The sequence below is a fragment of the Lacrimispora sphenoides JCM 1415 genome, from assembly GCF_900105615.1.
Classification (GTDB): Bacteria; Bacillota; Clostridia; order Lachnospirales; family Lachnospiraceae; genus Lacrimispora; species Lacrimispora sphenoides.
On record NZ_LT630003.1, the window covers coordinates 2,825,672 to 2,941,014 of the forward strand.

Genomic DNA, 115,343 nt, shown 5'->3' on the forward strand with positions numbered 1-115,343 from the left:
AAGAGTCACTTTCTGCTGCTTAACCATATTCCGGGTGAACGGGATAAAATCGGTGATCAGTACATCATTAAGCCATAAGGTGACACCTCCGCAAGTCTCCAGTAAAAAATCTTCGCTGCTCTGAGTGTCGGAAAACAGACAGCAGTAGCTGTAACTGCGCAGATAGGTAGGGTTAAAATAAAACTCAGAAAAATCAAGGCCTGCATTTCCGAAGGGGTAGTAGACCTGAAGCGTTCTCTCCTGGTCAAATACTGTTATGGTATCATGAAGCTTGTATTGACTGATATCGATGTATTCTGGTGTCAGCGCCCTTCTTTTTTCGAGAAATTCACCTCGGCAAGGGTTTTCGTGAATAGAAAAACCATATTTTAGCCATTCATTGATATTGCCTTTTAGAACCGCTTTTTTAAATTCCTGAGGCTGGCAGTATGTGCCCGTCGTAAGAAAACGGTTGATTGTTTTTTGTTGATCTAAAGGATAAATTAAATGATTCACAGGTTCACCTCTTTTGATTTTGCTTTCTTGTATTTATTTTAGCATAATCTGGTGAAAACACTTGCATTATACAGTGGTAAAGTTATATAATTTTGCTAATTTTTGAGTTTGACAAGCCTTTCTATTATATAATATTTACTTGAATTCGGCATGGTGGAGGCCAAATGAAAGACCGTTCCTTTCGAGGAGTGGTCTTTCGATTTTATTATGGCTCATTTTCCATTATAATTTCATATCATAAAGAAAAGAGCCGGATTTCCTTGAATTTACAAGGGCTTCTGACTCTAAGTATTTTTTCCTCGACAGTAAAGCTAAAATAGTTGTGGTATCGATTGGTATCGATGACGCTCACACCGGATCAGGTCTGAGCTTCAAATTATTCAGGACCGGTTGAATTATTACGGGCAAACTGCTATTAACACACTTTGTCTATTTAGTTCATACATTATAGTACGATTTTACCGTGGACCATACATAATATATGTGCTGCTTTAATAGACGTTTTAGATGTAATCACAGATTTAATGTAAATACCTTTATAGCAGATAAAAAAAACGTTATAAGGCGGATATCCGGAAACTGGTTCGCCTTTACATTGAATCATATCATTTTTCGACTGCCTTCAGGTGCTAACAGTAAGCCATTCTTAAAATTCACACCTTGCCTGCCTGTCCCATATACTATTAATGTAGAACGGTATGAAAGGAGTCAATAAATATGAGAAACGAAGAATTTAAATGCAGAATAAGTTGTAAACCCAAACGTGAGTGTGAATGCGAATGCAAACCAAAACGTGAATGCGAATGCAAACCAAAATGTGAATGCGAGTGCAAACCAAAATGTGAATGCGAATGCAAACGCGAGCGCAAACCAAAATGTGAATGCGAGTGCAAGCCAAAATGCGAATGCAAACTAAAATGCGAATGCAAGCCAAAATGTGAATGCGAATGCAAACCAAAATGCGAATGTGAATGCGAACGCGAACGCGAATGTGAATGCGAACATGAACGTGAATGTGAATGCGAACATGAACGTGAATGTGAATGCGAACATGAACGTGAATGGTGAATATAAGAAATAATAAAAACCTACTGGTAAGGCTTAAAGGACAGCAAAAGATGTTAATAATAAAAGCGGGCTTCGGTATTCCGGGCCCGCTATATTAATTAAACTATCACTAACAATTTGCTAATTCAAGGCAGCGTAAAGATAGGAGAACGCGAAGAAGATCCCCATAATCATCGTTTTGCTATGGTTTCCGGTGAAGCAATCTTCAGACGTGGTATGCCTATCGAATACATATAAAAATCCTCTATCTGGCATTTGGGGTACCATTCGGATACCACTTGCCATAAAAAAAGTCCGGGAACCCGCATAAACACTAGGGGTTCCCGAAACTGTTTGTTATTCGAATTCAATTCCGCATAGCAATCCATGATGTGGCTTTCCTTTCTGCCACCCTACGTAATTATAATAACATGATAAAAGTAGATTGCATAGTACTTTATTAGGCGGGCCCGAAGTGTATTTACCGGGATGCCCGCCTATCTTAATCATAAATCATATGGGATGTTGTGGAACTATGTTTTCCATTTAATATGGGGTAACATCTAAATAATCAATAACCTTTTGCACCGTACAAAAAACTGATGCACTGCCACCACCACGTGATTCGGATAGCGAAGCTTTAAAATGGTCTGATAAGTCTCCAGATTCATGGCATGGACCGGACGTTCCAGTGTCCCCAGAACTTCTAAATATTCCAGCTCCTTTTCCTTCAGATTGTAGCCAATGAGCGGTCCAAGGCTGTCTTACGTAGAGCGGTGTCGGTCCCAATGCACAAAAACAGCACTCCCGCCACCTTGCCGTTTTCCTGCTCCATACGTATCATGTCGAGAGGTAACAAAAAGGCGGGCCCGGAATACACCAGAGCCCCGCCTTGTATCAGCATAATTTACACTCTCTATAATCAAACATAAAAGCACTATAATTTGTTATCAACTAATCCTTAAAAATAGTCATCACTACATTTACAATAATTACAATCAAGATAAGAAGAACGATAGTTCCAAATCTGGCTTTTATAATATTTAACCAAGAAGCGTTAGTTTTAATTCTTTCTTCAATAATTATTGAAGAAATGAATGCAATATATGCCAAATTGTTTATAATGTATTTTTTGATATTATCACCTAATCCTTATAATTTTTTGCATATACAGTAGTTTTAGCACTTCCAATTACTGTTGCGTAATTACTATCGGCATAAAACTTACGCATAGTGAGTTCAACTGCGCGTTGCTGCAACGTTACATTTGGTATTTTAGTCCATCTGAAAGAGACATCTTCTATTACATAAGTCCATTTAAGACTATTATTAACAATATATCTTACTATTGCAGATATTGCAGTAGTAGCTATTTTAGCATATGGATGAATGTTAGCAGCACCTACTATAGCACTAATTGTTGCTGTAACAGCCATAACGGTTGTTCCACCTATACTGTAAGAATATTTAAAAGTTCCATAATGCTCATAAGTATCACTTACTGGCCAGCCATCCCATGTTCCTCTTGGAGTAAGTGTATTCACTAGCTCAGGTATATTACTGTTATTAAGGTCTAAAACGTGAATTGTTTCCTGGCCATCTTCAATAATAGTAGTAGTTACCACATTATTATCTACATTGACTATTTCACGCCGAACAAGGGTTTCCTCTTGATTTTTTCCAATTTTAAAAATTGACGAATAGGTGTAGGTTAAATCATTATTAGCTTGATCATATACTCGATAACTTTCACCATTCTGATCATAGGTATAAATTAATTCCTTTAAGCTACTTCTGGTAGTTGTAGGATTTAATAAATCCTCTATACTGCCTTTTTCAAAATGAAGATTAGATTTTTTTCATTCTGCTCTTGAGCAAAAGCATATGTTGCGGATGATAAAATCATTACAATTGATAGTAAAAAACTAACGATTTTTTTTATTTTCATAGAAATCCTCCTTTTGTAATCTAATGATATAACCATAAAATATTCAATTTATAAGGTACCTTAACTTATTAAAACCAATGGCCTCACCCCCCAATGTTTATCCTAAGCAACACTTACACACATGGTAACTATATACTCATCATACTTATCTATACATATAGTATATAACAATATCACTCAAATCTATATTTTTGAAATTTTCGTCACTCTTTTCTTCCTAAGCGTAACTTTTTCTTATTGCCAATATAATTTAAGTATTTTTATTTATTCTGCTAATCCCGGATACTGCAGCGCCCCATCCTGATCCGGAGTGAGAGATACTGGCTCCGTGATCATCTTACCGTTACTATCTTCGGCATAGATCTTTCCAGAGCTTTCAACAAGCTGTGATACACACATAGCTCCATCTGCACCTAAGTAATACCAATATCCTTCGTATTGATACCAGACGTTCGTAACCATTCGACCAGAACCGTCAAACCAATACCACTTATCCCCGAACAACTGCCATTCATTACAGACAGGCTTACCCAATTCACGGTAGTATTTCCATACCTGACCTTCCTGTATCCAGCCGAGTTGCTGAACCTCCAGGGCAGCCTTAAACTCTGTCCACAAAACCGGCAAGTCCATCATATTCAGGGACACCACTTCTTTTTCGCATCATAATGATGGATTACCTTACTCGCAGGGCTGCCCGTTGTCTGGATCAAGTACTTTACCAAATCAATACAATTTAATCGGGCAGTAGCGTAATTGGAATCCGGATTCACACAGATTTTAATATTGATCGTGTTCTTATTAGTTACTCCAGGTACCAGTGGCGTAGGCCCCATCCGTGTGATTGAGCTGCTTTCAAATGTATAAGAGAGTCCAGACACTTCGTCTTTGCTCTCTGAATCTTTGTCAACTCTGATTCAAGGGTTGTAAGAGATTTCAGTGTATTCTGGGTGTCAGTGTTCGTATCCTCATATACATCATGCTTCTCTCCTTTATCGTCACAGGCAACACGCTTTTTCCTTTTTATACTCCTGATATAAAACCCTTTTTAGAGTTACTTTTAAACTCATCAATTTGGTGAAGCATTCTCCGTTCCCGGATGGTGTACATTGCTACCTGCTATCTGAGCTGTAATTCCTCTCCGGTGGGAATATCTCCCAAAAGCTCCAATTCCGTTTCATCAAGTGTATCCCAGTATATCTTAGAATAGGCCCCTTGTTTCTCCGCATTTTTATTACGATCCGGAGCCCCGGCTCCTTTAGCATTTTGATTGCCAGGAGGTGCACCCTTTTTACTTTTGAAGGGTGCATCCTTTTTGCTTGCGGGTGCACCCTCTTCGACTTCAGACCTTTTGGTTTTTTCACGCTTTATCCATGATTTAATAGTATTAATGGAAACACCTGTTTTTTCGGATAATTCATTAGGTTTGACACCTGTTCGATATTCAGCTAATATCTGTTCTTTTACGTTTTCATTTGTAGGTGCCCTTGCCTCATTCATTACCACCACCTCACGATTTTGTATGTTTTGTAATCCAATAAAAAAAGAGGTCAGTAACTTGACCTCATGTATGCCACAAAAGAGAATAATTTAAATTTTTGATTGTACTTTTTGGCCTTCTCTCGACCAATCCTGTTATACTCATCACAATAGGGTTGTATCCGCTGCTTTGCCTCTTCGCGAGAAATCATTCCTCTTAGATACAATGTCTTTGCATTAATTGCTACAGCCCGTAAAGTCACCATTTGTTCTGTCATATTAGTATCCTCCTTGGATTTCCAGTATCTTACCAAAACAGTATACTATTGTCCAGGATTATCACCGACATTCTTCTGCCTCTTCCATCTTCTCGTCTTCGGCCTTTAATTCCGGGAAGACTATTTTAATTTCTTGGGGATCGCCTTTATAAAATACCAATAAATTCTGATGAATTCTTACTACCTTTCGGTTCCTCATGTTTTCCCTACATCGCCATGCCCCAGACCCCACAGTATTTAATATGATGATCTCATTATAGAAATAAAAACCGTTTTTTTCCATGGCTGCTTTTGTTAATCCAGTTAAATCTCTATAAAAGCCTTTTTTATCCCGTACATCCGATATTACCACTGCAGCAAAACGATTATCTTTTACTTTCTTAGCACTCTTTATAAGTATTTCAGAATATGTTTTCACAAACTCCTGATATTCCATATTACTAATATCTTCTGGATTATCACTATATACTTCTAAATCATAGTACGGAGGGCAAGTAAAGAGCATATCATACTGTTTATCTTCAGCATATTTATCCACATTCAGGCTGTTATCGCATATCCACTTTAGTGAATCAGATCCGATCCCAATTTCCTGTGCATTCTCAAAGTTGCTTTTAACCTGTTCTTCCCTCAGGTCAATCCCCATATATCCATGGCCAGTTATTGCTGCTACAATCCCACGAACCGAACCTCCAGCAAATGGATCGATAATACTTCCCCCATCTACATAGAACCATTTATATATTATTTCACAAATAACTGGATCAAATATACTGGTTCTTTGACATTTGGGGTGTCATTTGGGTGTCACTTGCCATAAAAAAAGTCCGGGAACCCGTATAAACACTAAGGGTTCCCGAAACTGTTTATTATTCGAATTCAATTGTAGCCGGCGGTTTCCCCGTGCAATCATAAAGCACCCGGTTCACGCCCTTCACTTCATTCACAATTCGTCTGGTCACTGTTCCCAAAACTTCCCAAGGCAGTTCCGCAGATTCAGCCGTCATAAAGTCAGAGGTAAGCACCGCTCTTAATGCAATGGCATAATCGTAGGTTCTTTCATCTCCCATGCAGCCAACAGAACGCATATTGGTCAATGCTGCAAAGTACTGTCCCAGCTCCTTATCAACACCAGCCTTGGCAATCTCTTCTCTATAGATTGCATCAGCCTCCTGTACGATTTTTACCTTCTCAGGAGTGATTGCACCGATGATACGGACACCAAGTCCCGGACCTGGGAAAGGCTGACGGTAAACCAGGTATTCCGGAATACCAAGCTCCAGACCGGCTCTTCTCACTTCATCCTTAAACAGAAGTCTTAAAGGTTCAATGATCTCTTTAAAATCCACATGCTCAGGAAGTCCTCCCACATTGTGATGGGACTTGATCACAGCAGACTTACCAAGACCGGACTCGATCACGTCAGGATAAATGGTTCCCTGTACAAAGAAATCCACTGTTCCGATCTTCTTAGCTTCTTCTTCAAATACGCGGATAAATTCCTCGCCAATGATCTTGCGCTTTGTCTCAGGATCTTCCACTCCTGCCAGCTTGCCATAGAAGCGTTCCTGTGCGTTAACACGGATAAAATTCAAGTCGTAAGGTCCTTCGGGTCCAAATACGGCCTCAACTTCATCTCCCTCGTTCTTACGAAGAAGACCGTGGTCAACAAATACACAGGTAAGCTGTTTTCCGACAGCTTTAGCCAGCATAACTGCAGCTACGGAAGAGTCTACACCGCCGGATAAGGCGCAAAGCACCTTGCCGTCTCCAACCTTTTCTCTGATTGTCTCAATGGAAGCCTCCACAAAGGAGTCCATCTTCCAGTCACCGGAACACTTGCAGACATTATAAATAAAATTGGAAAGCATCTTGGTGCCTTCCTGGGTATGCATAACCTCAGGATGGAACTGTACGGCATAAAGACCGCGTTCTTCGCATTCCATACCAGCTACCGGGCATACCGGTGTATGAGCTGTAACATGGAACCCTTCCGGCGCTTTCTCTACGTAATCCGTATGGCTCATCCAGCAAACCGTCTTGGAACTTATATTTTCTAAAATTTTACTGTCAGTCTCCACGTCAACTTCTGTCTTTCCGAATTCACTGACAGGTGCTGTAGCAACTTTACCGCCCAGCATATATGCCATAACCTGGGTGCCGTAGCAGATTCCCAGGATCGGTATTCCCATATCAAAGATTTCCTTTGAACAGAGTGGGGAATCCTCCTTATACACGCTGTTTGGACCGCCTGTAAAAATGATTCCTTTCGGATTCATTTCCTTAATCTTATCCAGTGACAGTGTGTAGGGATGAACCTCACAGTAAACATTGCATTCTCTGACTCTTCTGGCAATCAACTGGTTGTATTGTCCACCGAAATCCAGAACGATAATCATTTCTCTCTCCACGGTATTCCTCCTAATTTCATCTTTAACAAATAAAGCTTTGGGTTACATTATATTCTACTTCCACTTGCTTGACAAGCATTTTCTTGAAATCTTCCCTGCTCTATTGTTCCATCTTTTTAACATTATTATAAACGAATGAATCAAGCAGACATGCTTGCACATCTACTTGATTCATAAACTTAAAGCTAAAAGAAATTCTTTCAGGCCCTATCACATTCAGCCAGCAACCTATTCCAAATACCTTTTTACATAATATCCTGTGTATGAGGAAGGACATTCTGCAACCTCTTCCGGCGTACCCTGGGCAATGATCGTACCGCCCTTTTCGCCGCCCTCCGGTCCGATGTCAATGAGGTAATCAGCAGTCTTGATCACATCCAGGTTGTGTTCGATAACAACCACCGTATTGCCGCCTTCCGAAAGCTTGCGTAAAATCTCGATCAGCTTATGGACATCTGCAAAATGAAGACCGGTCGTAGGCTCGTCCAGAATGTAAATGGTCTTTCCGGTTCCCCGCTTGCTCAATTCTGTAGCCAGTTTGATTCTCTGGGCTTCACCTCCGGAAAGCTCCGTAGACGGCTGCCCAAGCCTGATATAGGAAAGTCCCACATCATTGAGCGTGGCGATCTTCCTTGCAATAGAAGGAACATTTTCAAAAAACTTCAGTGCTTCCTCTACTGTCATGTTTAAGACGTCATAAATATTTTTTCCTTTGTATTTTACATCCAATGTTTCACGGTTATACCGCTTTCCGCCGCAGACCTCGCAGGGAACATAAACATCCGGAAGGAAATGCATCTCTATTTTAATGATTCCATCGCCGCTGCAGGCTTCACATCGTCCGCCTTTTACGTTAAAACTGAAACGTCCCTTGGAATATCCCTTTGCCTTTGCATCCGAAGTGGAAGCAAACAAGTCGCGGATCAAATCAAATACTCCCGTATAAGTAGCCGGATTGGACCTTGGCGTCCGTCCAATAGGGGACTGGTCGATGGCAATAATCTTATCCAGCTGCTCCGTTCCCTCTATTGCCTTATGTTTTCCCGGAATGATCCTGGCACGGTTCAATTTTTTCGCCAGGGATTTATAAAGGATCTCATTGACCAGAGAACTCTTCCCCGAACCAGACACACCGGTTACGCAGGTCATGACTCCCAGCGGGAAGGTCACATCAATATTTTTCAGATTGTTCTCCGCAGCTCCCTTTACGGTAAGATAACCGGCAGGCTGTCTTCTCTCCTTTGGAATGGGGATTTGAATCCGTCCGCTCAAGTACGCGCCTGTAATGGAATCCTTATTCTTCATGATCTGCTTGGCATTCCCCGTAGCCACCACATTTCCACCGTGTTCCCCGGCTCCAGGGCCGATATCCACAATGTAATCTGCCGCCATCATGGTATCCTCATCATGCTCCACCACGATCACGCTGTTTCCTAAATCCCGGAGATGCAAAAGGGTCTTTAACAATTTGTCATTGTCTCTCTGATGAAGTCCGATGCTTGGCTCGTCCAGAATGTAAGCAACGCCTACCAGGCCGGATCCGATCTGGGTCGCCAGACGGATTCTCTGAGCTTCGCCGCCGGATAAGGTTCCGGTAGCACGGGTCAGGGTCAGATAGTCAAGTCCAACATCAATAAGGAACGAAATTCTGGCCCGTATTTCCTTTAAAATCAGGTCTCCAATGGCATGCTGCATAGGGGTCAGCTCCATCTCGTCCATAAAATTCCGGAACTTAACAATGGACATGTTGGTAGCTTCATAAATGTTCTTATCTCCGACTGTTACAGCCAGGGACTCCTTCTTAAGCCTCATGCCGCCGCAGGAGGGACAGGGAGTGATACGCATAAAGGATTCATACTCCGCCTTAGAAGACTCGGAGTAAGTCTCCCGATATCTCCGGGCAACATTTTGAACAAGGCCTTCAAATGCAACGTCGTAAATGCCCTCTCCCCGCTGTCCCTTGTAGTGAACCTTGACTTCCTTACCATTGGTTCCATTGATAAGAACATCATGGATTTCCTTGGGATAATCCTCAAAAGGAGTATCCAGCCGGAAATTATATTCTTTTGCAAGGGCCTCCAAAACAGCCCGGGTATAGCTTCCCTTATCCGTACAGGACTGCCAGCCCAGCACCACAATGGCTCCCTGGTCAATACTTAAACTCTTATCCGGAATCATCAGATCCTCGTCAAATTCCATCTTATATCCAAGCCCAAAACAGTCCGGACAGGCACCAAATGGATTGTTAAAGGAAAAGCTTCTGGGCTCCACCTCATCAATGCTGATACCGCAGTCAGGACAGGAAAAGCTCTGGCTGAAATTTATGGGCTGTCCATCCACTACATCTACGGTCATCAGTCCGCCTGCCAGATCCAAAACTGTCTCAATGGAGTCGGTCAGACGCTTTTCGATCCCTTCCCGAATCGCAAGACGATCCACTACCACTTCGATGCTGTGTTTGATATTCTTATCCAGCTTGATTTCCTCGGAAAGCTCATATAAACTTCCGTCAATGCGCACCCTCACGTATCCACTTCTCCGGGCGTGCTCCAAAACCTTAACATGCTCCCCTTTCCGTCCACGGACAACAGGGGCCAAAAGCTGGATCTTCGTCCGTTCCGGCAGCTCCATGATCTGATCCACCATCTGATCAATGGTCTGCTTGCGGATCTCCCTCCCGCACTTGGGACAGTGAGGAATGCCGATTCTGGCGTACAAAAGCCTCATATAATCATAAATCTCCGTAACTGTGCCCACTGTCGAACGGGGGTTGCGGTTGGTAGACTTCTGGTCAATGGAAATAGCTGGTGAAAGTCCTTCGATGCTTTCCACATCCGGCTTTTCCATCTGCCCTAAGAACTGCCGGGCATAGGAGGAAAGAGACTCCATATATCGTCTCTGCCCTTCGGCATAGATGGTATCAAAAGCCAGGGAAGACTTTCCCGAACCACTGAGGCCGGTTAAGACAACCAGCTCATTTCTTGGAATATCCACGGAAATATTCTTTAAGTTGTGCTCATTGGCACCTCTTATCTTGATATACTGTTTTGCCATAATATACTCCTGTAATAAACTAAAATTCTGAATATGAGAACAATAGAATGCGGACCGTATCTAGCCCGCACCTGAATTACTTAGTAACTGATTTTTTCTATTATATCATACCTTTTTTCTTATTGCAAACATTTGTTCGAGGAATCCTTATTTTCATCCAGGAATTGTGACCGGACCGACTCCTGCCTTCTTGCCAAATAATATGAAACTACAATCAGCATAAAAAACCGGTTCTTGTTCGTTTAACTGCCCATTCTTCCCATGGTTGCTGCATATCCGCCTTTTTTCTTTGTCCGGTCCCTGCTATAATTTTTTATAATGGATAATCAGGCAAAGCTTGTTCTGTCATACAAGGAATGGTATAATATGGAATCAGGACTTTTAGCCAACCAGTCCGGTCACAAGGTATTTACAGCATTGAAGATCCATGAATGAAATTTTCAATTTTAATAATTACGGAGGTGGGAATATGAACGAGATTGATTCAAACAAACATGCATGGAGCCAGGTTTCACAAGACCACTATTTTACTTTTAAGAAATCTCTTTTGGATGGCAGTCATAAATTCAATAAATATATTCAAAGTGAACTTGGAGATTTGAGCGGCAAAAAGATCATACATTTACAATGTAATACCGGCGCAGATACGATATTGCTTGCCAGAATGGGGGCCAGTGCAACAGGCGTTGATCTGGTGCCGGATAATATCCATTATGCAAAAAAGCTGGCAGAAGATCTGAATATTACAAATATTGATTTTATAGAATCCGACATCATGAAATTTATGGATTGTCATAACGAAAAATATGATGTCGTATTCGTATCCGAGGGAGCAATCGGCTGGCTTCCTGACCTTAAAAAATGGGGAGAAACCATACGGCATTTACTCAAGGATGATGGATTTTTCTACGTTTTTGACAGCCACCCGTTCTTTCTGGCAATGGATGAACAGAAGCTTGCCGATAATTTGATGGAAGTAAAGTATCCTTATTTCGGGAAAGATCCCGACATTGAAGATTCTATCGGCGGATATGCCTCCGAGCAAAAGCATGGTGTTAAGGCATATTTTTGGATGTATACGGTTTCTGATTTAATCAATTCCCTTGCTTCTGCGGGACTGCATATCGAGCATTTCAATGAATTTAAGGAAAACTTTTTTGATGCTGGGGGCTTGCACAATATAGGAGATGGTCTTTTCAATTATGATTATAATACGGATAAGTTCCCAATGTCCTTTAGCATAAAAGCAACGGTTTATGGCAAGTAATTATGTTAAGTTATTCCTGTTCCTTGAAGAAAATCGAGGGTCTGGAAATCACTGGCATGCCAGTTAAATGAAAGTCTGAAACGACATTATCAATTATAATTATAATGCCTGGACGGTTTGCTGATTAAAGCTTTCCGTCCTTTTTATAACATTCTTTACCTTATGTATTGAATAAAAAGTTTCCATTTTTTGAAGCCTCATAGGCTTTTATATAGTAGAAATAAGGGGGGGGATCATGCTATGAACAAAATTATAGAGGTAGTCAACTTAAGAAAAAATTACGGCAAAATAAATGCGGTAAAGGATATCAGTTTTTATGTAGAGCAGGGGAAGCTGTTTTCCTTTCTTGGTCCTAATGGCGCAGGAAAATCCACTACCATTGATATTTTATGTACCTTATTGGATTTTGATAAAGGGAAAATTACCATCAACGGACTTGACCTTCGGCACGATAGTCAGGCTATCCGGGAAATGATCGGTGTAGTATTTCAGGACAGCGTACTGGACACGTTACTCACTGTTAGAGAAAATCTGACCATCCGGGCAGGCCTATACACTTCGGATAAAGCCAGGATAAAAAATGCCGTAAATGAAGCTGTGGTAGCAACAGAATTGAGTGAATTAGCAAACCGGCCTTACGGGAAACTTTCAGGTGGTCAGCGGCGCAGGGCAGACATTGCCCGTGCGCTGATCCATACGCCTCAAATCCTGTTCCTTGACGAGCCTACTACTGGCCTTGATCCACAAACCAGGAAAAGCATTTGGAATACAATCAGACAGCTTCAAAGAAAAACAGGTATGACGGTTTTTCTGACGACCCATTACATGGAGGAAGCCGCTGAATCGGATTATGTGATTGTCATCGATCATGGAAAAATCGCAGCCAAGGGTACACCTGCTGCATTAAAGACTCGGTATACCACAGACACCTTGAGAATGTCCATTCTGAATGAAACAGCCCTGCGGCAAACCTTGGAGGAACTAAAGCTGGATTTCACCGTTTCGGCAGGCGAGCTTGTTGTAAAGCTGCCGGATACTATGGCGGCTATTCCAATATTGGGAAAATGCCAAAGCTATATCAACAGCTTTCAGGTCCTGCAGGGCACTATGGATGAGGCCTTTATCGGCATTACAGGAAAGGAGCTGCGGCAATGAAAGTTTTTATAGAACGTAATTTAAAGTTGTTTTTTCGTGACAGACTTGCAGTATTTTTTTCTCTGATGTCCGTTTTCATTATAATCGGGCTTTACGCATTGTTTTTAGGAGATGTCTGGATGAACGATTCCATGAAGGAACTTAAATACGCCCAGGCTTTGATGAACAGCTGGCTGGTGTCAGGACTTCTTACAGTGACTTCCATTACTACCACAATGGGTGCGTTTGGGATCATGATCGATGATAAAGTCCAAAAAATCAATAAAGATTTTGATTCTTCTCCCATCAAAAGGAGCAGCATAACTGGCGGTTATATTGGAAGCTCCTTTTTTATTGGTGTGATCATGTCTCTTGTTATGGCTGTAGTCGCGGAAATTTATATTGTGCATAGCGGCGGAGAATGGCTTACTCCTATGGCCTGCATCAAGGTCTTTTTATTAATTCTTCTTACGACTTTAACCAATACTTCTCTGGTTTGTTTTGTCGTGTCTTTCTTCAAGAGCCATAGCGCATTCAGCACAGCCAGTTCTATTCTGGGTACTCTGATTGGGTTCCTGACCGGCATATATCTTCCCATAGGAACTTTGCCTGAATCGGTACAAACGGTTATAAAAGCATTTCCAGTTTCCCATGGCGCATCGCTGTTTCGCCAGGTGTTAATGGAGATTCCTATGCGAAACTCCTTTGGCGGAATACCTTCCATCTATTTAGAGGAGTTTAAGGAGTACTTGGGAGTGTCTTTCCGATTTGGAGGGTATGAGGTAACACCGACTACCAGCGTTGTGATCTTACTTTGTACTGCAATTGTGTTTTATAGCCTTTCCCTTTTTAATATACTGAGAAGAAATAGATAGAGTAAGGCAGGGACTTCCGGATGTAGCTCTCCATACCTCTCCCTTCCTCTCTGATTATCATATATTAACCCAAGATGGGAGGAAGGGATAGCCCGACTTATTACTAAGTCCATACACAAAGAAAGAGGAGGCCTCAAAAGCGAATTTCAACTTCATACAATGATAATGCAGATATTGTAATGAGTTTTAAAATCACTTCTGAGACATCCTCCGGAAGTTTTTCCGTTTACACTTCTTTTATTAGCTTTCTTCCATCTATACTGCCAAATCAATTGCCCGCCATTCCGGGACTCTGATCTCCATATAGAAATAACTGGCCGCAAGCAATCGTCTTCTGCTTAAATCAAATCAGCTGCTACCCACATAAAGCGGCCCGGCGGCGTTGTCCACACTTCTCTATAGGTGGCAATATTGGCAGGCGGCCAATAAGGAAGGTCTTCATTCCCTCTGGTCTGAACGCCTACCGGCATCTCTCCAACGGTTTCTCCAAGCAGAGCCGTATATTCCTGGCCGTAATGGTTTCCTTCCCCGTAGATCAGAGACTGGCCGAAGGGGTTCTTTCCAAGGGTCCAGTAAAGCTGCTCTCTGGCAATTTCAATTAACTCCCCATCACTGAAATACGTTCCTATGATGGAAGCTGCTTTTCCCATAGACAGCTGGATCGCCGAATTTCCACGGTAAGAAAACCACACCGGGAATGTTCTTATATAGTATCCGTCTCCCAGATCAATGCCTTGCTTCAGCTGCTCCACGTAATTGACCCGTTCTCTTTCATAATCAACCTTTGGGTGCACCACATGGAAGGCTTCCTGGTCCTCTGCCTCGCTGATGTGATGGATTCCGGCCGGCAGCATGCCATAGGGAGCCGTATATTTCTGAAGGCCTTTTAAATACTCCCCATGGAGCTTTAAGCCTTCTTCCCACACAGTCTTATTTTCATGCTCTGCAAGCGCACCGCATACCTCTGCCAGTGCCATGGCAAAAACCTGATCCCTCGCCTGATGGGAGAAATGGACAATATGGGATTTGCTTTCATCCCTGCAGAAGAATCCCCTCATGGGCAGGTCATTCCTGGTTTCCTGGCAGGAGATCACCTTATCTGCATACTCGGCAGCCTTATCATAAAAATAGCTGTCTCCGGTAATTTTGTATATCCTGGCCGCAGCCCATGCTGCAACAGCATAGTATTGGGAAAGGCTGGAGCCTGCCGTATGTTCCAGTAGATGATACGGTCCTTCCACCCCAACTTCCCGGAACCTCTCATCGGCAAAACGGAAGTCTTCTTTCGCTGCATCTACGCACTTCCATGCCAGCTCCCGGTCCAGTTCCTTAAAGGCTTCTCCGGCACCGGCTTCTACCGCAGCAAAAACAAAGTTTTCAAAGGACCTGTTGTGAACATCTGCTTCACAATCGTCCATATTTCCGATGAAGTTGTCGGTCCACCTGCGGATGGCCGCATGGGATGCACGGTAGCCGTCTCCAAATCGCATACGAAGCACAAAGTCCAGTCCCCAGTTTGCTTCTTCCATCATTCTGCCAAACAACATAGGATCAGAATCCTTCACCTTCCCTGCGGAAGCGATCATGGCATCTAAGATCTCTGCTGTCTGCATGGTCTGCTGGGAAACATCTGCTGCGTCGTGCCAGCCACCTGCATACACCAATTTCACCCCGTTGTGTTCTGCGATCACATCCTGATGGCAGGTTCCATGGCAGTTAGGAACCGGGTAGCCGCACCGCTCACAGTACATGAAATTGGTCAGCTTCCACAGAGTACTTTCCAGGACGTCATTTCCTATGATAAACCGCTCACTTACCGTATTTCCAAACCGGATTCTGTATGTACCTTCGGTTTTTAAGTCCGAGAAATCCAATACCCTGAAGCTTCCCAGGTGGTTTTCCACCTTCTCAATCTGCCCACGGTATACCGCTACTTCCTCTAAACCGTCTTCTTCTTTCACGATTTCAAACTCTTTGGCTGAGGTATTGGCAATTGCTGTTTTTCTCCCGTCTGTAAAGTAACCGGTTGTAGAATATACTACTTCCTCTTCCTCACACTGCCAACCATGAACGACTCCTGGTTTTACCTCCTGAAGCTGGATATCACAGAGTTCAAATCTCATGTCATCGCCAGTGCTCACTTCCTTGCCATAACGGTGAATGTTAAATGAAATTTCCTCGATTGCATCATGGGCAATGGAATCGATCTCCCAGGTACAGGTATTCCATTCATTATTTTTCAGATTGATGGCATTAAAGCCTTCTCTCGAATAGACATCCGGTATCTTGGTTATCCCATTATTGACGAACCCTACACGCACGATTGGACTGTGAAGGCCGGGGCAAATAGGACGGATTTTAAACCATATCCGGTTTCCTTTTCCAAGTTCCAGCCCCTTCACATTCAGCCTTGCAATATAGCTTCCAAAGGTGGCATAAAGTCCTGCTGCCGCATCGTTTGCCCTGACTTCATTATCCGGCCAGTGGTCCGCCCGTGACTTTGTTTCCAGGCACAATATGTTCCCATCCTTTACCTGAACTTCTCCCTCACCGTCAAAGCTCCATGGCTCCAGGCTGGTTCCATCCCATAAATTTACAGAGGACAAAACCGGCTTTTTCAAATGATAGGTCTCCATGCTTTTATCGTACTCCGGTTTTAAAGGGTAATGTACGTATAATGACTCTATTAAATTTTTTTCAAATTGACGATCCATTTTTATCCCTCACCAAAAGATTATTCTTCAATTTCAAATATAGCTTCCGTCTCAACAGGAATATTTCCAGGCAAAACGTTGACGCCTATGGCTGAACGGGCCGGTACATTCTCCTGGCCTAAAAGCTGTAACAGTAATTCACTTCCTCCATTAGCCACAGCCGGCTGCTCATAAAAGGTATCCGCACTTGCCACAAAGGTAAGAATTTTAATTGCACGCTTTACCCGGTTCAAATCCCCGATTTTATCCTGTAACACTGCAAGGACATTTAACATGGCATCTCTGGAAAAGGTTTTTCCTTCTTCTGTGGTAAATTCATTTCCAAGCTTTCCACGAATCCCTTCTTCTCCGATCACCGGCCCGCAGCCTGATATGTATACCAGGTTGTTTCCAAATTCCTGGCACGGGGCATATACTCCTCCTTTAGGCGGAGCTGCCGGGATCTCCAAATTAAGTTCTTTCAGTTTTTCATAAATATTCATGTCTGTTTCCTTCTTTCCTTTTTTTGCCCGGCTTCTCAGGGCATATAAGTATGCCTGGAAGGGGGTTCCTTCTATTTATTTAAAGCCCTTTCTTAACAGCTTCCCACTGGTGCGGTCCACAAGAATGCCGTCTGTCAGCACCTGTTTTCCTCCAACCAGCACCAGGTCCATGCCCGTACACGGGCCATGCTTTCCGGTGTAATCTGCATGATCTAAGAAACTCTCCGGCTGAAATACCAGCACATCTGCCTGGTATCCGGGCCTTAAAAGCCCCCTGTCCTCCAGGCCCATCCGTTTTGCAGGCTGATAGGTCATCTTACTGATGGCCTGCTCCATGGACAGTACCTTTCGCTTTATGACAAAATCATTTAAAAATCTGGCAGTCGTCCCGAGGAGGCGGGGATGGGCGTTCTTTCCGTCACCGCCGTACAGGGAGTCAGAAATCAATAAGGTAAAGGGGAGTCGGGCCACTGCATCCACATCCTGCTGGGACATGCTTAACACAATAATTCCCACTTTTCCATTTTCCTCCACAAGTAAGTCTGCCACAAGATCGGAAGGCTCTTCATATCCCAGCGTTTCCGCCAGCGCTCCGATTGTCTGTCCCTGCATAAATGCATTTTTCTCAAGGGTGACGGAGCTGATGATGATCCGGTCCCAGCCAATGCTTTCCGACATATTATCCCAGCCCTGATGAACCTTATGTAACTCCGAGCGCAGCCTCTGCTTCCCTTTTGTGCCTGATAAGCCTTTTACCAGAGCCTCGAAGGATTCCTCCATAATGGTTGGCGGAAGCAGGGACTGGAGGGTGGTAGAGCCGCCGTCATAGGGATAAAAATCTGCAGTAACATCCTGACCTGATTCCCTGGCCTGTTCAATCCTCTGAATCGCCTCAAATATCTTGCGGTTCCAGTTCTTGATTCCCGTTGATTTCAAATGGCTGATATTTAAGGGAACCCCTGCCTTTGCCGCCACATCGATCACTTCTTCCACCGACTCCACAAGGCTGTCTCCCTCTCCCCGGATATGGGTACAGAGAATGCCGCCATTTCCGGCAACTGCCTTTACAACTGCCGTAAGCTCTTCCCTGTTTGAATAGCATTCCGGCTGATACATGATTCCCAGCGTAATCCCAAAGGCTCCCTGGGCCAATGCATCTTTTACATACTCCTGAGCCTTTTTGAGTTCTTCTTCCGTATATTCCTTGCTTCCAAACCCCTTTAAAGCTACCTTGATGCTGTCTGAAGCCGCAAAAAATCCCATGTTGAGCGGTAGGTCTGCTGCTTCCAGGGCTTTCCTGTAATCTTCATAGGTTTCAAAGGCCAGATCATCAGGAAGTCTTCCGATTACCGGCTCCAGGTAATCATATAATTCCTTCCTCCGCGAAGGAACCGATGGCACGGGTGCAAGTCCGCAGTTTCCCACAAAGGTGGTGGTGATCCCCTGGGCCAGCTCTATTTCCCCAAAATGAGGATTGGTGAAAGGTGCAATGTCGCAATGCCGGTGTATGTCAATGAAACCGGGAGTTACCGCCTTCCCGGAAGCATCGATTACCCGGGCTCCTTCCTGTTCAATATCCGGGGCAATTTCAATAATTTTTTTCCCCTCTATCAGGATATCGCTCTGATACGGCAGTTCTCCGCTTCCGTCATAAATCAGTCCGTTTTTGATCAGAATATAACTCATATCAGCATCCCTCTTGCATCTACTTTTTGTTTTCTGAGAGAACCATTCTCCAGAATGTAAACAGAATTCTGCATATTGACAGCCGTACATACATGAATGGGGATCAGAGACAGAACCTGACCCACATGCAGCCCGGTCTCCCCATTAATGGCCGTGATGATCCCATGTTCTTCATTCATCCGTGACAGCTTAAGATTGTCATCCCCTTCCACCACTGCATATCCGGGATAGTAAAACGGAGGCTGCCCTGGAACCACATCCGTTGGAAAGCACTTGGTTCCTCCGTCCACCACGGCATATTCCGAATGCTGGCAGCTGACTACCGTCGCATAGAACCGGACAGCGATCTCACTGATATCGGCTACCTTTTCTTTGGTCAGCATAAAATCATCAAAAATATAGGTACCAGGGCGGATCTCATTTACCATTCCCGTCTGTGCAACTTTAATACCGGTGGGGGATGAACCAGCGCTGATGTCCTGTATCTCTACTCCCGCATCTTTCAACAGTCTGGCAGTTTCAGCCATCATGTTTCCTTCTTCCTCGGCAGCCAGCAAATTGTCCTCCGTTGGCTTACCGGACAGGATCAGGCTCTTAAACGTAAATATACCTGTAAGGTTTAAATACTTCATCTGCTTAAGAGCAAGAGCCAGCTCCACCGCCCGGTCCATGGGCACTCCCGTGCGTCCGGCTCCCGTATCGATCTCCATACGGACTTCCAGGATCATATCCTGATCAGAAGCTGCCTGATTCAGTGCCTTGGCACCTTCCAGACTGTCAATGGTCAAAATAAGCCTTTTGATCCTTTTTGCCAACGAAATCGCCCTCTGGATACGGAAATTTCCCACCATAGGATAAGCAATGAAAATATCCTCCATGCCTCCGTCAGCCATGACCTCAGCTTCGCTTACCTTGGCACAGGTGATCCCGCTTGCACCGGCCTTCATCTGCATTTCGGCAAATAATGGCATTTTATGGGTCTTGATATGAGGGCGCAGCAGGCAGCCGGCTTGAACCGCTGCTTCCTGCATCCTTCTTATATTTTTTTCCGCCAGATCCACATCAATAACCAGACAGGGTGTCTCTAACTGTTGTATCTGTTCCTGTGTAAGTCCCATCTTTATCTCCTCCCTTCTCAGCTTTCATAACTGTCAGCCACACTCCGCACCACCAGGTTTTCTTTCACCAGGTCTGGGCTCATCTGGTCTTTAAAGTCTTTTTTGCTTACGTGAACCGTAACTCCTTCCGGCGAAGTAATATCAAAAAAGTTATCAGAGAAAATAACGTCAAAATCTTTAAAGTAAAGCTCTACATACTGGCAGAAACAGGAAGCTTTCACCGTAATATCAAAGCTATGCTCTGACTCTGAAACCGAAACATCATAAGCCGGGTCATTATAATCAAAATGCTTTGGTTTTACAAACAGAACCGTCCGTTCCGTAAGAAGTTCTTCTCCCCTGTATAGCCGGAATACAGAAAAAACAGAAGAACAAAGAGCTTCATCATCGGTCCATAGGGAAAAATCTGTTTCCATGCACTTTAACACCGACAACGCAGGCAGTTCCCCTTCCCATGCCTCTTTCCACAACACCCGGAACTTATGATCCTTAAGGAGAATTTCCGCCCTGCACTGCTGTTCCTCCCTGGTATCATTATGAACGTAATAGGAAACATGAGGAGAGAGTTCCTTCTCTTCACCGATGGAAATGGTAAAGGGCGCATAAAACCTGCGTGCTCCGTAATGGAGCGCTTTCCAGCGTCCATAATAGTCAATGCTCGCCCAGGAGGCTACCGGCCAGCAGTCATTAAGCTGCCAGTAGAGAGAACCCATGCATTGCCCCCTCTTTCTTCTCCAATGTTCTACGCCATACTCAATAGCCTTTAACTGAAGAATCTGAGAGATATATGCCAGAGAATCCGTATCCTTGGGATAAAGGAAGTAATCTGCTATGTAGTTTAAAATCTTCCCGTTAGCCGCCGGGTTTTTCTGGTGGGATTCCATGACCCTGCTGAAAATATTCCGGTCCTCCGGCAGGGTAAAGGAGGCTATGGTTTTGCTGTGTGGGAAGGATTGGAAACCGTATTCTGAGCAAAAGCTGAAATCTCCATATTCCGTAAACGGCTTTCCTGAATGCCAGACCTCCCAGTAATGCTGATCCCCCCGGTTGGTCGCGTTGGGATTGTCAAAGGCTCCTCCTGAGGACGGAGAAGATGGCCAGAAAAAGGAAGTGTCATCACAGTCCTTAATTGCCCGGGGAAGAATATATTCAAAGATTTTTGTATAGTCCGCTTTATATCTGGGGTGATGGCCTTTCAGCCTTGCCCACTCATCTGCCCAGCCCCATTCCATTTCATTATTTCCGCACCACAGGGCCAGACAAGCATGGTGCCTTAAACGGCGGACATTGTCCTTTGTTTCTTCTATAATATCCTCTTCAAAAGGTTCGTTTAATGCATAGACATTGCATCCAAACATCAGGTCCTGCCAGATTAATATTCCTTCTTCATCGCATTTATCATAGAAATAGTCATCAGGGTAATAACCTCCGCCCCAGACTCTTAAGCAATTGAAGTTTGCGGCAGCACAGTCTTCGATCAGCCGTGCAGTCCTCTCCTTCGACACCCTTGTTAAAATATTATCTTCCGGGATATAATTCGCTCCCATGGTAAATATTTTTATTCCGTTCACCGTAATGGCAAACTCATTTCCGTATTCATTTTTATCCGTGCTGACGGTCACGGTCCGAAGGCCGATCCGGCACTCATAGGCATCATGACAGGTTCCCGCCTCATCAAGCAGGCGGATATTCACCCTATATAAGGGATGCTCTCCCAAACCGTTGGGCCACCATATCCGGGGCTGTGGTATGGTTTCTTCATACTGCCACTCTCCGCTGTTTCGGACTGTCCTGGATACAAGCCTGCCTTCCGGATCTGTTATTACAGTCTCGGTAAGCCATGTCTGCCTGTTTTCCTGCCTTTCTTCAAAAGAGAGAGGCTGCTTTGTTTTTACTTCAAATTTCAGTCCGACTCTGCCACTGCTCTCATGCTCCTGCCTGATATGGACATCCTGGATTTTTTCTTCGCTGAAATATTCGATGGCTATATCCCGGAAGATTCCCATATCCGGAAGCTGCGGGCCCCAGTCCCATCCAAACATATAATGAGCCTTGCGAAGTGCCGCATTCCCGGGGATACATCCGGTGGAGGCATAGAAGATATCATTTCCCTCATCCTCTTTCCTTACAAAATTCAGCGGGGAGTGAAATAAAACCTCTATCCGGTTTTCTCCTTCCTGCAAAAATTCCTTTACCGGGAAACGGTAAGTTCTGTGCATATCCCTGGTTTCTGCAACCAGACAGCCATTCATACGGATGGAGGCAATGGTATCAATTCCGGCGCAGACAAGTTCTGCATGGGAAAGTTCCAGATCCTCTCCTGACACCGTAAAGCTTCTTTTATAAAGATAATCATTTGCCATTAATTCCCGGACAGCATATTCATTGCATCTCCAATAAGGATCCTCGATCAGCTTATGTTTCAGCATATGGCTGATCACCGTTCCAGGCACTTCTCCCGTGTATACGGCATTGTGGGAGGCTCCTTCGGAATGCCATTCCCAAACTCCATTTAATGATTGTGTTTTTCGCATAGTTTCACCTGCTCATTACGCCTTTAAGCCACTGGTTGCAATTCCTTCCACAAAGTTTTTCTGGAAAACCGCAAAGCATACAATGACCGGAAGAACAAATACAACTGCTGCCGCCATCAGCCTTGACCAGTCTATGGAATACTCACTCATATACTGCTGGAGTCCCAGAGAAAGGGTATACATACCTGGCTTTGTTATAAAAATCAAAGGATACAAATAATCACTCCACGCATCCAAAAAGGCGTATATTCCTATCGTGGTCAAAACCGGTTTGCAAAGAGGAAGTGCAATTTTATAATAACGCTGGAATTCTGTAGCCCCGTCGATTTTCCCCGCCTCAATCAGGCTGTTCGGAATACCTGCAAAAAACTGCCGGACAATAACAATATAATATGCCTTTCCAAAAAATGCAGGCAGGATTAAGGGAACGTATGTATTGGTAAGACCCAGCTTTGAATAAATCTTATATAATGGCACCATAGTGACCGTTATGGGTATCATCATCGTCGCCATGACCAGGCCTGAGATGATGTCTGCACCCTTCCATCTGATTTTCACCAGGGAATATGCAACCATAGGCGTGACCAGAAGCTGCCCTATGAGTGAAATGGCCGTGATAAACACCGTATTTCCCATGTACTTAAAATATGGGATCGCTGCAAAGGCTGCCGGATAGTTTTCTTTCACCCATTCACGGGGAAACAGCCTTACCGGAATGGTGAACGCATCGTTGTTGGTTTTGAACGAAGTGAGCAGCATTACCATAAAGGGTGATATGAAAATCAAAGCCAGCACAGCAACCATAGCAAAAAATAAAACTTTGCTTATATATTTCTTCATCCTTATTCACCTCCGGCATTTTCTGTTGCTTTTCTCGTTACCTTTGTCATAATGACCGTCAGAACAGCAACAACGACAAAGAGCAGCCACGCCATTGCCGAAGCCTTACCCATCTTTAAATAGGTAAATGCATTATGGAATACATACAGCGGATACATGAGAATGGAATTCTCAGGGCCGCCGGCGGCACTTCCGCCTTTTACTCCGGCATTAGCAGTAATAATGATGTATACCTGCTGGAAATACTGGAATGCATTTATGGTGCTTAGTATGGCCTGATACACAAGAACATGAGCAATGCATGGTACCGTTATATAGAAAAATCTGGAAACCTTTCCGGCTCCGTCAATTTCGGCGGATTCATAATAGCTTTTTGGTACAGACTGTAAAGCTGACATGCAGACCAGCATCATGGTTCCGGTGTTCCACGTACCCATGAGGACCAGCGCCCACTTGGTATAATGGGCATCCATAAGCCATGCCGGCCCGCTGATTCCAAACCAGCTTAATACGTTATTGATGTAGCCGTAGGTAGGGTCAAACATCCAGATCCATACCATAGTCGCCGCAACCATTGGGATTACGGAAGGCAGGAAAAATGCTGTCCTGACAAACCCCCGCCCCTTAAAATCGGCGCATACGATGCTGGCCAGAAGCAGCGCTACGAACAGGTTGATGGGCGTAGATACAAAGGCCATAAATAAGGTATTTCCCAAGCTCTTCCAAACAAGGGGATCACTAAAGATGTCTTTAAAATTTTCAAGTCCTACCCACTGCGGAGCTGTTACGGCATTGAACTTTGTAAGGCTGTAATACAGAGAGCTTATCAGTGGATATACACTAAAAGCCAGAAAGCCCAGAATCCACGGAGATGAAAACAGCAGCCCATTTATAAAATCCCGCTGTGTCGCGTTTCGTCCCTTCATTCCTTTTCCCCTCTCAAACATGAAGATCAGGGCACTGCATAATGCAGATTTCTGCCTGCAGCACCCTTTATTAGTGAATTGTTATTTTAAATTTGCGCTTTGTGCTGCAAGAGCTTTCAATGCATCTTCAGGAGTCTTTGACCCTGAGTAGACGGTATCAAGTGCTGCATTGATCATGGATATGTATTCATCATAATCTGCCATTACCGGATACTGAATGCCTTTTTCCTGCTTCAGAGCGTCGATAAATTCTGTAAATCCAGGAACTGCCTTAATATCAGCATCATCGTATAAAGCTTTTACAGCAGGAAGATTTCCGGTTCCAAGATCAATGATCTTAGCGCCTTCCTGACTGCAGAGCCATTTTGTAAAATCCCAGGCTCCATCTTTATTCTTAGCCATTGCCGGTACTGCTACAGAGTCAGTCTCATAGCGGCTGGTTCCTCTCAGCTCCGGATTTGCCTGTGTACCGGGAATCAGGGTAATGCCGTAATCAACGGTGGAATTAAAATTCTTCATCATGGTCGGCAGCCAGGAGCCGTCAAGACGGAACAACTGCTTGCCCTGGAAGAACATATCCTGTTCTGTATAACGGTTTGTATTTGCTGTACCGATAAACCCATCAAGGGCTTTTCCGCCAAACTGATTTCTGTATTTTATGTTCATATTAAGACTGTCTAAAATGCCTGCGTTATCAGGAGTGACATTAGAATCCTCATCCCACCATCTTCCGCCAAAGCCGTAGATCAGCTCCTGTCTGGCAGAGGCATATGGGAATAAGGGATATCCAAGCACCTCAATATTTCCGCTGCCATCTACCTTCGTAGCCTTTACTGCCATCTCATACATCTCTTCCATGGTTTTTGGCGGCTCGGTGTATCCGGCTTCCTTCAACAGTTCCTTGTTGTAATACATCTGAATGGTGTATGCATCAAGGGGAAGGGCATAAATGTTTCTGTCAATGGTATTTGCATTCATAGCCTGCTCTGAATAAATGGAGGAATCAAAGGATTCCTTGTCTGCATATGGCTGCAGATTTTCCAGCAAGCCATTCTTCTGATACTGCACCACGGTCTGGTTGCTTATTTTGATTACATCAGGTGATTCGTTGCTGCTCATAGCTACGATTACTTTCTGGGCATCCGTAACGCTTAACCCTTCCACCTTATAATTGCTTTGGGAAGCATTGTACTCACTGATCGCCTTCTCATAGACAGCCGCTTCATCCCCTGTGTTGTTGTACCAGAAAGTGATCACCTGTGCTTCCTTGTTTTCTGCCGGAGCAGATGTTTCCCCGCTGGTTGTCTCCCCGCCGGCCGCAGTCGTCTGTGCGGTGGTGGCCTGTGTCTGGGAACCGCTTCCGCAGCCTGTGACCGCCATTGCTGCCATACCTGCAGCCATGATAATACCAATTGCTCTTTTCATAAAATACCTCCTTTTAAAAATATGGTTTGAACTTTTTGTTGATTTGCTTTCAACATTTTGTTTAACTCATAATCAATATATACTATACTTCATGTGTTTTGTCAACAATAATCAAGAGATTCTTTTTATTTTTTTGTTTGTTTTTTATAATGTTAGTTTTTTTATTCAACAAATACCGGATTATTGCTGGACTTTATCTCACATTTCATTTATAATTTACTTAGACATTTTGTTGAAAGGATAAAATATTACTATGGGATATGTTTCTGATAACCTGAACCTGTTGTCTGACATTGCAAAATGCATTGCGATGCAATTCGGAGAAAACTGTGAAGTGGTTTTACATGACCTTACCCTGCCATATGACCAGACAATCGTCGCAATCTGGAATGGACATGTGACCGGAAGAAAGGTCGGAGATGGAGGCACCAATGCCGGATTAGAGATTTTAAAGGGATCCGCATCACCGGAAGACCAGTACAGCTATGTTAACGCCACACCTACCGGCCGGATCTTACGTTCTTCCAGCAAGTACTTCCGTGACGAATATGGAAAAGTGAACGGAAGCTTGTGCATTAATTTAGATATTACAGATATGATTAAATGTGAAAACACTTTACGGACCTTTACCTGTTCCAGCTCCCAGGCTCTTACCCAGACTCCTGAACTGTTTGTGGGAAATGTTGATGAACTGCTGGAAATCATGATGAAAGATGCCGTAAACATGACCGGAAAATCCGTGGGGAATTTGACAAAAGAAGAGAAGGTGTCTGTTGTCCACACCTTAGACGACAAGGGATTTTTCCTGATAAAAAAAGCGGCTGAAAAGCTGGCTGATTTTTTGGGATTATCCAGATACAGCATCTATAACTATCTGAACGAAAGCCATTAGATTGCCATGATCGGTGAAATAGCAAAGAGGGTTCCCAAAAGTCGTAGAATGACTTTCAGGAACCCTCTTTATATATAAAAACAATTACGATTCTGAAATCACCGAAGCAGCTGCCCTGTTATTTTCTCAGGAATCCTGCAAATCAAGGTTATCATCAAGTTCCTCCTCGCCGGTATCCCCTTCATCAAGCTCCCGCATCAGCTCCGGAAAGCTTTCCCGCTCAAATTCCTGAATGGATATGGACTTCTTATTAGGATTGGCGAATACAAAGGTCTTGTCCACATTCTCCACATAATTCTGAATCTTATCATTGGTAGCGCTGATAATGGCCTGGAAGCCCAGCCCCCGGATCAGCTCAATGCAGCTTGCCACCTTCTCCGCATCCATCTTGGAAAATGCCTCATCAAGCACCACCAGGCGGAGGGTGGGATTTCTCTGTATCTTTGGAGACATGCTGATCCGGTAAGCCTGGGCAAAGCTGGCCAATAAGGCTACATAAAGAGGGTTCTGCCCCTCCCCGCCGGAATTCTTTTTGATCATCTTGCTTAAACGGATCTTAATGACCTCATCCTCGTTCTGAATGATCTGCTGCATATCAAAGGACAGATACGTCCGGTAATCCGCATACTTATCCATGTTCCGCTTGGCCTCTTCCATCTCCTCCGGTGTGGCGTTTTCCGGCGGAATGAAAATGTTTATCAAGTCATTGATGATTTCTCCGTACTGGTTTTCATGCTCCATGGTGAATAAGTTCATCTGGTTATCCAGGGAATCCGTAAGACAGGCGGGATTAACCTCCAGGGAGTTATCCATGAACATGTCATAATATCTCCCATCCGGCCCTTTATTCCTTCCAATGACAAACTGATACTTATCCTTGCCGAAATCCAGCCTGCTGATGATCTTGTTCAGCTCATCTTTTCGTAAAAGGGCATCCCTTATGGAGCTTCGGATCTTGAACATAAAGTCATCCTTAAAATGTAGGACAGCAGACTTTGCCTGCTCGGCGGCCATCGTTTTATATTCCTCCAGATTTCCGCACTCCATGGTCTCAAGAAGGCGGTCATATTCCCCATTATCCTTTGCTGTGAGGGAAAAGTTCCGGTTGGGATATTTTCTTGCATACTCTCCTCTGGAGCCTACAAGTGCCTGGAATGCCTGATCACGGGCTTCTTCTGACTTCCTGCATTCTCCGAAAAATTCATTCTTAATGCGGTCGTACCGGCAGTTTTCTCTGCTTTCCAAAATTTCTTTCACCTTGGTCTCCAGCTCCTCAACCGGTTCAAATTCCCGTTCCTTTGAAATCAGTTCTTCCTGCAGCTGCAGGGATTCTCTGCGGAACCGTTCGATCTCGCTGTTGATGCCAAAAATAAGCTCTGCAACTGCACTCTGCTCCGCCCTCTTTCTATCGCAGAGCTGTAAGATGGCTTCCCTTTCCTTCACCCATTCTTCTACATCCTGGGCCTTCAGCTTTTCAAACTTCTGTTCCAGCCGTCTGATTTCTTTTTCCTTTTCCTTAAAAGCCTCCATATCCTGCTGCCATTCCAGGTAAACGCCCGTTTCTTCTCCTAAGCCTTCCATGGATAAGATACGCTTGCATTCCTTTAACAACTGTTCCTGGGGCTTTTTCTCCTCTTCCATGGAAACCAGATTCTTTTCCAGAAGCCGGATCCTTCTCCTGACGCTGTCCTTGCCGATATAAGCAAATTTGGTATAATTATCGGGATTCATATGCTGCAGGCGGAACGTATGGTAAAGCATGCAGTCAGGGGTCACTCCAATGCGGCTGCGGCGCAGTTCTTCCAAGTTCCTGCACTTGACGACCCTGCCCAAAAGCAGGTCAATATACGGCTGTAAATAAGACTCCCTCACCGTAATCTCTTCAGCAAGGCCGTCTTTCATCACTTCATAGGAGTTCTGCCCTACCTTTTCCGTATCCAGAACTGCCACATTAAAATATTCCGCCCTGTCCAGTTCCCCGTAAGCAGCCATGGCTGCTTCCGCATAAGCCGGAGCCACTACCAGGGACAGCTTATTATTGCCCAGATAGCCTTCCACCGCATTTCTCCAGGTCTCATCCCTGATGTCCAAAAGGTCTGCAAGCACATGGACCTCCACCGCCTTGCCGGTTTCCTCTAAAAGCCGCTGCTGGATCAGGGACCGGGCGCGTTCCAAATATTTTGGATATGCCTTATTTCCAGCCTTTAACTGGGCCAGCTCTTCACTTGTCTGGCGCTCTTTTTTCCGGATATCCCGGAGAATTCCTTCTGCCTCTTTTTGAGCTTCTTCTGTTTCCTTTCTCATCTCGGCAATGGATTTTTTCAGGCGGTTTAACTTCTCCTCATCAATGGTATTCTTTTCAAATTCTTCTATGTCCCATATGGTCTGGTTGGAAGTAGCCTCTTCGTCTATCCATTCCTTCAGCCGCTCCCCTGTCTGAGACCATTTGGTTAAGCTCTTATTTAAGTGGTTTGATAGTTCCTTCGCAGATTCCAGCTGATTCTTAAGATCCTCATAGCCAGAGGAGGAAATCCGTCCAAGCAGCTCATTTCCCTGTCTGGTCAGATCTTCCATCTGCCCTTCTAATGCTGTCCGCTGGCCTTCCTGACGGTCTAAATCCTCCCTGGCAAGCCTGGACTTATCCGTTAATGCCTGGATCCTTGCCTGATAATCCAGAATTTCCATCCTGCGGAAGAAATATGTATTTTGTCTTATCTCCTCTTCTTTTTCACGAACTGCTGAGAACTTTTCACTCATTCCATTTAAATAACCAATCTCAATAACCGTGTCTTCAATCTTTTTTCGCATCCGCCCGTACTGCATGACGCTTTCCTGCATGTCCTCAATGTGGATGTCCTGCTCCATGCAGATGTATTCCTTTACAAAATCCTCCAGCTTGATGTTCATGCGGAACGGAATGGCACGTTTGAATAAAAGGGGGAACTTTTCCGAATCAAGACCGCCTAAGTATACATCATACAGCTGCCTGCGGAACCGCTCGTTATGGGAGGTTGCAAAATAATCTTCTTTGGGGTAAATGGTCTGCAAATAAGCAGACACTTCCTGAATGGTCATGGTCCTGGAACCGGTACGGTATCCGTTTTCCCAAAGAGGGCCTTTGTGCCAGAAGAATTTTCTGGATATTTCATTGGTGGTTGTCTCCACATCAAAAACAATTCCAACGCACTGGTATTCTCCCGTATCCGTCCGTTTCAGTTCCAGCACAATGGTAGTGGAGAAATTCTGGTTCCGCAAATAGGCAAATTCATTATTCTCACCGATATTCACCATACCGCGCAAATATTCGATCAGACTCCGGTCGGAATCATCGGCCGCTGCTTTATTAAAGAATCCCCGGCCGTCGGTATTGGCATAAAGGAGAATCTGCATGGCATCAATAACCGTAGACTTTCCGCTGCCGGAATGTCCGGTAAAGAAGTTGATCCCCTGGTTAAAGGATAAGGTTTTCCGGCTGATATAATGCCAGTTATTAAGGAGTATCCGGGACAGGGCTTCAAATTTCTGATTCGTCATCGTCATCGTCTCCTTCTCCAAGTGCTTCTAACAGGGCCCGCACGTCATCTCCAAACAATACCACATTGATGCTGGGATAGATGATCATGCGGCTGTCCCCATCCAAGTCCTCCAAAATATCCAGAGGCTCTAAAATTTGATACTTTTTTAACAATGTAATAGCCCGGCGGATTTCCGTCGGTGAAGGCTGTTTCTTAAATAAGCGGTAATTTCCCAGCTTTTCATGAATCTCACTTAATGTGGTGTAGATGTTGACACTGGTGGAAACTGCCGCCATCTGCTCATCATAGATCAGTTTTAAGATCAGTAAATAAAGGGTAGCCAGTTTGGGAAGCTTGTCTCCCACCGTGTTCTCTCCCTGGATATAAATAATGCCCAGCTGGCTGTTTTCCAGAACAGACACTCCGCTGACTGCCAGATAGGCCCGGATAAATTCCAGATGCTTATTGCAGATTTTAAATTCCGGATTATAGGCAAACCGGTTGGTACGCTTGTCGTACTTATGCTCCAGAACAAAGGTCTGCTGCAGAAGAAGCCTTAAACCTGCTCTTACCTCTTCCTTTTCTCCCTGTCCCAAAGCGTCAAAATATGGAATCTGGCTGATGATGCCAGCACTTTCTTCATAGGTCATGATTCGTTCCTCCTTACAAATACCAGCTTTGGATAGCGGTATCTGCCGTTGTCAATGAGCTCCGCCTCCTGCTCCTCCACCTGATACATGCTTTTCCTTCTGGTAGAGTAATCATAGGCCAGGATCAGCTTTTCAAATTCATCAGGAGAACTCACCGTATCTTCCTTTACCTCCATACGTCCATTCTCCAGATGGGCTTCGATATAGCTTTCGATCTCCTTCCGGCTGTAGCGGCTTTTTAAACGGTTTAGATTCAGGATCTCCTCCATGGTTAGCTCAGCAGGCTCTTCCTCCGGCATTAAATTTTCCTTAAAGCCTGTCCTGGTCCTTCTCTTTTTATAGAGGGATTTTTCAGAGAGGATGGATACCTGGGATAAATTCATGAGGCCTCCCACTTCCTTTATAGCCTCATCCGGATCCTCTGTTTCAGAAAGATGATTTAAAAGCCTGATAACAAGCCCCTTCATGCTGTCTTCCTGATTTAATAGATAGTTAAGCCTTGTAACCGTAGCGCGGATGTAACGGGAATGCTCCTTGTCCATGTTGGCAATGCGGTGCTCGATATCGTCAAATCCCCGTTCGATCTGATCCAGTTTTTCTACAATATCCCCTGCCGTTACCTTCTGGCCGCTGCGGCGGCTCATCTGCTCGATCCATTCGGTATCTTCCCGCATGGAGCTGATCCACCGCTTAATATCATTTTTGTAAAGATAGAAATTATCTGAAGTTTTCAACATATGGTACTTCTTTTTTACGATTTCTTCCACATATCCTTCCAGATGTTCCTTTAACAGTTCCCCATATGCTCTCTTCTCCAAAAGGCTTGCAAAGAATTTGTCCATGTTGTGAAGCATGTCCTGCAAAGTCTTGTTAAGCCGCTTTGTATTAATGTAAGCCGTATTCAAAAGGCTTACACCGGCCCTTGGATCATTTTTCAAAGAGAAGAGGATTGCATAAACGTTCTGGATATAAATCTGGGTCTCATCCTCTTCATCACTTGCAAGTTTAAAAAACGCCTCGATCATGACGGCAGCGTAATCAGGAATTACGATATTGACCGTCATGGAGGCATAGTCATCCACTTTCCGAAGCCAGCCTGCCCTTAACAGCCAGTTTAATACCCTGACCGCGGTCGGCTCTAAGGCATCCGCCTCATCTTCCAGCTCGTCCTGCCAGATGACCAGCCGTTTTGCCGTAAAATATTCCTCCAGAACCTGAATACACACCTCCCGGCTTAAAAAGTAGTTGCTGTATTCATATTCCTCATTGATTTTTAACAAAGCTTCTATGTAAGTAGACCGGTTAATGGAACGGAACAATCCCCAGAACCGGTCCGGTATTTCATTCATTAATATCATTTGATTCTGCCTCATCTCCTGTTTTTTCTGCTTCTTTTGACTAAAACCATGAAGTACCGGCCTTATCTTATAAAAGCAGACAAAAAGAAACGGCTATCACCATTTTGACAGCCGATAATCTTCGTTTTCACGGGTTTTTCTTATAACCCAAGGCCTCTTTCTTTATATTATAGCAAAAATCCCTGTCTCTTACAATAAAATTATGGAACCAGGCTTTCATTCTTCTGCTCAAACAGCCCGGACGCACCCGAAAACTATCATTGCCCGCCCACATTCCATATGGTATCATGGAAAGAAAATACATATGATATTTGGTTAGGAGAGTTCCCGAATATGAAATTTAACAATCCAACATTTTTTAAATGGTTTAAATCAATCTTGCTGGTTGTGGCAGCGATTTTATTGTTGTGTTCTATTCTGTGCGGCTACATGCTCGTTCTGCTCCGGAACAATACCATCCAGATGAGCGGCAATCTGACCCAGTATATCCAGACAAATATTGATTCCCGCCTGTTTGAGCTGTATAAATACTCCTCCTCTCTCGAACTCCATCCTGCCAACATTTATCTTAAGAAATTAAAAACAGCTCCTAAAACCATCCCAGCGAAAGTCTATCAGTTCAGTGATCAGATGTTAAATTATAATTATTCCAATAAATTAATTGACAGTATATTCATCTATTACCCAAATTTGCATAAAATTGTGGGCAATTTAGGCTGCTATGATGCAGACTCTTATTATGCCCTGGATAATCTCCTGTTGTTAAATGGTTATGAACAATGGCTGGACACTCTTACCATGGAATCAGACAGCGACTTTGCCTACCTGCAGTCAGACAGCCGGAACCAGTTCTGTTATATCCGGAAAATTAAAAACTCAGAGGAGCTTGCAGGTTATCTTGTTTTTGAGTTGAATGCAGATGAGCTGCTAAATACTTCCCTTATGACGGAAAACTCCGGCGATCCTCATTCATCTCTTGGTATTTTACTGGATGGCAAGCTGATTGCCTACACCGGAAACAGCGAGGAACTGACCCGGCTTGCCGCATTGCTGCCCGACACACTGGATGCTCCTGTTGTTCTGGAGGAACCCGCCTCCCTGCTGTATGCCAGACCCTCCTCTTTAAAGAATCTGTGTTATTTAAACGTATATTTTCATAAGAAAAACTTACAGCCGGTTTATATCACTCTGGGAATCTGCATCTTGGGCATTATCGTATGCGGAATATCAGGCATCCTTGCTTCTGTACTCATCAGCCGGAAGAATATCAGGCCCCTCATCAACCTGCTGGATAAAATCGGAGGCACTCCGGATAAAGAAAATGATGAATATGCGACCATCCATAAACGATTCGACCAGTTAATCAAAGATTACTCGGACAATACCGAGAAAGTACAGGAACAGCAGTCCCTGATTAATAACTTCTTCTTAAAAACAGTACTTTACGGCGACATGCATAGTGAATATGCTATTTTTAATGTTGCCAAAAGATGCAATATCTTATTTGAGAATCCACGTTATCTGATCGCCATAGCCGAACCCGTTTCCGCAAGGCCTCAGTTGGATGAAGACCTGCTAATAACAATCCACAAATATTGGGAAACACACCATTTTGATGTGATATCTTCCTTCCATGAAGGGAATATTGTGATTCTTTTTAATATTGAGGAAACCATTTCACAGAATACGATTTCAAAGCTTATAAAAGAAATGAAGGCAGAGGTGTTCGGAGAAGACAAATGGGTCATTGCCCTTGGTTTAGATTATGATGGTCTTGTCAATATACAATACAGCTATGCCCAGGCTGTCACGGCTCTGCATTACCAGATAAAACCGGAATCCTCTGTCATCTGTTATAACAACTACATGGAAAATATTACATCACCAGGTTTATCCTATATTGATACTTTTGAAAATTTCTCAAAGAATATGATCCAGAACGATTATAGAGCCGCACTGGTACTGGTACCCGCTGTTTTTGACAACTATTTTTCGGAAGAGGATTCATCAGAAATTACGAAAGTAAAATTCAGGGCGATACAGAATCTTTTACTAAATGCCAAGCAGAAAGTCAAACAGGAGATTCAGACTTCCGGATGCAGTATTCATACAGCTCAGATTCTGTCCTGCACTTCCCCTGCACAGCTGCGCGAGTATACGCAGTGTATTTTAAAAGAACTATCAACTCCTTCACAAGGTACCAAAAATGGCACGTCCAGCATCGCTGAACGCGCCAAAACCATCATTCTAAGGGATTTTTCTGATCCGATGCTGGGGCTTTACCGGATTTCGGCAGAACTGAATATCAGTGACTCTTATCTGTCTACTACCTTCAAAACCGCCTTTGGTATCGGTGTGGTACAGTATATCAATTCCCTGCGGATCGAACAGGCCAAAAAATTAATCTGCGACACAGATTTAAGTATCCGAGAGATCGCATTAGCCGTAGGATTTTCCAGTGATGCATCCTTTATCAGAGTATTCAAACGCTACGAACTGCAGACGCCGAATACTCTGAGAAAGAACCAGAAATAACTATATCCTCTTAATAATTTCCCGGTTTATCTTCCGGCGCAGCTCAAATAGATAATTGCTGCTGGAGGGGTATGATTTAAATGTCATTTTTTCCATCTCTCCTTCCAGAATCAAAGACTCCACCGTTTCCCGGTTTGACAGGCTTTCCAGTAAATCCATGGCCCGCAGGTCATAAAAAGCTTCCATCTGCACCTGATTCCTGATGGAGGAAACTACACTGCCTCCCTCTCCCGGATACACCAGATAGGGGTCTCCGGAAGGAAATGCAAAGCCTGCATGGGTTTCCGCATAAGGATCGATATGCCGGAGGGAAAAAGCAGAATTATAAAAATTATAACCCCAGTGCAGGAATCCCTTGATGCGGTACAGGTACATCAGCACTCCCATAATCCGGTTTCTCGCACTTGGCATCGCATAGAACCGGTTTGGCACATCCACGCATTGTACGCAGCAATAATACACCCACAGATCCTCCACACCATGGTCAATAAATGGCTGGATATGGTCATCAGCCGGAATGGGGTGCTCGACGATACCCTGCTTGTAAAATTCGTAGCTGCTGAGCGCATCCACAATGGTATATCCCTCTAGCAGATCAGTAACTTGTTTTTTGGCAGCCAGATAACTCTCCAGATGTTCTTCCCCAGGCTCATCCGAAATATGGAAAAACAGCTGATTCTTTTCATATCCGAGATCTGCCAGCTTCCCAAGAAGCGCTGGTACAAAGCTTTCCAGAAAATACCGGTACTCTGCGGAAACAGCTTCCACCTCCCAGCCAAAGATCTGCTCCTTACCGTTCTCTGTTTCAGCAATGATCTTTGGTGTGGCATATGCTCCCCACTGGGTAAAGAAATGAGCGATTTCCAGATTCTCAATCCCATATTTCCTGCATAGCTTACACCACCGCTCCAGCTTATCAAATCCAAATCGGTACTGCCCTTTTTTCCGTATCACCTCCACCAGCTGGACGGTTGTTCGGTCCCCTCCCACTGCTGTATCCAGCGGCTGTGTAAAAACAGGCGTTAGCAGCAGATTAATCCCGCACTCTTCTCCTGCAAAACGGATATAGTTCTCAACAATTTGCCAATGCTCCTCGCCAAAAGCTTCAACATTGTAATAGTCTGCCAGACAATCCGCATGAAACCACTCTGTATGCAGAAGCCTCTGCTCTGGTAGGACCGCCGGAAGTACCTGCAGCTGCAAGGTCTGCTTCCAGTTCTGTTCCACTGCATAGGGATTATGGATCATCACGCCGTTTGCACAGGTTGTTACCTCTTCCGCTTCTGCTGTAATTGTTATCTCATGGCTCCCCGTCTCCAGGTTCCGTAGATCAATATCAATCCAGATGCTTCTCATCTGACCGGGAACAGGTATCACCGTGCCATCAAAAGGTAACAGCACATCGGGAAACATGCCCGCCTTAGTAGTAATATAATTCGTATCATATTCTGCATAGCAGGGATAATCCGAAGGTACCAGTCCCACCTTTCTCATTCTCGCCTTTGCGCCGGATACCTGGATGCGAAATTTCTGCTGCGGCATCCCCCGCTCTCCATCCAGGGCAGTGTATATCAGCTGAAAAGATACTATTTCATTCCGGAATCCCTCCAGATTCCAGCCCGGCTTCCATGTTTCCGGCATACAATCCGGAAATACCTTCTCCAGGGAATGTGTCAAAAAAAACTCATAGCGTACCATCGATAAAAATCCTCCTTTTTTTCTTATCCTTTGATTCCACTCATCGCAATTCCTTCCACAAACTGTTTCTGAAGGAAGATATACAGAAGAAATGGTGGCAAAAAAGTCAATGTAGAGCCTGCCATAACCAGGCCATAGTTCGTTGAATAACTTCCCTTCAGCGCAGAAATCGCAAGTGTCAATGTTTGCCTCTCCGGTTTCGTCACGATTACCAGCGGCCAGAGGAAATCATTCCAGCAGGTGATAAAAGTAAAAATCATCAAAGATACCATAACCGACTTAATCAGCGGTATCACGATAGAAATAAATATCCGATTCTCACCACATCCATCAATACTGGCTGCTTCCAGAAGCTCATCCGGTATGGTCACCATAAACTGCCTGATCAAAAAAACGCCAAAAGCATTGATAATTGGTAAAAAAAGCGCAGGGTAAGTATTCATGAGCCCCAGCTTTTTCATGATGGTAAATACAGGAATCAGAGTTACCTGCCCTGGAATCATCAATGTGGCAAGATAAATGTTAAACAACTGGTCGCGGAACGGAAACTTCTTCTTGGCAAAAGCATAAGCAGCCATTGAAGAGATGACGCAGTTGAGCACACAGGCTGAAACTGTCACAATGATACTGTTGGCCAGATTGGTAGCCAGATTGAAATTTCGGAATACGCGGTTATAGTTAATAAAACTGAATTCTGCATTTTCAAAGTTTAAATCCAGCACTGTTTTCTGTGTCAATGATACCAGCATCATATAGATAAAAGGAGCCATAGCCAGAAGCGCAGCGGATAAAAGAACCGCCCCGATGGTAATTTTTAATAACCAGCCTTTCTTGTCCGCTTTCCTCATGCCGCCTCCTCCTCACTGTCCCTTAATAAAATTTTCTGCATAAACGATATAAACAGTACAAATACAAACATGAGCAGGGCGATGGCACTTGCATATCCCATGTTATATTCCTTAAATGCCGTATTATAAATTGTCAGCACCAATGTAACCGTGCTCATACCAGGACCACCGCCTGTCATGGTATACACCAGATCGAATACCTGAAATGACCAGATCGTACCCAGAGTCACTACCAGGAACGTCACGCTGGACAGGCTGGGAAGTGTAATATATATAAAGCTCTGTACGGTTGATGCACCATCTACCTCAGCCGCTTCATATAGACTCCGTGGAATGTTTATGATTCCCGCATAATAAATCACCAGAAAGTATCCTACATTCTTCCAGATGCTGGTAATGCAGATGCTGATCAGCGAAGTGGACTTTCCGCCCAGCCAGTTGATATGCGGAATACCGAAAAGACCCAGCACATGGTTCACAACACCTGTGGGACTTAACAGAATCGACCATAAAGTACCAACCAGGATCGCGGAAGCGATAACGGGAATGAACAACGAACTCTTAACAAAATTCCCAAATCTGGTTTGGAACCGCTCTGCAATAACTGCCGCAAATATCAACGAAAGCATCGTCTGCACAGGCACTGTGATGAGTGTAAATATAGCTGTATTCTTCAACGACGCCCAGATATAAGAATCCTTTAGCATCCTGGCATAATTTTTAAGACCCACAAACTGGGCTGGCTGCAAAACATTATATTTTGTAAAGCTGAAATAAACATTCATAATAATGGGGACTAAAGAAAAGACCATAATCAGTATAAAGCTGGGCAGCACATATGCGATACCGGTTAAAGCCTCTTTTTGTTTGCGCTTCATAGAATTTCCTTTCCTTTTACCTGTATAAAGTTCTGCCTGACGAATCAGATTCTGTCAGGCAGATCATGGACCACTAATTAATACTTTCTGAATATTCTACTGTTTTCTGAATCGCCTCTTCCGGCGTTAAATCTCCTAACATCATCAGCTGTAAATTCTTGTATAAAGTATCCATGACTTTAAAGGAACCATTTGCAACAGGCAGGGTATGTAAATATTCATTCTGAGTCTCATACATGTCCTTAAACACTGGGTTATCATTATATTCCTCATCCTTAGTAATCGGAGGGAACCCGGCAATCTCTTTATGGAAGCTTGACATCACCGGTGCAGACGTCATGTACTTAATAAGTTTCACTGCTAATTCTTTATTTTTACATACATTGCTTACAATCAGTGCATCGGATGCTACCCATGTAGCCTTTGTCTCTTTCTCAAAACTAGGGATAAATGACCAGTTGATGCCAGCATCAGTTAATACACCTGCTGATTTTGCATCCATAGAAGCTACTGCTATACGGTCTTCACAAAACTGGGTTCTCACATCATCTCCGGACAACGCCAAACTTTCATCTGTAAGCACACCATATTTGAATTTCAAATCATAAAGGAACTGCGCCGCCTCCACAGCTGCTCCATTGTCCATCAGTGCAACCTTACTGCCGTCTTTATTATAGATATCCCCGCCGGCCTGCCATAAATATGGATAATAGATATTATTTAATGCCCCGATTGCCGGATCCGCCCATTCCTGTGCAAACGGTATTACATTTCCCAGATTGGCTTCTTTCACCTGCACCAGAACCTGGGTCAGTTCATCCCATGTCTTCGGCAGCTCTGTTATTCCTGCTGCCTTCAAAATGTCCATGTTAAAATATGGAATTCTCGCATTCCCTACAATAAATGGAATTGCATACTGTCCACCTTTCATATTCCCCTGATCGAAGTAGAGATAATTATCCTTCTCTTCCTGAGTAAAATAACTATCTACATCTGCCAGCGTCCCCATCTCAATAAAATCATTGAACATCTCCAGATACATATAGCCTACATCCGGGCCTTCGCCAGAGGAGAAGCCTGTCAGATACTTTTCTTCATAATTTCCCCAAGGCGTAATTTCAATCGAAAGTTTCACATTGTTCTCTTCCGCCCACGGCTCTAATGTCTTAGTCCAGAATTCCTTATCCAGGGAATCTCCTGTTCCAAATGGAGGCATCCATAACAGAAGATTAGCCTTCTCCCCTTTATCAGCTCCTTTTGTGCTGTCTGCATCACTGCTCACACTGCTAGCCGCTGCACTTGTCTCTCCATTTTCTCCTTTTCCGCACCCCAATAGAGAAATACTCGTCATTGCCGTAACCAACAATACACCCAATACTTTTTTTGCTTTCATAAGCTCGCTCTCCTATTCTCTGTTCTCCTCTTGTTACTGCTTCGTAAGCACTCTTATCTTAGCAGATTATTTTAATATCTTAAATGTTCATTTTTTTATAGGTTTAAGCAATTATTATATAATAAAGCGCAAATAATTATATTTTATATGATAAATTTACATTTCTTTCGTTTTGCACTTACACTTCTTTCGTTATTATGCATTTAACTAGCTGTTTTTTAATTGCCATTATATAAAAATTGTATATTCAAGCAATATACCATCGGCACTCTCAACTCCCATACTCCTCAATCTTTTGATCTCTCCTTCATCCATCTGCCATATTAACACGGTATACCTTCGGATAGTTATTGGTGGGTGAACTAAAAAAACACCTAATGGTTGTTCCTTTAGATGCTTTTATATCTTCCTTAAGCAATGCCCTTTGGATTAAAAAATAATAAACTTAGATTATATAATAATATAAAATTGAGTAAATTACCATTTATAAATACATTATTCATACAACAAGGGTAAAAAAAGCAGCTGCTGCACGGCTCTATCCATGCATCAGCTGCCTGACGATTCTCAACCATTAATCTTTAACGTTTCCAACATCAATAACGGATTCTTTCATTTCCTTCTTTTCTTCTGTCCAATCGGAAAGGCCGTCTTCCTCTTCCTTTGACACTTCCCCATTTTCAGAATCCTTATTCTCTACCTTCGGCTCCGGAATTCCCTTTGCCTCCCGGAATATCTTCATGAATTCCTTACCGGTAATGGTCTCTCTCTCGATCAGGAATTCCGCGATCTTATCCATTACATCCCGGTTTTCTGAGAGAAGGCTCTTGGCCTCTTCATATGCTTCTTTCAGCATCTTCATGACTTCATCATCCACCTGGGAAGCAGTGGCTTCCGCACAGTTCATTACAGTACGTCCGCTTAAGTACTGGTCTTCCCTTGATGCCAGGCCCATAAGTCCGAATTTCTCCGACATACCGTACTGGGTGATCATAGCACGAGCTACCTTGGTAGCCTGTTCAATATCATTCGCCGCACCGGTGGTAACGGTGTCAAAGACGATCTCCTCTGCCGCACGGCCGGCCAGATAGCCTACCAGCATGGCGTGAAGTTCTTTCCTGGAGTTTAAGAATTTTTCTTCTTCCGGTACATGCATTACATATCCCAAAGCACCCATGGTTCTTGGAACAATGGTGATCTTCTGCACAGGCTCCGAATCCTTTTGAAGGGCGCTGACCAGGGCGTGTCCCACTTCATGATAAGAAACAATGCGCCGTTCCTCTTTGTTAAGAACACGGTCCTTTTTCTCTTTACCTACAAGCACCACTTCCACAGCCTCAAATAAGTCCTTCTGTGCCACCGCATGGCGGCCGTTTTTCACCGCAAGGATGGCGGATTCATTGATCATGTTGGCAAGATCGGAACCAACGGCTCCTGAGGTTGCCAGAGCAATGGCATCTAAATCAACCGTATCGTCAAGAAGTACATCCCGGGCATGAACCTTTAAGATATCCACACGGCCTTTTAAATCCGGCTTATCCACGATGATCCGCCGGTCAAAACGGCCTGGGCGGAGAAGCGCAGGGTCCAGGATTTCAGGCCGGTTGGTTGCTGCAAGCACTAAAAGTCCCTTAGAGGAATCAAAACCATCCATCTCAGAAAGCAGCTGGTTTAAGGTCTGCTCTCTCTCATCGTTTCCTCCGCCGAATCTGGAATCACGGCTCTTACCGATGGCATCTACCTCGTCTATAAATATAATACAGGGAGCAGATTCCTGGGCCTGCTTAAATAAATCCCGGACACGGGAAGCTCCCACACCTACAAACATCTCTACAAAATCAGAACCGGACAGAGAATAAAAGGGAACATGGGCCTCTCCTGCAACCGCCTTGGCAAGCAGGGTTTTTCCCGTTCCTGGAGGTCCTACAAGAAGCGCTCCCTTAGGAAGCTTTGCACCGATCTTTGTATATTTTCCCGGATTATGGAGGAAATCCACGATTTCAGTTAAGGATTCCTTAGCCTCATCTTCCCCCGCCACATCTTTAAAGGTAATGCCTGTTTCCTTCTGCACATAAACCTTGGCATTGCTCTTCCCAACGCCCATAAGTCCGCCACCACCGACCCTGCGCATCATGAAGTTTAAAAGGAATCCCATGGCTGCAAACAAGAGCAGATAGCTGACAATGGTCTGAATGAAAAAATTGCCGTCACGGCGGGTTCTAAGGGTTTCCACTCCGGCAGTGCGAAGGCGCTCCGCCAGATTTAAATCGTTGTCCATCCTTACCGTATAATAGGTAACGCCAGGTTTATATCCTTCCCAGGTCTTCTTGGGGTTTATGGTAATCTTCGTATCTTCTACATTAACCGACTCCACCTGCTTTTGATCTACCATATTCATAAAGGTATCGTAGCTCAGTTCTTTATTGGTCCTCGTCGTAATCGCGCCGTGCAGATAAGAAATCCCTGCTACCGCAATAAGAAACGCGATGACCCATATGGCGATGGCTTGGGTATTCTTCGGCATCTTATTATTATTATTTTGATTCTTGTTATCCATCTGTGTGAATTCTCCAATCCGGATAGTTTCTACCCATTTTATACCTCTATCATTATAGTGTCAGTTTCCCCATAAATCAAGAAAAGAATTATTAAATCCTTATAAACACCTGGGCTGGTTTTATTTAACAGCCATGAATTTTTACCATAATAATGCTTTCATACAATATTTTATACTTTATATTCTTAGTTTTTTTATAAGACACTGGATTTTTTCAAAGAATAGCTGTATAATTTCTTTTTTAAAAATATTCCCATACCATTACAAAAGGAGGTTACACTGTTATGTCAGTGAAATACGTATTTGTCACCGGAGGAGTTGTGTCCGGGCTTGGCAAAGGTATTACCGCAGCATCTCTTGGACGTCTGCTTAAGGCCAGAGGCTATAAGGTCACCATGCAGAAATTTGATCCGTACATCAACATTGATCCGGGCACCATGAATCCAGTGCAGCATGGTGAGGTTTTCGTCACCGAGGACGGTGCTGAAACCGATCTCGACCTTGGCCATTACGAACGATTTATCGACGAAAATCTGACTCAAAATTCCAACGTTACTACCGGTAAGGTCTACTGGACCGTACTGACCCGTGAACGGCGCGGGGACTTCGGGGGAGGCACCGTACAGGTTATCCCTCACATTACCGACGAAATCAAAAGCCGTTTTCACTGCAGCAACAGCAACTCCTCTGAAACAGAGATCGCCATCATAGAAGTAGGCGGAACGGTAGGCGACATCGAAAGCCAGCCATTCCTTGAGGCGATCCGACAATTCCAACACGAAGCAGGCCACGAGAACGTCATTCTCATCCACGTGACCCTGGTTCCATATCTAAAGGTTTCCGGAGAACTGAAAACCAAACCCACCCAGTCCAGTGTAAAAGACTTACAGGGGATGGGGATCCAACCCGACATCATTGTATGCCGTTCCGAACTGCCCCTTGATGACGGAATCCGAAGTAAAATCGCACAATTCTGTAACGTTCCCAAAACCCATGTACTCCAAAACCTGGATGTGGAAGTATTGTATGAGCTTCCTCTTGCCATGGAGGAAGAACATTTAGCTGAAGTCGCATGTGAAAGCTTAAATCTTCCCTGCCCCAAACCAGACTTAGCGGACTGGACCTTAATGATCGAAAACTGGAAGCATCCGGAAAAAGAGGTGACGGTCGCCTTGGTTGGCAAATACATCCAGCTTCACGATGCCTATATTTCCGTAGTGGAAGCATTAAAACACGGAAGTGTCTTCCACCGGGCGAAGGTTCATATTAAATGGATCGATTCAGAACTTGTTACCGATGAAAACGCGGCCAGCCTTTTCAGTGATGTGAACGGAATTCTGGTCCCCGGCGGTTTTGGCAGCCGCGGCATTGAAGGAAAGATCTCATCCATCCGTTATGCCCGGGAAAACAACATTCCATTCCTTGGCCTCTGCCTTGGAATGCAGATGGCCATCGTGGAATTTGCACGCCACGTAGCGGGCTTTGGCGACGCACACACCTCAGAGCTCGATGAAGAAACTACGCATCCGGTCATCCACTTAATGCCGGACCAGAACGGCATCGAGGACATCGGAGGCACACTGAGACTTGGCTCCTATCCCTGTATGCTGGACAAATCCTCCAAGGCATATGAAGTATATGGGGAAGAGCTGATCCATGAGCGTCACAGACACCGCTATGAGGTAAACAATGATTACCGCGATGATCTGGTAAACGCCGGGATGAAGCTTTCCGGTATCTCCCCGGATGGACGGATCGTGGAAATGATAGAAATTCCATCTCATCCCTGGTTCATCGCCACACAGGCACATCCGGAGTTTAAATCAAGGCCTAACAGACCTCATCCGCTGTTTCGGGATTTCATACGTGCGGCCATTGAAAACAGTTAACTATTAGATTATAACATAAAATTGGGAGTACGGACACTTATTAAGGATCCGGACTCCTTGTTTTATTGTTAAAATAATATTTTTCTTTAAATTATAATTTTCTTTCATTTTTTTCTTGCACTTTTTCAATCTTCTGTATATAATATAATGCAACGTGTATCTGCACGAGAGACAGTTGTGTTTGTATGAGATACACATAAAGGAGGATATCATTTATGAAATTGAAAAAAGTATTTGCAATCACTCTTGCAGCATGTTTGAGTGCCAGCATGGTCGCCGGCTGCAGCACTGGTTCCTCGTCTTCTGCCTCTGGCGGCGAAAAGGTCGTTAAGATCGGCGTGTTCGAACCTACCACCGGAGAAAACGGAGGGGGTGGGTTCCAGGAGCTCCTGGGAATGCGCTATGCAAAGCAGACCCATCCAACGGTTAAAATCGGAGGGGAAGAGTATAAGGTGGAACTGGTGGAAGTGGATAACAAATCCGATAAAACAGAAGCAGTTAACGCTGCACAGAAGCTTGTGAGCGAAAAGGTTTCCGTTGTGCTTGGAAGCTATGGTTCCGGTGTTTCCATTGCAGCAGGACAGATATTTGCAGATGCCAAAATTCCTGCCATAGGCGCCTCCTGTACCAACCCTCAGGTAACCCAGGGAAATGATTTCTATTTCCGGGTATGTTTCCTGGATCCGTTCCAGGGTACGGTCATGGCCAACTACGCCAATGACAACGGGGCAAAGACGGCTGCCGTCATCACCCAGTTAGGAGATGATTATTCCTCCGGCCTTGGATCCTTCTTCAAAACAGCATTCACAGGCTTAGGCGGAAATATTGTCAGCGAAGAACAGTTCCAGACCAATCAGACCGATTTTAAGGCAATCCTTACAAACATCAAGGCTCAGAATCCTGATATCATTTTTGCACCATCTTCCATTACTACGGCTCCTCTTATCATCAAGCAGGCCCGTGAACTTGGAATTACAGCTACCATCGCTGCCGGTGATACCTGGGAGAACTCCACCATCATCGAAAATGCAGGCAGCTCTGCACAAGGCGTTGTCCTTTCTACCTTCTTTGACGAAGCAGAACCAGCCAACGAGGAGGCTGCTGCCTTTATCTCCGGCTTTAAGGCTTACTTAAAGGAAAATAAGCAGGACGAAATCATCCCGGCTGTATCTGCACTCGGCTATGATTCTTACCTCTGCGCAATAAAGGCCATTGAAACCGCTGGCTCCACAGACGGCACCGCCATCCGTGATGCATTAAAGGGCGTATCCATTGACGGCGTTACCGGAAGCATATCCTTTGATGAAAATGGAGATGCCAAGAAAGACATGGCGTTCATAAAGACCATTGATAACGGCAAATTTAAATTCTTGACGACTACTACGGTTAAATAATAACTAAGATACCGTGACAATGCAGTCATTACCAGATGAGTGGGGACGTATTTCCTTCCCCACTCGTTCCATTTGCGGGATCAATGAGCTGAATAAAAATATATTCGGTGAATGCCGCATGATTCATTACATATTACATATTACATACTCAACAGATAGGAGGCATTTCGCCACATGAGTCTTACAACCTTTTTACAGCAGTGCCTGACCGGTATCTCCCTGGGCGGCGCTTATGCGCTGATTGCCATTGGTTATACCCTGGTTTACGGTATCCTGCGGCTCATCAACTTCGCCCACGGCGATATTTTCATGATGGCCGGTTATTTTATGATATTTGCCATGGCAAGTTTTCCATGGTACATTTCCATTCCAGTGGTTTTACTGGTCACCGTATTATTAGGCGTATCCATCGAACGGGTGGCTTACCGCCCCTTACGTACCGCACCCAGAATGTCCGTCATGATTTCTGCTATCGGTGTCTCCTACCTTTTGCAGAATCTGGCTACCTATCTGTTCACAGCCCTGCCAAAGGGATATCCGGAAATTCCGTTTCTTAAGAAGATCTACCAGATCGGCGGTCTTTCCGCATCCTTTGTAACATTCTTAACGCCGGTCCTGACACTTGTCGTTGTTTATGGGCTTATCACCCTGATCAATAAGACAAAAATCGGCATGGCCATGCGCGCAGTCGCAAAGGATTATGATACTGCCGCCCTTATGGGAATCAAGATCAACCGCATCATCACCATTACCTTTGCCATTGGCTCCCTTTTAGCCGCCGTCGGCTCCGTGCTTTATTTTACGGACCGAATGACCGTATTCCCGTTCTCCGGCTCCCTGCCTGGCTTAAAATGCTTTGTTGCCGCAGTATTCGGCGGTATCGGCAGCATTCCAGGCGCCGTGATCGGAGGCTTTATCCTTGGCCTTGGCGAAACAGCCCTGGTAGCTATGGGATATTCCACCTTCAGCGACGCATTTACCTTTGTTCTGCTAATCATCATTCTCCTGATCAAGCCTACGGGACTGTTCGGCGAGAAGACCACCGATAAAGTGTGAGGTGCCCCCTATGAAGAAAAATGCAGTTTCCAAAAACAAACTTTATACTCTGGCCGCTCTTTTAGTCATCATCGTCCTGCTTGCTTTTTTACAGGCTAACAGCGCCCAGTACAGCTATCAGATCTCCATCCTGGAGCGAAGTGCCATCTACGCGGTGGTTGCCGTCTCCATGAACCTGCTTACCGGCTTTACGGGATTATTCTCCTTAGGCCAGGCCGGTTTTATGGCGATCGGAGCCTATACCGTAGCCATCCTTACCATTCCGGTGGAAAGCAGGGCCAGCGTTTACTATGTAAACGGCATCTCTCATGCTATCGCGAACTTACACTGCCCTTATTGGCTGGCCTTAATTATCGCAGGGCTCCTAGCCGCAGCCATGGCCGCCCTTATCGGCATTCCTGTTCTCCGGTTAAAAAGTGATTATCTGGCTATTGCAACCCTGGGCTTTTCCGAGATCATTCGGGCTGTCATTGCGGCTCCCCAGCTAGACAAGATCACCAACGGTTCTTACGGATTAAAAAGTATTCCCGGGTTTCCTAACCTTTTTACAGCCTTTGGGCTCCCGGCCCTTTGCATCCTTTTAATGGTCCTACTCATTAATTCCTCTTACGGACGCGCATTTAAGGCCCTCCGCGAAGATGAAGTGGCTGCTCAGGCCATGGGACTTAACCTATTCCGTTATAAGGAGCTGGCCTTTGTCATCTCTTCCTTTTTCACAGGCGTAGGCGGAGGGCTTCTGGCCATATTCATGCGCTCCATTGATTCGAAGACCTTTTCCATCAACTTAACCTACGATATCCTGTTAATCGTAGTCCTTGGAGGAATCGGAAGCATTACAGGAAGCGTCATCGGCGCCTTTCTGGTCACCGCAGGAAGGGAATGGCTTCGTTTCTTTGATAATCCGCTGGTTATCGGAGGATTTGAAGTACCCCTGTTCCGTTCCGGTTTCCGTATGGTCATCTTTTCTATTTTATTGATGATGGTGGTGCTCTTCTACCGCCGCGGGATCATGGGCAGCAATGAATTTTCCTGGGAGGGGCTTGGCCGGCTTATCCGAAGTATTCCATCCAGGCTGAAGAGAAAAAGCAAAGCACAGAAGGGAGATAACGCATAATGTCAAACACGGCAAAGACTCCAATTAACGTGCTCCACATGCAGGACATTACCATGCAGTTCGGCGGCGTTGTGGCCGTAAACGGTCTGACCCTTGACGTAAACCAGGGAGAAATCGTGGCCTTAATCGGTCCCAACGGCGCTGGAAAAACAACCGCATTTAACTGTGTTACCGGTATTTATGAGCCAACCTACGGGCAGGTGGACTTTATGGGAGAAACCATTCTTTCCAATACCCCGAAGGGAAAAATGAAAAAAAACTATCTGGGAGAAGTAACGCCAGGTCCAATCTCAGTGATCAGCAGCACGCCTGATGTGATTACAAAAGGAGGCATTGCACGTACCTTCCAGAATATCCGCCTTTTCGGACAGCTGACCGTATTTGACAATGTGCTCATCGCAAAGCACATGCGTGCCAAACAGAATGTATTTTCCGCAACTCTTCGGTTAAACCGCAGGGAAGAGGAACGGATGCGTGCGGAAACCGCTGCCCTTTTAGAGGAACAAAACCTGCTTCATTTAAAGGATGAAATTGCAACCTCTCTTCCCTATGGCTTACAGAGGCGCTTAGAAATCGCCAGAGCCCTTGCAACGGAACCAAAACTTCTGCTGCTTGACGAGCCGGCTGCAGGCATGAATCCCCAGGAAACCCAGGAATTAACAGATTTTATTAAACAGATCCGGGATTCTTACCATCTTACCGTATTCATGATCGAGCACCATATGGATCTGGTCATGCAGATTTCCGACCGTATCTATGTATTGGATTTCGGGAAACTGATCGCACAGGGAACGCCGGAGGATATCCAGAACAATGAACGGGTAATTGAAGCATATCTGGGGGTGAGCGACGATGCTGAAGATTGATAACTTGCGAGTGAATTACGGCGGAATTGAAGCCGTTAAGGGAATTTCCTTTGAAGTACCAGATAAGAGCATTGTGACCCTGATCGGAGCCAATGGAGCCGGAAAAAGCACGACCTTAAAATCCATTGTCGGTCTGGTAAAGCCGTCAGCCGGAAGCAGCATCACCCTGGATGGGGAGGAACTGATCGGCAAGGATACTCCGGATATTATATCCAGGGGAATTGCCCTGGTACCGGAAGGACGTCATGTATTTCCGGATATGACCGTTATTGAAAATATCAAGATCGGAGCCTATTTAAGAAATGACGATCTTAAGGAGGATATCGACTGGATTTATGATTTATTTCCCCGGTTAAAAGAAAGGAGCTGGCAGCTTTCCGGTACCCTTTCAGGAGGCGAACAGCAGATGCTGGCAGTTGCCAGGGCTCTTATGAGCCAGCCAAAGATCCTCATGATGGATGAACCTTCACTGGGTCTTGCTCCGCTGATTGTAAAGGATATCTTCTCTATTATCCGGGAGATCAACAAAAAGGGGGTAACCGTTCTTCTCATCGAACAAAATGCCAATATGGCCCTTCACACGGCTGATATCGGCTACGTTCTGGAAACTGGGCGGATCACCTTGACAGGGTCCGGGAAAAAGCTGTTGGCCGATGAATCGGTAAAAGCAGCTTATCTTGGAAAAAAGAAGAATTAAAAACAAAGGTTGCAGACAGGAAGCCCCTTTTATACGGGGCGCCAATCTGCAACCTTTATTTTTATTTTTTAATATCATTGTCATGGAATCACCCGCCGTATGGTGACTGGCTTTCTGTAATTCCAGGTGGAGATTTTGATCCCGCTCCTGCGGTTTGCCGCATGGACGATTTTTCCCTTTCCAATATACATGGCCACATGGTCGATTTGCCTTCCGCTTGCATAGAACAGCAAGTCGCCAGGCTCCATGCTGGACGCTGGTATGACTTCTCCCTCTTCGGCCTGCTGCCTGGAGGTACGGTCTAAATGAACTCCTGCGGCATGCTCCATCACATACTGGACAAAACCGGAGCAGTCCGCCCCTGTATTAGGATTGGTGCCGCCCCATCGATATGGGTTCCCCACGAACCCGACCGCATAGTTTACAACCTGATTGCGAAGGTCACTGCTTTTTTCCGCTTCAGGTATGGTAAATGCGATTGTGGCATTTTCTGGTACATAGGCATAGGCTGTCTGACCATTATATTGGATTTTTGCCCATCCCCCGTTATGGGAGATAAAAGGATATGTTTCACCCTCATGAATCTTGCCCAGTACTTCAGAATCCGTATTCGGTTTGCTGCGGACCCGAAGGGTTTCAGTGTCTACCCGGAGCATCAGCTTCATGTTATAGTAGGCAATTGCTCTGGCATCTTGTCCGGTGGCCAGATATTTTCCGTATACATATCCGGTTACCTGTCCTGACTTTATTTTATACCAGCCATTTTCTTCTGACAGCACACTGCTGCCGGCATGGTTTCTCAATTTCCCCACGATTTCCGCATCATTCTTTGGTTCTTTTCTGATGTTCAAGGAATCCTCCACCACACTCACCCCAAGATTCTGAAAGATTGAGTTGAAGGTTCCATACCTCATTTTTTCCTGCGTAAGACCGGCCGGCGTTTCCCCACCTTCCTGTTTCATGGATTCCTGATATTGATCCATGTAGACCGAAATGCCTGCTACTGGCGAACCGGTCTTAAGGTTAGGTTCTGATTTTGCGGCCTGTACATCTGCTGTTCCTATCCATACGGCACTGCCGCATGCTATAGCAAAGCCTAGTACCTTCCATGCTTTGTCAGTCATATGCACTTTCCTTCGCAAGTTATGGCCTTTCCTTTACAAATGAGTGATTTGCTGATCTGAAAGGTCTTTTAAATACCGCATCCCGTATTCTCTATCCTTCCCGATCTGTGCTTTTAATTGTTCCAGCCCTTCAAATTTCCGTTCAGGACGGACAAAATGCAAAAGCTGTACTTCTATAGTCTTTCCATATATATCCTCATTTATACCATAAATAAAGGTTTCTGCTACAACAGGTGAATTTCCCTCCACCGTTGGCTTTCTTCCGATATTCGTAATACCCCCATAATAAGTACCGTCCACATATACTTTGGACACATACACGCCGAATAAAGGAAGGTGTTTCTCCGGCGAAGGCAGAATATTGGCCGTGGGGAATCCAAGAACCGCTCCTCCGATATGGTTGCCGTGGACCACGGTTCCATGTATGGCATATGGCTCTCCCAAAAGCTCGTTGGCCTTTTCCATATTTCCGGCATCCAGCTGCTCCCTGATGTAAGTACTGCTGATATCCCGGTGGTCATCCTGCTCTTTCGGGATAACGATCAGTTCATAACCATACCGGTCTTTCCACTGGTATAGGCTGTCTGCATTTCCCGCTCCCTGGTATCCAAAGGAACAATCCGTACCAACTACGATGATCCTGGCATTCATCTGGCCTGCCAGAACACGCTCTACGAATTCCTCTGGCTCCATATGCGAGGTTTCCTCTGTAAAGGGGTATTCCACCAGATAATCGATGCCGATCTTCTCCAGATTGTTTTTTCTCTCCAGATTAGTAGTGATGGCCTTTTGGGGGCTTCCTGTCATGAGGGTAATGGGGGCCATATCAAAGGTAAGGACAGCCGTTTTATACCCTTTGGCTGCCTTTAGCTCTCCCATCCGCTTTAACAGCTTCTGGTGGCCTCTGTGGCGTCCATCGAATTTTCCCAGAGTTACGATTGCAGGCTCTTCAATCTGAAATTCTCTGGTTCCGGTTATATATTCCATGATTCATTTCCTCTTTCCTGCCCGACTTCTCAGGGCATATAGGGATCCCTGGAAGGGGTTTCCTCTCTCTTGCCCTGCTTTCCGGGCATAAAGGCATGCCTTAAGGCGTTCCTCCCAGAAATACCTTTTGAGGCTTAAGAAGTTCCTTCTTCCTGTCAGGTACGTAAACTCCAATAAACTGGTTCCTGCTGTCATAGACTCTTACAGGTCCGTCAGGTAACAGAGTATCTCCCTCTGCCTGGTTCCTGTAAAAGGGGTTTCCATTGTGCACCAGCTTGTCAAAATCCTGTTTCATCTTAAGTGCCGGATAATCCGAAAACACCTTGTCCACAGCAAGGATATGATTCTCCAGGGTTCCATCATCCCGAAGTTCCTCGATCTGTGCCAGAGTCAGGCTGTCCTCTAAACAAAACCCGGAAACCTGGGTGCGGAGAAGGGATTCCATGCACCCTCCGCAGCCAAGTTTTCTCCCGATGTCATAGCAAAGGGTCCTGATATAAGTTCCCTTGGAACAGGTTACTGTCATAGTAACCCGTGGGAGCAGGATCCGGTCTACAGTGATCTCCAAAATCTCCACAGGCCTGGCTTTCCGCTCCACTTCTTTTCCGGCCCTGGCCAGCTCATAAAGCTTTTTTCCATCCACCTTTAAAGCAGAATACATGGGAGGTATCTGATCGTAATGACCAAGAAAGCTGAGTACGGCTTCCTTCACCTGGGCCTCATCTGCCTTGACCGGATATTCCTTAAGAATTTCTCCCGTAGTATCCTGGGTATCAGTTTCCCTGCCCAGAAGCAGGACCGCCTCATAGGTTTTGGTCTTATCCGTCAGCATATCGCAAAGCTTCGTCGCCTTTCCCAGGCATACGGGTAATACTCCCTCTGCCATAGGATCCAGGGTTCCTGTATGTCCTATCTTTTTCTGCTTTAAAATACCTCTCATTTTCGCCACAACGTCATGAGAGGTAAATCCTTTTTCCTTGTATACATTGATGATGCCGTCTGCCATAGATCCGTCTCCTAGTTAAGCTGTTTTGCAATCTGATTCGACAGATTGTTGATCACATCATGAACACTTCCTGCCATGGTACAGCCGGCCGCTTTCTTATGACCGCCGCCCCCGAAATAAACGGCAATTTTGCTCACATCAAGATCCGTGGTAGAGCGCAGACTCACCTTATACTCCCTGCATGAGATTTCATACATGAATATGGCACATTCCACACCCTCTGTGATTCGAAGCTGATCAATGATTCCATCCATATCAGCACCGGTAACACCGTAGAAATCCATTTCCTTTTTGCTGATGGCACTGAAAATGCAACGGTTGTCGTGAAAGGCTATGCTCTCTAATAAAGCCCTTCCCAGAATCTGATTCTGGATATAGGTCTTCCGGTAAAAACTGTCATCGATGATCTTTGAAAAGTCGATTCCCTTTTCCATCAGCTTCCCTGCAATCTCCATCGTCCTTTTTGAAGTGCAGTCGTATTTAAACACTCCGGTATCATGGATAATTCCGGTATAAATGCATTCTGCTATTTCCCTGGTAATCTTATTTTCATCTAAGAGGCCGTAAAGCACCTCGCAGGTCGAACTTGAATCATCCTGTACAATATTCTCTTTTGCATATCTTAAATTGGTAACGTGGTGATCCACACAGAGACTTTTTTTTGCGGTATTTAAGAACTTTGCTGCCTCCCCTAACCGGAGCGTATCACTGCTGTCAAGGCAAACACAGAGATCATATTCCTTATCCTCTGAAAAGTCACTGACAATGCGGTCAAAATTCCTGAGATAATCAAATTTGGAAGGAGGGGTCTCAAGATAAACCACCGCCTCCACTTGCGGATGATGCTGTTCCAGATAGTTGTAAGCCGCCAGACAGGAACCAACGCAGTCCCCGTCCGGACGGACATGACCCATGATTGCTACCGTTTTCACATCTTCAAGCACTGTGTCAAAAAAACTCACAAGGGCACCTCCCTAATCTCTGATATCTTTTGTTACCTCGTCTATTAATTTGGACATATTTACTCCATACTCAATGGACTGGTCCAAAATAAACTTGATCTCCGGCGTGTTGCGAAGGTTTACTCTCCTTGCCAATTCACGGCGGATGTAACCTTCTGCACTTTTTAATCCTTCAATGGTAGCCTTACCGGCCTCCTCGTCTCCCAGAATACTGATGAATGCCTTACAGTATTTTAAATCCGGGGTGACGGAAACGTCAACCACGGTAGTCATGGGATGGATTCTTGGATCTTTGATTTCCAGACGGATGATCTCACTTAACTCCCTCTGGACCTCCATGTTGATTCTGGTATTCTTTATACTGTTTTTACGCATGTTATTCCTTTCGCTTTTTGTCCGCAGTTTCAAAAAGACCAGCCCGCATTACGGGCTCATCTTTTCAAAATTCCAGGATGCAGGTTCCTAGCGGGGAACCTCCACCATGGCATATGCTTCAATCATATCGTCTTCCTGAATATCATTAAATTTCTCAAATACTAGGCCGCACTCATAACCGGTTGCAACTTCCTTCACATCATCCTTAAATCTCTTTAAGGAAGCCAGAGGACCATCGTAGATCTGCTCTCCGGCACGTGTGATGCGGACGCTGCAGCCTCTCTGGAACTTACCGTCCATTACATAGGAGCCTGCAATGGTACCTACTCCGGATGCCTTAAAGGTCTGGCGCACGATAGCGTGGCCGATGATCTTCTCTTCAAATACCGGATCAAGCATGCCCTTCATCGCTGCCTCTACATCCTCAATAGCCTGATAGATTACCTTGTAAAGTCTCATATCCACTTTTTCCCGGTCTGCAATGGATTTTGCAGTTACATCAGGCCTTACGTTAAAGCCGATGATGATCGCATTGGATGCGGAAGCCAGGGAAACGTCAGACTCATTAATTGCGCCTACGCCTCCGTGAATCACCTTTACCATAACCTCTTCGTTAGACAGCTTCACAAGGCTCTGCTTTACCGCTTCCACGGAACCCTGTACATCTGCTTTCACGATAAGCGGAAGCTCCTTGATGTTGCCGGCTTTGATCTGACTGAATAAATCATCCAGTGATAACTTAGCCTTTGTATCTTCCAGTAATTTATTCTTACCTTCGGAAATAAATGTCTCAGCAAAGGTTCTTGCTTCTTTTTCATTTTCGGTTCCAACCAGGACTTCGCCTGCATTTGGAACGTCATTAAGTCCTAAAATCTCAACCGGGGTGGATGGACCTGCTTCTTTTACTCTGCGGCCCTTATCATCCATCATGGCACGGACTTTTCCGTAACAGGAACCAGCGGAAACCGTATCACCTACCCGAAGGGTTCCCTTCTGTACCAGTACAGTAGCTACCGGTCCTTTACCCTTATCAAGCTCAGCCTCAATAATAAGACCTCTTGCCCGGCGGTTCGGATTTGCCTTTAATTCCTTTACTTCTGCGGTTAGAAGGATCATTTCCAGAAGTTCTTTGATACCGTCCTTTGTATGGGCAGAAACCGGAACAAATATGGTACTTCCGCCCCAGTCCTCAGGAATCAGTTCATATTCAGATAATTCCTGCTTTACCTTGTCAATATTGGCACTTGGTTTATCAATCTTATTAATGGCTACAATGATCTCCACTTCAGCTGCCTTGGCATGGTTGATTGCCTCCACAGTCTGAGGCATCACACCGTCATCAGCTGCTACTACAAGAATTGCGATATCAGTAGACTGAGCACCTCTCATACGCATAGCGGTAAAGGCCTCGTGTCCCGGAGTATCTAAAAATGTGATCTTTTCTCCGTTTACTTCAACGGTATAAGCACCAATATGCTGCGTGATCCCGCCTGCCTCTCTGGAGGTTACATGGCTTTGGCGGATCGCATCAAGAAGGGATGTTTTACCATGGTCAACATGGCCCATTACGCAGACTACCGGCGGTCTGGAAACCATATCTGCCTCATTTTCATCAGCCTCTTTCAGCAGTTCTTCAATAACATCTATTTTTATTTCTTTCTCGCAGAGAACATCATATCCCAAAGCGATCTCTTCCGCCTGGTCATAATCGATTTCCGTATTAAGAGTAACGATTTTACCCTGTAAGAACAGCTTCTTTACAATGGCAGACGGCTGAAGCTTCATCTTCTCAGCCAGTTCCTTAATCGTCATGATATCCGGGAGAGTTATGGTCTTTATCTCTTCTACCTTAGGCTCTACATGCACCGGAGGCTGAACCGGAACTTTTAACGGTTTTCCGCCTTTGCCCTGTGCTCTTTTCTTAGCCTCGTCATCTTTATCTCTCTTATCAAATCTGTCATTTTTATAAGTGTTCTTTGCAGCCCTGTTGCTGGTAGGCTTTGCCTGGATTGGAGTATCAAAGGAACCTGTCTTAGGACCAGCATCTCTGCCTGTACGTTGTCCCTGTGGTCTTCCATCACGGTTGCCCTGGTAGCCTCCCTGGCCCTGCGGTCTTCCGTCACGGTTGCCCTGGTAGCCTCCCTGGCCCTGCGGTCTTCCGTCACGGTTGCCCTGATAGCCTCCCTGGCCCTGCGGTCTTCCGTCACGGTTTCCCTGGTAGCCTCCGCCCTGTGGTCTTCCGTCGCGGTTGCCCTGGTAGCCTCCCTGGCCCTGTGGTCTTCCGTCACGGTTGCCCTGGTAACCACCGCCCTGCGGTCTTCCGTCGCGGTTGCCCTGGTAGCCTCCCTGGCCCTGTGGTCTTCCGTCACGGTTACCCTGGTAGCCTCCCTGACCCTGTGGTCTTCCGTCACGGTTGCCCTGATAGCCTCCCTGACCCTGTGGTCTTCCGTCACGGTTGCCCTGATAGCCTCCCTGACCCTGTGGTCTTCCGTCACGGTTGCCCTGATAGCCTCCCTGGCCCTGTGGTCTTCCGTCACGGTTGCCCTGGTAGCCTCCCTGGCCCTGTGGTCTTCCATCACGATTGCCCTGGTAACCTCCCTGGCCCTGTGGTCTTCCGTCACGGTTTCCCTGGTAGCCTCCCTGGCCCTGTGGTCTTCCGTCACGGTTTCCCTGGTAGCCTCCCTGGCCCTGTGGTCTTCCATCACGGTTTCCCTGATAGCCTCCCTGAGGTCTTCCGTCACGGTTTCCCTGGTAGCCTCCCTGGGGTCTTCCTTCACGGTTGTCACGGTTACCCTGATAGCCTCCCTGAGGTCTTCCTTCCCGGTTATCGCGGTTTCCCTGGTAGCCTCCCTGGGGTCTTCCACCTTCCACGTTTTCTGTATTCTGCTCTCTTGTTAATTCAGCAGCTCCTGATAAAGACTGCTCTGAAACCTGACGATTTCTTGAATCTCCGTTCTGTCGGTCCGACTGAAAAGATCTTCCTCCCTGGGAATGCTGTCCCTGAGGCTTCATCTGTGCATTCTGCGGTCTGAATACTGCCGCAATTTTTTTCTTCGGCGCATCGGAATCATCTCCATCCGGTGAATTGGATTGTACCGGAGCGGTTCCCCGGTTGTGGCCGCCTACTTCTTTTTTCACGATTGCCGCCTGCTCATCCGTAACGTTGGAAGAGCTCTTTAAATTTATATTATGTTTTTCCAAGATATCCAGTATCTCCTTACTACTGTCTTTTCCCAGTTCTTTTGCCAGATCATATACTCTCATGCTTTCCTCCATTCTGTGCGCGCTCTGCAGCACATACCGGTAGATGTGAAAGGTCCTCTTCACATTCACTACCGACCTTTGTATTCATCAGTTTCACGACTGCCTTTGCAAACCCATGATCCACGATAGCAAGGGATGCTCTCATCTCTTTCCCCATAGCGTGGCCCAGTTCATCTTTTCCCCCTAAAAAGTAGATTGGAACCTCATAGTAAGTACACATATTGGTAAACATTTTCTTAGTATTCTCCGAGGCCTCCTCAGATATGATTACTAATGATGCTTTCCCAGTTTTTACGGTCTTTTCTGTCATGAATTCTCCGCTTACAGTCTTTCCTGCTTTAGTGGCCAGACCAATCAGATTAAGGATCTTTTGTCTGTCATCCAAACTGTTCCATCTCCTTTTCCAATGCTTCGTAGACTTCTTTCGGAATCGCCATCTTGAAGGAACGCTCAAGCCCCTTGCTTTTTACTGCCTTCTTAAAACATTCCATAGAAGGGCAGAGATAAGCTCCCCGTCCGTTTTTACGTCCGGTTGTATCAAGTAGGATCTCATCCTCTGAGGTTTTCAGAACACGAATCATTTCTTTTTTATTTTTCATCTCACCACAGCCGATGCACTGTCTGAGCGGTAATTTCTTTGTACTCACGTTTCCATCACTTCCTGTTTTTTATACTGGTAATCACCAGCCAGGTCTTATTCCTGGTAGTCGTCCTGATACTCTTCCTGGTAGTACTGCGTTTCGCTGTTTCCACTGTCATGGTTTTCATTTCCAAAACTTTCAAATCCAGATCCAGCTTCCTGATAATCAAGCCCCAGCTCCTCAAACAGACCGAGTTCTCTTGCCTGCGTCTCACTCTTAATGTCAATCTTATATCCGGTAAGACGTGCTGCAAGCCTTGCGTTCTGTCCTTCCTTGCCGATGGCCAGTGATAATTGATAATCCGGAACAATAACCTGAGCTTCCTTTGATTCCTCGTCTGCAACAACACAGATAACCTTTGCCGGGCTTAATGCATTTTCAATCAAATAGGCCGGATTCTCATCCCAGTTGATGATATCGATTTTCTCTCCTCTTAACTCATTTACTATGGAGTTAACCCTTGCACCGTTTAAGCCTACGCATGCACCTACCGGATCTACATTGGCATCATTGGATTTAACAGCAATTTTTGTTCTGGAACCTGCTTCTCTTGCAATTGCCTTGATTTCCACGGTTCCGTCTTTCACCTCTGCAACCTCGGATTCAAACAGGCGTTTTACAAGGTCCGGATGAGTTCTGGATACGGAAATCCTTGGGCCTTTGGGAGTATCCTTTACTTCCAGAACGAACACTTTGATTCTCTCTGTGGCTTTAAACACTTCTCCTTTTACCATTTCTGTTTCATTCAGAATGGCATCTACTTTGCCCAGATTAATGCTTACATTCCTGCCCAGATATCTCTGCACAATTCCTGTGACAACTTCCCTCTCCTGGCAGTACCAGTCGTTAAAGAGAGATTTTCTGCCTTCCTCACGGATTTTCTGCAGGATCACGTTCTTTGCATTTTGTGTAGCGATTCTTCCAAACTTCTTTGAGTCGATCTGGCAATGGATCACATCGCCGATATCGTACTTTGGATCTGCCATCTTTGCATCTGCCAGGCTGATCTGCAACAGGGGATCTTCAACTGTTTCCACCACTTCTTTTTCTGCAAATACATTGAAATCACAGGTTTCACGATTGATGCTGACCTTGATATTATCCGCTTTTCCGAAATGGTTCTTGCACGCCGTAAGGAGAGAATTTTCGATTGCCTCTAACAGGGTATCCTTGCTGATATTATTCTCCTTCTCCAGAATATTCAGTGCTTCTAACAGTTCCTTATTCATTTTTTTATCCTCCTAATATCTCTTACTGTTTAGAAATCAAATGCCAGCCGGATCAAAGCGATTTCCGGGCGGTTCAACACAAGCTCTATTCCGTCTTCCTGGGTAATGGTCACTGTTTCCCTGTCATAGGATGTAAGCGTTCCTGTAAAATCCTTCTGTTTGTTTAAAGGCTTATATAACTTAATATCCACATCTTTTCCGATACTTCTATCAAAGTCTTTATCTTTTTTTAGCGGTCTTCCAAGCCCCGGAGAGCTTACCTCTAAAATGTAACTGTCCGCAATAAAATCCTTTTCATCCAGCCAGTCTCCCAGCCTGCGGCTTATGGTTTCGCAATCATCTACCGTAATCCCGCCTTCTTTATCTATATAAGCCCGCAGATACCAGTTTCCTGCTTCTTTTACGTACTCTACATCTACCAGTTCGAAATTATTTTCTTCCATAAGGGGCAGCAAAAAGCTTTCTGTCTTTGCCTCGTACTCTTCTCTCTTCGCCATCTTTCTCCCACCTTTCCAAACAAATTGAAAGAGTGGACTTTCGCCCACTCTTTATCCGCTAACTGTCATGTTATCGTAGACAGTATAACACCGTTTATACTCCATTGCAAGGGTTTTTTCTTATTTTTCCAGCATTTCCGCCATCTATTCCACCATTTTATTGGCTTTTCCTGTAGTGGCCAATCATCAGGCTGTGAAAAAAAGAAAAAAACAGCAATCCGGCATTTTATATCATAGGGAAGAAGGTCTGGTCCTTCACACTCCTTTTTTTTGTACATATCATAACACTATATCAGATCAAATCTGTCATATAAGGAGGACCCATGAAGCCAAAACTGGAAGTTCGCGGGATCAGTTACTCCTATCATTCCCTTGAGGGTGAGACACTGGCCCTTTCCAATATATCATTTACTGCAGATAACGGAGAATTTCTTGCAATCGTCGGCCCATCCGGCTGCGGGAAATCTACCCTTCTATCTCTTCTTAGCGGATTATTAGAACCTGACGAAGGTGAAATCTTAATTGACGGCGTCTCCCAGGCAAAATCCGGCGTCAATATCGGTTACATGCTGCAACGGGATCACCTTTTTGAATGGCGTACTATTATGGGAAATGCCGAACTGGGGCTGGAAATTCAGAAAAAGCGAAACAAAAGCTCCAAAGAAAAGCTGCATCAGATGCTCCATACTTACGGCCTTGGAAGCTTTGAGCAGGCAAAGCCGTCTGAACTGTCCGGAGGTATGCGGCAGCGTGCCGCACTGGTCCGCACCCTGGCCCTGGAACCGGACCTTCTTTTATTAGACGAACCATTTTCCGCATTGGACTATCAAACCAGGCTTTCCGTCTGTGATGACATCAGTTCCATTATAAAAAGCACTCATAAAACTGCGATTCTTATCACACATGACCTTTCCGAAGCTATCAGTGTTGCCGACAGAGTCATTGTACTGACAAGCAGGCCCGGCAAAATAAAAGCCATCGTACCGGTTTCCTTCGGAGGAGATGATATACGGCCCTTGACACGGCGGAATATGCCGGAATTTTCTGTTTACTTTAATCAGGTATGGAAGGAGCTGCAGAATCATGATTGAGACTCATCCCACCTTAGCCCAACAGGAGTTTATTGAAAAGGAAAAGCTGCACCGCCGCAACGTCAGAGTGTGGCGTACCATGCTGCTGGTACTGCTTCTTTCTCTTTGGGAGCTGTGTGCAAGACTGGGCATGATCAATGACTTCATATTCAGCTCGCCTTCCCGTGTGACCATCTGCTTTCTTACTATGGTTGTGGACAAAAGCATTTTTATGCACATCGGGGTAACCGTAATGGAAACCCTCATAAGCTTTGCCCTGGTCACCGTCTCAGGCCTGCTGATCGCTGTTCTTTTATGGTCCAGCCGCAGTGTATCGGAAGTGTTGGAGCCTTATCTTGTCATGCTTAACAGCCTTCCAAAATCCGCCCTTGCTCCCATCTTAATTGTATGGCTGGGTAATAATATTAAGACCATCATTGTTGCTTCCATTTCTGTGGCCGTTTTTGGATGCATTATGACGCTCCATACCGGTTTTTCCCAGGTAGATCCTGACATGATCAAGCTGATCTATTCCCTGGGCGGTAAGAAAAAGGATGTCCTTTTCAAGGTACTTCTTCCTGGTTCTGTGCCTCTTATCATCAGCAATACAAAGGTCAATATCGGGCTTTGTCTGGTTGGTGTAATCATTGGAGAATTTTTGGCGGCAAATAAAGGACTGGGATATTTGATCATCTATGGAAGCCAGGTATTTAAGATGGATCTGGTGGTAATGAGCATCGTGATCCTGTGTATTGTATCGGCGATATTGTATCAGGGGATTGCTTTGCTGGAAAAGAAGATTAAGTTTTAACTTTTTCACTTGATAAAAGGAACTTTCACAGTATATTAATTAACTATGCTGCAGAAGTTCCTTTTATCCATATCCTACTCTATCCCCATGATTTTTCCAACAGCCAAATGGTTGACTTTACCGATAATTATATTTGCTCAATAACACATACGGGAATCTATTTCCTTTAATCTATTCAGCCATTTTGCAATACAGCCGCTTTTAAAGAAATCCAGTAACGCTCCATCACAAAACCGTTCAGCACGGACAGCTCCTGTAATGAGAGCCATGACACACTGAGCATCTAATGACGACACCTCTGCATCTTTCATAGATATAATTCCCCACTCAAGACCATTCTTATCCAGAATTTCTCCATAATGATTTAAATCCATATCTTCATTGTCATCTATGGTTTTATATACATCTTGTATGAATGCACTGACAAAATCTGAATAATTAACAAATGACATTCGAATAGGATTTTCTACGATTCCTTTATTTTCTTTATCAATTATCCAATTACCGTACTCAGTTTTTGCAAGCTGTGATAAATATTTTGTCAATATTACAAATCTCTCTGCCATGCACTTTATCTCCCGAAAATATAACCTTATCTTATTTATAAACCTTTCTTTTAAAATAACTATTGTTTATATACTATATCAAAATGTATTATTTGTCTATTTTATATCGATATCGTAATGGTTTATTTTTGTTTAAGTTCCCCTTTATATATTGAATCATTTAACAACATAATGTATAACTAATACTGAGAGTTTTCTTCATATATATATGTTATCAATTATGTAATTTTAACTTCATAAACAAAAAGTGGATTTGTCATAGATTCATAAATTGATTCATTTAAAAGGAAACCACCATTTAAAAAGATAAATGAAAAGCGCATTGCAAAAGAACGTGCCAAAGAGGAAAAAGAACGCTTTGAACAAGAGTACACAGATACCATGAACTCGTTGAGAGAACGAATAAAAGAACTTGAAAAAGTCAATATGAATCTTAACATATTTCAATGGAGAAAAAAGGCTGACGTTGATAAAGAACTTACAGGATTGTACGAACGGATACGACAAACACGGGAAAAATACGGGAAGGACTGGTAATATAGCTGGAACGTCAACCATATCATTTCGTATCCACAGCTTTTTAATATGGATCTGGTGGTAATGAGCATCACTGTGTATTGTATCGGCGATTTTGTATCAAGGGATTGCTTTGTATGAGAAGAAGAATAAATTTTTTTAAAAAGGAGTCTTAACCTTATGGAATTATATTGAACCATAAGGCTAAAGCTCCTTTATTTCAATCCATTACATCTGGGCAATCTTGTGAGGATTTAAAATATTATTAGGGTCAAACACCTTTTTAATTCCGTTCATCAGAATTAGATTCACCTCCGGGAGAGATTCCCTAAGGTAAGGCTTCTTTGCATAGCCAATGCCATGTTCACCGGAAACCTGACCTCCCAGCTTTCTGGCCTTTTCATAAACTTTCTCCATAGCTTTGCTCATACGTTTTTCCCATTCCTCGTCGCTTAGATCATCTTTCAGCATATAGGCATGGAGGTTCCCGTCTCCCGCATGTCCGAAACACTTAATCCTTAACTCACACTCTTTTTGCAGTCCATGCAGATAAGTGACCATTTCATTGACTGAGCTTCTTGGAACGACCATATCGACCTCATCCATGTAGGTGGTTGAACCTTTGATGGCTTCCAGGAAAGCTCCCCTGGCCTTCCAGATGGAATCTTCTCTCTCCTCCGTATCAGAGATCAGAACATCTAAGGCACCCTGTTCCAGACAGAGCTTTGCAACACTGTCATATGCCTGTTCAATTTCTTCTGCCGAATTTCCGTCAAATTTCAAAAGCAGATAAGCGTCTGACTGCTTATCCGGAAATGCCTTTCCTAAATACTGCTCTGCATCAATAATAACTTCCCTCTGCATGAATTCAATGGCTGTAGGAATGGTCTTTGATTTGACAATTAAAGGAACCGTATTGATTGCATCATCCAGGGTAGGGAACGGAATCAGCAGGCTGATCACCATCTTAGGGCGGGGAATCAGCTTTAACGTGGCCTTTGTAATAAAACCAAGAGTTCCCTCAGCTCCAACCATTAAATCCTTAAGGGCATACCCGGAGCTGTTTTTTACGACCTTGCCTCCGAATTCCGTAATCTCACCATTTGGAAGGACAACTTCCAGACCTCTTACATAGTCACGTGTCACTCCATATTTCACGGCGCGCATGCCTCCTGCATTGGTGCTGATGTTACCACCAATGGTAGCAGATTTTTCGCCTGGATCCGGCGGGTAGAACAGATCATGATCTTCCACGTAAGCAGAAAGCTCCATCAGCAGAACACCTGGCTCCACCGTAATTGTCAGATTATCCTCATCCAGTTCAAGTACATGATTCATCAGCGTGGTATCTATCATGATTCCGTGTTCCATGGCTACGGATGACCCTACCAGACCGGTACCTGCACCTCTCGGGGTCACGGGGATGACATTTTCATAGGCATACTTCATGATTTCAGATATCTCTTCTGCTGATTTTGCTTTCACTACAATGTCAGGATAGCTGCTGGTACCGCTTAATTCATCATGACTGTACTCTTCATTAATAAAATCACCGATCAGAATACGCTCCTCGTCCGGAATGATACTTTTTATGTAAGCAATATCATCTTTGTCCAGTTTTTTATATTCCATGATTATACTCCTTTCTTGTCTTTAATCCTTGCAATCAGTTCAGGGAGAATTTCATAGAGATCGCCTACCAGACAATAATGAGCTGATTTGAAGATCGGCGCCTTGGGGTCTTTGTTGATTGCAAATATGGTATCTGAATGGTTCATGCCGGCCACAAACTGGATGGCACCGGAAACTCCACAGGTGATGATCAGCTTCGGCCTGACCGTACGTCCACTTAAGCCAATCTGATATTTTGCATCCATCCAGCCGGATTCTGCCATCGGTCTGGTGCATGCTACCTGGCCTCCCATAAGATCTGCCAGCTCCCGGAGCATGCTTAAATCCTCTTCTTTTTTCACTCCTCTTCCGGCAACCACAAGAACTTCAGAATTTTCAATAAAGGTCTCCTTCTCCTTTGGCAGAATATCAATGACCTCCACATGACAGACAAGCTTTCCCTTATCGATATCACAATTCACGATTTCTCCCGATGTTACTTCCGAGCGGGCAGGGGCATTCATGATTTTATACCGGACGGTAGCGATCTGTGGACGATGGTTTGGGGTCTTGATATGAGCCATAATGTTGCCGCCAAAGGCTGGCCGGATCTGGGATAAATCCGTATTTTGATTCATTTCCAAAATAGTACAGTCCGCAGTCAGACCGGTTTTCATTCTGGCAGCTACTCTAGGCGCAAGTTGACGCCCTACGGTGGTTGCTCCTACCAGAATGGAAGAGGGTCTGACTTTATTGATAAAATCTTCAAAGACAGCTGTATAGGGCTCTATTTTAAAACGGGACAGCTCCTCCTTATCATATAGGAAGACTTTATCAGCTCCATAATGAAGTATTTCTTCACTTTTTTCACGGATATCCTTTCCCATGAACAGAACATATACCTCCTGCCCGGTAACTGCCGCCATCTCCTTTGCCTTTCCAATCAGTTCATAGGTGACCGGATGAACGGCGCTGTCTACATGGTCTGCATAAACAGCAATTCCCTTCCATTTGTCTTTATTGATCCCGGTTTTTTTCACGTCCTCCACATACTCTACTGCACCCTCAGGCCCCTTTTTTACACAAAGGCGGCACATCTTGCAGGCAGCATTTACGATAACCTTTCCATCCTGCTCCTCCAGCGCTCCAAAGGGACAGATTTTTATCAATTCCTGACGATCAGAAATTCTCTCCTGATGTATGATTAACCTAGCCATTGCTTCACCTCCTAAACAAACTTCAGCTCTTCCATTTTGTCAAACAGCTTTTTCGCAAGCACATCTTCCGACTCATCCCACACTTCCTTTTTATCGTTTGTTTCCGGCGGGAAGATCTTCTGTACCTGAGTGGGCGATCCGTTAAGTCCATAATTCATTTCGTCCTTATCCTTCATATCATCAAGGGTAAGAACCTGAATTTTTCTGTCCTTGGTTTTTAATTTTTTTACATATGACGGAAGTCTTGGCTGAAAGATATCTTTATCCACTGCTAACAGACATGGAAATTTTACTTTAGCCACCTCTACCTCATCGGGAAGATCCATATCTACCGTAATTCCATCTTCTTCCAACTTCCGGATTCTCACGACATTGGATACACTTGGAAGGTTTAACCATTCCGCTATTTCCGGGCCAACCTGTGCGGTATCCCCGTCAGTGGTCTGCTTGCCGCAGAGAATTAAATCATACTCTCCCATTGACTTAATTCCCTGTGCCAGGGTATAGCTGGTCGCAAGGACATCGGCTCCTCCAAAACGTCTGTCTGACAAAAGCGTTCCATGGTCTGCCCCCATGGAAAATGCTTCTTTAATGACCTGCATGGCCTGCGGAGGCCCCATGGAAATAACGTCAACAAGGCCTCCGGTTTTCTCTTTGATCCGAAGGGCAGTTTCTATGGCATACAAGTCATAGGGATTCATCTTTGAAGCCGCTCCGTCTCTTTTTAACACGCCTGTAACAGGATCCACCTCAACTTTATTGCTGTCAGGTACCTGTTTGATACAAACAAGGATCTTCATTCTTTTTCTTCCTTTCCTAATAAACCCTACTTCCAAAATACGTGATACAGCCGGCAATTATAATGAAAGCAGCGCTGAATTTCACTGTTTGATTTAATGACTTGTTCTCACAGCCCAACGAATCGGCTGCCCCAGCGCCACTATCTATGCTCTGAGGGGATATAATTTTACCGATAATTACGCCTGAAGTACTTGATGCAGCCAGCCAGACCGGACTGATTAATCTGCCCTATATTATACCTTATTTTCCGCATTTTGTAAAAAAAGGACATTCCATTCTATGAAACAAATAATCTATTTTTACATAAAACGATATGCATGTTTTGAAATCGACCCTATCATTTATTAATTATTCATTCTTCTGGATATTTAATTCGATTTTACAATTTTATCGGAGCCACAGGTTAAAAACTCCGCAGCCTGTTGCTTCCTTAATACTACAAAATAAAAAACATAGCAAAAGTTTACTTGACTTTCTTTTTCTCCAAGTGTATATTTAAAAATTGTACGGTATTGACCGAAAACTCTACCGCAAATCTACTAATCAGGTGAATCGACCATGCAATCAAATTTTTTAAAACAAAGCAACGAGCAACGGAGGGATTTAATTCTTAACGGCTCTGTTTCCGCGACCATATTATTTCTTTCCGTCCCCACTCTCATGATGGGTCTCATCCAATCTGCCATACCGGTCATCGACGGTCTGTTTCTCAACAATCTCGTAGGAACCCAGGCAGCAAGCGCTGTTACTTACTGTACCCCCATTGTAAATATGATCTCTGCCCTGGCTCAGGGAGTGAGTGTGGCTGGAATGGCCATCATCGGGCAGTCTAATGGAAACGGCAACTTTAAACATAGCCGGAAGATTTCCACTCAAATCATTGTTTTTACCTTTTTACTGGGTTTTCTCCTGGCACCACTGCTGATTGCCCTTGCCTTTCCCATATCTGCCCATGTAAATGAAGAGATTTCCCACGATGTCTTTGTCTATCTTGCATTGAGCGCCTGTGTGACACCGTTTTCCTTCATGGAATCTATTTATAATTCCATAAAGAATGCCAATGGCAAGCCGGAGGATACCTTTGTCAGAATGGTGATCATGCTGATTTTAAAAATTATTTTCAGTGCCCTCTTTATCGTTGTTTTCCACTGGGGTCTTGTAGGTTCTGTCATGGCCTCCCTGGCATCTAACTTTTTAATTACCGGATGGATGTACTATGAATTATTTTTAAAGAAAACAGGAGAGCGCTTTGTCCTGAAAGGCTTCCGGTTTGACTGGACCATCATCAACACCCTTATGCGCATAGGCTTTCCTGCCATGCTTTCCAGCCTGATGCTAAACCTGGGATTCTTCCTCATCAACAATGAAGTGGAAAAGTACGGGGCCGTTGTTTTAAACGGGCAGGGAATTGCCAATAACATTACCTCAATATGCTTCATACTGCCTTCATCCTTCGGTTCCGCCGTCACTACCATGGTCAGCATGAACGTGGGAGCAAACCAGCCGGAAAAGGCAAAAAAGGCTTGTTTGGTGGGCTGTGTCATAAGTGCAATCACTGCTGCCCTTTTGATCGCCCTGGTCGTTCCTCTGTCTTCTAAGCTTACGGTGTTATTTACCAGGGACGCCTCTGTTCTGGCCGTGGCAAACCAGGCGCTTCATATTTATACCTATTCCGTGATTGGATTTGGCATCTGCATGGTCCAGCAGGGGGCTTTTATCGGACTGGGAAAGACCCGGATCACTCTCTTCATCAGCTTGCTGCGGGTATGGCTCCTGCGGTACATATTTATATTGGCAACGGAGCAATTTCTAAGCTTTTATTCCGTATTCTGGGGCAATCTGTTTTCCAATTACATGGCCGCCATTATTACTACCATCCTGATTTTCAGGGTTAAATGGGTTTCCGACATAAACTACTGATAAAATGGTTTATACATACCCATAGCAAAAAGCTTTTACGATATTCTCAAAGAATCTTATAAAAGCAGAAAAGGCGTACCAGCCCTTTTCTGCTTTTATTTATTCAAAGACGGATTAATTTTTCTTTAGTCTGAAGTTCTGGATTGTGAAATAAGATTCCAATATAACAATGAGCAGCGAGCAGAAAAGAAAAGTCATGCACGCCCAGCTCATGTTTACTGAAACTGACGGTATTAGCGGTACAGATGCTCTATGGCCGCTTTTTTGATAGTCTGGAAAGAGCAAATGAATATCCGAAGGCAAATCTAGTTTTTCCGTTCATCCTTCCATACATAAAGGATTCCCTTCTCCTGATACTCCTTGATTTCCTCTTTGCTGTACCCCAGATTTTCCAGGATCTCCGGCCCCTGCTCACCGATCAGAGGACCGCCCTTGTACTCTGGAACACCCATCTCCTGGAATTTGACCGGCGGTCTTACCAGTGTGCGTACATTTCCATTGTCGTACTGCATTTTATAAAAGCAATCATTGGCCCATGCCTGCTCATCTTCCAGAATTTCTTCCCAGGACTGGGCAACGCTGAAAGCTATGTCGTGTTCCTTTAAAACCGGTACCCATTCCTTGGCTGTTTTCTTTTCCATTGCTTCCATGCAGATATCATAGACCTCCGTGCCCAAGCCTTTGGTCTGAAGGTTCTGGATTGGGAAGTAATTCTCATTTTCCATCAAATCATCTCTTCCCAGAGCTTTCATGAACTGCTTATAGTAGGTGTTATAATCAGGCATACAGGTCTGAATGAATCTGTCATCCTTTGTTCTCCATGCCGCATTAAAGGGGTTGGCACTCTCCCTTATATTAATGGGGTATTCCCTCGCCGGGCCATCATAATTGGCTGCCTGGATCATCATTCCCATGTTATAGACAGCCGTCTCAAACAGACTGGTCTCTACTTTCTCTCCCTGTCCGGTTTCTTTTGCATGGTATAATGCCGCAAGGATACCTGCTGCAAGGTTCATGGCTACGTTATGATCCCCAACTCCGGGAACCACATTCATTGGAACCGTTCCTCTCTGGCGAAGGGAATGGAGATAACCGCCTCTTGCAAAGAATGCCGTGAAATCAAATCCCGGAAGGTCTTTATCCGGGCCGTATTCACCATAGCCGGTAACCATGGCATAAACCAGTTTGGGATATTTCACCTTTAATGTTTCATAATCAAGCCCCGCCCGTTCGAGAGCCTGGACTCTCCAGTTGGTGATCAGCACATCCGCATCCTCCAGAAGCTTAAAAAATGCCTCTTTGCCCTCAGGTGCCTTCATATTAAGAGAAATACAGCGCTTGTTTCCATTTTCTAAATCCCAGGTCGTATTTTCATACATATCCAAAGGCCTTCCTTCGGATGGAGCCGTATGTCTTAACGGATCTCCCTTGGCAGATTCGATCTTAATGACATCTGCTCCGCAGTCTGCAAGAAAACGTCCTGCACCTGCAGCCGCAATAAAGGTTGCCAGTTCCACTACTTTGATTCCTTCTAACAGTTTCTTTCCCATATTAATTCTCTCCTTTATTTGTCCAGTGCTTCTATAAGCGCAGGGATCACCTGATTATAATCTCCTACGATGCCGTAATCGGCCACTTCAAAGATCGGAGCTGCCGGGTTTTTATTGATTGCAATGATCTGCTCTGAGTTCTGCATACCTGCCACATGCTGAATGGCTCCGGAAATGCCGCATGCAAAATATAGTTTAGGACGTACCGTGGTTCCGGTCTGCCCCACCTGATAGGAATGGTCGATCCAGCCTGCGTCTACGGCTGCACGGCTTGCTGCAACCACACCGCCCAGCTTATCTGCCAGTTTCTTTAACAGTTCAAAGCCTTCGGCTCCGCCAAGACCCATACCGCCGGATACAATGATCTCCGCATCAGTTAAGGAAACCGCCTCTCCTGCCTCCTTTACCACTTCAAGGATGCGGGTTCTTATATCGTCTTTTTCAAAACTTACCGAAAGAGAAATGATCTCTCCCTTACGGCCTTCCTGCTTTTCGGCTTTTTCCATAACTCCCGGACGTACCGTGGACATCTGAGGCCTGTGGTTTGGACAAACGATGGTTGCCATTAAATTTCCGCCAAAAGCCGGGCGGGTCTGCTTGATCTTCTTATCCACCTCATCAATTTCCAACTTGGTGCAGTCTGCAGTCAGCCCCGTATTGCAGCGGACGGCCAGACAGGGACCTAAGTCACGGCCGATGTGGGTGGCTCCCAAAAGGACGATTTCAGGCTTATAAGATTTGATCGCGTCGTGGATCACAGCCGTGTAAGCGTCGGTGCGGTAGGATTCCAGTTCTTTATGATTCGCAAGATAAACTTTATCTGCTCCATATTCAAACAGTTCATCCGCAAGTCCTTCCACATGGTTACCGCATAATACAGAACAAAGGCTGCATCCAATCTTATCCGCCAGTTTCCGCCCTTCACCAAGAAGTTCTTTTACGACCGGCATGAGTGCCCCTTCTCTTTGTTCCGCAAATACCCATACATCCCGGTATTCCGATAAATCAACCGTATCCTTTGACTCTTCTGACTTTTCTATAGCATCAAACGGACACTTTTCTACACAAACACCGCAGCCGGTACAGGCAGTACCGATGACGGCCAGCTTATTTTCCATTGTAATTGCTTCAAACGGGCAATTCTTTACGCAGATCGTACAGCCCCTGCATTTTTCTTTTATCACATTTACAGCCATATGAACCTTCCTCCTTTTCCTGGGTCTTAAAGATAATGCTTCTCTTTCAGTTTCTCTGTCAGCAGTTCTGTCATTTCTGTCACTGTTCCGTTAAGCATCTCCCCTTTTCCCTTGGGAGCGGGAGTAAAGGAACGGAAAACCTGGGTAGGGGAAGCATTTAAACCGCAGTCTTTGGGATCCAGTACCACATCCTCATGATTCCATACGGTAACTTTTTTTGCATAAGCGTCCATGATACCGCCTATGCTCATGTAACGGGGCTCATTCAGCTCTTTTACCGCTGTGAGAAGACAGGGCATCTGGACTTCCAGAATTTCATATCCATTTTCCATCTGCCTTTGTACGATTACCTTTTCTTCGCAGAGCTTTACATCCTGAACATAGGTCACAACCGGAATGCCAAGTCTCCAGGCTACCTGGGGGCCTACCTGGGCCGTATCACCGTCAATGGCCTGGCGTCCTGCAAAGATAAGGTCATAATCTCCGATTTTTTGAATACCGGCAGCAATGGTGGTAGAAGTAGCACAGGTATCTGCCCCCCCAAACGCTCGGTCACTGAGCAGATAAGCCTCATCCGCTCCCATTGCCAGGCATTCCCTTAACATATCATCAGCCTGAGGAGGCCCCATGGTAATCACGGAAACCGTTGTTCCAGGCTTTTTGTCTTTTATTTTCAATGCCTCTTCCAGTGCATTTGCATCATCAGGGTTTAATATGCTGGGAACTCCGTCACGGATCAATGTACCCTTTACCGGATCGATCTTTACTTCATTGGTATCCGGCACCTGTTTCACACAAACCAAAATTTTCATCGTATCATTACTCCTTCCGTGTAGTCGTTATTTCTTAAGCAGTTTTCCGGAAATCACCAGCTGCTGGATTTGTGAGGTACCTTCGTAAATAGTGAACACACGGCAATCCCTGTACATGCGCTCAATCTTATAATCTTTGATAAAGCCGTAACCGCCATGGATCTGAAGGGATTTTGAAGCGATTTCATTGCAGACTTCAGAAGCATAATACTTTGCCATAGAAGCTTCCAAGGTTGCAGGCTGATGGGTATCCATTAAGTAGGCTGTCTTATAAACCAACTGCTTTGCCGCCTCCAGCTTAGTCGCCATATCTGCGATCATAAAGGCAATTGCCTGGAAATCTCCGATTCGTCTTCCAAACTGTTTCCGTTCCTTTGCATATTTAATGGCCTCGTCCAAAGCGCCCTGAGCAACTCCTATGGACTGAGCGGCCACTCCCATACGCCCGGTATCCAAAGTTTTCATGGCGTTAATAAAGCCCATGCCCTCCTCACCAAGAAGGTTCTCTGCCGGAATCCTTGCATTATCCATAATGATATCGCTGGTAGCACAGCCGATAACGCCCATTTTATGTTCCGGCTTTCCGCAGGAAATACCAGGAGTGTTTTTCATATCTACGATAAATGCGCTGATTCCTTTTGTCCCCTTTGTCATATCCGTCTTTGCATAGACTACCGCATAATCTGCCAGAGGTGCCATGGTGATAAAGGTCTTTCTTCCATTCAATATGTAGGAATCCCCATCCTTTACCGCAGTCGACTGCATGCCGCCTGCATCAGAACCTGCTCCCGGCTCTGTCAGGGCAAAACAAAGCTTTTTGCTTCCGCTTATCAATGAGGGAAGGTATTTCCGTTTTTGCTCCTCTGTGCCGGATAATAACAGGGGACCTCCGGAAAGGGAATTGGGGGAAGATACATAAATGCTTGCAACTCCGCTGACTCTTGCCATTTCCTCCATCACCAGCACGTAACAGCGGGCGTCACCGCCTGAACCTCCGTATTCCTTTGGCGTCTTAATGCCGAAAAATCCGGCCTTTCCCATCTTGTAAAGGATTTCCTCCGGAAATGTCCCGCTTTCCTCAACCTCATCGAGGATTTCATTGGTCAGTTCTTTTTCCGCAAACTCTCTTGCCAGTTTCCGGACAAGCTCATGCTGTTTTGTAAAATACATGTTGTTTCCTCCTTAACCTCTTTTCGCTAACCGTTTCTCGACTTCCTGCCGTAACACATGGACCTTAACCTTTCCGCTGTTGCCAAAAGGAAATGAATCAAATCGGTAAACATATTTGGGAACCTTATAATTCGCCAGATTTTTACGAACGTGCTCCCTGATCTTTTCTTCTGAAAACTCCGCTCCGGACTCCATGATGATACAAGCGGCTATTTCTTCCTGAAGAACCTGGGCATCAACTCCTACCACCTTTACATCCCTGACTTCCGGAAGTTCCAGAATGCAGTTTTCAATTTCCACCGGCGCTATGTTTTCACCGCCCCGGATAATCATCTCTTTTTTTCGTCCGGTTATATAAAGAAAGCCTTCCTCATCCAGATAACCGCAGTCACCGGTATGAAGCCAGCCCTCTTCATCCAGCACTTTTTCCGCTTCTTTCGTTTTGTTGTAATAGCCCTTCATGATGTGATATCCCCGGGACTGGATTTCTCCGACAATGCCTGGTTTGGCAACGCTTTTTCTTTCTTCATCCCAGATCCTTAATTCCGTATAAGGTATTTTTTTTCCTGCCGTAAGGGCTTTTCGGCAGATTGGATCCGTATACCCGGTTATGGTAATCGCAGGGGAAGACTCGGTCTGCCCATAGGAAGGCTGCAGATGCTCCATCTTCAGCTCTTCACAGATCTTGATATAATCTGACGGATGAATGGCGGAACCTGCGATAATTCCGCTCTTTAAGGAACTTAAATTGTATTCATTTCTCCTGCTGTTCTTTACCATAGCCAGGAACATACTTGGAACACCGTTTAGAATGGTGCAGGAATTTTTCTGTATGTTTTCCATAACTCCAATGGACTTATAATACTGATTGATATAAATCGCCGCTCCGGCATGGACAGCGGACAAAATGCCCGCTGTAATGCCAAAACAGTGAAACAGGGGGACGGATAAGCACATGCGGTCACTTTCGTTCCAATGCATGGAACGCACCATTTCGGCTGCATTGTTGACCATGTTTTCGTGGCTTAACATCACTCCTTTGGGAACACCGGAGGTACCGGAGGTAAATAGTATATTGGCGGTATCCTTGGAAGATAAGTTCTGTTCCATTTCTTTTAAAAGCCGTTTCTCTTCTTCCCTGTTTTCCCCCATTTCACAGTCAGACAGATGGTCCAGAGAAATGATCCCTTTTAAGAAGCTATCAGGACGATCCAGTCCGGCTTTTGAAATGACCGGTTCATAGTCTGCATTGTTGCAGCCCTTTCCATAGAACAGATAGTCTGCATCTCCTTCTTTTAAAATCCGGTTTAATTCCTGTTCCTTATAGCATGTATTGACCGGGATCACAATTGCCCCGGACTTCATAAAAGCAAAATACGCCATGATCCATTCCGGGCTGTTAATCCCCCACAACGCGACATGTTTTCCTCGTGAAATTCCTCTTCTTATAAAGTCAGATGCCCAAAAATCTGAAATTTCATCCGCCTCTTTCCAGGTATAGCATCGATCCTGGTAACAGATTCCTGCTCCATTCGGCGTAAGAACAGCTCTATTATGAAGCAGTTCTCCGATTGTTTCTGATAAAAGGCCTGTCATATTCATTCTCCTGCTAACCTCTGTCCCATGTTTCCTACAGTTATTTCTCGACTTTTCCCATGGCTTCTCCGATCATTCGGATCAGGAACGGAACCAGTACCACTGCAATGGTTACATAACCCAGATATCCATATCCTACCGTTACCAGCGGAAGAAGTCCGAACTGGGCGATAGCAAATGCAAGAATGGTACATAGCAAAGCACAGATTAAGGTTTTTGCTGAAGGCTTTCCGTCATTTTTCCTATCCTCCGGCTTTTCAAGGGCAACCACAACTCTCTGGACTGCTCCGGCTATCATGTTAACCGCCGTCGATACCGCTCCTAAAATAATCAGTATGGAAATCATTGGGTTCATGAAGCCGGCTCCAACTCCGCCTTTGATCAGAGTGATAACCGGAAGGGGATCCTTGGATAAATCAGGATTGGTAGCAACTGCCATAAGTCCTAAAGTAGAAAGCATAATCAATCCGGAGTTAACAAGAAATCCGTAAACCATGCTGGTTTTTGCTTCTTTTTCCGTTTTAAATGATTCTGCATGCTGGTACAACAATCCGATGGAAGCCAGCTGGAAGGAAGCGTAGATAAAGCAGCTCCAGAAAGCAGGGCCGGCAGGTGCAGGATCAGCTCCCAAAGTCTTGATATTACTTACGATATCACCCCAGCTGACAATAATGTTTGGTATGTACACGATCAAAAGGCCTGCTATGATAATGACTGACAATGTGGAAGCCGCTTTTCTTACAAAATCCGTTCCGAAAATGGTCACCACAAAGATAAATAATCCTATGATCAAAGTACAGGCCATATATGGGATTCCGGTAAGGGACTGCATGGTGGAGCCTCCGGTCGCAAAGGCAACAGAGGGTGCCAGGCAAAGCAATAATATGTATACCAGCTCATAAAGGTTGGAAAAAATGGGGGCGAATTTTCCGTAAAACTTATTGTTAAAGGTTCTGTAATCATAAGCATCATGAAGCTTCGCATACCGAAGACCATACCACTGGAACACCGCTCCGATCGCCTGAGCAAGAATCGGTGTAATAAGTGCCCAAATACCAAAGGCAACGAAATACTGGACCAGCTGTGCGCCAGAGGCAAACCCTCCGCCAAACTGTGTTGTAAACCATACGAAAGCAACGCCCACGGCTACCGGCATTTTATTTTTATCGATCATATCCTTCTCCTCCTGTTAAAGCATATCTATGAATGCTTCTATCATCGTTCCTGCCTGCTCGTAATTTACCATTTGCCTGTCTACTTCTACCTGAATGATAGGAATTCCTGCCTCAGCACAGGCTCTTTTCACCATTACATAATCAAATTCTTCCGGATCACAGAATTTCGTCAGAAGAACGACCACACCTTTTGCTTTGTACTTCTTTGCCAGATCAACAATATAACCGGCTCTCTTCTTTTCCGGATCGTACAGGACGGAACAATGGTCCATACGGGAAAACTTATCTGCAAGTCCTTCCAAAGGTTCCAGTTCCAGTTTGACATCCGTACGGTACTGCCTGGATTCATGGGCAACATCATCTGCCACAATCTGCAGTCCATGTTCATCGAAGATTTTAAGCAGTCCATCGCTGTCTGCCAGGATTCCGGTGGTGATTACCTTGATTTTGCTTTCCTTCTCCTCTGCTTCTGACAAAGCCTCCATCAGCTGGCTGACCAGTGCTGTATGTTCTTCCTTCCGCATGAAATGAGCACTTTTAAAAATATCTCTTCTCTGGACTGCCGTGATGGAAGGATGCTGTTCTAAAACCTCTGTCAGCTTTCTCATTGCCGCATTGTGTTCATTGTAGATTTCATTGGACCGGGCCAGGGAAGTTTCACTGAATTTCTCACCGGTTGCTGCCTCTAAATCTCTTATCACACGCTCATAGGAAGCTTTGGTAAATTCTTTTCCGGACTCCGGTTTCCGGTTCTGGGGATAGGTCATGGGAATAAAGGAAATGTCCTTTACCGCGTATTTCCAGTTCTGTCCCAGACACTTTAAAGAGTCACAGAGGGAGGGAATCACGATGGCTGAAATGCCTTTGTATTCTCCTCTGATCCCCAGTTCCAAAATGCTCTGCATAATGGAACAGATAAACGCAGGAAAATATCTTTTAGACTCTTTTAACTCAATATCCGCTCCCCATGCTCCCATAGGAACAAGCCCCATAGAGTGGATCAGTTCTTCCGGAGTATAGACAGGAACACAAGCCACAACCTTTTTTCCCTGCTCCAGATAAGCATTCAGCTGTTTTTTCGGTGAACATGCAATTTCATGAAAATTTTCTAATAATTCATTCAATGTTGCCATCAGTCTTTCCCCCCTTTGTTGGATTCCATGATTTCTGTAAGCCCCTGAACCCTTGTTTCATACTGGGCTTCCGAGAAGTTTCGCGGGTCTGCCTGATCACCGTCAAATGAGGTGACCGGTATCTGGCAGTCCTCTCCGATCTGGCGGCTCATCTCATACATAAAGCCGCTCCAAAGCTTGCAGGAACGGTTGGTATGAACCAGAAGCCCCTCTGCATGGGTCTTATTTACAATCGCTTCTCTCTTATCCCGGGCATGCTCTAAGTTCATGGCATTGGGCACGTTGCAATAGGCACGGATCAGGCCGTCAAAGTCATCGTAAATGAATCCAAAGGCATCGGCATAAATGGTTGCCACCATGTTGATTCCCCGGGACTTAAGGCCGGTGGCCGTTGTTCTTAAATGAGGCCAGCAGGCGATCCCTTCAAACATGATCCTGTATTTTTCCTCTGCACGGAAGGTGCTGGTACCCTCTTCCACTGCCTTTTTATATTCTTCCAGCAGGGTTTCAAAAGCTTCGGCCGCGTCCACGGTCCCTCTGGCACAGACGGCAACCGCCATATGATTAAGCAGGTCAAAGCCGTTAAGAGGAGAAGGGGTATATTTGGTATAGGCTGTAGCCTCCAGCCAAGCTCTGGAAGTCCTGTTTGAGATTTCCATAACCTCCTTGAATTTCTCTTCACTCCATTTCTTACCGGTGATTTCCTCCAGCTGTTCAATGGCCGCCAGAAACTGGCTCTTGACATATGCTACCTGGGCATCTGAAACCTCGTAATCAGGATTAAAGGGAATGTCAATGAGAATCAGCGGAATGTTTAGCTCTTTTGCAATGTTCTCATACCATTTGATCATGCAGTTGCAGATGTTATTGCAGCAAAGTACAAAATCCGGCAGAGGCATGTTCTGCTCCGGAGTTTCCCCCACCATCATATGTGCCAGACTGATCCTTGCATAAGCGCAGATGTCATTGGAATAACCTTCCGCCTCTGAAATTTCACACAGCCGCTGTCCGGCTCCTCTTGCCGCAATCGCTGCTGCCTGATTCTCTGGATAGCACACTTTAATGCCTAAGGTCTGAAAAATTTCCTGAGGGAAATTGCTGGCGCACCAGCCGATTTTTTCTCCCCTGTCCTTTGCCTCCTGGACCTCCTTGTAGTGCTTTGCCACAATCTCGTTCAGCTTAAACTTGGCTGAATTGGGATCAATGGTAAACTTTGGTTTTTTCTCTCCTTCTCCCATGAAAAATTCCTCCTTTTATGATTTATCATAAGCGTATAGCGCCGCTCCTAAAGCACCCATGAGCTGGGCCATTGGTGAATATGTAATTTTAAGACCCAGCTCCTGCTCCATGGCTTTCCGTACCCCGCCATTTTTTGCAACGCCGCCGCTCATACACACTGTTTCTTTCACACCGACCCGTTTTGCCAAAGCCGCTACCCGGCTGGCCACAGACTGGCAGATACCGGCAACCAGATCCGGGAGCTCGACCCCGTTTGCCAGCTGGGATATAACTTCGGATTCAGCAAATACCGTACAGGTACTGGATATTTTGACGGTCTGTTTTGACAGGGCCGCCTGCTTTTCCAGATCCTCAATCCTCAGCTGAAGGATTCCTGCCATGACATCCAGAAACCGTCCGGTTCCTGCCGCACATTTGTCATTCATCAAAAATTCTGTCATGCGCCCGTCGGCACCCAGGGAAAGTACCTTTGCATCCTGTCCGCCAATGTCAATGATGGTCCGCACTTCCGGAAGCAGATGATGGACACCCCTTGCATGGCAGCTCAGTTCACTCATCTCGCCATCGGCATTTTTTAACAGCTTCCTTCCATAACCGGTAGCATAAACAGCGGTTATCTCTTCCGGCTTTAAGCTTCCTTCGGCAAGTACTGCCTCAATTGCCCGCCCCGGACCGTCGGTTCCTGTCCCTGCCCCAATCAGGGAAGTAGCCAGAATTTCCTGTCCATCTTTCAGAATGACCGCTTTGGAGGTGGTAGAGCCTATGTCAACTCCTAATGTGAACATGGTTTTTTCCTTTCTTTGTTTAATTTTTAACAATAATTAAGAAAAAAATATATATGTATACATGTATACAAGTTGCTCTGTGAAAAAATGTATCCTTGTATACAAGTTATATTTTAAAAATAAAATGTAATAAGATACACTTTTTCATGCATAGATTATCAAAAATTGTCGTATTTGTCAATAACTTTTTTAAAATCAGGATTTTCTTTAGATATTATATGGAACCTGATTGGAACCGTGGTCTCCTCCTTCTTCCTTTGTAATCGTCTAATTTGTGACAATCTTTTTCTTATAAACAAATAATCGGCTGTCTTCGCTGCAAACGGCTTGAAATCTAAATGACTGAAGACTTCCGACCATTTCTTCTTGTCCAGCCGGATTAAATGTTCAAGAAATACTGTGGATACTTTTCCTTTGCTTTCGCTCTGATCTCGGATATGGTTTCCAGATGATCTGCCATCGCCTGCTGGGCTTTGACAAAATCGCCGCCTTTGATTTCGTCGACAATCCTCCGGTGTTCATCGATCAGGCAGGGCATCCTTTTGCCAAGTGCCACATCGAAATTCCGCCATCTTGAAATGTGGAGCATTAAATCCTCCAGCAATTTTATAAGATTATACCGTTCCACACTTTCCGCAATGGCCCGGTGGAATGCAGAATCCAGCTTTTGAAACTCCAGGTCATACCCCTCCACACCCCGGTAGGACTCCTGTTTTTCTAAATTATCCTCCAGTTCTTTTACCAGTTTTCCAATCTTCTCTTCGTCCATCTGGGACAACAGCTCATAAAGCTCTTCCTTCTCCACGGCAGTCCTTAAAATCAACAGGTCTCCGATGAGTTTTAGATCAATCAAGCTTACATAAGTACCTCTCTGGGGATACACCGTAAGAAGCCCAAGCTGATTCAGCCTTGCAAAGGCATTACGGATGATGGTTCTTGACACCCCATACTCTTCCGCCATCTGATTTTCACTGATCCTGGTACCAGGCTCTAATTCCAGCTTTAAAATACGTTTTCTGATATTAAGGAAAACATAATCAGCGGAAACCGGCTGGCTGTTACTTTTCATATAATCCATATTCCTTACCTTCAATTCATATTACTTGTTTTTTGTTATGAAACGATTATACTCTTGACTGCGGATTTCTGTCAATTCGTTTCTGATACATGGTATGGCTGCCATCCGCTTTTCATCATCACGATATCAGACAATCCCATGTTTAAAAATTTCTTTTCAGAGCCGTCTGAAAAGAGGGGTGAAATTTCCCCCTCTTTTACACGGTCTTTCAATTAATCTTTTTATTCTCCAACAGCCGAATTAGCTGTTTTTTCAATCTTCTTTCCTTCCTCCAGTTCTTTTCCCTGGCTACCAGAAACTGTCTCATCGGTTCCTGTAGTGTCTTTCTGTATTTCTTCTTTTTTGCTCTCTGCAGCTTCTTTTGTGTCTCTCTCCCTGGCTTCAGCCGTTACTTCCTTGGTATCATATGCCTTGTCCTCCGCAGTTTCCACCGGTTCTACTATAACTTCTTTTGTTTTGTCTTCCCCAGTTTTACTTAGTTCTTCCTTGACGCCTTCAGTACTGTCTTCCCCGGCTTTACCTGGTTCTTCCTTAATTTTTTCTGTTTTGTCTTCCTCAGTTTCCTCCGGTTCTTCCTTCATTTCTTCTGTCTTTTCTTCCTCATCTTTACCCGGTTCTTCCTTCGTTTCTTCTGTCTTCTCTTCCTCAGCTTTTCCCGGTTCTTCCTTAGTATCTATCTTTTCTTCCTCTGCTTTACCCGGTTCTTCCTTCGTTTCTTCAGTCTTTTCTTCCCTGGTTTCTGCAGCCTCTTCTTCCTTAAGAGTTACAGAAGCAAGCTTTCCTTCCATACCTTCTTCCGGATCAAATAAATCGACCATGAATGTCAATGTCTCGTAGCCGCTCACCTCAATAACCACTTCGTTTTCTTCTTCTGTAAAGCCATCTGCCGTAAAGTCAAGATATTTTACAACTCCATAGGAATCATCCTTAGATACCTTAAACTCATTTTGCCTGGAAGTGGAGAACAGTACGGCCTTTTTATAAGGAATTCCGTTAACAATTACTGTTTTATCTGCATTTAAATACTCCTTTGTAGCCTTCTCATCTGTTGTATCGAAGGTTACACGATAATATGCCGGATCCCAGTTCGTTCCTTTCACAAATTTTGTCGTTTCCACACCAGGAGCTGATTTTTCATTTTCAACCGGTTTCCCTGCAGCTTCCAGAATTTCAAAAGTTAAGGTCTTGGCAGTGTATCCTTCAGCAGTCACCAGAACCGTATAATGCCCTGCCTTCTGAAACAGATCTTTCTGCAGCGTGAAAGAATAATCTCCTTTTTCATAATTATCCTGGCTGAATATTCCGCCCTGTTCTTTGGAAAGCACTTTCCTTGTATTATCGTCCGGGCCAGTCAGGGTCATCCCTGTTAAATTCTTCATAAAGTCACCGCGAAGTTTCTTCTGGCTTCCATCGTCTTCATCGGCTGCAGCATTGATGAAAACCTTCTGTCCTACGCGGTAAGCTGCCGCGTCCTCAGCTTCTGCTTTGTCTGGATTCTCAGTAAGAGAAAGTTTAAACATTTCCAATTCCTTTACCACATGTAAAACAACCGTCTGCTCCTTGTACCCCTCTGCCACAATTCGCAGCTTGTGCTCTGCTTCCGTTAGCTGCTGCGTACCGCCTCCAGTTCCTTCTGTTTTTGACAGAAGGGTAACGCTTTCCTTTGCCTCGCTGATCTTATAAGCCGTAATATAATCGTCACTTCTAAGAGCGATTGCAGAATTGTCCAGATAAAGTGCTGTTATTTTGGAGATATACTCCTTATCCTTATCGGAGGTAAGCACCAGATCCTCGCCCAACTTTCCTTCTGCGCCCTTAAGAGCAGGCGCCGTCTTTCCTACTACGGAAAGCAGACTTTCAACGGTTCCTAATTTTCCGTCTTCCAGGACCCGTTTGACTTGGTATGGGCGGTTTCCAGTCTCTCCTCCGGTCTGGGTCTCCTTATATTTTTCAAAGGAAAGATATTCTCCTGTCCCCAGCTTTCCATCTTTAACTGCATTTAAATAATGGGTAAAATTATAAAAAACTTCAGCATTTTCATCCATAACAGCCTGTGCCTTCTGGTCATACCACAACTGTACTACTGCCTCACTGTCCTCATTTACATTGTTGATCTCATGTAATATCAATGCGTTCGCTAACAGATCATGGTCAAAAATCAGGTATCCGTTCATTTTTGAACCTCCGGAAGAACCAGAGCTTCCGGAACCGCCGCCATCCGGTATGGCAACAGTTGCGCTGGACATGGCGTCAATGCCGTAAGATTTAGCTACTGCAAAGATTTTAAGGTCATCTGCCCTGGTCTGTGAATTGCTGCCAACTTCCACTTTCTTAGACATTGTCTGGTAGCCGTTTGCATATGCCGTAACCGTATATATACCGCTTTCATCGGTAATCACATTGTCATCTGTATCCGTACCGCAGATATGAAGCATGGGGCCAATCTCATACCATTGGCTTATATTTGTAAGAGACTTTACTTTTCCTGACGGCATCGTTAAATCTACCCTGTAAATCGGTGACAGGATCTCTGTTCCAAAGCTTTCTCCATCCGGTCCAACAATATTAAAGGCAAAGTCTTCTCCCTCTTTTGGGCTCGGGTTTAAAGTATTTAAGTTCATCGCAAAAAGCCTGTTATCCACCAGATGAAGGGGCACGTTCATGGTTGCCTTGCTGTATCCGGAAGACAGGTTCAGCTGATAACGCCCCCGGACAAAAAGGTTGGTCTGAGGCAGCTGGATGGTAATTACTCCTGTTTTTCCATTTTCTGTTTCGATAACAGTTGTAAAAACAAGGTTCTTGTTTAAAATAGAGTTCTCAGCATCCAGAACCTTAATGGTTTTCAGCTGGTCAAACCAATTTTCCTGTGCCAGAGTCTTTAAGGACAGCTTAAACTGGATCCTGCCCTTTCCGTCTTTATCAATCATGGTATCTGGCAGGTAATAATCGGCAGGTAGCTCAGGGAAAGTCTCCTGGTCCTTTCCGCTTAAATGAAAGGTAGTCTTCTCAGGCCTTACACGCACATTGCCGTCTTTATCGTAATTATCCAGCCAATAGTCAAAGACAGATATAGATCCGTTGGTCAGGATCGCACTTGGGGCTGAATCAAGGCTGCCTCTCTCCGGCAATTCTGCCGTAGAGCCCTTTCCAACCTTTATGCCCTGCTCTTTGCCGTCAGAAATCCTGGTAACAGTGATGGTATTCGGCTTCCATAGGGTCGTCTGCCACTTGACCACAGTTCCGTCATCATCTACGTTTGTGCATACGTCCGTAATATCTGTCCCATCCACATCAATGGTATAATCATCTATACTTCCTTCCTGGAACGTGATAACTGCATACTGGATCCAGCCTAAGTCTACCAGCTTTGTCTTTTCTGCATGAACAAAAACACCCTTACCTTCCTGGCTGTTATTCTCTTCGTCAGGATTGCCCTCATTCCCGCCGGGGCTGCCTCCGTTGTTCTTATTGCCTGAGGAGTTGCCTCCGTTATTCTCATTCCCCGAGGAATTGCCTCCGCCTGAGGAACCGCTTCTTCCGGAAGAACTGCTTCCTCCACCGGAAGATGCTGTTTTCTTTGTGCTTTCTGCTGCAGGTACTGAGGCCAGGCCTCTGCCGGCCTCGTAATGAACAGTTCCATCAGACTCCACCCATCGGCCGTCGCCATTTACAAAATATCCATCCGGGGTAGTCTGGCCTGTATACATCCTTCCCATATCTGTTCCGTCAGCAGTATTAAAATAATAGCAATAACCGTCAATCCACTGCCACCCTGTCTTCATGGCTCCAAGGTTTCCATCATTGGCCGTATTAAAAAAGTACCATGTTCCGCCGCCAGCCTGGTACCAGCCGGAGCGCATCTGGCCCTCTGTTCCATCATTGGAAGTGTTCAGATAGTATCTTATTCCCTTTTCATCCTGAAACCATCCTGTCTTCATGGCACCGTTTTCCGGGTGAAGATAATACCAGCCCGACGTCTTTTTAATCCACCCGGCGCTTAAACTGCCTGAGGCCTCATAATGTTTCCAGCCATCATTTTCATATTTCCAGTCGCCCTGCGTGTATATGCCCCCGTCTCTGCTTGTCTGGGAACTGCCTGTTATACCCGCCCATGCTATGCCGAACTGGGAAAGTACACAAGCGGCTGTCAATATTGGTACCACTGTTTTTTGAATCAACTTTTTCTTAACCATTCCATCCTCCTTTTTTAGTTAGTTTAGACTAACCATCGCCATCTCAGTATATCGGGGAGGTTATCGGTTGTCAATGATGATATGAGAGAATGAATGAGTCTTTTTCTCAACAGCCCGAATTCCTTTTTCCTGGCAGAGGACCTGTGGTATGATGATACGGTAAGGTTTTTGACAGAGGACCTTTCTATGTGATACTATCAATACTTTTATTATCTAAGGAATGTGATGTGGAGCCATGGCAATGGAACTAAATACGATTGTAGAGCATTTTGCAGCCACACTTTTTAAAGTACAAGGGGTATACCGTTATAAAATACCAGCCGGTAGTAAGGGCATACAAAGAACCGCTTCTTATCCGGGGTTTATATTCCCGCTTTCCGGCTGCGCTGAATACCAGTTTAACGATACGCCATATTTTATCAAACCAGGAGTAGTTATCCATGGTTCGGCCAACACCGCCATGCGCAAGCGTGTCATTGGAGACGAAAACTGGGAATTCGTTTCTGTTCTTTATGAAACTTTCAACGAATCACCTCACATGAAATTGAGGAATACCCATTTCAGCATAGCCGTCGGACAAAGCCCCCAGCTGTACGATATGCTTCATCATTTGTACGCAACCTCTAACCGGCCCGGCGGTCTTGCGGTCTTTCAAACGGAAACCTTGTTCCGCCGGGTGCTGGAGGAGACATTCTTGCGTGCCAGAAACCAGACAAGGTACGGCGCACAGGAGCTTTTTGAATCGGTATCGGAGTACATCCATACCCACTACATGGATGGTTTAACCGTAAATTCACTTGCCTGGCAAAACGAAGTTAATGAAAACCGTTTGTTTTATGTTTTTCAAAAGTATGCAGGCATGGGGCCGGCAGATTATTTACGGACGTACCGCCTAAACCGCGCCAGGGAGCTGCTTGTTACAACCTCCATTCCCATTGGAACCATAGGGGAGCAAACAGGCTACCCAGATGCACTGTATTTTAGCCGCATATTTAAGAGACATTTTGGAGTGCCTCCAAGCAAATTCAGGGAAGAATAAGCCGCCGGTACAAGGAAATGCCCATGGTTTTCCACGGGCATTTTTTCGTGCTGCCAACTACAATTCAGGATATGTCCATATAAATTACGGATAAAGCCATTCACATAAGCACCGTGGTTTGATATATTATCCAGGAGTTAGTCTCATCTAACTAACAATTCAGGAGGTGCTACATTGAAAAAACAAATCTCTATTTTATTTGCACTGCTTTTGTCTGCCGGACTGCTATCCGCTTGTTCAAAGGAACAGCAGACGGTACCCCCCTTACCAACAGAAAGTACTGGTACACAAGAATCCGTAAAACCGCAGGTACCGGATACTTCCAAAGATTCTTCGTGGCCGCGTACCATAACAGATGCCGGCGGCCATAATATAACCCTGGCCAGCCAGCCTAAGCGCATTGCCATTCTCCATTCCAACTATCTGGAATATTTTTTTGCACTCGGCACTCCGGTTGCCGCCTCGGCAGGGGCTTCAGCAGGAACGGCTCAGCAGGCTCTGGAAACCTATGAAACACTGATTCCTTATGGCGGTACCGAAGAAATCATGGATCTTGGAAGTGCACGGGAAATCAATCTGGAAGCGGTTCTGGAAGCGAAACCGGATATGATCGTAACCTTTGCCGGGCACACAGGTCTGGATGAAATATATGACCAGTTAAATCAGATCGCCCCCGTAGTACTGCTGGATTATAGTGACACATGGCAGAACCAGACCCTTGCCTGCGGTGAAATCATGGGCAGGGAAGAGGCAGCCGGGAAAATCATTAAGGAAACCGAGGAAGCCATAGCATCAGCCCATGAAGTGTTGAGTCAGCAGGATAAAACCGTTGCTATTTTCCGCACCAGCGGAGGCAAGGCATTTGTTGCCCGGGGCAGCCGCAGCTATTACAATGCTTTCGGCATCACTCCGCCCAAGGGATACACCTTTGGTTATGAAACCTTCTCCCTGGAAGCGGTGGCGGATATGGACCCGGATTACATCATCTTCATGGACTATATTGATACTGCCAAAGGATTTGTAAAATCCCAGGAAGCTTCATCAGTCTGGCTGAATATGAGCGCTGTAAAAAATGGCAATGTACTTTATTTTGATGACTCCCTTAACACCTTTGGGCCCTTAGCCATGGAGTTAACTGCCAAAAAGCTGGTGCGGGCAATCAAATGATGATCCATAAACACAAACCCATGAAAAGCGGAAACCATAGGCGTGTTATCCCGCTGCGTCCTCTCATTACTGCCGTAATGATTTTATTAATGCTTCTTTTGTGTATTTCAATTACACAAGGAACTGCAAACATTTCTATGGATACTGTTGTCAGCGCTTTCACACATTTTGACAGCAGGAACCCCCAGCACCTTATGGTCATAGACTTGCGGCTGCCCAGAGTGCTCATCAGCGGCCTGATTGGCGCGGCTCTTGCCGTAGCTGGTGCAATTATGCAGGGAACCACCCGCAATCCCATGGCCGATTCAGGGCTTATGGGGATCAATGCAGGCGCAGGTTTTGCCATTGCAATGTGCTTTGCATTTATGCCGGGGATTAGCTATGGCATGCTGATTGTTTTCTCCTTTCTCGGTGCGGCCCTTGGCGCCCTTCTGATTAACGGCATTGCCGCCTCCCACAAAGGCGGGAGGAGTCCTATGGACCTGGTGCTGGCCGGGGCTGCAATCAGTACACTTTTGTCGGCGTTTAGCCAGGGAATCGCCCTGGGCTTTGATGCAGGAAGGGACGTGCTGTTTTGGACCGTGGGGGGCGTGGCAAACGTAACGTGGCAGCAGTTTTATATTCTTGCGCCTGTTGTTTCGGCCGCCCTTCTGTGTGCGTTTTTACTTTCTCCCTATGTATCCATACTGAATATGGGCGAGGATGTTGCCGCAGGGCTTGGACTTAACACGGCCCTTATCCATTGTCTCTGCACACTTGTAGTGCTTGCATTGGCTGGTATTTCTGTATCGGTGGTAGGATCAGTTTCCTTTGTGGGGCTCATCATCCCCCATGGAGCCCGGTTTCTCGTGGGCGTGGACTATAAAAAGATAATCCCCTCCGCGGCTGTTTTGGGAGCCCTTCTTCTGGTACTGGCAGATTTAGGCGCAAGGACGGTAAACCCGCCATTTGAAGTTCCTTTGGGCGTGATCACATCCCTCATCGGCGTTCCCTTCTTTCTATATCTGTCGCAGAAAACAAGGAGGGTTGCTTAAATGACGCACAAAGAAATAAACCTTTTTAAAAGAAAGACCACAATGCGAAATACGATGGTTATAGGCACATGTTTTGCTCTTTTTATCCTGTCCGGTCTAATCAGCCTGAACACCGGTTACAGCAAGCTTTCCCCCTCAGACATCCTCCACGCCATGATGGGAGGCGGCAGGGGAAAAGAGAAACTGATCCTGTTCTCCTTCCGCCTTCCCCGCATAGTCCTTTCCATGCTGGTGGGGGCCGGACTGGCGGTATCCGGCTGTCTCTTGCAGGGGGTCACAAAAAATCCCCTGGCAGATCCTGGGCTGTTAGGCATCCATTCAGGCGCAGGACTTATGGTGGTGCTTTATGTACTTTTCGTTGGCCCCCGGTCCCCCCTTGCCGTTTTTACGCTTCCCGTTCTGGCGCTTTTGGGGGCAGGCGCTGCGGCAGTTCTCGTCTATTTCCTTTCCTGTAAAAAAGGAGCAGGTACGTCGCCTGTATCCATGGTGATGACCGGAATCGCGATCCAGGCAGGGTTATCCGCCCTGACCACCCTGCTGGTGGTTAAACTTGATGACACCCAGTACGCCTTTGTTTCCTCATGGCAGACAGGAAGCATCTGGGGAGCCAACTGGACATTTGTACTCGCCCTTCTGCCCTGGTTGTGTATCCTGATTCCTGCCTCCTTATACAAAGCAGGGATCTTAGATGTTATGGGTCTTGGGGATGAAACCGCTGCCGGCCTTGGCGTTTCTGTGCACAAGGAAAGGAAAAAACTTCTGCTCATGGCGGCAGCCTTAGCCGGCGCCTGTGTCTCGGTAAGCGGCAGCATCAGCTTTGTGGGGCTTATGGCTCCCCACATCACCCGCCGCATAGTAGGGCCGGGGCATGGCATTGCCCTGCCCGTATGCGCTCTGCTGGGAGCGCTGCTGGTATCGGCAGCTGATACCATTGCCCGGGTTGTCATCCAGCCGTCATCGCTGCCCACTGGAGTGGTGGTATCCATAATTGGTGCACCATACTTTATATACCTGCTTTCCCGGCGGGAAAAAGAAATGAGGCGATAAAATGAACGCAATAGCAACTAAAAAATTAAGGCTGGCCTATGACGGACATCGTGTGGTGGATTGTCTGGATCTGATGATTCCCCATGGAAAAGTCACTTCCCTCATAGGGCCCAATGGCTGCGGAAAATCCACCATATTAAAAGCAGCCGGCCGTATCCTTAAGCCGCAAAAAGGCTGGGTGCTTCTTAACGGCAGTGATATCCAGGCCCTTCCCACAAGAGAGGTGGCAAAGCGGATGTCCATATTGCCTCAAACGCCCACTGCGCCAGCAGGTCTGACCGTGAGGGAGCTTGTATCCTATGGGCGCTTTCCCCGCCGTCATGGTCTGGGCAAGGAAAAGAAAGAGGATGAGGACAAGATCTCATGGGCGATGGAAGTGACCCGGCTCACCGGTTTAGAAACAGCAGCGGTTGATGCCCTCTCCGGCGGGCAGCGGCAAAGAGTGTGGATTGCCATGGCTCTTGCCCAGGAGACCGACTTGATTTTACTTGACGAGCCCACCACCTACTTAGACATGGCCTATCAGCTTGAAGTTCTGGAACTGTTAGAAACGCTTAACAGGGAACGGAATTGTACCATTGCCATGGTGCTCCATGACTTAAATCTTGCCTCCCGCTTTTCAGATTTTCTCGTGGCCATCCGGGGTGGAAGCATTGTCGCGCAGGGTACGCCGGAGGAGATCATGACGCCCGGGGTTTTACGGGAAACCTTTCACATCGATGCAGAAATAGCCGCCGACCCCCGAACCGGCAGACCTGCCTGCATCTCATACCATTTAATTGACTAAGGGAGTTTAATACTATGAAACGAATTGCTATTTATGGAAAAGGCGGCATTGGGAAGTCAACTACGGTTTCCAACTTATCTGCTGCCATGGCAAAACTGGGGCTCACCGTACTGCAAATCGGCTGCGACCCAAAAGCAGATTCCACCCGTAACTTAACGGGCGGAAAAAACATCCCCACTGTACTGGACACTTTGCGGGATAAAGGAGATGTAGAACTGGACGATATCGTGTTCAAAAGTGAAACCGGTGTTTTATGTGTAGAATCCGGCGGGCCGGTTCCAGGCGTGGGCTGTGCCGGCCGGGGCATCATTACTGCATTTGAAACGCTGGAAGAGTTAGATGCTTATTCTGTGTTTTCTCCTGATGTGGTGCTGTATGACGTATTAGGCGACGTGGTTTGCGGAGGATTTGCCATGCCCATCCGGGGCGGCTACGCAGACGAAGTATGCATTGTCACTTCCGGTGAAATGATGAGTCTTTACGCTGCCGCCAACATCGCGCAAGCGGTCAAGAGCTTTGCGCCCAGAGGCTATGCCGGCCTCCGGGGTCTGATTTTCAACGCTAAAAACTTTGACGGCGAAGAAGGGCTTGTACAAAAAGCCGCCGATGAAATAGACGCTTCCGTCCTTTTTCATATCCCCCGGGATCCCTATGTGCAGCGTTCGGAAGTACAGGGAAAAACTGTGGTGGAGGCATTTCCTGACAGCCATATGGCAAAAAGGTATCAGGACCTCGCCCGACTGCTTCTGGAAGGAGGGCTTTCATGAAGGATATCAAACATTTAAAATGTCTGTCAGCTGTCAGGAACATGACAGCCGTCCGCCAGCTGACACCTGCTGCCTATCCCGGCGTCCACTGCCCTATGCACACGGCACTGGCCCTGGCCGCTAACATAAGAGGTGTGTCTACACTCCTGATCGGCACTGCCGAATGCGGGTACTACAGCCGTAACGTCCCCCTTTCATCCCCTTATGGGGAGGAGGCTTTGCATTGGAATTACGTCCTGGACAGCAAAGAGGTGGTATTTGGATCCCGAAAAGGGCTGATGGAAGCCATCCGGGAAATGGATCAAGCCGGTGCAAGGCTTATATTGCTCCTTTCCACCTGTGTGCCGGAGCTCATTGGCCTTGATATGCAAAGTATCTGTCTTGAGATGCAGCCAGAGGTAAAAGCAATGCTCATCCACCTTCCCTTTGGGAATTTTAAATGTGGCGGCTATGAGCCAGGATATTGGAAAACCCTTCTGGCAATGGGAAAGACCATTGAAAAATCCGTCAGTAAGGGAATGACTGTTAATGTCCTTGGCCGCAGCGCCTTAGAGGAGCATGTTCCCATGCCTCATCTGATTGCATTTCTAAAACAGCAGGGTGTGCCCCTGCGCTTTCTGGCACCGGATTCCTCGCTGGATGACTTTATATCCTCCGGAGACGCAAGACTGAATCTCGTCCTTTCCCCATTTATGGATTCTCTCGCCCAATGGATGGTTAAGGAGCATGACATCCCCTTTGTCAGCCTCCATGATGTTTACAATGTCCGGGAGATAGAAAGCACTTACTCACAGATCGGGCAGTATTTAGACTTAGAGATGGCACATGAGTTTGACGAACAGAAAAAAGAAGGGAAAAGAGCACAGAAAGCGGCGGCAGCCCAGTTGAAAGCCCTGCAGTATATCAGCGCAAATTTAGGCACGGTCCAGCCGCTGCCCTTGTCGGCTTATTTATCGGACCTGGGAATGTCTCCCATCATGATTCACATGGCGGAGTTTTATCCCTCAGACACTCGCTGGAAAGAGATGCTGACCGGGCAGGATATAAACCCTATCATCTGCCTGATGCTCAATGAGCAGGCCGACATGCAGATCATTGAGGAATTGCGCCCGGATCTGGTGATGGGGGATTGGGGCGGCAGGGGCCGGAACAATCCGCCCAGCGTGCCCGTACTGGACCTATACGGTCACATAGGATATGAAAGGACCATTGACCTGCTGAATCGCATGACCAGGGCGCTTAGGACAGGAAAGGAGGAACGGACCAATGGGACTGTATAAAACAGCACCGCCCCTGTCAGGGCGGATGGGCTCACTTTGGTGTTTATCCGGCATCGCCCAGTCGGCCGTGATAGAATTTGGCTGCATGGGACATATGGCCTATGGAAGGACCTTCCTTCACCGGATGGGTTCCTTTGGCGGAAAGCTCTATTCCACCCATATCGGAGAAACCGATATTGCCATGGGGGATACCAGCCGGCTGATACGTGCGGTGGAGTGGGTATCAGAAAATCAGGGCATAAAAACCATCTTCCTGCTGCCCTCCTCCGTGCCGGAGGTAATTGGAATAGACTTAAAAGCACTGGCTCAGGAGCTGTCGCCCCAATTTCCCGATACACGCCTGATCCCGCTGACTGCAGGTGGATTTGATGTCTGCGGGCACAGGGGGGTGGAATTTACCCTTTTGGAGCTCTGTAAAACCCTGCCTAAGGAAGTGCATCAAACGGGACTGCCCTCCTTTAACATCATCGGCTCCTGTGCGGACATGTTTCGGTATCATGCTGATGCCGCAGAGATCGCCCGGATGGCATCAGGTGCCTTGGGAATGGAGCATCTGTGTACTATGACTTCCGGAACAAGCATCTCTCAGCTTGAAACATTGGGTGCGGCTCATTTGAACTTTGTTATTCGCCGAGAGGGCGAAGCCGCCGCGAAATATCTTCAGGAACGCTTTGGCACGCCTTATCTAACGGCACGCCCCTATGGAATCCAGGGAACCCTTGACTGGCTGGAGGATGCGGCAGCCATATGCGGCAGGCAGGCGGACAAATCGTTTATCCGCCGGGAAAAAGAAAATGCACTGGAGCAAATTGCGCCAATGCAGACGGTACTGGCCCGCTTCCTCCGTGTCCACAGAGAAGATAATAAGCTGGTTCTTGCCGGACATGCCGATGTAGTGCCTGGAATTGCAGAATACGGAAAAGAATGTTTTGGATTTTCACGAACCGAATGTTATTGTGATTGTTCCGATATGGCAGGTGGAGATATGGCCTATCTGGATGACTCCGCCAAAGAAAGGGCTGCAAGCGATTCAAAGGGCTTTCTTATGGGCAGCGGTGAACTGCTGCACATGGCGAAAAGAGACCAGAACCTGCAGATTGCAGTACCTGACCACATCTGGCGCCATGCCTATGAGCCTCCGCTTGCCGGTTTCCGGGGAGCGGTAAATCTGGCGGCAGTGTGGACCAACGAAATGGTGAGGATTCACTGACACATGCAGCATTAGGAAATAACATTCAAAAGGACAGGAATATAACACTCCTGTCCTTCTTTATCATAGCAATATTTTATCTGTTTTATGATTGGATCCACGCCCCGTCGCTTCCTACCTCATATCCGTCCGGCGTTGTAGTGTTTATAAGCATGGCTCCGCTTTCTCCGCAATAATACCATATGGAGTTCCAATGGATCCAGCCTGTAACCATATATCCGGACTTATTAAAATAATACCAGCAATCGTTAATATACTGCCAGTTACTGATGGTATAGCTTTTGTCCGCATTACAATACCACCAGCCTGTGCTGTCCTTCAGCCATGCGCCCGTTCCTGTGCTGCTTCCCGGCCCTGAAACACCGCTTGGGCTTTTGGAACTGATCTCCTCTGCCACATCGGCTGATACATACCAGCTGTCAGATTCTTCCCAACTCCCTTTATTGGATGAGTTGTATACTCCCCGTACTTTAAAGGAGTAATTCCCGCTATTCGTCATATAGCTTGAAAAATCATAGCTGGTATAGGTGGTTGTAAGCACGGAAGTCACTGCATTGCTTCCCCTGTAAAGGCGTACCTCATATTTATTGGCATCCTCACTTTCATCCCAGTAGCCTGTGCCGTTTTCTTCATCCCACTCCAGGTTACTCACTGCCAGCTCATGATCACTTTCATCATCCTCCAAAGCATCAAGCGTTATATATACAATCAGCTCACTGCTGCTCCGGCTGACAGAACTGACCGTCCCGTCAGAACCGCTAAGACTTACACTGCTTTTGGAAAAACCAGAGGCAAAGTAATAATCGTCTTCTGCTTCTAAAGTAACCTTTAATTTGGGCTTATTTCCATCCTTCCATTCTTCATCCGGTTTATTTGTAACCTCAACATCGTCGATACTGAATTTGCTGGAACTGGATGTGACCGTAACATCACTGCCGCTTTCTCCGGCCTCAATCTCTGATGATATGTAAAGTGAAACACTGCTGATCTGGGTTCCCGTTGCCGCCAATGCCGTAATTGGAGTCACAGACAAAATAGCTGCTGTGATAAATACTGCAGACCTTTTTAACATATACATATAAATTCCTCCTCACTCTAGGTTAAATCAATTTTTTTATCTGCTTCTTTTTTACCATGTAAAGCTGAAACAAACCTTAAATTTCATCAGATAAATTGTGATTTTTTTATGAATTCATATAAATATAGATATGAAACGTCAGATCACTTCCCCTCTAACATGCGGCTTCTGAAGCGATTCCGTCATAAACTGCCCCCGGCTGGAATAACGTCAGCAAAAATGACGTTAAAAAACCGGCAAAACAGCTTACAACAAACAGCCCAAATCCCCTTCCAAGAAAAACAGGTAATGTAATCACACTTGGGAAAGCAAAGGTCATTGCCTGAGCTCCCGAAAATCCTGCTATGGCTCCTCCCACCCCACCGCCGATGCATACTGCAATCATAGGCTTTTTTAACGGCAGGTTCACGCCGAACATAGCCGGTTCTGTAACTCCGAAACATGCAGACACTACGGCAGATAAGCAGAGGGACCGGAACTTTTTATCCTTACTTCTCAAACCCACCGCAAGTGCCGCACCAGCCTGGGCAAATACTGCAGGCCCGATCAAAGCCAGTATGGTATCAGAGCCTTTTACAGAAATATTATTCATTGCGACCAGTACAAAACTCCAGTGAAAACCAAATATGACCATCGGCTGGATCACCGCTCCTAATATTGCACCTGCAATCATTGGGCTGATCTGATATACAAATTCATAAGCCGCAGCCAGGCCGTCTCCTATTACATTCCCGATTGGCCCGAATACAAACAGTGTGACCAGTCCAACAACTACAATGCAGATCAAGGGGGCAAAGAAACCTTTTATCAGATCCGGCAGTATTTTATTTACCACCCGTTCCACATATACAAGAAGTCCAACCGCCAGGATGATGGGGATTACACCGGAATGATATATAACGGCCTTCATGGGAATTCCGGCAAAAAATATGTTAGTGCCAGCCTCAAATACTTTAGTTAGGGAAGGATACAAAAGCACTCCGCCGATGACCACTGCAGTAAATGGGTCGCAGCCAAATTTTTTTGCCGCGGTAAATGCCAGTACCATAGGCAGAAAATAAAACAGGCTGTCTGCCATGGCATTTAACACCAGATAAGTCTCACTTGTTCCTGACACAATATTAGATGCGGTGAGAATGGTCAATATGCCTTTTAATATTCCTGCCGCGCTTAACAGATTGATAATAGGCAGGAAGATTCCTGAGATCCCATCGATCATAACATTAATCATTGACTTTTTTTCTTTCATGTTTTCCTCTCCTATGATGAAACGTTCTCTGCGTAAATTTCCTTTTTCCGCTTCTGCCATTGTAACACATTTCACATCATTTTCCATATGTATTTTTACCGATACCTTGGTGCAGCCTGTACCGCATAACAGCCATGAAGCCGGATAAAGAAGTCCTGGGGAATCCCGGAACAGGGGGGAAAAATAGATGACCGAGAAAGAATCATGTTTGAGATTAAAGTGTAAGGATATCAGACAGAATCCCCTGCATCTGGATTGACCGCAGATGCAGGGGATTTTAACATGCAGGCAGCATGCCATTAAAAGCACTGATTAACTGCCTATCTATAAGTGCTCTCTGTCTTTATGGAAATTTCTTTTATCATACGCATCAGTTCCAAAGCGCTTCGGAAGCTTATATACTTTTTTGATGTTAACTTTCCGATCACTCTTCCCTGCATGGTGGCGTTCTGACGAAACTCTATTTTGATTAAGAGCGTGTTCTTCGCCCGACTGGCCTGTGAATACAGAACCATACTGTTCTGCAGCTGAATACTGGCCTTTTCCGGTATTCTGTTATTCCTCCTGGTCCTGAGCGCATACTGCTCAGCCATTTTTTTATTAAGAAATCTTGGTTCAGTGGTTGGTTGAGGGGAACCGATCCAGTCGCAGATTTCATCTAATTTAAGAATCATATCACCGATACCAAAAAAGCAGACAGGCTTTTCTATGTAGCAGTTAAGGATTTCACCATAAAAATCTTCCCCTTCTTTTCCTTGAAAGCAAATCAGCATTGTGCTGATGCGGTCCGTTACAGTCATGGCGCTGCAGATGTCCTGTATTTCTTCATTTTTTACCATACAATCCTTCTCCTCTTTCGTATCTGTGTTTATCGGATTTTCTTCTGTCAGTCTGAAAGCAGTGTACAAATTTTTTCTCTGTTTTTGTTCGTAGTGAGTGACTGAAAAACTTTTTTATCAGAACCGGATAAGGCATATACATCCACACCGGACAGCCGTGTTACACGGATAACCGATTCTTTTTCGTTTTTAGCTCCGTTTACCATATTCAGGCTCCAATAGATGGATTGAAGTTCGTCAAAATCAGCCTCATTTGTTATTTTCACATCATACGGATAATTCCCGGTCTGATCATGTTTTATGGCATAGACGGCAAGTGCTTCGCAAAAATTATCATCACCCTCTATGAGCGTATAGTTATCTGACATATCAAGCAGCTCGGCAATATCACTGATATGATCATAAAAGCCGGTATATGCAGCCTCCATGGATGCCGCAACATCCGGATTGCCTTCGCTTTCTTCCGGGACCTTTGTTTCATCCGGAATCTTACTTTCCTCCTGGTTCTCACTTTCCTCAGGAATTTCACTTTCCTCCTGGTTCCCATTTTCCTCAGGATTTTCACTTTCCTCGTCTCCATCGGAACCGGTCTGTTGCTCTTCCTCTTCTGTCTGATCAGAATCCGATTCGGGAACTTCTGATCCATCGGGAATCTCCGATTCCGAAGAGTTCTCTGATGTATCTGCATCGCTTTGCTCCGTGTCAGGCTCAGCCGTTTCCTGCTCGTTGCTGCCTGCGGCATTCTCCTCAGGATCTTTTACCGTTTCCCTATCCTGCTCCGTGTTATCCACTTGTTCCGATTCTTCCAGCTTTACTTCCTCCTGCTGTGCATATACCTGAACGATCTTCCCGGTAATTAAGCTGAAACACAATACCGCAGAGATGAGGAATGCTGTATATTTTTTCATTTGATATTCCTCCTTATTTTGATGCAGCTACCTCTTGCGCCGCCTCATCTGATTCAGGATCGCCCAACAGACTCTCAAGATCTTTCCGAATCTTCTCAAGCTCTAAAGCCTTATACCTCTCAAGTCCGGATATCTCCTGCTGCAGTGTAATTCTTCTCTGCTGCATTGCCGCCAGCTCTTCGTTGCATTTATTCCGGGTCTGCTCAAGCATTTCCTTAGCAGTCTGTTGTGCAGCCAGCAGAGCTTCTGAAATCTGATTCTTCATTTGGTTGTATTCCATGCGCACGCTGCGCAGATGTTCCAGTTCCCGGCACTGCTCTTCCGCTGCCTCCCCAATCTCATCCAGGAGGATATCAACTTCCTGGGCATCATAGCATCTCCTGAATCTTTTGGTCAGCTTAACCGCTTGAATCGCTTCTTTCGTCAGTACCATTATTTACTCCTTTCCTCTATCTCATCAGTCTCCGTATTCCGGCCGCAAAATACCAATTACAACGTACCGGGCATCGTCGAATTCATAGCTGCAAGTGGAAAGCACAAGGAACCTGTCACGATCCGTATATACAGCACTGCTCTCAAACGTTGTTTTTGACGAGGCATATGATAACAATGCCTTTCGATTTACCTCATACATAAACGCCCGGCTACGCCATTCCCCCGCACTGATGACACAGCCATATTTCAAATCAATCCGATAGTTTCCCTGCTCAGTGTAAAGGTAAAGATTAGGGTGCTGTTCATAATAATCCTGCGCCTTGTACTCTGTCAGTGTTCCAAACATCCCGCCGGATTTCATATGGTGTCCGTAAATAATGCTCAGGCTTCCGCTAAAATCCTCCGGGCAGTTGTAATCGAGAAATAAAGTGCCATTGGCATTATAGGTACCGTCCGGAAGATGATGAAGATACCAGTCATAATCGTGGGCACGCATAACCGGATAGTCAATTACGGTGTCCGGGCAGTACAGCCATGCGGCTGCATCAGAATTGATCTTTTTCAGCGCTTCAAAATCAATGGAGACCGTGGGAATGTCCTTAGCCGGCTCTGCTCCGGGCTCATATACTTCTATGTAATCAGAAGAACTGCTGCTTTCCTGACGGCGGACCCGCTCTTTCAGATTCTCATAGCTTTGATCCCCTTCTGCATAAATTTGCAGGCTTTCCTTAAGCTTATACCCGGAAAACACGATGACACAGATCGAACCGATCAGAAGGAGCCATACTGCTGTTATAATTATCTTTTGCCTTTTACACATGTTTCACCTGTGATTTTTTCACCGTTATCATCTTTCCGTTGATTTTTCTTTTTGAGGTTGGCGGCCAGGATCAGATAGATCACACACCCCGCCGCGACAGCAGCAGCTGTACAAAGCATTGCTGCATACAATTCACATCTGATATCATCACCGGTTTTTGGGCTGTATGCACCAGAACCGGCATTGCTTTCATCTTCGAGAAGGTTAGCAAGCGGAGTGTCTCCATTTAAAAATTGCAGGCTGTTGTCACTGTTTTCATCGATTTTGACACCAGGGCCGACTAAGCTGCTTCCACCGCTCCCTTTCCCGCTGCTTCCGCCGCTCCCACTGCTTCCGCCTCCTCCGTTGTACTTATTGATAAACGTACAGGATTCCACCTGCTTGTTTGAGCCGTTTGTTACCGTCCGCGTAACTACAAGCTGTCCATCTGTATCCTTTACCACATCGGTGATCGTGTAAACAGAGTCATCGTAAGTATATCCGGTGTTCGGAAGGACTACTTCAGAAATAGTATAATAATAAGTACCTTCCCGGATATAACTCCATGTACCAAAATCCTTTTCACCGGAACCATAAATGGTGATATACTTGACACCATTCTCGCTGCCTTCCGGCATGGGATTTGCCCCATCTCTGGCCGTCAGGGAAAAGGTAAAACTACTGGTTTTTGATGGGTTGCCGGATACTGTTTTTTTCACCGGCGGATCTACCATAATCTCGGGATCGCTTGCAAGGGGAGTATAAGTATTTTCAAACTTAATGCTGCCCACTTTGCTGCCGTCATATTTTTTTACAATGATCTCAGCCGAAAGCTCTTCAGCGATCCTCTTCACATAGACTTCCACCGAATAAACCTGAGTATCATAGGAATATCCACTGGCCGGGGATGATGCATCCCCTTTGATTTCGTAACGATATATACCAGTGTTAGAAAAGGTGATAGGACCGACTTCTTTCACGCTTGTACCGGCAGCCGTAAAGGAATGGACACTGCTTAGACTCCCTGACGGCATTGGATTTCCCGGATCCAGAGAAATAAGGTCATACAAAAACACATTGTTAACATCTGATGCGGAACTGTTTTTTACGAATACCTGATCTACATATAGAGTAACGGAAACCGGCTCCGTTCCTGCGTGAGTATCCAGGGGAAATGCTATGGCCATAAGACTGAGGATAAACAGATACCACACAGCTATCCCTTTCGGATTCGCTTTATTCTTGGAGCTCATCTCCATTAACCCCTTTCGTGTTTCTTCTAACTTTATGATAAACTGCAATAGCAAACAGGATTATCAGCATAACCGGCAGCATGATCTTCAGCCACTGGGGGAGACTTTTCCACAGACCGGCTTGCCGGTCCACCGATACTGATTCGTTTGTATCGCCCGATAGTTCCTTGTCAAATGTATTGGTGTAACATTCTTCCATGATCCTGGCTGCCAGGATATCTCTTCCATTGGTGGCATCCGAAGCACAGGTGGTCAGGAGCAGTATATGATCCTCCGTCGAAACTCCGGTTTCACGGGTATACATTGCCTTATCCAACAGATATTGCAGATAAGCCTGCTGTGCCTCTTTGCCCTGGACCCGCGGCGCAAACACTCCTCCGTCGTATGCATCCGTTTTAATAAAAGCAAAAAATTCCAATCCATGATTTTTCCCGTTATAGTACAGATTTCCGTATACATGGCTGTCAAAAAAGCTTTTGCTGCTGAATGAGCCAAGTTCTCCGAACATTGCCTGTTTTTCCATGTGATGTCCGTATAAAATACTGTTAAAATCCTGAAAATCCTTACTATTGGAGTAGTCTAAAAAGATCGCTCCCGACAGGGAATATTCTCCTAATGCATTGGTATTTACATATTTTGCATTATCATTCCCCTGTGTTACCGGATAGTCAATATTCGTGCCATAAACTGTGAGCCAGCTGAATACCTCCGGGTTAATTGCCTTAAGTTCATCAAATGATATGCTGCCTTCTTCTGCATCCGGCTTATAAATTGAGTACTGGGCAGCATCCGCTGCCTGATATACCTGATCCGAGTCCCATATGGCATAAAAAGCTATAGCGACCAGCAGGAGAATGACAGTCAGAACCAGGAAATCTACAATACTGTTTGCGGTTTTTACTGCTTTTCTGCCGATTCTTTTTATGTCCATATGAGACCCCTTTCCGGTAAGTTAAATGTAAATCACAGGATATTCCTGCCGCTTTTCCGTCCCGGCCTAACGATGGGGAACATAGTTGCGCTTTTTACGGGATTTTATTACTACAAATGCCGCAAATGCCCCTGCTGCCAAAATCAAAATCATAACATAGGGGAGGTTGTTAATAATCACGCCTGTAGGAGTAATGGTCCTGTAGGTATTGGTGAATGCCGCACTGTTTGCATTTTCTCCTATCAGTTTGGTGCCGGTACTAAGTGCCAGATTTTCGAGTGAATTAAAAATTTGGATTGCACCTCCCCCGTTTTCCACGACCAATGCGGATGCTGTATAATGTTCCACTGCACTTTCTACTGCAACATATTTTGCACCAATGTGCAGGTCAGTAAATACCAGCTTTTGATCATGTTTGAGATTGACTGTTTCCGTGGCTCCCGATGTAAATACAATATACGAATAATCGTTGTCGTCAGTTTGCAGGTTTGAGGCGTTGTCTTCTGATGTTACTACGTTATTGCCTGAATCCAGAACATACGCCTTATATGTAGCAGAACCTTGTACGACACCCGGCTGAGTCGCCGTTATCTGAAATGCAAAATATTTGGTCCTATCGGCATAATCGCCTGAAACAGCTTTTCCTATGGTAAGAACATGGTTATTCGGATCCGTAGGGTCAATGCCGCCTGCGGTCTTTGAATAGGTATTGGTAAACATTATTTTACTGTAATTGCCAGTGATGTTAGGGTCTCCTGGCTGCGGAGTCGGGTCCACCTTATCGCCAGGAGCGGAAGTTTGGTTACTGCTGTCATTCACAGCAATACTTGAAGCGACAGCAGCCACGTACAGTCCATTTACACCATTTTTCACATACACCGTAAGCGTGTACTGTGCAGGAGAAAATACATATGTTTCATTTTCCCCGGGTGTATAGCCTGTCACACTCGAATTCTCCTCAATCTGATATACGTATACTCCCGCATGGGGAAAGGTAACTCCGGATAGTATGTTCCCAGACTGTTTTAATATTGTTTTGAAGCCGACAATATCAGTGCCTGGAACAGTACCTGAATCAGTGCCTGTATCGCTGGCTGTGAATGCAATTGTCGTTGGACCTACCGTCGGCATTGTGTCTAAATCATCAGGCGTTGTTCTATCGTCAACGCTTACCGGTGAAAATTGGAAGGTAAAAGTCGCATCAGGTGTTGTAGTTCCTACCGGCATGATCAGATTTTTCGTAATTGCTGCCTCTGCAGGTGTATTTTCCGTACCGAAGATCGGATCACCGGCCGCAAATGCGGATGCGGCAGTTCCCATGCACATGACCACGGCAAGCGCCATGGACGCCAACCTCCTTCGTAATTCATTGAATTTTTTTTTCATCGTTTTTTACTCCTTAATTGTTATTTCTTGTACTTTCTTATATAAACATAGGGGAGGGCGGGGTTGTATTCTGACATTCCTGCCGCCTACCGATCCACATATGCTATATATTTCTACGTCTGAGGATCGTCATTACTTTCCCCAGTGTGTCTTTCACCCTTACAGCTCCGTATATACGGCTGTCTGTGGAGTTTTCCCTACTGTCACCAAGAACGAATACTTCTCCTTCCCTGACAGTAAGCGGAAATTCTACGCCATCTTCATACCGCTGCGTAGGTGTATAGATTTCTGCTTCCTGCTGAAGCGCGCCATTGATCAGAAGCCCGTCTTCCGTGATATCTACCGTATCACCTGCTGTGGCGATTACCCGGCGCACCTGTTTCTTTCCTTTAAACTCCAGCACAAGGGTGTCTTGGGCAACATAGCTTTTGTCCAGACGGTAGAACATCACCAGATCTCCGTCTTTAACGGACGGAACCATAGAGGCATCCGAATTGCGGCAAAGACCAAACAAAAACGTGAACACCAAGAGGAAGGCGAGGATGATCGCAGCTATTTTTGCCAGAAGAAACACGATTTCTTTTCCAAGTGATGGTTCTGCCGGAAATTCGTAATTTTTTTCTGCTGCTTTATTTTCTCCGTGTTTCTGCAATTCAGACATATCACAAACTCCTTTTCCGGCGATAATTAATCATACAGGCGCTAAACAGTCCCATCAGCAAAAGCATGGACAGCCCCAGAAGAGTTGGCCCCTGTATGCTTCCCATCAATACGCCGGTCGGTACGACAGAAATTCTTGTGTTGATAAAATCAAAGGATCTGTCTGCTCCTGCAAGGCTGACTATCCCGGTATCCGAACCGTTTGTTGCGCTTGTGGTGCTGTTGTCCGTAAAAGACACGCTGTAATTCGGATCGGGTGATTCTACAATTTGGACACTGCCCTGCGGCACAGGATCTTTAATGGTTATCTGCTGGCCGTGCTTCAACGTAAACGTGGCTTTTCCTTCCTCATTAAGTATCAGTGTTCCGTTGGCCGGTGCCTCTGCTCCCGAGCCGGATACCGTGCTGCCTGTATATAAAAGCTGAGTTCCGGCTGGGACGGCGGCTCCGCTGCTGTCCCGAACGTATATTGCAAACGAAAATTCCCTTGTTTTGTCTGCGTAGTCGCCTGCTACTCTTTTGGAAATGGTAACATTTACTTCACTTGGGCCTTTAATATGTACGTTTACCTGTTTCGTAACTGCCTGGGACTGCCCATCCGGAGCATAAGAATAGCTGACCGGAACATCTTTGGGAACCGTTGAGGCAGTCGAACCTGTAATTGCAGGAAGAGCTTCATTGTTAATGGATGGCACTGCAGTCGTTCCATTTGCAAGAATCGCCACCGCCTTTGTAAATCCGCTGTCCAGAGCCGTCTGGCTGCCTATCAACTGGGCCTGTTCCAGTGTCATCGTCCCATCATTGGCATAGAGGGCATACTTCCGGTCCGCTGATACAGCCGTTCCGTTTCTCACAACGGTAACGCGGGCGTCTGTATGTACCTGACCCCCCGTCAGCGTCTCATCTCCCGCTGTATAGCTGACTGTATGGGTCCGCCACGTCTGATCCAGCCCCAGCGGCGTGCGGATCTCATCAAGCAGCTGGGCCGTTATATTGTTTCCGAAGAAAGGGGATCCGCTGGCCTGCGTATACGAGATGACATCATCCACACTGTTAATGGCTGCCGCTTCCGATTCTGTGATAATGACGTCCTGGGCAGATACCTGGGTATCGCCCTGGGCAAACTGTGCTCTGATATCAAAGCTATAGTCCTTGTCGTCACCGCTTGCTGTCCAGGTTTTTACCTGGTTAACATCACCTGCATCAATGTGGTACAAATGCGGCGTTGCGGATATATACCGGTCTGAACCGAAGATGCCAACGCTTTCCACATGTTCACCGCGGGAAGAATCCGGGATAAAGGAAAACACCGGATAAGGAACCGTTCCTGGAATCAAGGCACTTGGAAGAGCAATGGACCCTTTTGCTGACGGCGTATCTGCCGGAACAGTACCGTAAGCGCTTATAGACTGCCCGGAAGACGGCACTGTGGTAGATACCGGAACATTATGAGAGACCTTGCCATATCCTTCCGTTACCTCCCAGTTATAGACCGAACCGAGAATTGCAACCGCATATCCATTATTTCCAGAGAAATGCGTATCGCTGTCCCCGATGAACGTTTTTCCTGTGGCCTCCTCAGAGCCTCTGAAATTCACAGGGGTGATCCTGTCTTTTGCTTTTTCTTTATCCGGATTCAAAGTGATGACGCGCCAGCCGCTGCTGACTCCGAACCAGTTCGTCTGCAGATTGCTGTCCGCACTTACATTCCCCACCTTCAGCCATGTCAGCGCGTTATTTTCGGTGGTTATGATATCAGTGAGAACGATCTGGTCTACCTGACCGGTAGACTGGATATATACCTGGCCTTCGCCTTCCACACGTGCTGTACCCGCAATGAAAGATGCGCCGGCAGAGGCAATACCTAAGCCTGCACCCTCCATCCCTTCCCCGGCATGCAGGGTCACATCTCCGAAGGTATGATAGGACGTGCCGTGATTGGATACTGTGGCATTTAAACCGTTTTTAATATTACCGTTTTGTGCTACCAGCAGACGTTTCTGGATATCCATGGAGGTAAAGCCGATGATACCGTTCGTGGAAATCAAAATCCGATGAGGCAGGCCGTCTGGGGTCTGGCCGGTTTCCCAGTCACCCAGGATATCATTGGGATCCGCAGACTGCGGTCCAACGTTTATTACTGCTTTCTTACCGGCTTGTTCACTTGCTGAGGCCACGGTGTTTATGATGTTTTCCGTACCATTGCCGGCACAAAGTCCTGTAATGGTTCCCGCAGAAACCAGATTTACCTGCACATCTCTTCTTAAAGTTCCCCCGGTAAGATTCGAATAATCCGTGGCGTAAAGATTTCCGATGATGGCATTAGGGGCATTGACATTGATGATAATACGCCCGGCCCTTGTATTACCTGCGCTGGCTGCCGTACCAGAACAATCTCCGTATATGTTAAGCCCATTCAGCAGATCCGTCTTGGAATCGTCAGTGAGAACATTCAATGTAACCGTATTGCTTGCATCTGTACCTAGATAAGAGCTTGTACCAGCCCCCAGCCTTCGTCCTCCGCTGATACTGTCACCGGACGCAAGGGAAAAACCATACTGGTTTCCTCGCAGATCGATCGTGACACTTGCATTGCCGTAAATATACCCGGCATATGACGGGCCCGCGGAAAACCCCCGGAAAACGTCAGCACGAGCCGTTCCGGAAAAATTGCCTCCATGTACGACTATCGTCGAATCGCCACTGATATAGTGGGTAGTCGAAGAACCATAGGTACCTCCCATTGAAGCATTTATGTAAACATTTGGTTTATCAAAAACTTCAACGCTTACATTCCCATCCTGATACGAATCGTTCCAGCCACCGCCGCTGAGAAACCAATCCACCTGTCCGCCATGCACCTCTGCGCGGCCATCTCCTACATGGATAAAGCTATTGAAGCCGGTTCCCTCACAGGTATCAACCACCCCCCCATGATGAATCCGCACAGAATCCCCCACCTGCACCCCGCCGAAACTGCCGCCGTAGGTCCAGCGTGCAAGGACATTCCTGGTGACCAGAGTCGTATCCCCCTTGATACAAAAACTGTTGTTAGCTGAGATAGTTCCTCCGCCTCCGACCAGATCGAATCCCGTGTTGTATCCCTGAGATCTATTGGTGGTAGAATAGCTGTAACTTTTATAGTTTCCCAGATAGGCTATTCCTTCTGTTCCAACCTCTGAAAAAGCATTTCCTTCCATATATCCCCAGCCGGCACCGCGGAACCAATGCTCATTGTCTGCGCTGTAGCAGATACTGCCGGAATATATTACATTTGTAATATTCCCGTACAGCTGGTAATCGGATGCAGCCTTAGCTGCGTTAAGGCCGGCCTCCACGTTTGTGACCTTTGCAGTGGAAGGATAATACGTGAACTGGTTCTGCCAGACACCCCCGATGGCCGCGTAGATACTTGCACCTCCGGAAAAAACACTGAGGGATCCGTTATTGTCCGTACCTGCCTTCACAAGGTTAATAACATTACCTTTAACAATACCGGTCTGAAAATTAGTACCGATATAACACGCTCTTCCATTAGTAAAATTGCTGGTATCGATATAGTTCTTGATGACGTAATCGTCCGTATATAAAAGACCTGTAAGATCGGAGGTATCCACAGCACTTCCCAGCGTGGCATCGCTTCCCACATCACCGTAAAGAGAGCCTCCGATAAAACGGCTTGTACCTGAAGTCCAGGTATATCCTGCATCCGAGGATGTAAACCTGCCGCTTCCGCTGATTTCATTGGTGATCGGACCTTCTACGGACCCATATTCCACCCCGCCAAGGAAACGTTCCAATCCACCGCTCCCGGTAGCCATATTGATGATGGTGTTAGTCACACTGCCGGTAATATTGGCAGGTACACTGGCAGAGGTGCCCAGGCCACCGCCCCGGATACTGAAGGTATTGCCGCTGGTACCAAGTATCGTAACAGCAGCATTGCCATTTAAGGTGCCTGTCCTCATACCGCCGATGAAGTAAGAGTCTCCATTGCCGGTAGAATAAACCGTGATGGAGGCAGTTTCCTCATAAGGCGTAACAAACCCGGTGCTGCTTCCTCCAAAATAACGGGTGGCTGCCGTCTGCCAGGAGTTTCCCCCCAGGGTAAGGGCATACCCGTTCATATATACACCCTGTGTTCCGATTTCACTCGCATTAAACGTATGCCGGATATTGCGGAGAATGATGTTACAGCCGAAATATCTTTCACCGGTGCCTGAAACGGAGATGAGGCTTGCATTGGAGGGGGCGGAAGCCGCCGGCGTGTCTGTAACCGGATCCTCTTGATTCCCTGTCAGCACAAGTGTATTTAATCTCTCACGCAAGGAGGCAAATGTAACATCCCCGGTACCGGTTGCGGAACTGGTATCATTAAAAATATTTCCCGGCAGATTCGTAATATTGGAACCAAAATACATAATATAATCTGATTCTGCCTGGTTCCTCTGGTAGATTCCCAGCAGCGCCGCACGCAAGCCGCTTTCATTTGCGGTATATGCCTCATAATAGCCGCTTAAAGGATCCCCGTCCGCCTCCATTACAACCAATTTGCCCGTGTCACCGCTGGCAAGTACATTTCCTCCTAGAGGCAGGTTTATGAATGATCCTGCTAGAAATGAAAATCGTTTGGCTCCCTGGTACAGTCCGGCATTTATATTCTCTGCCGCAGTATTAACATCCTCCATGATCACAACCGGTTCGCTGTAAGCAGCTGTAATTTTCTCGTCTATCTGAACCAGATTAAATTTATTATCACCGGCTACTCCTTCTGTCGGCAGAAGATATTCTGTTTCTTCAATGGTTTCAGATGCTATTCCAACCACATAACTGCCTGGTTCCACGTTATCAAACCGATAGGTCCCGTCTGACAGAGTTTTCGTATTCCGTATTGCCGTGCTTTTATCATCTGCTGTATAAAGGCTGACAGGATAACCTGCAATAGCATGTTCACCCTCATCCATTACACCGTCACCATTTTCATCCAGCCATAGCTTGCCGCTGATCTGATTCTCATGGGAAAGTTCGCCTAAGGGTGCTACTGTTACCACAGCAACAGGACGTGCCTGTGCATAGACATAGGTTCCGATATCAGCAGTAAACAGATAGGTTCCTGCCTCATCCTTTTGATACAATCCACTGGTTCCCCATGTTACAGGTATGTCCACTGTTGAGCCGCCCTCCAGGGTTGCTGTCAGGGTTACAGGCAACGGAATATCTGCACTTACCGTACCTAATGGAACAATGATTTCTGTCACAGGCATGTCAAAGGACAAAATTAGTTCTCCTTCATTGTCATTCTGGGCGATACCTGTAACCGGCAGCAATCCTATAATCAGCACCACTACCAGCAACAGCGAAAGGCCAATGTGCCAATTACATTTTTTTCTCATACTGTACCTCTGCCTTCAATAATTTCATACGTTTATAACCTGCCACGAAATAGGATGAGAGCTTTTCCATTGATCTGTTTTTTACTTACAGTACCATAGTTGCGGGAGTCCAGTGAATCACTTCGGTGATCTCCCATAACAAAAAACTGATCTTCGGAAACCTTCAGCGGATAACCGATTTTCGGCTTCCCATAAGTCCTTTCATAGATATACGGCTCTTTTTGTACTTCTCCATTTATAAGAAAAAGTCCATTATCATCATCAAACCCCAGCACATCTCCGGAAATACCGCAGATTCGCTTGACGTAATCTTTCCGTCCATTTGCCTTAATAAATATAATATCCCCTCTATTATATGAACTTGATTGTTTCCAAAATATGATTATATCCCCATCATAAAGAGTCGGTTCCATCGAGGTCCCTGATACAGCTGCAATTCCAAACATTGTATTAAAAATCACCGCTACCGCCACCGCAGTCACAGTACATTTTATAAGGGAGAGCCAGAATGACTGGCTGGAGTAATTCGTTGCTGCGGCATGTTTTGGCCGATAAGTTTTTACTGACCTCTTCATATTTACATAAACCCGCTTCCTGCTGTATATTGATTTGGTTATATCCTTTATTTAATTAACAATTTCTCTCAACATAACTTTATCCCATTTTTCTCAATCTGTATTGATTAATGCATAAACAGCAGTCTTATTGCTCCAAACTACACCACTGTTCCCGTGGTGGTTAAGCAGTCTTTGGCTTGTCTAAGCTGCATAAAACAGAACCACAAACTATAGTCATAAATGCCATCTGCCAGACCCTTAATATAAACAAAGACTGGCTAATGAATGGCTCGGGGGAGATGGAGAACACTGCAAGAATAAATCAGAGGGCAAAGATATTAACTGAATTATATGAAGTAATCAAGGGATTATCTGAAGACGAACAGCTATATTTGCTTGACACCATCAAAGCCTTGAAAACACGCCTTAGTGGGGAAAGCAAATAGCAATGTTGATCCACATATTGAGAAACTTTGTACTTTACAAGTATAAAATATGAAAGTCAGTACTTTTCCATATCTGGCACCAGCTGTCATCATATACATTTCCTTACCATACTCTGACCCTTTCTGCTATAAAATTCTTATCTTATTCTAGCAAAATCGTTAAAGAAAACAGAACTGAATTTCATATTCACCAGATCCTTTATCAAATTTCGGGTTCACGTACTTCAGGTAAAAATGTCAGAATACCAAGGATAAGCCAGAATAATAATTTCTTAATTAAATAAACCGGTGTCAGGATTCGAATCCTGGCACCGGTTTTCTTTGAATGTTATAATCTTATTCCGTTTTATCATATTTTCAGCAGCCTTCAAATTGCATTTTCAGGCTTATACCCTAGCCTTTGGAACCTCCTTTATATTTTTATAAAGCAGATCTGCCAAGGTTCCTGGACATCTCATCGAGATACGCCAGCCATAAGTCCGGGCTGAAATCCAGTAATTTCATCGTACTTTCTGATGTTTCCCTGCTTAAAATCAACTGAAAAAGATCCGTTTCAAAGCAATGAATTTTTTCATTTTTATAATCATGGTCAATCGTATAAATCAGATTTAACCCCTGTAAACAGAATACTGCCGCTTTCGGCTGTTCACTGTTCACGATCCTGACTTTATCAGAACTTTTATCATTAATAAAAGTATTAAACCTTTGTAGGTATGGGATACGCTCCTCGGGCGGAAAGTCAACGACGCCAAAAAGAGGTACAATCGCTTTTCCCGTAGAGCAAAAACCAATCATTGCATCCACAGTCACGAAAAAAGCAGTTTCCTTATCCAGTATTCTACGAAAAAGTTCCAGAATGGCTCTTTTTGAGACTGCCCTCCCGTTCACTGACTCCAAATCCTTTTCTCCGATCAAATAACCAATGGAAATAAAATTATATACAGCTTCCACATGCATATCCATAAGCCTGGTAAGAATAGAAGAATCTGCTTCCAAAACAGTAACTGCTTCTCTTCCGCTATAGCTTATTTTCTTAGCATCTTTCTTTACAAGTGAATTATAGAAGACGTTTAAATAGCCTTTATGACTGACAAAGGTCATAAGGGGCATCCCATCCAGCTGGAGACTGAAGATCAGAAGAAATTGCCCCTTTAATAGTAAAAAGGTGCAATTCATTTCTTTTGTGATTTTCCATAAATTTAAGTCTACATACTCCTGTGCTCCGACTATGGAGGAAAGTATATCAGTATTATTATTGATGGCTGACGCCTCAATTACGGACATATCAAAATAGTGGTTAAAGACAGCTCTTTCCCGCTTCAGGGAGCCTGATATTTTTATTCTTTGGAAGATATCGGAATATGAATGGTCAAAAAAAGAAAGGGTACTGTAAAACTCAAGGGGAATATCATGATTAACCATGATATGATCGGAAACAAGCACACAAAACATGTTCAGAATGGTCTTTTTCCCCAAAAAGCTGGCTTCCCTGTCCGGATAGCCCAGATTCCCATTGTTCTCCTCGTCAAAATCTTTATCAAAAGCATATTCTATGGCATAGGCCAGAAATATTTCCAGTTCATACCTGGAACTGAAATTATATATGACCGGAAAGATATGAATAAATTTCAAATAACAGCCATGGCCATACAGAATCTCGGCAAAATAGGCAGCAGCCTGTCTGCTGAATGCTCTCTTTTCCTTTAAAAAAGGCAGCCTTCCTCCTTTTAATATCTTACTTAATCCACTAGGAGTCATATTCATGCTGATTGCAAAGTCTGTTTTCGACGTCTTTGCAATATCGATCAGCTCTTCCAGCAATTTACCGGTTTTCATCACTTGCTCCCCCACTATTCCATATTCTGGAAAATATTGTAACATGATTTTTCTCTTTTGTCTATTTCAGTGTAACCTTTTATCCTTCTTTTCCTATTTTGGAAAATATTGTTACTTATTTTTTCATTCTTGTCTATTTTCCCGTAACTTTTTTTAAAAACTTTCAAGCGTCAAGTAAGGCAGCTTTATATAATCTTCGTAGGATTCTTTGCGCTAAATTCGAATCAGCGGAAGAATTACTACAAATACAAAGCCGCAATTCTCAGGCATATGCCTGAAATTAAATCAAAGGCAGTACTAAAAGGAGGAATGAGATTGAAAATAAGAAAACAAAGACGGCTGGTAAGCTGGCTGTTGGTACTAATGATGGTACTGAACGTGTTTTCGCCGCTCAACAATGTTTGGGCCGGAGGACTGGATACACTGAATGACAGTTCTGACAGTGTGATCGAGATCAGTAACCATGACAATGTCGCTACCGGTAGTCAGGCGCATAAGCCGGATTCTTCCGGGGAAGAGGAAAAAACCAATCCCCCGGATGAACCAGAAGAATTGGATGAAGGCCAGGTAAATGAACCAACCACAGCCACAGATTCCAACGCTTCCACGCCTTCCGGCATAGTTAGTCTTCAGCCGGAATTTATGGATATGGTACCTAAGGATGTAACAGAATTACTTGGTAATTTAACCATATCAATCAAGCAGAATGGTTCATCTGTCACAGAAATCATTGCTGGACAGAATTTTACAGCAGAAGGTTCCTTTGATGTACCGGTTGAGGGAGATGGCATAAGCGATCCAGACCAGTACGTTAGCTATGGAGACTTTGCAATACTGAAGCTGGATGACAACATAACAATCGTAGGTTCCCCTACACTTAATTTATCGTTTAACGGAGAAAAGGTAGGGACTCTTACGTTCGAGAATAGTCAGGTAAGAATCGACTTTAATGGAGAGGCACTTAAGGATCCGGGCATATCAAATGTCAACTGTGAATTCGGTGCCACCATGAAATACACCGGCTCCGACGTAACGGAAGAAAACCCAAAAAACAATGTTTACATTTTAGGAAAGGAGTTTACTGTCAAGGCACCGGAGATTCCAATCACACAGACCCAGAGCAAAACCGGCCGGCTTTCCGATGACAAGACACAAATTGAATGGACTGTCAAAGTAAACGCAAAGAAGGGCAGCGACATTTCTTTACTTGGTTATAAATTCCAGGATCATCTGACGAATGTTGGTGCGTATGTGGAAGATTCGTTTATGATCAATGGCAGTGAACCAAATCCTAAGGTCATTCCTGATGCCAGTAATCTGTTATCCTATGAATTTGGAGATGTGAAAGGAGAACAGATCATCACCTTTCGCACGATGATTCCTGCGGAGATGCTGATCAATGGCGGTACAATCAATAATACTGCAAAGTTCGGAAAAGATACGCTGGTAAATACAAATACTGTTCCAATAACCATTCAAAGAAAAAATCTGATAAAAAAAGAGGGTAAGCCAGGAGACGGGCTGAGTGAAGGTACATATAACCCCAATGACCGCACGATTACATGGGCTATCACCGTTAATCAAGATCAGATACCCTTACAGGACTTGACCATTACTGATAATCTTCCCACCAGCCCTGCAGGATTAAGCTGGAAGTCAGCGAAATGGGAATATGAATCAACGGCAGATACATGGGCAGAACTCACTGCCGGCGATGGGCTGACTAATGTACCAACCTACACAACGGAACCCGGGAGCGGACAGTATACACTGACAGGAACTACCAGCAAGAAAGTTCGGCTGACGATCGTATGTGATGTCGCAAATGATGCATATGTAGGGACAGTGAAAACCTATCGAAACACCGCGACACTGACTTGGACCGGTAAACCAAGTGGAACCTTTTCGGATAGCGCCGATGTAGGCATTGGTATTGACAGCCTTACAAAAGGTTATGTATCAACGAATTACCCCTTGCGCCAAATTGAATGGAAAGCAACCGTTGACCTGAAAAATCAATCAGGCTTTCAAGACCCTTCAAACCTTAAAGTATACGACCTTTTGATTTACGGTAACTCTGTAAACCTGGACAGCACAAACCTTAATACTTTGGTTGGCGAGGAATACAAAAAGCTTGCACCAAAGTATGGTCAGAAAGTTGTTAATGAAAGTGGGACCGAGAATGAAAACTGGACTAAGAATGGTCTGAATTTTACCATCCAACCAGTTACGGTAAGTTCTACACGCGTCGGTGACCTTCTTGTGGTCAGTGGGTTCAATACTGACAAGGCATACACTTATAATTTCAAATCACAGGTTCTCGATCCGAACATCTTTGCCGCAAATACAGGCAAATATGTCAGCAATACTGCTTCCCTGTATTATGGAACCGTACATTTAGATGACGGAAATGCCGGAACCACTTACAACAGCAGCGTTTTAAGCAAGCAGGTACTGAAAGCCGGAACAAAGACTGTAGGCGATAGCGGAAATGGATTTAATTCACTGGATAAGACCGCAGTATTCCGCTTAAACATTAATAAGGATGGCTTTGACCTGACTGGTGCAGACATTGAAAACGGAAAACTGGGCAAGGTGACAGTGACAGATACATTACCCATTGGCTGGTCGTTTGTTGACATTGGTTCTGATGTGAAATATCAGCTTTATACAAGCAGCGATACTCCGGTTACGGATGATACGGAGATTATAGAAAGCACTAATATTTCCGGCCAAAATGCAACATTTGTGTTCAAAAAACTGGATAAAGCTTACTACATTTTAGTAAAGGCACAGCTCTCTGACGACCAGTATTTAAAATATCTGGAGGCATCATATACAAATGGAAGAACCGATCCATATCAAACTGCGACAAACACGGTCAAGATGACTGCTGAAGGTGATAACAAATGGAATCCAGAAACAACAACATCGGTCCAAGTATCAACGCAATTCCTGATTAAAAATGTAAATACGGGCAAAGAACCACTGGAGTGGACAATTAAATTTAATCCCTATGATTTACCGGATTTGAAAAATATAAAAATCACGGATAAAATACCCGTAGGACTTGAACTTCCTTTTGAACGGAACGGCTCCCTGAATCTTACCGCTTTCCATATCACAGAGTATGATCAGATGATAAATGGAGCATTTCCAACTTCAGGAGGAAATGTGTTAACCACGGAGCAGCTGCAGGACAGAATCTCGTATGATAAAGATTCGCGCGTATTGACCTTTACCCCTACCGACGGCAAGTTATATCTGATCGTTTATACGACCGAGGTAACCGGTAATGTCGGAACCAGTTTAAAGAATCAGGTCTCCGTGTCTGGCAGTTCAATCGATGGTATCGGCACCAATGCCTCTTATCAAGTCGATAGTTCTCATGCCAGCGCGACCTTGATGCGCAATGGTTACCTTGACATCCGTAAGGTTAATACTCAGAGTCAGATCATAAACGGCGCTGTGTTTACATTATACACAGATAAAGCACTTCAAAACCCTGTTTTGACCAGCATCATGCGACCGGATGGAACATTGAGAATCAACCCGATTCCTGCGCCAAAAGCTTTTGGCGATCCTGCGTTTACCTACTATTTAAAGGAAACAACGGTTCCTGACACCTATGAATCAGACAATATGATTTATATTGTGACCGTTGCAAAGGATTCAAATAATAAAACCATTACTACGGTAGCAGGAAAAACAGCGGGTGAGGTTCTAACAGTTATAAACTACCAGCCAGACACAGTTGGCAATCTATCCATACGCAAGATGGTTGATGGCAATGCAGGTGATATCAACAAAGATTTTAATTTCACCATTAGGCTTACCGGCCTAAATATAGACGGCACTTACAACTATATAGGCTCCGGTAATAAAGAAAACGGCCAGCTTATTATCACAGACGGTCTTGGAACGGTTCAGCTTAAGCATAATGAAAGCATCACAATAACCGGACTTCCGAAGGATACCACCTATCTGGTAACTGAATCGGATTACACCGGCGATGGTTATCAGACTACCTTTTCAGGTGAGCATGGTACTATCGAAATTAATAAGACACAGACAGCTGAGTTTACCAACACAAAATATCTGCCCGGTAGCCTGGTCATCAACAAAACGGTTGCTGGAAACACCAATGAGACCGGTCCATTTGAATTCACTGTTACCTTCTCAAAACCGGACGGTACCTCTGACGACAACTCCTATGACTACACCATATCAGGAGATGCTATAACGAAACAAATCAAGAACGGCGGTACACTTTCTATCTCTGACGGGCAAAGCGCCGTCATAACCGGACTTCCAATGGATACGTCCTATACGGTAACTGAAAAAGATTATTCAGCAAGCGGATACTCCTCTGCCTCCACTGGTTCGTCCGGTAAAATTGAAACCGACAAAGTGCAGACAGCAGCCTTCGTAAACACCAAATATCTTCCTGGTAGTCTGATTATCAAAAAAACTGTTGCAGGAAACAGCAACGAAACCGGTCCGTTTGAGTTCACTGTTACCTTCACAAAACCGGACGGTACACCAGATGACAGCTCCTATGGCTACACCATTACAGGAGATTCTCTGGCGAAACACATTAAGAGCGGCGGTACAATTTCTATCGCTGACGGGCAAAGCGCCACCATAACCGGACTTCCAAAAGACACGGACTATACGGTAATCGAAAAAGATTATTCCGCAAACGGATATTCTACCGCATCTACAGGCTCAACCGGTACCATCATGACAGATGAGGAACATGTAGCTGCCTTCATCAACACGAAGATTTTGCCCGGTAGCCTGACCATCAGCAAGACAGTTGCAGGAAGCGGTGCTGATACCAAAAAGAAGTTTGATTTCACAGTAACCTTTAACGCAAGCGGTACCTATTCCTATATGGGAAAGGGAGTTTCTGACGGAACCATCAAAAGCGGTGATAAGATATCACTTGCCGACGGGGAAAGCATCACCATCACCGGATTACCTGACGGAACCAAATATCAGGTGACAGAAGCCAACTATTCCTCTGAAAGATACACTGCCGCACAAACAGGAGACTCAAGTATTATCCGTACACTTGAAACATCAATTGCTGCATTTACCAACACATACCGCAAACCCACCAGCTCAGGCGGTGGAGGTGGAGGTGGCGGAAAAACACCTTCCGTAAAGCCCAAACAGCCGGATCCAACTAAGCCAGATCCAACCGAGCCTACCGAACCTGGCATACCAACGACCGACGTAAAGCCCAGGGAAGAGATGACCCCCCAAGAGCTATATGATGTTTATGGCGAAGTACCTCTTGGCTATATAGTTGGTTCAAATGGAAAGCTCCATCCGGTTGGCCTTCCAAAGACCGGTGATGATATGTCCGATGATATCATAATTTACGGATTTCTTATCATCTCGGCACTTCTAGGCCTGACATCTTCGGGCATATTGTGGAGAAAGCATTTTGAAAAGTAACTACTGAAGATGCTGCACTGCAGGAACAGACAGACAGGAGGAAAATCATTCAATGATTTTCCTCCTGTCATACTACGTCTAATCAACCGTCTTCATAAATCTTCCTTAAAGTATTTAGCTCACAACCTTAATTCCTTCTCTTAGAGCAACAGAGAGCACCATTTTTTCCGGCACTCCCAACATTTTAACCGCCAGGTTT

The 115,343-nt window shown here is 45.2% G+C and carries 89 protein-coding genes and 1 pseudogene (2 of these 90 running past the window's edge); 24 read left to right on the forward strand and 66 right to left on the reverse strand.

What is annotated here, in order from left to right; all coding sequences use genetic code 11:
• From BMX69_RS12800 to uvrA, 10 genes are all read right to left on the reverse strand, one after another.
• A protein-coding gene (locus BMX69_RS12800; RefSeq protein ID WP_100042544.1) for a hypothetical protein crosses the window boundary here: on the reverse strand, positions 1-495 show its start. It extends 2,022 nt beyond the left edge of the window; the window shows 495 of its 2,517 coding nt (coding positions 1-495); it begins with the start codon at positions 493-495; the stop codon falls past the left edge of the window.
• A 1,610-nt stretch (positions 496-2,105) separates the two neighbouring features.
• Complete coding sequence (locus tag BMX69_RS25125) at positions 2,106-2,288, reverse strand: DUF1256 domain-containing protein (protein WP_334292483.1); 183 nt, start codon at positions 2,286-2,288, stop codon at positions 2,106-2,108.
• Positions 2,289-2,687: 399 nt separating this feature from the next.
• A complete protein-coding gene (locus BMX69_RS24135) occupies positions 2,688-3,167 on the reverse strand; it encodes a hypothetical protein (protein WP_147297061.1) in 480 nt (159 codons plus the stop codon).
• Positions 3,168-3,364: 197 nt separating this feature from the next.
• On the reverse strand, positions 3,365-3,490 hold the full coding sequence (locus BMX69_RS24915) for a hypothetical protein (protein WP_278280612.1): 126 nt from the start codon (positions 3,488-3,490) through the stop codon (positions 3,365-3,367).
• Positions 3,491-3,754: 264 nt separating this feature from the next.
• Positions 3,755-4,126 carry a hypothetical protein gene (locus BMX69_RS12825; protein WP_054790896.1) on the reverse strand — a complete coding sequence of 124 codons (372 nt, stop codon included), beginning with the start codon at positions 4,124-4,126 and terminating at the stop codon, positions 3,755-3,757.
• A 483-nt stretch (positions 4,127-4,609) separates the two neighbouring features.
• Positions 4,610-4,990 carry a hypothetical protein gene (locus BMX69_RS12830; RefSeq protein ID WP_100042546.1) on the reverse strand — a complete coding sequence of 127 codons (381 nt, stop codon included), beginning with the start codon at positions 4,988-4,990 and terminating at the stop codon, positions 4,610-4,612.
• Positions 4,991-5,040: 50 nt separating this feature from the next.
• Positions 5,041-5,247 carry a hypothetical protein gene (locus BMX69_RS12835; protein WP_242941255.1) on the reverse strand — a complete coding sequence of 69 codons (207 nt, stop codon included), beginning with the start codon at positions 5,245-5,247 and terminating at the stop codon, positions 5,041-5,043.
• A gap of 61 nt (positions 5,248-5,308) precedes the next feature.
• Positions 5,309-6,019, reverse strand: a complete 711-nt coding sequence (locus tag BMX69_RS12840) for a DNA methyltransferase (RefSeq protein WP_100042547.1) — start codon at positions 6,017-6,019, stop codon at positions 5,309-5,311.
• Positions 6,020-6,116: 97 nt separating this feature from the next.
• A complete protein-coding gene (gene guaA / locus BMX69_RS12845) occupies positions 6,117-7,658 on the reverse strand; it encodes a glutamine-hydrolyzing GMP synthase (protein WP_054790899.1) in 1,542 nt (513 codons plus the stop codon).
• 228 nt (positions 7,659-7,886) lie between these two features.
• On the reverse strand, positions 7,887-10,712 hold the full coding sequence (gene uvrA / locus BMX69_RS12850; protein WP_100042548.1) for an excinuclease ABC subunit UvrA: 2,826 nt from the start codon (positions 10,710-10,712) through the stop codon (positions 7,887-7,889).
• Positions 10,713-11,181: 469 nt separating this feature from the next.
• Between uvrA and BMX69_RS12855 the strand changes: the two genes are divergently transcribed.
• The 3 genes from BMX69_RS12855 to BMX69_RS12865 all read left to right on the forward strand — a co-directional run bounded on the left by BMX69_RS12855 (position 11,182) and on the right by BMX69_RS12865 (position 13,988).
• Positions 11,182-11,979, forward strand: a complete 798-nt coding sequence (locus tag BMX69_RS12855; RefSeq protein ID WP_100042549.1) for a class I SAM-dependent methyltransferase — start codon at positions 11,182-11,184, stop codon at positions 11,977-11,979.
• Positions 11,980-12,219: 240 nt separating this feature from the next.
• Positions 12,220-13,134, forward strand: a complete 915-nt coding sequence (locus BMX69_RS12860; RefSeq protein ID WP_100042550.1) for an ABC transporter ATP-binding protein — start codon at positions 12,220-12,222, stop codon at positions 13,132-13,134.
• Positions 13,131-13,988 (forward strand): ABC transporter permease, encoded by an 858-nt coding sequence (locus tag BMX69_RS12865; RefSeq protein WP_100042551.1) that lies wholly within the window; start codon positions 13,131-13,133, stop codon positions 13,986-13,988. Before BMX69_RS12860 ends, BMX69_RS12865 begins: the two co-directional genes overlap by 4 nt.
• Before the next feature lie 338 nt (positions 13,989-14,326).
• Here BMX69_RS12865 and BMX69_RS12870 read toward each other — a convergent pair whose 3' ends face one another.
• From BMX69_RS12870 to BMX69_RS12905, 8 genes are all read right to left on the reverse strand, one after another.
• Positions 14,327-16,702 carry a glycoside hydrolase family 9 protein gene (locus BMX69_RS12870; protein ID WP_100042552.1) on the reverse strand — a complete coding sequence of 792 codons (2,376 nt, stop codon included), beginning with the start codon at positions 16,700-16,702 and terminating at the stop codon, positions 14,327-14,329.
• A gap of 20 nt (positions 16,703-16,722) precedes the next feature.
• The gene (locus BMX69_RS12875) at positions 16,723-17,184 is read right to left on the reverse strand and encodes a RidA family protein (RefSeq protein WP_054790900.1); all 462 of its coding nucleotides are present in this window, start codon (positions 17,182-17,184) and stop codon (positions 16,723-16,725) included.
• Positions 17,185-17,259: 75 nt separating this feature from the next.
• Positions 17,260-18,870, reverse strand: coding sequence for an N-acyl-D-amino-acid deacylase family protein (locus BMX69_RS12880; protein ID WP_100042553.1), 1,611 nt, complete (start codon positions 18,868-18,870; stop codon positions 17,260-17,262).
• A complete protein-coding gene (locus BMX69_RS12885; RefSeq protein ID WP_054790901.1) occupies positions 18,867-19,988 on the reverse strand; it encodes an alanine racemase in 1,122 nt (373 codons plus the stop codon). Before BMX69_RS12885 ends, BMX69_RS12880 begins: the two co-directional genes overlap by 4 nt.
• Positions 19,989-20,005: 17 nt before the next feature.
• Positions 20,006-22,522, reverse strand: a complete 2,517-nt coding sequence (locus BMX69_RS12890) for a beta-mannosidase (protein WP_100042554.1) — start codon at positions 22,520-22,522, stop codon at positions 20,006-20,008.
• A 15-nt stretch (positions 22,523-22,537) separates the two neighbouring features.
• Entirely contained in the window at positions 22,538-23,362 is an 825-nt protein-coding gene (locus tag BMX69_RS12895) for a carbohydrate ABC transporter permease (RefSeq protein ID WP_100042555.1), read from the reverse strand.
• A gap of 2 nt (positions 23,363-23,364) precedes the next feature.
• Positions 23,365-24,288, reverse strand: coding sequence for a carbohydrate ABC transporter permease (locus BMX69_RS12900; RefSeq protein ID WP_054790921.1), 924 nt, complete (start codon positions 24,286-24,288; stop codon positions 23,365-23,367).
• Positions 24,289-24,369: 81 nt separating this feature from the next.
• Complete coding sequence (locus BMX69_RS12905) at positions 24,370-25,713, reverse strand: ABC transporter substrate-binding protein (RefSeq protein WP_054790906.1); 1,344 nt, start codon at positions 25,711-25,713, stop codon at positions 24,370-24,372.
• A gap of 253 nt (positions 25,714-25,966) precedes the next feature.
• Between BMX69_RS12905 and BMX69_RS12910 the strand changes: the two genes are divergently transcribed.
• Positions 25,967-26,605 carry a helix-turn-helix transcriptional regulator gene (locus tag BMX69_RS12910; RefSeq protein ID WP_100042556.1) on the forward strand — a complete coding sequence of 213 codons (639 nt, stop codon included), beginning with the start codon at positions 25,967-25,969 and terminating at the stop codon, positions 26,603-26,605.
• Between the two features lie 126 nt (positions 26,606-26,731).
• Here BMX69_RS12910 and BMX69_RS12915 read toward each other — a convergent pair whose 3' ends face one another.
• From BMX69_RS12915 to BMX69_RS12925, 3 genes are read right to left on the reverse strand one after another with little or no spacing between them, the layout of a single operon-like run.
• Positions 26,732-30,139 carry an ATP-binding protein gene (locus BMX69_RS12915; protein ID WP_100042557.1) on the reverse strand — a complete coding sequence of 1,136 codons (3,408 nt, stop codon included), beginning with the start codon at positions 30,137-30,139 and terminating at the stop codon, positions 26,732-26,734.
• Entirely contained in the window at positions 30,120-30,770 is a 651-nt protein-coding gene (locus tag BMX69_RS12920) for a DUF4194 domain-containing protein (RefSeq protein WP_092244637.1), read from the reverse strand. The genes BMX69_RS12915 and BMX69_RS12920 overlap by 20 nt, the downstream gene beginning before the upstream one ends.
• Positions 30,767-32,128, reverse strand: a complete 1,362-nt coding sequence (locus BMX69_RS12925) for a Wadjet anti-phage system protein JetA family protein (protein ID WP_100042558.1) — start codon at positions 32,126-32,128, stop codon at positions 30,767-30,769. Before BMX69_RS12925 ends, BMX69_RS12920 begins: the two co-directional genes overlap by 4 nt.
• Before the next feature lie 333 nt (positions 32,129-32,461).
• Between BMX69_RS12925 and BMX69_RS12930 the strand changes: the two genes are divergently transcribed.
• Positions 32,462-34,663: a helix-turn-helix domain-containing protein gene (locus BMX69_RS12930; protein ID WP_157724414.1), complete on the forward strand. Its 2,202-nt coding sequence runs from the start codon at positions 32,462-32,464 to the stop codon at positions 34,661-34,663.
• Here BMX69_RS12930 and BMX69_RS12935 read toward each other — a convergent pair whose 3' ends face one another.
• The 5 genes from BMX69_RS12935 to ftsH all read right to left on the reverse strand — a co-directional run bounded on the left by BMX69_RS12935 (position 34,664) and on the right by ftsH (position 42,037).
• On the reverse strand, positions 34,664-36,361 hold the full coding sequence (locus BMX69_RS12935) for a DUF4091 domain-containing protein (protein WP_054790910.1): 1,698 nt from the start codon (positions 36,359-36,361) through the stop codon (positions 34,664-34,666).
• A 23-nt stretch (positions 36,362-36,384) separates the two neighbouring features.
• Positions 36,385-37,209, reverse strand: a complete 825-nt coding sequence (locus BMX69_RS12940) for a carbohydrate ABC transporter permease (RefSeq protein ID WP_100042560.1) — start codon at positions 37,207-37,209, stop codon at positions 36,385-36,387.
• The gene (locus BMX69_RS12945) at positions 37,206-38,087 is read right to left on the reverse strand and encodes a carbohydrate ABC transporter permease (protein WP_054790911.1); all 882 of its coding nucleotides are present in this window, start codon (positions 38,085-38,087) and stop codon (positions 37,206-37,208) included. Before BMX69_RS12945 ends, BMX69_RS12940 begins: the two co-directional genes overlap by 4 nt.
• A gap of 73 nt (positions 38,088-38,160) precedes the next feature.
• Positions 38,161-39,480 (reverse strand): ABC transporter substrate-binding protein, encoded by a 1,320-nt coding sequence (locus BMX69_RS12950; protein ID WP_100042561.1) that lies wholly within the window; start codon positions 39,478-39,480, stop codon positions 38,161-38,163.
• A 574-nt stretch (positions 39,481-40,054) separates the two neighbouring features.
• The gene (ftsH, locus tag BMX69_RS12955; RefSeq protein ID WP_100042562.1) at positions 40,055-42,037 is read right to left on the reverse strand and encodes an ATP-dependent zinc metalloprotease FtsH; all 1,983 of its coding nucleotides are present in this window, start codon (positions 42,035-42,037) and stop codon (positions 40,055-40,057) included.
• Between the two features lie 284 nt (positions 42,038-42,321).
• On the opposite strand from ftsH, the gene BMX69_RS12960 reads away from it, so the two are divergent.
• From BMX69_RS12960 to BMX69_RS12985, 6 genes are all read left to right on the forward strand, one after another.
• Positions 42,322-43,926 carry a CTP synthase gene (locus tag BMX69_RS12960; RefSeq protein WP_025234360.1) on the forward strand — a complete coding sequence of 535 codons (1,605 nt, stop codon included), beginning with the start codon at positions 42,322-42,324 and terminating at the stop codon, positions 43,924-43,926.
• Between the two features lie 215 nt (positions 43,927-44,141).
• The gene (locus BMX69_RS12965) at positions 44,142-45,320 is read left to right on the forward strand and encodes an ABC transporter substrate-binding protein (protein ID WP_100042563.1); all 1,179 of its coding nucleotides are present in this window, start codon (positions 44,142-44,144) and stop codon (positions 45,318-45,320) included.
• Positions 45,321-45,494: 174 nt separating this feature from the next.
• Positions 45,495-46,376 (forward strand): branched-chain amino acid ABC transporter permease, encoded by an 882-nt coding sequence (locus BMX69_RS12970; protein WP_025234362.1) that lies wholly within the window; start codon positions 45,495-45,497, stop codon positions 46,374-46,376.
• A 10-nt stretch (positions 46,377-46,386) separates the two neighbouring features.
• Complete coding sequence (locus BMX69_RS12975) at positions 46,387-47,490, forward strand: branched-chain amino acid ABC transporter permease (protein ID WP_100042564.1); 1,104 nt, start codon at positions 46,387-46,389, stop codon at positions 47,488-47,490.
• Positions 47,490-48,356 (forward strand): ABC transporter ATP-binding protein, encoded by an 867-nt coding sequence (locus BMX69_RS12980; RefSeq protein ID WP_100042565.1) that lies wholly within the window; start codon positions 47,490-47,492, stop codon positions 48,354-48,356. The genes BMX69_RS12975 and BMX69_RS12980 overlap by 1 nt, the downstream gene beginning before the upstream one ends.
• A complete protein-coding gene (locus BMX69_RS12985) occupies positions 48,343-49,053 on the forward strand; it encodes an ABC transporter ATP-binding protein (protein WP_025234365.1) in 711 nt (236 codons plus the stop codon). The genes BMX69_RS12980 and BMX69_RS12985 overlap by 14 nt, the downstream gene beginning before the upstream one ends.
• 80 nt (positions 49,054-49,133) lie before the next feature.
• Here the strand turns inward: BMX69_RS12985 and BMX69_RS12990 are convergent, their stop codons facing one another.
• The 10 genes and pseudogenes from BMX69_RS12990 to BMX69_RS13035 all read right to left on the reverse strand — a co-directional run bounded on the left by BMX69_RS12990 (position 49,134) and on the right by BMX69_RS13035 (position 59,138).
• Complete coding sequence (locus tag BMX69_RS12990; RefSeq protein WP_100042566.1) at positions 49,134-50,177, reverse strand: C40 family peptidase; 1,044 nt, start codon at positions 50,175-50,177, stop codon at positions 49,134-49,136.
• A 33-nt stretch (positions 50,178-50,210) separates the two neighbouring features.
• Positions 50,211-51,164: a bifunctional riboflavin kinase/FAD synthetase gene (locus tag BMX69_RS12995; protein ID WP_166433194.1), complete on the reverse strand. Its 954-nt coding sequence runs from the start codon at positions 51,162-51,164 to the stop codon at positions 50,211-50,213.
• Between the two features lie 100 nt (positions 51,165-51,264).
• The gene (truB, locus tag BMX69_RS13000; protein WP_054790914.1) at positions 51,265-52,170 is read right to left on the reverse strand and encodes a tRNA pseudouridine(55) synthase TruB; all 906 of its coding nucleotides are present in this window, start codon (positions 52,168-52,170) and stop codon (positions 51,265-51,267) included.
• Positions 52,171-52,181: 11 nt separating this feature from the next.
• Positions 52,182-53,132: a DHH family phosphoesterase gene (locus BMX69_RS13005; protein ID WP_100042568.1), complete on the reverse strand. Its 951-nt coding sequence runs from the start codon at positions 53,130-53,132 to the stop codon at positions 52,182-52,184.
• A 12-nt stretch (positions 53,133-53,144) separates the two neighbouring features.
• A complete protein-coding gene (gene rbfA, locus BMX69_RS13010) occupies positions 53,145-53,507 on the reverse strand; it encodes a 30S ribosome-binding factor RbfA (RefSeq protein WP_025234370.1) in 363 nt (120 codons plus the stop codon).
• Between the two features lie 87 nt (positions 53,508-53,594).
• Positions 53,595-56,771 carry a translation initiation factor IF-2 gene (infB, locus tag BMX69_RS13015; protein WP_100042569.1) on the reverse strand — a complete coding sequence of 1,059 codons (3,177 nt, stop codon included), beginning with the start codon at positions 56,769-56,771 and terminating at the stop codon, positions 53,595-53,597.
• 58 nt (positions 56,772-56,829) lie between these two features.
• Positions 56,830-57,156, reverse strand: a pseudogene (locus BMX69_RS13020) (L7Ae/L30e/S12e/Gadd45 family ribosomal protein); the annotation flags it as partial.
• On the reverse strand, positions 57,149-57,418 hold the full coding sequence (gene rnpM, locus BMX69_RS13025; protein ID WP_054790290.1) for an RNase P modulator RnpM: 270 nt from the start codon (positions 57,416-57,418) through the stop codon (positions 57,149-57,151). The gene rnpM and the pseudogene BMX69_RS13020, both read right to left, overlap by 8 nt.
• A 47-nt stretch (positions 57,419-57,465) precedes the next feature.
• Positions 57,466-58,641, reverse strand: coding sequence for a transcription termination factor NusA (nusA, locus tag BMX69_RS13030; protein ID WP_054790291.1), 1,176 nt, complete (start codon positions 58,639-58,641; stop codon positions 57,466-57,468).
• Between the two features lie 29 nt (positions 58,642-58,670).
• Positions 58,671-59,138, reverse strand: coding sequence for a ribosome maturation factor RimP (locus BMX69_RS13035; protein WP_054790292.1), 468 nt, complete (start codon positions 59,136-59,138; stop codon positions 58,671-58,673).
• A gap of 323 nt (positions 59,139-59,461) precedes the next feature.
• On the opposite strand from BMX69_RS13035, the gene BMX69_RS13040 reads away from it, so the two are divergent.
• Positions 59,462-60,229: an ABC transporter ATP-binding protein gene (locus BMX69_RS13040; protein WP_054790293.1), complete on the forward strand. Its 768-nt coding sequence runs from the start codon at positions 59,462-59,464 to the stop codon at positions 60,227-60,229.
• Positions 60,222-61,019, forward strand: coding sequence for an ABC transporter permease (locus BMX69_RS13045; RefSeq protein ID WP_054790294.1), 798 nt, complete (start codon positions 60,222-60,224; stop codon positions 61,017-61,019). Before BMX69_RS13040 ends, BMX69_RS13045 begins: the two co-directional genes overlap by 8 nt.
• Positions 61,020-61,156: 137 nt before the next feature.
• On the opposite strand, the gene BMX69_RS13050 is transcribed toward BMX69_RS13045, so the two are convergent.
• The 5 genes from BMX69_RS13050 to BMX69_RS25240 all read right to left on the reverse strand — a co-directional run bounded on the left by BMX69_RS13050 (position 61,157) and on the right by BMX69_RS25240 (position 65,949).
• Complete coding sequence (locus BMX69_RS13050) at positions 61,157-61,585, reverse strand: DUF6508 domain-containing protein (RefSeq protein ID WP_054790295.1); 429 nt, start codon at positions 61,583-61,585, stop codon at positions 61,157-61,159.
• A 744-nt stretch (positions 61,586-62,329) separates the two neighbouring features.
• Entirely contained in the window at positions 62,330-63,733 is a 1,404-nt protein-coding gene (locus tag BMX69_RS13055; protein WP_054790296.1) for an FAD-binding oxidoreductase, read from the reverse strand.
• Positions 63,734-63,735: 2 nt separating this feature from the next.
• Complete coding sequence (locus BMX69_RS13060; protein WP_100042570.1) at positions 63,736-64,929, reverse strand: electron transfer flavoprotein subunit alpha; 1,194 nt, start codon at positions 64,927-64,929, stop codon at positions 63,736-63,738.
• A gap of 11 nt (positions 64,930-64,940) precedes the next feature.
• Positions 64,941-65,729 (reverse strand): electron transfer flavoprotein subunit beta/FixA family protein, encoded by a 789-nt coding sequence (locus BMX69_RS13065; RefSeq protein WP_054790297.1) that lies wholly within the window; start codon positions 65,727-65,729, stop codon positions 64,941-64,943.
• A gap of 16 nt (positions 65,730-65,745) precedes the next feature.
• Positions 65,746-65,949 (reverse strand): L-lactate permease, encoded by a 204-nt coding sequence (locus tag BMX69_RS25240; protein ID WP_115639893.1) that lies wholly within the window; start codon positions 65,947-65,949, stop codon positions 65,746-65,748.
• 339 nt (positions 65,950-66,288) lie between these two features.
• Between BMX69_RS25240 and BMX69_RS13070 the strand changes: the two genes are divergently transcribed.
• Positions 66,289-67,650, forward strand: coding sequence for an MATE family efflux transporter (locus tag BMX69_RS13070; RefSeq protein ID WP_025234379.1), 1,362 nt, complete (start codon positions 66,289-66,291; stop codon positions 67,648-67,650).
• 305 nt (positions 67,651-67,955) lie between these two features.
• Here BMX69_RS13070 and BMX69_RS13075 read toward each other — a convergent pair whose 3' ends face one another.
• The 11 genes from BMX69_RS13075 to BMX69_RS13125 all read right to left on the reverse strand — a co-directional run bounded on the left by BMX69_RS13075 (position 67,956) and on the right by BMX69_RS13125 (position 83,577).
• Positions 67,956-69,200: a CaiB/BaiF CoA transferase family protein gene (locus BMX69_RS13075; protein WP_100042571.1), complete on the reverse strand. Its 1,245-nt coding sequence runs from the start codon at positions 69,198-69,200 to the stop codon at positions 67,956-67,958.
• A 14-nt stretch (positions 69,201-69,214) separates the two neighbouring features.
• Complete coding sequence (locus BMX69_RS13080; protein WP_100042572.1) at positions 69,215-70,396, reverse strand: electron transfer flavoprotein subunit alpha; 1,182 nt, start codon at positions 70,394-70,396, stop codon at positions 69,215-69,217.
• A gap of 26 nt (positions 70,397-70,422) precedes the next feature.
• Positions 70,423-71,208, reverse strand: coding sequence for an electron transfer flavoprotein subunit beta (etfB, locus tag BMX69_RS13085; protein ID WP_025234382.1), 786 nt, complete (start codon positions 71,206-71,208; stop codon positions 70,423-70,425).
• Between the two features lie 27 nt (positions 71,209-71,235).
• Positions 71,236-72,378 (reverse strand): acyl-CoA dehydrogenase family protein, encoded by a 1,143-nt coding sequence (locus BMX69_RS13090; protein ID WP_092244529.1) that lies wholly within the window; start codon positions 72,376-72,378, stop codon positions 71,236-71,238.
• A 12-nt stretch (positions 72,379-72,390) separates the two neighbouring features.
• Positions 72,391-73,974, reverse strand: a complete 1,584-nt coding sequence (locus BMX69_RS13095) for an AMP-binding protein (RefSeq protein ID WP_054790299.1) — start codon at positions 73,972-73,974, stop codon at positions 72,391-72,393.
• A 40-nt stretch (positions 73,975-74,014) separates the two neighbouring features.
• Positions 74,015-75,148 carry a YkvI family membrane protein gene (locus tag BMX69_RS13100; RefSeq protein WP_100042574.1) on the reverse strand — a complete coding sequence of 378 codons (1,134 nt, stop codon included), beginning with the start codon at positions 75,146-75,148 and terminating at the stop codon, positions 74,015-74,017.
• A 15-nt stretch (positions 75,149-75,163) separates the two neighbouring features.
• The gene (locus BMX69_RS13105; RefSeq protein ID WP_100042575.1) at positions 75,164-76,282 is read right to left on the reverse strand and encodes a 2-hydroxyacyl-CoA dehydratase subunit D; all 1,119 of its coding nucleotides are present in this window, start codon (positions 76,280-76,282) and stop codon (positions 75,164-75,166) included.
• Positions 76,282-77,520 carry a 2-hydroxyacyl-CoA dehydratase subunit D gene (locus BMX69_RS13110; RefSeq protein ID WP_092244516.1) on the reverse strand — a complete coding sequence of 413 codons (1,239 nt, stop codon included), beginning with the start codon at positions 77,518-77,520 and terminating at the stop codon, positions 76,282-76,284. Before BMX69_RS13110 ends, BMX69_RS13105 begins: the two co-directional genes overlap by 1 nt.
• Before the next feature lie 15 nt (positions 77,521-77,535).
• The gene (locus BMX69_RS13115; protein WP_100042576.1) at positions 77,536-78,306 is read right to left on the reverse strand and encodes an acyl-CoA dehydratase activase; all 771 of its coding nucleotides are present in this window, start codon (positions 78,304-78,306) and stop codon (positions 77,536-77,538) included.
• Between the two features lie 379 nt (positions 78,307-78,685).
• A complete protein-coding gene (locus BMX69_RS13120; protein ID WP_100042577.1) occupies positions 78,686-79,384 on the reverse strand; it encodes a GntR family transcriptional regulator in 699 nt (232 codons plus the stop codon).
• A 221-nt stretch (positions 79,385-79,605) separates the two neighbouring features.
• Positions 79,606-83,577, reverse strand: a complete 3,972-nt coding sequence (locus tag BMX69_RS13125) for an N-acetylmuramoyl-L-alanine amidase family protein (RefSeq protein ID WP_100042578.1) — start codon at positions 83,575-83,577, stop codon at positions 79,606-79,608.
• 241 nt (positions 83,578-83,818) lie between these two features.
• Between BMX69_RS13125 and BMX69_RS13130 the strand changes: the two genes are divergently transcribed.
• The 8 genes from BMX69_RS13130 to BMX69_RS13165 all read left to right on the forward strand — a co-directional run bounded on the left by BMX69_RS13130 (position 83,819) and on the right by BMX69_RS13165 (position 91,908).
• The gene (locus BMX69_RS13130; protein ID WP_054790304.1) at positions 83,819-84,616 is read left to right on the forward strand and encodes an AraC family transcriptional regulator; all 798 of its coding nucleotides are present in this window, start codon (positions 83,819-83,821) and stop codon (positions 84,614-84,616) included.
• A 174-nt stretch (positions 84,617-84,790) separates the two neighbouring features.
• On the forward strand, positions 84,791-85,783 hold the full coding sequence (locus BMX69_RS13135; RefSeq protein ID WP_100042580.1) for an ABC transporter substrate-binding protein: 993 nt from the start codon (positions 84,791-84,793) through the stop codon (positions 85,781-85,783).
• Positions 85,780-86,817: a FecCD family ABC transporter permease gene (locus tag BMX69_RS13140; RefSeq protein ID WP_100042581.1), complete on the forward strand. Its 1,038-nt coding sequence runs from the start codon at positions 85,780-85,782 to the stop codon at positions 86,815-86,817. The genes BMX69_RS13135 and BMX69_RS13140 overlap by 4 nt, the downstream gene beginning before the upstream one ends.
• A complete protein-coding gene (locus BMX69_RS13145) occupies positions 86,818-87,864 on the forward strand; it encodes a FecCD family ABC transporter permease (protein ID WP_100042582.1) in 1,047 nt (348 codons plus the stop codon).
• A 1-nt stretch (position 87,865) separates the two neighbouring features.
• On the forward strand, positions 87,866-88,651 hold the full coding sequence (locus BMX69_RS13150; protein WP_100042583.1) for an ABC transporter ATP-binding protein: 786 nt from the start codon (positions 87,866-87,868) through the stop codon (positions 88,649-88,651).
• Positions 88,652-88,665: 14 nt separating this feature from the next.
• The gene (locus BMX69_RS13155; RefSeq protein WP_100042584.1) at positions 88,666-89,418 is read left to right on the forward strand and encodes a nucleotide-binding protein; all 753 of its coding nucleotides are present in this window, start codon (positions 88,666-88,668) and stop codon (positions 89,416-89,418) included.
• Positions 89,415-90,698, forward strand: coding sequence for a nitrogenase component 1 (locus BMX69_RS13160; RefSeq protein WP_054790306.1), 1,284 nt, complete (start codon positions 89,415-89,417; stop codon positions 90,696-90,698). The genes BMX69_RS13155 and BMX69_RS13160 overlap by 4 nt, the downstream gene beginning before the upstream one ends.
• On the forward strand, positions 90,685-91,908 hold the full coding sequence (locus BMX69_RS13165; RefSeq protein ID WP_100042585.1) for a nitrogenase component 1: 1,224 nt from the start codon (positions 90,685-90,687) through the stop codon (positions 91,906-91,908). The genes BMX69_RS13160 and BMX69_RS13165 overlap by 14 nt, the downstream gene beginning before the upstream one ends.
• A gap of 85 nt (positions 91,909-91,993) precedes the next feature.
• Here the strand turns inward: BMX69_RS13165 and BMX69_RS13170 are convergent, their stop codons facing one another.
• From BMX69_RS13170 to lepB (BMX69_RS13225), 12 genes are all read right to left on the reverse strand, one after another.
• On the reverse strand, positions 91,994-92,986 hold the full coding sequence (locus BMX69_RS13170; RefSeq protein WP_054790307.1) for a hypothetical protein: 993 nt from the start codon (positions 92,984-92,986) through the stop codon (positions 91,994-91,996).
• Positions 92,987-93,140: 154 nt separating this feature from the next.
• The gene (locus BMX69_RS13175) at positions 93,141-94,322 is read right to left on the reverse strand and encodes a PTS transporter subunit EIIC (RefSeq protein WP_242941256.1); all 1,182 of its coding nucleotides are present in this window, start codon (positions 94,320-94,322) and stop codon (positions 93,141-93,143) included.
• A gap of 233 nt (positions 94,323-94,555) precedes the next feature.
• Positions 94,556-95,074: a hypothetical protein gene (locus tag BMX69_RS13180; protein ID WP_100042586.1), complete on the reverse strand. Its 519-nt coding sequence runs from the start codon at positions 95,072-95,074 to the stop codon at positions 94,556-94,558.
• Between the two features lie 47 nt (positions 95,075-95,121).
• Positions 95,122-95,982 carry an ICP22 family protein gene (locus tag BMX69_RS13185; RefSeq protein WP_100042587.1) on the reverse strand — a complete coding sequence of 287 codons (861 nt, stop codon included), beginning with the start codon at positions 95,980-95,982 and terminating at the stop codon, positions 95,122-95,124.
• 13 nt (positions 95,983-95,995) lie between these two features.
• Complete coding sequence (locus BMX69_RS13190; protein ID WP_054790311.1) at positions 95,996-96,415, reverse strand: DivIVA domain-containing protein; 420 nt, start codon at positions 96,413-96,415, stop codon at positions 95,996-95,998.
• Positions 96,416-96,439: 24 nt separating this feature from the next.
• A complete protein-coding gene (locus tag BMX69_RS13195) occupies positions 96,440-97,237 on the reverse strand; it encodes a class B sortase (RefSeq protein ID WP_054790312.1) in 798 nt (265 codons plus the stop codon).
• Positions 97,216-98,469 (reverse strand): Spy0128 family protein, encoded by a 1,254-nt coding sequence (locus tag BMX69_RS13200; protein ID WP_160117913.1) that lies wholly within the window; start codon positions 98,467-98,469, stop codon positions 97,216-97,218. Before BMX69_RS13200 ends, BMX69_RS13195 begins: the two co-directional genes overlap by 22 nt.
• Positions 98,453-99,400, reverse strand: coding sequence for a class B sortase (srtB, locus tag BMX69_RS13205; RefSeq protein ID WP_100042589.1), 948 nt, complete (start codon positions 99,398-99,400; stop codon positions 98,453-98,455). Before srtB ends, BMX69_RS13200 begins: the two co-directional genes overlap by 17 nt.
• A 66-nt stretch (positions 99,401-99,466) precedes the next feature.
• Positions 99,467-100,786: a DUF7601 domain-containing protein gene (locus BMX69_RS13210; protein ID WP_147297062.1), complete on the reverse strand. Its 1,320-nt coding sequence runs from the start codon at positions 100,784-100,786 to the stop codon at positions 99,467-99,469.
• Between the two features lie 103 nt (positions 100,787-100,889).
• On the reverse strand, positions 100,890-101,447 hold the full coding sequence (gene lepB, locus BMX69_RS13215; protein WP_054790315.1) for a signal peptidase I: 558 nt from the start codon (positions 101,445-101,447) through the stop codon (positions 100,890-100,892).
• 1 nt (position 101,448) lies between these two features.
• The gene (locus BMX69_RS13220; RefSeq protein WP_100042590.1) at positions 101,449-106,839 is read right to left on the reverse strand and encodes a DUF7601 domain-containing protein; all 5,391 of its coding nucleotides are present in this window, start codon (positions 106,837-106,839) and stop codon (positions 101,449-101,451) included.
• Positions 106,840-106,871: 32 nt separating this feature from the next.
• Positions 106,872-107,414 carry a signal peptidase I gene (gene lepB / locus BMX69_RS13225; RefSeq protein WP_100042591.1) on the reverse strand — a complete coding sequence of 181 codons (543 nt, stop codon included), beginning with the start codon at positions 107,412-107,414 and terminating at the stop codon, positions 106,872-106,874.
• A gap of 179 nt (positions 107,415-107,593) precedes the next feature.
• On the opposite strand from lepB (BMX69_RS13225), the gene BMX69_RS24475 reads away from it, so the two are divergent.
• Positions 107,594-107,842, forward strand: a complete 249-nt coding sequence (locus BMX69_RS24475; RefSeq protein WP_054790321.1) for a hypothetical protein — start codon at positions 107,594-107,596, stop codon at positions 107,840-107,842.
• 420 nt (positions 107,843-108,262) lie between these two features.
• On the opposite strand, the gene BMX69_RS13235 is transcribed toward BMX69_RS24475, so the two are convergent.
• Entirely contained in the window at positions 108,263-109,678 is a 1,416-nt protein-coding gene (locus tag BMX69_RS13235) for a hypothetical protein (RefSeq protein ID WP_100043850.1), read from the reverse strand.
• A gap of 315 nt (positions 109,679-109,993) precedes the next feature.
• On the opposite strand from BMX69_RS13235, the gene BMX69_RS13240 reads away from it, so the two are divergent.
• Entirely contained in the window at positions 109,994-115,144 is a 5,151-nt protein-coding gene (locus BMX69_RS13240) for a DUF7601 domain-containing protein (protein ID WP_100042592.1), read from the forward strand.
• Positions 115,145-115,258: 114 nt separating this feature from the next.
• On the opposite strand, the gene BMX69_RS13245 is transcribed toward BMX69_RS13240, so the two are convergent.
• Positions 115,259-115,343, reverse strand: the end of a protein-coding gene (locus tag BMX69_RS13245) for a FliH/SctL family protein (protein ID WP_100042593.1). The gene runs 1,007 nt beyond the window's last position; only the last 85 of its 1,092 coding nucleotides appear in the window; its start codon lies beyond the right edge, outside the window; the stop codon is at positions 115,259-115,261.

Excerpts from the sequence above, each read along its gene's own strand:
- BMX69_RS24915 (WP_278280612.1), bottom strand. The coding sequence starts at position 3,490 with ATGAAAATAAAAAAAATCGTTAGTTTTTTACTATCAATTGTAATGATT.
- BMX69_RS13190 (WP_054790311.1), bottom strand. The coding sequence starts at position 96,415 with ATGGTACTGACGAAAGAAGCGATTCAAGCGGTTAAGCTGACCAAAAGA.
- BMX69_RS12895 (WP_100042555.1), bottom strand. The coding sequence starts at position 23,362 with ATGAAGAAATATATAAGCAAAGTTTTATTTTTTGCTATGGTTGCTGTG.
- uvrA (WP_100042548.1), bottom strand. The coding sequence starts at position 10,712 with ATGGCAAAACAGTATATCAAGATAAGAGGTGCCAATGAGCACAACTTA.
- BMX69_RS13200 (WP_160117913.1), bottom strand. The coding sequence starts at position 98,469 with ATGAGCTCCAAGAATAAAGCGAATCCGAAAGGGATAGCTGTGTGGTAT.
- BMX69_RS12940 (WP_100042560.1), bottom strand. The coding sequence starts at position 37,209 with ATGAGGAAAGCGGACAAGAAAGGCTGGTTATTAAAAATTACCATCGGG.
- BMX69_RS12920 (WP_092244637.1), bottom strand. The coding sequence starts at position 30,770 with ATGACCTATGAAGAAAGTGCTGGCATCATCAGCCAGATTCCATATTTT.
- BMX69_RS13095 (WP_054790299.1), bottom strand. The coding sequence starts at position 73,974 with ATGACAGGCCTTTTATCAGAAACAATCGGAGAACTGCTTCATAATAGA.
- BMX69_RS13180 (WP_100042586.1), bottom strand. The coding sequence starts at position 95,074 with ATGGTAAAAAATGAAGAAATACAGGACATCTGCAGCGCCATGACTGTA.
- BMX69_RS13210 (WP_147297062.1), bottom strand. The coding sequence starts at position 100,786 with ATGAAAAAAAAATTCAATGAATTACGAAGGAGGTTGGCGTCCATGGCG.
- BMX69_RS12830 (WP_100042546.1), bottom strand. The coding sequence starts at position 4,990 with ATGAATGAGGCAAGGGCACCTACAAATGAAAACGTAAAAGAACAGATA.
- BMX69_RS12890 (WP_100042554.1), bottom strand. The coding sequence starts at position 22,522 with ATGCGAAAAACACAATCATTAAATGGAGTTTGGGAATGGCATTCCGAA.
- BMX69_RS12950 (WP_100042561.1), bottom strand. The coding sequence starts at position 39,480 with ATGAAAGCAAAAAAAGTATTGGGTGTATTGTTGGTTACGGCAATGACG.
- BMX69_RS12855 (WP_100042549.1), top strand. The coding sequence starts at position 11,182 with ATGAACGAGATTGATTCAAACAAACATGCATGGAGCCAGGTTTCACAA.
- BMX69_RS13090 (WP_092244529.1), bottom strand. The coding sequence starts at position 72,378 with ATGTATTTTACAAAACAGCATGAGCTTGTCCGGAAACTGGCAAGAGAG.
- ftsH (WP_100042562.1), bottom strand. The coding sequence starts at position 42,037 with ATGGATAACAAGAATCAAAATAATAATAATAAGATGCCGAAGAATACC.
- BMX69_RS12870 (WP_100042552.1), bottom strand. The coding sequence starts at position 16,702 with ATGGATCGTCAATTTGAAAAAAATTTAATAGAGTCATTATACGTACAT.
- BMX69_RS12880 (WP_100042553.1), bottom strand. The coding sequence starts at position 18,870 with ATGAGTTATATTCTGATCAAAAACGGACTGATTTATGACGGAAGCGGA.
- BMX69_RS12960 (WP_025234360.1), top strand. The coding sequence starts at position 42,322 with ATGTCAGTGAAATACGTATTTGTCACCGGAGGAGTTGTGTCCGGGCTT.
- BMX69_RS12975 (WP_100042564.1), top strand. The coding sequence starts at position 46,387 with ATGAAGAAAAATGCAGTTTCCAAAAACAAACTTTATACTCTGGCCGCT.
- BMX69_RS12980 (WP_100042565.1), top strand. The coding sequence starts at position 47,490 with ATGTCAAACACGGCAAAGACTCCAATTAACGTGCTCCACATGCAGGAC.
- BMX69_RS13170 (WP_054790307.1), bottom strand. The coding sequence starts at position 92,986 with ATGTATATGTTAAAAAGGTCTGCAGTATTTATCACAGCAGCTATTTTG.
- BMX69_RS12885 (WP_054790901.1), bottom strand. The coding sequence starts at position 19,988 with ATGGGACTTACACAGGAACAGATACAACAGTTAGAGACACCCTGTCTG.
- lepB (WP_054790315.1), bottom strand. The coding sequence starts at position 101,447 with ATGTCTGAATTGCAGAAACACGGAGAAAATAAAGCAGCAGAAAAAAAT.
- BMX69_RS13110 (WP_092244516.1), bottom strand. The coding sequence starts at position 77,520 with ATGGGAGAAGGAGAGAAAAAACCAAAGTTTACCATTGATCCCAATTCA.
- BMX69_RS13160 (WP_054790306.1), top strand. The coding sequence starts at position 89,415 with ATGAAGGATATCAAACATTTAAAATGTCTGTCAGCTGTCAGGAACATG.
- BMX69_RS12825 (WP_054790896.1), bottom strand. The coding sequence starts at position 4,126 with ATGATGGACTTGCCGGTTTTGTGGACAGAGTTTAAGGCTGCCCTGGAG.
- BMX69_RS13060 (WP_100042570.1), bottom strand. The coding sequence starts at position 64,929 with ATGGCTAGGTTAATCATACATCAGGAGAGAATTTCTGATCGTCAGGAA.
- BMX69_RS13055 (WP_054790296.1), bottom strand. The coding sequence starts at position 63,733 with ATGGAATATAAAAAACTGGACAAAGATGATATTGCTTACATAAAAAGT.
- BMX69_RS12965 (WP_100042563.1), top strand. The coding sequence starts at position 44,142 with ATGAAATTGAAAAAAGTATTTGCAATCACTCTTGCAGCATGTTTGAGT.
- BMX69_RS13185 (WP_100042587.1), bottom strand. The coding sequence starts at position 95,982 with ATGAAAAAATATACAGCATTCCTCATCTCTGCGGTATTGTGTTTCAGC.
- BMX69_RS12985 (WP_025234365.1), top strand. The coding sequence starts at position 48,343 with ATGCTGAAGATTGATAACTTGCGAGTGAATTACGGCGGAATTGAAGCC.
- BMX69_RS12945 (WP_054790911.1), bottom strand. The coding sequence starts at position 38,087 with ATGAAGCGCAAACAAAAAGAGGCTTTAACCGGTATCGCATATGTGCTG.
- BMX69_RS12865 (WP_100042551.1), top strand. The coding sequence starts at position 13,131 with ATGAAAGTTTTTATAGAACGTAATTTAAAGTTGTTTTTTCGTGACAGA.
- BMX69_RS12935 (WP_054790910.1), bottom strand. The coding sequence starts at position 36,361 with ATGGTACGCTATGAGTTTTTTTTGACACATTCCCTGGAGAAGGTATTT.
- BMX69_RS13130 (WP_054790304.1), top strand. The coding sequence starts at position 83,819 with ATGGAACTAAATACGATTGTAGAGCATTTTGCAGCCACACTTTTTAAA.
- infB (WP_100042569.1), bottom strand. The coding sequence starts at position 56,771 with ATGAGAGTATATGATCTGGCAAAAGAACTGGGAAAAGACAGTAGTAAG.
- BMX69_RS13065 (WP_054790297.1), bottom strand. The coding sequence starts at position 65,729 with ATGAAGATCCTTGTTTGTATCAAACAGGTACCTGACAGCAATAAAGTT.
- BMX69_RS13125 (WP_100042578.1), bottom strand. The coding sequence starts at position 83,577 with ATGGTTAAGAAAAAGTTGATTCAAAAAACAGTGGTACCAATATTGACA.
- BMX69_RS13040 (WP_054790293.1), top strand. The coding sequence starts at position 59,462 with ATGAAGCCAAAACTGGAAGTTCGCGGGATCAGTTACTCCTATCATTCC.
- BMX69_RS13145 (WP_100042582.1), top strand. The coding sequence starts at position 86,818 with ATGACGCACAAAGAAATAAACCTTTTTAAAAGAAAGACCACAATGCGA.
- BMX69_RS12970 (WP_025234362.1), top strand. The coding sequence starts at position 45,495 with ATGAGTCTTACAACCTTTTTACAGCAGTGCCTGACCGGTATCTCCCTG.
- BMX69_RS13120 (WP_100042577.1), bottom strand. The coding sequence starts at position 79,384 with ATGGATTATATGAAAAGTAACAGCCAGCCGGTTTCCGCTGATTATGTT.
- BMX69_RS12930 (WP_157724414.1), top strand. The coding sequence starts at position 32,462 with ATGAAATTTAACAATCCAACATTTTTTAAATGGTTTAAATCAATCTTG.
- truB (WP_054790914.1), bottom strand. The coding sequence starts at position 52,170 with ATGGCAGACGGCATCATCAATGTATACAAGGAAAAAGGATTTACCTCT.
- BMX69_RS13045 (WP_054790294.1), top strand. The coding sequence starts at position 60,222 with ATGATTGAGACTCATCCCACCTTAGCCCAACAGGAGTTTATTGAAAAG.
- BMX69_RS13105 (WP_100042575.1), bottom strand. The coding sequence starts at position 76,282 with ATGGCAACATTGAATGAATTATTAGAAAATTTTCATGAAATTGCATGT.
- BMX69_RS13220 (WP_100042590.1), bottom strand. The coding sequence starts at position 106,839 with ATGAGAAAAAAATGTAATTGGCACATTGGCCTTTCGCTGTTGCTGGTA.
- BMX69_RS13150 (WP_100042583.1), top strand. The coding sequence starts at position 87,866 with ATGAACGCAATAGCAACTAAAAAATTAAGGCTGGCCTATGACGGACAT.
- BMX69_RS12875 (WP_054790900.1), bottom strand. The coding sequence starts at position 17,184 with ATGAATATTTATGAAAAACTGAAAGAACTTAATTTGGAGATCCCGGCA.
- BMX69_RS12990 (WP_100042566.1), bottom strand. The coding sequence starts at position 50,177 with ATGACTGACAAAGCATGGAAGGTACTAGGCTTTGCTATAGCATGCGGC.
- BMX69_RS13075 (WP_100042571.1), bottom strand. The coding sequence starts at position 69,200 with ATGGGAAAGAAACTGTTAGAAGGAATCAAAGTAGTGGAACTGGCAACC.
- nusA (WP_054790291.1), bottom strand. The coding sequence starts at position 58,641 with ATGAATAAGGAACTGTTAGAAGCACTGAATATTCTGGAGAAGGAGAAT.
- BMX69_RS13100 (WP_100042574.1), bottom strand. The coding sequence starts at position 75,148 with ATGATCGATAAAAATAAAATGCCGGTAGCCGTGGGCGTTGCTTTCGTA.
- BMX69_RS13165 (WP_100042585.1), top strand. The coding sequence starts at position 90,685 with ATGGGACTGTATAAAACAGCACCGCCCCTGTCAGGGCGGATGGGCTCA.
- lepB (WP_100042591.1), bottom strand. The coding sequence starts at position 107,414 with ATGAAGAGGTCAGTAAAAACTTATCGGCCAAAACATGCCGCAGCAACG.
- BMX69_RS12910 (WP_100042556.1), top strand. The coding sequence starts at position 25,967 with ATGGGATATGTTTCTGATAACCTGAACCTGTTGTCTGACATTGCAAAA.
- BMX69_RS13235 (WP_100043850.1), bottom strand. The coding sequence starts at position 109,678 with ATGAAAACCGGTAAATTGCTGGAAGAGCTGATCGATATTGCAAAGACG.
- rbfA (WP_025234370.1), bottom strand. The coding sequence starts at position 53,507 with ATGCGTAAAAACAGTATAAAGAATACCAGAATCAACATGGAGGTCCAG.
- BMX69_RS13080 (WP_100042572.1), bottom strand. The coding sequence starts at position 70,396 with ATGGCTGTAAATGTGATAAAAGAAAAATGCAGGGGCTGTACGATCTGC.
- BMX69_RS13140 (WP_100042581.1), top strand. The coding sequence starts at position 85,780 with ATGATGATCCATAAACACAAACCCATGAAAAGCGGAAACCATAGGCGT.
- BMX69_RS12915 (WP_100042557.1), bottom strand. The coding sequence starts at position 30,139 with ATGACGAATCAGAAATTTGAAGCCCTGTCCCGGATACTCCTTAATAAC.
- BMX69_RS13070 (WP_025234379.1), top strand. The coding sequence starts at position 66,289 with ATGCAATCAAATTTTTTAAAACAAAGCAACGAGCAACGGAGGGATTTA.
- BMX69_RS12860 (WP_100042550.1), top strand. The coding sequence starts at position 12,220 with ATGAACAAAATTATAGAGGTAGTCAACTTAAGAAAAAATTACGGCAAA.
- BMX69_RS13175 (WP_242941256.1), bottom strand. The coding sequence starts at position 94,322 with ATGGAAAATGATGTGAAATGTGTTACAATGGCAGAAGCGGAAAAAGGA.
- BMX69_RS13050 (WP_054790295.1), bottom strand. The coding sequence starts at position 61,585 with ATGGCAGAGAGATTTGTAATATTGACAAAATATTTATCACAGCTTGCA.
- BMX69_RS13195 (WP_054790312.1), bottom strand. The coding sequence starts at position 97,237 with ATGTGTAAAAGGCAAAAGATAATTATAACAGCAGTATGGCTCCTTCTG.
- BMX69_RS12835 (WP_242941255.1), bottom strand. The coding sequence starts at position 5,247 with ATGACAGAACAAATGGTGACTTTACGGGCTGTAGCAATTAATGCAAAG.
- BMX69_RS12995 (WP_166433194.1), bottom strand. The coding sequence starts at position 51,164 with ATGGAATATATAACCGGAACCAGAGAATTTCAGATTGAAGAGCCTGCA.
- srtB (WP_100042589.1), bottom strand. The coding sequence starts at position 99,400 with ATGGACATAAAAAGAATCGGCAGAAAAGCAGTAAAAACCGCAAACAGT.
- BMX69_RS12905 (WP_054790906.1), bottom strand. The coding sequence starts at position 25,713 with ATGAAAAGAGCAATTGGTATTATCATGGCTGCAGGTATGGCAGCAATG.
- BMX69_RS13115 (WP_100042576.1), bottom strand. The coding sequence starts at position 78,306 with ATGTTCACATTAGGAGTTGACATAGGCTCTACCACCTCCAAAGCGGTC.
- BMX69_RS13155 (WP_100042584.1), top strand. The coding sequence starts at position 88,666 with ATGAAACGAATTGCTATTTATGGAAAAGGCGGCATTGGGAAGTCAACT.
- BMX69_RS12925 (WP_100042558.1), bottom strand. The coding sequence starts at position 32,128 with ATGATATTAATGAATGAAATACCGGACCGGTTCTGGGGATTGTTCCGT.
- BMX69_RS12900 (WP_054790921.1), bottom strand. The coding sequence starts at position 24,288 with ATGAAGGGACGAAACGCGACACAGCGGGATTTTATAAATGGGCTGCTG.
- etfB (WP_025234382.1), bottom strand. The coding sequence starts at position 71,208 with ATGAAAATTTTGGTTTGTGTGAAACAGGTGCCGGATACCAATGAAGTA.
- BMX69_RS13035 (WP_054790292.1), bottom strand. The coding sequence starts at position 59,138 with ATGGCGAAGAGAGAAGAGTACGAGGCAAAGACAGAAAGCTTTTTGCTG.